We start from the raw sequence: 110,118 nt of genomic DNA, 5'->3' as shown, positions 1-110,118 counted from the left end.
GTGTATGTCTCCCTAGAAAGGAGGTGATCCAGCCGCACCTTCCGATACGGCTACCTTGTTACGACTTCACCCCAATCATCGACTTTACCTTAGACGGCTGGCTCCCGAAGGTTACCCCACCGGCTTTGGGCACTTCCGACTTTCGTGGTGTGACGGGCGGTGTGTACAAGGCCCGGGAACGTATTCACCGCAGTATGCTGACCTGCGATTACTAGCGATTCCGACTTCACGTAGGCGAGTTGCAGCCTACGATCCGAACTGAGAGAGTGTTTCTCGGGTTTGCTCCACCTCGCGGTATTGCTTCCGTCTATTAACTCCCATTGTAGTACGTGTGTAGCCCAGGTCATAAGGGGCATGATGATTTGACGTCATCCCCGCCTTCCTCCGCATTGTCTGCGGCAGTCTCTCATGAGTTCCCACCCGAAGTGCTGGCAACATAAGATAGGGGTTGCGCTCGTTGCGGGACTTAACCCAACATCTCACGACACGAGCTGACGACAACCGTGCACCACCTGTTTTCTGGCTTCCGAAGAAGAGGAACCATCTCTGGTTCTGTCCATCAATGTCAAGACCTGGTAAGGTTCTTCGCGTTGCGTCGAATTAAACCACATACTCCACCGCTTGTGCGGGCCCCCGTCAATTCCTTTGAGTTTCAACCTTGCGGTCGTACTCCCCAGGCGGGGTACTTATTGCGTTAACTCCGGCACAGAAGGGGTCGATACCTCCTACACCTAGTACCCATCGTTTACGGCCAGGACTACCGGGGTATCTAATCCCGTTCGCTCCCCTGGCTTTCGCGCCTCAGCGTCAGTTTTCGTCCAGAAAGTCGCCTTCGCCACTGGTGTTCTTCCTAATATCTACGCATTTCACCGCTACACTAGGAATTCCACTTTCCTCTCCGATACTCTAGATTGGCAGTTTCCATCCCATCACGGGGTTAAGCCCCGAACTTTTAAGACAGACTGACCAATCCGCCTGCGCGCGCTTTACGCCCAATAATTCCGGACAACGCTTGCCACCTACGTATTACCGCGGCTGCTGGCACGTAGTTAGCCGTGGCTTTCTATTCCGGTACCGTCAATCCTTCTAACTATTCGCAAGAAGGCCTTTCGTCCCGATTAACAGAGCTTTACAACCCGAAGGCCGTCATCACTCACGCGGCGTTGCTCCGTCAGACTTTCGTCCATTGCGGAAGATTCCCCACTGCTGCCTCCCGTAGGAGTCTGGGCCGTGTCTCAGTCCCAATGTGGCCGTTCATCCTCTCAGACCGGCTACTGATCATCGCCTTGGTGGGCCGTTACCCCTCCAACTAGCTAATCAGACGCAATCCCCTCCTTCAGTGATAGCTTATAAATAGAGGCCACCTTTCATCTATCCTCGATGCCGAGATTAGATCGTATGCGGTATTAGCAGTCGTTTCCAACTGTTGTCCCCCTCTGAAGGGCAGGTTGATTACGCGTTACTCACCCGTTCGCCACTAAGATTGATAGAAGCAAGCTTCCATCGCTCTTCGTTCGACTTGCATGTGTTAAGCACGCCGCCAGCGTTCGTCCTGAGCCAGGATCAAACTCTCCAAGATATCTTGAAGCTATTTGAATAGCTCATTATTTGTTGTCGTTACATTTAAGTAACTTTGAATTATGGTTGGTTTTGACTTTGTCAAAACCCGCACTCTGGCATATGTTCAATCGTATTGATTGATTACCTATCATTGTTCAGTTTTCAAAGATCTGTACCAGTTAAACCAGATTTTATCTAGCTTCGAAGCACTTTCTTTCGAAGTGTTTCATCAACTGGCGACTAGATTATAATAACATGTTGTCACTTTCATGTCAACATCTTTTTATAATCTTTTTTAGAATTTTGTAATTTCTGTTTCAGCCAGGAATTACATTTTTATTCTAAAACGATTATCAACAAACATAGATTTTATCTAGTGTTTGCTAACTAATAAACAGTCGCTTCGAACGACTGTATAGCTATTATAGTACAAAGAACTGAGGTACGCAACCCCTAATTTTAAAATTTTGCAAACTTTTTTCTACCTCTCTTTATATGGTAGATTCTTGTATTTTCCATACTATATATAGTACTTATTAATAATATCAATAATCAACTTAAATTGGCTTACTATATACGCTATTACCACCACATCTATACCGTTATTCTTCATAGGTAGTAATTCCCATTCAGACTCTTTTATTAATCACCTCTTAAGCTACATGTATCATCAGCATAATTCTGTCGTTATATAGTATATATATATATAAAAACAACGCCATCCAACCGGATGGCGTTGTTTAATAAGGATTTGTGTTCCCTAGTCGGGGGTCCAGGGTACGGGGGCCCTCACAAACTCATTATAAGGGCCATTGTGTCATTGTAGATACACGTGCATGTAAGGGATACACGTATATCATCAGTATGTATTAGAGATCAACTAAGCCTTTAAACGAGAGAAGACAAGGCTTTAATATCTACATCACTATAGATACCAATTATTGTTGGATTGCACTACGTAAATCAACTTTGTTGTAGTCATTGCTACCCATTGGTTCGTTGATAGCTTTGCGAAGGTCTACTACGTGCTCATCAGCAGCCGTTGGTTCTTCGCTTGCTTTATTTTTAACTGTTTGTTTAGCAGCGAACCAAATTGTTTCGTTCATGTAGTGACGAAGTTCTTCGTTAGATACATGTTCTTGCTCTTGAGCAAGGATATCCAAGATTGCATCTTCTAATGCTTGTGCTTCGTCGTCATTCATAGGACCACCAACTTGTTTTTGTTTTTGTACAACTTCGTTAACACGATCTACCATGCCACGCAATACATTGAAGCCATAGCTGTTTACGAAGCCATCTTTTTCATTGTATTTTGGTGTTTCAAAGTATTCGTATTCGTTTTTGTTGCGGTTTTCACCGTTCCAATTTAAAGCTGTTTCAAAACCGTGTACGCGGCCAATGGAATGCGTACGGAAGTAATCAGCATAGTTATGTTTATCTTTGGAATGTAACCATTTTTTATCAGCTTTAGTCAATTGTTCATGATTGTCGCGTTTAGCTTCTGCTAAGGCGATTTTTTGTTCCGCATTTTCCCATGCTTTCACATAATCATGAAGAGATTGTACTACTTGTGGACTAGCCACAGGTACCAATACAACATTGCTCAAACCAGGTGCGGATGCAGGGTTAGGTAAGATCAAGTTGTCATCATATGTTGGAGCGCTTGCTGCGTGACCAGTGAAGGATGCTGCGCTCAATAAAACTGCTGCTGTGAAAGCAAGCATTGTAGATTTTTTCATATCTATTCCTCTTTTCATAGTCGAATTAATGTGCTGGATGAGGGCTCCCGAGGGAACCCTTACCAGTCATATCCATACCTAGGATTAGATTCCTAGTTTTTTTGAAAGTTTTCTGAAAGTGTAACTAATTACATACCCATTTTCGCCATCATTGCAGCCATTTGAGCTTTCAATACTTCTACTTCACTTTGTAGACCAGCGTTTTGAGCTTTAATTTGTTCGTTTTCATATTTCAAGTCGGATACTTCACCTTTTAATCCGGCATTTTGAGCTTTCATTGCAGCCATTTCAGTTTGAACTGCGTATGCAGAACTGATAGGGCCTTTGCGGTAGCGGTCTGCTACAGCTGCTTCAGCATCTCTGTTACCAACTTTCCAAGTTACACCAGCGTTTGCCATCATGTGGCTAGAACCGCCAGCCCAGGACAAGCCGCCATGGAACATTGTGGACTCGTTTTTGTAATGAGCTACGCCCACTGCAATCGCGGAGTTACCACGGTAGTTACCGTAACCAGCCATGATTTGAGTTGGTTCCAATGGATCGTATTGCATAGGTTTCAATGCGGACAATGCTGCACCTTGTGCACCTACACGACCGATTTCTTCGTTCAATTGATCAACGCGAGGGTCAACTGCGCCTTTTACGGAAAGGTCATAGTTCAAGCCACCGTCAGCAGATTCAGTTTTCTTCAATACTACGGAATGATCATCAGATGTCAATGTAGTACGGGAATCTTTCAATTGTTTAACGTTTACTGCATCTGTATCATTAGTGCCTTTTTGAACATTAGTGATTTTGTTACCACCCATGTTGAGGTTGCCACCAGTGATATTTACAGTATCGCCACCGAAGGATACTTTAGGACCATTGGAGTTGTTGGAAATGGAAGTGATGTTAGTGAGGTCGCCTTTCACGTCGAAGGATACTTTACCGTTCGCATCAGTGTGAGCAGTAGTATTCACGCCGTTGGAGAAGTCTAAACCTTCAGATAACATTACTGTTCTAGCGTTGCCACCATTTTCTTTGTAAGTCAATGGAATTTGTTTAGCTGCTTCCTTACCATTGAAGTTAACTTGGTAGTTAGTTGTATGGTTAGTAGCATTTGGTTGAACATCTACAGTGATCGCTTTGTTGTCACCTGTTACAGTAACTGCTTCACGAGCTGCGTCTTTCACGTCGTTTTTATCTACAGATACTTCGTATGTTGCACCAGCTGCACCGAATGTATCGCCAGCTTTAGGAGCTACTTTAGCAATGTTATTAGCATCAGCTTTAGCTTGTACTTTTTCAGTAGATTTTTTAGCTGCTTCTTGTTGAACAAGTTTCAATTGTTCTTCAGTTGCTGCACGACCTTTAGTTGCGAAGTCAGCAGAATCAAGAGTTTTGTTAGTTAAGCCAGTGATATCACCAGTTTTACCATCAAGCTTGATTGTGTTGTCGCCAGCTACGTTAACTACTTGGTCACCTTTGAATTCTAATTTACCATCCCCTTCTTTGTTAGTAATGGAAGTGATTTTGTTCAAATCGCCTTCAACATTAACTTTGTAAGGGTTGTTTTTAGAACCGTCGCCAGTCACTTTAGTGTTTTGACCATCAGTAAGGTTAGTTTTAGCTTCTTTCAATTGACGTACGTTAACCGCATCAGTATCGTTTACACCGTCTTCAACGTTAGTAATTTGTTTATTACCAGCGTTGATACCGTCTTTAGTTACGGATGGGCCATTGTTGATTACCAAGCCACCATCAGTGATCTTAGTATCGCCAACTGTTAAGGAACCTTCGTTAGTAAGATTTACATTGTTGCTCAATGCATATTCTACTTTAGCGCCGTTTTCGTCGCTAGTTTGTTTTACAGTAAGGTTTTTACCGCCGGAGAATTCAACAGTTTTACCATCTGTAATTTTCTTAGCTGCTGTTTCAGAATCAGCAGTAGTATTACCAGAAGATTTAACGTTGAAGCTACTCATTGTACCAAGGCCAGCACCGCTAATTGTCATTTCACCATTAGCAGATTTGGATACTGTGATACCGTCAGCACCTTTAACATTTACTTTACCGCCGTTAGCTGGAACATCTGTGCCATTAGCTTGAATTGTCCAGATATCGTCAGTGTTAGCGAATGTTTTGTCACCGTATTTAATGCGGTCCCCATCTTTCTTAATTGTTGTGTAGTTATCAGGTGTACCTAAGTGGATTTCCTTAGTTTGGATAGAGTCGATGCCTTTGATGTTTTTATTCAAGCGAATGTTCAAAGTATCGTTACCATCAGCAGTTACAGCGATGTTACCTGCAGCAGATTCAAATGTTTTTTCTTGCTCTTCAGTAACGCCTTCACCTTTAACTTTAACTGTGGAGTTAAGTTTGTTTTTGTTTACAACGCTTTCATTGTTACCAGTGAATTTCAAGCCGTCATCAGTAGTAGCAACTTCGTGTTTGTTGTTGTTGCTATCTTCGTAAACGATACGAGTCATACCGTTAGTACCGTTTTTACCGTCTACGCCGTCTTGACCGTTAGCACCTTTGAAAGTAAGACCATCTTTACCGTCTTTACCATTCAAGCCGATAGAGCCGTCTTTACCGTTGATTACAACAGCAGAACCGTCTTTACCGTTTACACCGATCTTACCGTCAACGCCTGGTTTACCGTCTTTACCATCATTACCAACTTTGATATCGTCGGACAATGCATAGTTGTAAGTGTGGTTGCCAGTTACTGCATCAACGATTTGTTCAACAGTTAAGTTTTTACCTGCACCGAAGTTTACAGTTGTGCCAGGTTTTACGATTGTTGCACTGTGATCGCCTACTGTGTTACCAGTAACGTCACCTTTCCAACCGGAGTTGTTGATTGTATCTACTACAGTTTTAACTGTTGCAATACCATTTTCACCATCTACACCTGGTTTGCCGTCAACGCCGTCTCTCACTTTACCAAGTGTTACGTCGTATTTAACAACACCGTTTGCATCAACGGAAGCTTTAGTGTAGTTACCGTCAACGAAGTTCAAGCCTTCAGACAATTTAACTTTTTGTTTAGCACCGCCGTTAGCTGTGTAGTTAAGTTCAGCATCGCCAAGGTTAGTTGCTTTTGCATTTACTGTGTAAATGTTTTGACCATCAGCACCAATTGTTTTATCAACTGTTACGTTGTCACCAGCTTTAACTTCTGTCTTAGCGGATTTCAATTGTTTTACGTTAACTGCGTCAGTGTCATTTACGCCAGCTTTCACGTTAGTGATGTTTAAGTTACCAGCATTGATGCCACCTTTAGTAATGGATGGACCATTGTTGATTACCAAACCACCGTCAGTGATCTTAGTATCGCCAATTGTTAAGGAACCGGATGGAGTCAAGTTAACTTCTTTGGACAATTGAACTTTCAATTTGCCATCTACGTTGTTCACGCCAATGTTGTTGTCAGTCAATTTGGACTTATCTGCACCACCAACAACATCCATAGTTTCGTTCAATTTCTTAGCAATAACTTTGGATTTATCTGCACCTTGTGCATCGTCGCCAGCATATTTCATGCCATCATCCAATGTAGCCACTTCGTGTGTATTCTTGCTGTTATCTTCGTATACGATACGAGTGATACCATCTTTACCGTTTACACCAGGTTGACCATCTTTAGCTTTCATAGTAAGACCATCTTTACCGTCTTTACCATTAAGGCCGATGGAACCATCTTTACCGTTGATTACAACAGCGGAACCATCTTTACCGTTTACGCCGATTTTACCATCAACACCGTCTTTGCCATCTTTACCGTCGTTACCAACTTTGATGTCATTAGACAATGCATATGTATAAGTTTGTTCACCAGTTGCATTATCGATATTTTGAGTAATTGTCAAATTATCGCCTGCTGCGTAGGATACAGTTTTACCGTTGCCTACTGCTGTTACAGCGTGGTTACCAACTACATTACCTTTCGCATCTGTGGAGAAGGAGTAGCCGTCTTTAATTTGATCAGCCAAACCAGACAAGTCGATTTTCGCGATTGTACCAGCTTGGTTAGCACCATTGCCATCGTTGTATTTCAATGTAACGGATTTGTCTGCTGCATCATAGGAGTAAGATGTAGTAGTTTCACCTGCACGGTTGGATTGAGTTGGTGCAATGTGTAAGTCGTTAGCTTTGGAAATACGAGTTACGTCGCCAATGTTAGCTGCGTTATCGATTACATCGCCGCCAGATTTAAGGTTAGTGATGTTGTTGCCACCCATGTTCACGTTGCCACCATCGAATTTGAATTCGTTGCCGCCAATTGTCATAGTTGCAGGGCCATCATTCTTAATGGAAGTGATGTTTTTCAAATCTTTGTTCAATTGAACTTCGAGAGTATCAGTGCCATCAGCTTTTACGTTGATGTTACCAGAAGCACTCTTGAAGGATGCAGAAGTTGTTTTATCTACGCCTTCACCTTGAACTTTAACAAGACTGTTCAATTTGTTTTTGTTTACAACGTCAGTGTTATTACCAGTGAATTTCAAGCCGTCATCAGTAGTAGCCACTTCGTGTTTGTTGTTGTTTTTGTCTTCGTATACGATACGAGTGATACCATTAGTACCATTTTTACCGTCTACGCCGTCTTGACCGTTAGCGCCTTTAATAGTAAGACCATCTTTACCGTCTTTACCATTCAAGCCGATAGAACCGTCTTTACCGTTAATCACAACAGCAGAGCCATCTTTACCGTTTACGCCGATTTTGCCGTCAACGCCGTCTTTTCCATCTTTACCGTCGTTACCAACTTTGATGTCATCGGACAATGCGTATTCAACTTTAGCGCCATCGTTGTTGCTAGTTTGTTTTACAGTCAAGTTTTTACCTGCTACCATTTCAACTGTTTTACCATCAGAGATAGTTTTTGCAGCTGTTTCGGAATCAGCAGTTGTATTACCAGAGGATTTTACATTCCATACGGATTGTGCAGCACCTGGAGCTACATGCAAGTCGTAAGTAACTTGGTTGCCGTTTTCTGTTTTGTTAATTGTTACAGAGTTATCGTTAGAAGTTACTACTGTACGGGAGTCTTTCAACTGTTTAACGTTAACTGCATCAGTATCGTTCACGCCTGCTTTCACATTAGTAATGTTCAAGTTACCAGCATTAATACCAGTTTTAAGAACAGATGGGCCACCGGAAATAGTTAAGCCACCGTTGTTAACAACAGTATCACCAATAGTTAAGGAACCATTTGGAGTCAAGTTTACATTGTTGTTAAGATCGTATTTAACTACGCCATCAGCAGCTACGGAAGCTGTTGTATTAGAACCATTAGTGAAGTTCAAACCTTTATCCAATGTAACTTTTTGGTCGTTAGAGCCATTCGCTTTGTATGTCAAAGGAATTTGTTTAGCCGCTTTATCGCCATCGAATGTTACTGTATAAGTTGTGTTATGGTTTGTTTCATCTTGAACAGGTGTAACAGTGATAGGGTTGTTAGTAGTGTTCGTAGTATTTACAGTCACTGCTTCACGAGCTGCATCTTTAACAGCATTACGGGAAACATTTACTTCGTATTTAGCATTTGCATCACCAGTTTGTTTGCCGTCAGCTACAGTGATGTCAGCGATGTTAGTGTCGCCTGCTGCAGCAGATTTTTTAACTACGCTTTCAACAGCAGCTTTATCGCCTGTAGGCAAGTTGCTCAAGTCGATCTTAGCTGTTTTGTTCACTGTATTATCATTGCCATCAACATATTCCAATGTAACTGTTTTATCAGCGTTCACTGTGTATGTTTTGTCTTTGACATGAATGTCGTTAGCTTTAGAGATCGTCTTAACGTCGCCAATGTTCGCAGCGTTAGTGTTATCAGTATCATTGTTATTTACAATACCAGATTTAAGGTTAGTGATATTGTTACCACCAAGACTTACATTACCACCATTGAATGCGAAGTTGTCGCCACCGATTGTGAAAGTAGCATTGCCATCATTCTTAATTGTGTTGATGTTTTTCAAATCTTTGTTCAATTGAACTTCGAGAGTATCAGTACCATCTGCTTTTACGTTGATGTTACCAGCTGCGCTCTTGAAGGATGCAGAAGTTGTTTTATCTACGCCTTCACCTTGAACTTTTACAAGGCTATTCAATTTATGGTTGTTCACTGTATCAGTGTTGTTACCAGTGAATTTCAAACCATCATCCAAAGTAGCAACTTCGTGTTTGTTGTTGTTTTTATCTTCGTATACGATACGAGTGATACCATCTTTGCCGTTTACGCCAGGTTGACCGTTTTCAGCTTTCATAGTAAGACCATCTTTACCGTCTTTACCATTCAAACCGATAGAGCCGTCTTTACCATTGATTACAACGGAAGAACCATCTTTACCATTTACGCCGATTTTACCATCAACGCCATCTTTACCGTCTTTGCCGTCATTACCGATCTTGATATCGTTAGCCAAGTCGAATTCAACTTTAGCACCATCGTTGTTGCTAGTTTGTTTTACAGTCAAGTTTTTGCCTGCTGCCATTTCAACTGTTTTACCATCAGTGATAGTTTTTGCAGTTGCTTCGGAATCAGCAGTTGTATTACCAGTGGATTTCACATTCCATACGGATTGTGCAGCACCTGGAGCTACATGCAAGTCATAAGTAACTTGGTTACCGTTTTCAGTTTTATTAACTGTTACGGAGTTATCGTTAGAAGTCACTACTGTACGAGCATCTTTTAATTGTTTTACGTTAACTGCATCAGTATCGTTTACGCCAGCTTTCACATTAGTAATGTTCAAGTTACCAGCGTTGATACCAGTTTTAGTAACGGATGGGCCACCTGTAATTGTTAAGCCACCATTGTTAAGAATAGTGTCGCCAATTTTCAAGGAACCATTTGGAGTCAAGTCGATGTTGTTAGACAATGCATATGTGTAAGTGTGTTCGCCAGTTGCAGCATCGATATCTTGTTTTACAGTCAAGTTATCGCCTGCAGCATAGGAAACAGTTTTACCATTGCCAACAGCTGTAACAGCGTGGTTACCAACTACATTGCCTTTAGCGTCAGTGGAGAAGGAATAACCGTCTTTGATTTGATCCGCCAAACCGGACAAGTCGATTTTTGCTACTGTACCAGCTTGGTTAGCACCGTTACCATCGTTGTATTTCAATGTTACAGATTTGCTTGCTGCATCGTAAGCGTAAGATGTAGTAGTTTCACCTTGACGATCGGATGTTGTAGGAGCAATGTGCAAGTCGTTAGCTTTGGAGATACGAGTTACGTCGCCAATGTTAGCTGCGTTATTCACTACATCGCCACCAGATTTAAGGTTAGTGATGTTTTGGTCACCCATGTTGATAGGGCCATTAGTGATGTTGATGGAGTTAGGACCGAATTCCATTTTTGGACCATTTGTAGTGTTGGAAATGGAATTGATATTAACTAAATCTTTATTAACATCGTATTTAACAACGCCTTCAGCATCTACAGAAGCTGTTGTGTTTTTACCGTTAACGAAGTTCAAACCTTTATCCAATGTAACTGTTTGAGCATTTTGGCCATTCGCTTTGTATGTCAAAGGAATTTGAGTAGCCGCTTTGTTACCATCGAATGTTACTTGGTATGTAGTGTTATGATTTGCTTCATCTTGTACAGGTGTAACAGTGATAGGGTTGTTAGTTGTGTTTGTAGTATTTACAGTAACGGCTTCACGAGCTGCGTCTTTTACGTCGTTACGGGATACGTTTACTTCGTAAGTTGCGCCTGCATCACCGAAGTTTTCACCAGCTTTAGGTGCAACTTTAGCGATGTTTTTGTCGCTAGAACCAGCTACGTCTGCTTTAGCTTGTACTTTTTCAGTAGAAGCAGCAGTAGGTTTTACGTTGTTAACATCTACAGTATATACAGTTTTTGTGCTGCCATCTGCATTTTGAATTACATTGCTTGTTACTTTCGCAGCATTTTTACCTTCTACTACAACAGTGCTGTTCAATTTGTTTTTAGCGCTGTCGGACAAGTCAGCCACTACATTAGAACCAGAAGCAGTTGTTGTAATGTACTCACCATTGTTAGCACCTACAACGCCGAAGCTCAAGCCGCCTTGTTTGTTCAATTTTTGTAATTCAGTAGCGCCTGTGTTACCAGTCAAACCAACTGTGTTATTGAACTTGTTATTAACAATGTTCAATTGTTCTTCAGTTGCAGCACGACCTTTTTTAGCGAAGTCTGGAGCATCCAACGTTACGTTAGTTAAACCAGTGATGTCACCAACTTTAGCATTCAAGTTAATGTTGTGATCGCCTGCAACGTTTACAGTTTGGTTACCACCAAATACAACTTTGCCGTCGCCATCTTTATTTGTGATGGATGTAATGTCAGTTAAATCACCTTCAACGTCTACTTTGAAAGTTTTAACGCCATTTACGTCACGGTGAGAAGCAGTTGTGTTCTTACCGTTTTCCATGTCGATAGCTTCTTTAGCAAGATTTTTAATGACAGTCTTACCACCATTATTGATGTTGGAAAGATCTTGTTTAGCAATACCTGTGATAACAGCAGTTTCGTTAGGAACGTCTTTGTTGTTACCATCAAGGTATGTCATTGTTACTTTGCCGTTGTTATCAACTGCGTATTCACCAGGTTTGATGTGACGTTCATCAGCACGAACTTGTTTCAATTGGCTAACATTAACTGCATCGTTGTCGTTTACGCCAGCTTTCACATTAGTAATGTTCAAATCACCAGCGTTGATGCCAGTCTTTGTAATGGAAGGACCATTATTGATAGTCAAACCATTGTCAGTGATGTTAGTATCGCCGATTTTGATAGACCCATCTGGAGTCAAATCGATGTCTTTGTTCAATGCAAATTCAACAGCTGCATTACCATTTTTATTAGTTTGTTTAATGGTCATGTTTTTGCCGGCTTGCATTTCTACAGTTTTGCCATCACGGATTTCTTGAACACCAGCGGAACCTTGTGCAACTTTACCTTCTGTAGCTGTGGATTTCACATTGAAGGAACTCATATCACCAGTTTTCAAGCCACTCAAGTCAATAACAGCCTTAGGACCGTTAACAGTTTTACCATTACCATCTTGGTATGTTAATGTAACCTTTTTGTTCGCATCTACAGTGTATTCAGCCACATTGTTATTAGTACCTGCTGTAGGAGCTACATGCAAGTCGTTAGCTTTGGAAATACGAGTTACGTCGCCAATGTTAGCTGCGTTGTTGATTGTGTCGCCACCAGATTTAAGGTTAGTGATGTTATTGCCACCTAGATCCAAGTTACCACCAGTGATGCTGATGTTGTCACCACCAAAGTGCATTGTAGTACCACCATTGTTAGTGATAGAAGTAATGCCACCAAGATCGCTATTTAAAGAGTATGTATATGTTTGTTCACCAATAGATTGGTTGATATCTTGTTTAATTGTTAAGTTCTTACCAGCTGCGTAGTTGACAGTATTACCATTTGCTACAGTTGCAGGTTTTGCAGTGCCGTCTAAGTTGCCACCGTTAGCTTTTGCATTTGTTAAGAAGTCATATTTAGCAGCTGTATCAGCAGCGTTGATTGTGTAAGTAGTTTTACCGTTTACAGTTACTTCATCAACCTTAACATTTTTACCAGCTTTCACCATGCCAGTGTCATCAAATTTTAAAGTTAATTTGGAATCCTTAGCACCATCATCGCTAGCAGCTACAGATACACGACCTTCACCACGAACATTTAATTTACCGCCATCAGTCAAGAAGTCGCTAGAACCAGTGTTACCAGTTACAGCAACACCAACGTTTTTCAATTGAGCTACGTTAACAGCGTCAGTGTCTGCAGTACCAGCAGCAAGACCTGTCAATTGACGAGTCAATGTTTTACCATTACCGATGGATACAGCAGCTGTAGTAGCTGTTTGTACATTACCTTGTAAGTTAGTATATTTACGAGTATGTAAATCAGATGGATTGTAGCCAAGAACGCCTTTATCTGTTGTTGTAACAGAAGAGGAGCCAAGAGCTACACCATTAGCAATGTTAGCTTCAGTTTCATTACCTAAAGCTGTTGTAGCTTCAGCATTTGCTTTAGATTTACGACCTAATGCAACACCATATTTACCGCCTGCACGAGAAGCTGGGCCTTCAGCAATAGCAGATTCACCAGATGCTTGAGATTGCATACCAATAGCAATAGCATTTACACCAGATGCTATAACACGATCAGAAGTTTTACCACTTTGACCGATAGCAATGGAGTTATTACCAGATGCATCAGCACGAGCACCTAATGCTGTTGCACCAGATCCAGTAGCATGTGTATCTCGACCGATAGCAATTGTATCTAAGTGAGTTGCAGTATTGTCTCGGCCAATAGCGATTTGGGAGTTTTCATTACGAGTTTCAGGATCATTTGCACCACCATTTGTGGAGTCAGTTAAGTTATTTTTACCGATGGAGATACCACCCATTGTTTTAGCATTATTAGATTGACCTAATGTAATTGTGTCTGCTACATGGGATGTATTTTCAGAACCAATCGCAACGGAGTTTTGACCCAATGCATTTTCTTTGTAACCAGCGGCAAAAGATCCAGGACCAGCAGAATTGGAATATACACCCATAGCAGCAGATTCTCTACCAGTTGCACTAGAATAGTTACCAACTACTGTAGAGTATGCACCTGCATTTTTAGGTGCTGTTTGCCAAGTACCTTTTGTGTAGTCAACGTTGTTATAGGAACCGATTGCAATGGCACTTTGTGCATTAGCATTACTTACGTTACCAATAGCTACCGTTGCCGCACCAGCTGCTCTGTTGCCAGCACCAATAGCAGTGGAAGCACCGCCGCTAGATTCGTTTTGATTACCAACAGCTAAACCAGAATTACCATAAGCTTGGTTATTTGCACCAAGAGCCGTAGTACCATCTTCATTATCAGTTCTATTTTGGTAACCTACAACGATAGAATTAACGCCAACACTGTTAGCAGGTTTAGCATTAGCATGAATATCAATTCGGCTACCTTCTGTATTAATACTGCCATCGGAGCTAACTATTGCGTGAGCTGGGTTACCAGCAACTGCACCACCAACAAGTGCCAAGCCAGCCAATACGCTAGCTAATACTTTTTTCTTGCCGTTATTATTTTTAGCAGTTTCAGGTACTACTACGTAGCAGCCTTTAGATTTGCTATAAACGACCTTAAAAACCTTATTCATAGAAACTATGAACCCCTTTCTCTCTTATAAAGAAAACACTAAATGCCTTATATACATTTTTTGTTTCATGAATTGTTTATGACACACGTTCACATACCATTCATTAAGATATTAATATGATAACAATTTATAAACTAATTGTAAATAGAAATTCCTAAAATAATTAAAATAAATTTTATATTTCTAAACAAGATAAATTGAATTTTCTAGATATGTGGAAATATCTCCACATCAGCATAGAATAAGGGTTTCTTTTATAGTTATATTATATATAATATAATACATTATATATATAAGAGTATAAAATAGATCCTATCAGTTTATATTTACATTATATTTGTATATCTTATACAAGTTTATCTTCATCTAAAATATATAAACTTTCTAAATTAGATGAAGATAAAACATAGTAATAAAGCGTTTCTTCATAAATACATAGAAAAAGGTAGTTAATATAAGCAGTCTATTATTTTATAATTGTTTATATTTGCACAGCTATTGAGCCTTAAGTAAGGACAACAATAGATAAACGCAAAAAAACAACGCCATCCTTTCGGATGGCGTCGTTTCGCATAAGGATTGTGTGCCCTAGTCGGGGTCCAGGGAACAGCAAGGCCCTCAAACAATCGCCGTATGAGGGCCATATGTAGTTGTTCATTATATACACTGTGCGTCACACATCATCTTCCTAATTCATTGTATATCGTTTATGCCGAGCTCTCAGTGTGTTAATGATTTATAGTTAAATTTACAACCTTATTATTGAATCGCAGCGCGCAAGTCTACTTTTTTAGTTTCTTGGTTAGCTGGACGATTGATCGCTTCACGAAGATCTACAGTATGTTCATCTTGAACAGTAGGTTCTTCACTAGCTTTATTTTTAACTGTTTGTTTAGCTGCGAACCAGATTGTTTCGTTCATGTAGTGACGAAGTTCTTCGTTAGAAACGTTTTCTTGGTCTTTAGCCATTACATCCAAAATAGCATCTTCTAATGCTTGTGCTTCGTCGTCAGTCATAGGACCGCCAACTTCTTTTTGTTTTTGGATGATTTCGTTAATACGATCTGTCATGCCGCGCAATACATTGTAACCATAGCTGTTAGTGAAGCCATCTTCTTTATTGTATTTAGGCATTTCAAAGTATTCGTATTCGTTTTTATTACGGTTTTCACCATTCCAGTTCAAGAACACTTCTTGACCATGTACACGACCGATGGAATGTGTGCGGAAGTAGTCAGCATAGTTGTGTTTGTCATAGGAATGTAACCATTTTTTCTCAGCTTTTGTCATACGTTCATGGTTTTCGTATTTCACTTTAGCTTTTGCGATGTTGATCTCCGCATTTTGCCAAGCTTTCACATAGTCATGAACAGCAGACACTGTTTGTGGACTAGCCACTGGAACCAATACTACATTGCCCAATGCTGGAGCAGATACTGGATTACGTAAAATCAAATTATCGTCATATGTTGGAGCGGATTGTGCACCTACAACGCCTGTAGAAATAACAAGAGCCGCTGCACAAGCAAGTAATGTAGATTTTTTCATTCTATATTCCTCTTTTCTATCGTTAGATTATGGTGAAAGTATCTCTCACGCGTTTCACGTTCATATTTAAAAGCATTGTTTTTACAAACAATAGGGAGAGGCAGGCGCTACACGAGGTAGCGCATACCTTCCTTTGTTCATTCAGTTCTTACACTCACAAATGATTACATACCAAGTTTTGCCATCATCGCAGCAATTTGAGCTTTCATTTGTTCGTTTTCAGCTTTCAAATCAGATACTTCTGTTTTTAATCCAGCGTTTTGTGCTTTAACGGAAGCCATTTCTTGTTGCATTGCATAAGCAGAGCTGATAGGGCCTTTGCGGTAACGATCTGCTACAGCAGCTTCGCTATCACGGTTGCCAACTTTCCAAGTTACACCAGCGTTTGCCATCATGTGACGGGAACCACCTGCCCAAGCTAAGCCTGCATGCATCATTGTGGACTCGTTTTTGTAATGAGCAACGCCCATTGCAATAGCGGAGTTACCACGGTAGTTACCATAACCAGCCATGATTTGAGTTGGTTCTAATGGATCGTATTGGATAGGTTTCAATGCTGCAAGAGCTGCACCTTGTGCACCAGTACGGCCGATTTCGTCTGTCAATTCATCGAAACGAGGGCTTGCACCAGTAGACAAGTCGTATACTTTAGCGCCATCAGCATTTTCAGATTCACGAACACCTACGGAACCATCAGTGGATTTAACGATTGTACGGGAATCTTTCAATTGTTTCAAGTTAACCGCATCTGTATCGTTAGTACCTTTACCAAGGTTAGTAATTTTGTTACCACCCATGTTGAGGTTACCACCAGTTACGGAAAGGTCACCAGCGTTGAAGTTCAATGCAGGACCATTGTCGCTATTCTTGATGGAGTTGATACCTTTAAGGTCTTTGTTCAATTTAACAGTTAAAGTATCAGTGCCATCAGCTACTACGTTGATGTTACCAGCAGCGGATTGGAATGCAGTGGATTGAGCCGCAGTCACACCTTCACCTTGAACTTTAACAAGTGTATTCAACGCATGTTTGTTTTCAGTATCAGTGTTGTTACCTGTGAATCTCAAACCATCGTCCATAGTTGCTACTTCACGTTTGATTGGGTTGCCATCAGTATCTTTCAATGGGTTACCATCTTTATCTTTTGGTACGTATACAATACGTTCAGATTTGTCGCCATTGTTAGCTTCTGGTTTAACAAGAGTTTTGGAACCGTGGTCTGTAGAGATATCTACACCAGTACCATCTGCACCAGCAGGACCTTGAGGACCAGTTAAGCCGATGTGACCTACGCCGTCTTTACCAGCGATGGATACAGCATCTTTACCATCTTTACCGATGGAAACTTTACCGTCGATACCGTTAGCACCGTCTTTACCGGAGATGGATACACCATCTTTACCATCAACGCCATTTTTACCAGGAACGCTAATGGAGTTCAAGCCGTTAAGATCTTTATCTAGACCGATTACAACTTTACCATCTTTAGTCATAGTTTTGATGTTGGATGCGCTGTAGTTGTCATCAGCTTTAGTGCCTTCGCCTACGATTTCAAGTTTTTCACCCAAGTTTTTGTGGATGTCATTACCAGATTGAGCACCGAAGTTCAAACCTTTATTGCCGATTGCATCAGCAGTATTTTTAAGGTCAGTAACGTTTACAGCACCGTTCTTAGTATTGTTGTCACCAGCAGCAGCATCAATCTTATCTAAGAATGTATTACCAGCTTTGTCAGCGATGGAAGAACCAACGTTGTTCAATTTCATTGGATCTGTAGTAGAAGCGTTAGGGTTGTTCATGGAAGCGATGATATCGCCAGCATTTACAACATCGCCAGAACCATCTTTAGCTGTATTGAAAGTACCATCTGGTTGTTTGTAAACTTTAGTACCATCTTGTTTAGTGTATACTACTGGAATTTGAGCATTGTTTACAACACCTTGGTTATTGATCTTAATGTCATATTGGTGACCTTTAGCTGCATCATAAGTTGCAGATGTAGGATCATTTTTATCAGTTACGGAGATAGTGCCATCAGAAGATTCAACAGTTGTAACTTTATCTTTCAATTGTTTAACGTTTACTGCATCTGTATCAGCTTCACCAGCTTTAACGCCTGTGATTTTCTTATCGCCAGCATTGATGCCATCTTTCTTAACAGATGGGCCACCAGTGATAGTTAAACCATCGTTGTTAACAGTAGTGTCACCGATTTTTACGGAACCATCTTTAGTAAGATCAATGTCTTTAGCCAATTGAACTTTCAATTTACCGCCATCAGCATTTACACCAATGTTGTTGTCAGTCAATTTAGAGCTATCTGCACCACCAACGATATCTACTACGTTGTTAAGATGTTTCTTAATAACGTTAGGGTTAGTATCTTGGTTAGTTTGACCGTTGTCACCAGCGAACTTCATGCCATCATCGTGAGTTGCAACTTCATGTGTGTTGCCATCTTTGTCTTCGTATACGATACGAGTCAATTTATCACCAGGTTGGCCGTCAACACCAGGAACACCGTCTTTAACGGAAATCTTAGCACTTGCGCCATCTTTACCGTCAGCACCCTTAGGACCAGTCAAGCCGATAGAGCCATCTTTACCGTTGAGTACAACAGATGCGCCGTCTTTACCGTTAACACCGATTTTACCATCAACGCCGTCTTTACCATCTTTACCAACAACTACGCTGTCAGCTTTAAGGTTTTTATCAAGTTTAACGTCGATAGTTGTGTTACCATCAGCACCTTGAGAGATGATAGTCTTAACGTTTTCACCGCTGTATTCAGTATCAGCTTTAGCACCTTCACCTTGGATTTTCACAGTGGAACCAAGTTTATTAGTTTTTACACCACCAGCGTTAGCATCAAATTTCAAGCCTTTTTCAATCAATGCATCAGCTGTATTTTTAAGGTCTGTTACATTAACTGCACCGTTCTTAGTTTTGTTGTCAGCAGCTGCTGCATCAATTTTATCTAAGTAAGTGTTACCAGCTTGATCAGCAATAGTGGAACCTACGTTGTTCAACTTCATAGGAGTTGTTGTGGAATCACCACCATTGTTCATGGATGCAATTACATCAGCAGGTTGAACTGTAGTACCAGTACCATCAGGCTTAGTATTGAATGTAACATTACCAGTAGCAGGATCTACGATTTTGTAAAGTTTGTCGCCATCTTTATTAGTATAAACAACTGGAGTTTGAGCTTTTTCAACTACAGTTTGGTTATTGATAGTGATGTCATATTGGTGACCTTTAGCTGCATCATAACCAGGTTGACCAGCAACGTTTTTGTCTACTACTTTGATGGAACTATCGGAAGACTCAACAGTTGTAACTTTGTCTTTCAATTGTTTTACGTTAACTGCATCAGTATCGTTTTCACCAGCTTTAACGTTAACAATTTTGTTACCGCCATTATCTAAACCAGTGTTAGTCAACTTAACATCAGTAGTAGTACCACCTGCAGGAGCAGTGATTGTAACACCGTTGTTATCAACTTTTGTATTACCAGTAGTCAAGGAGCCATCAGCATCCAAGTCAACATTTTTAGCCAATTGAACTTTCAATTTGCCATTAACATTGTTAACACCAATGTTATCGTTAGTAGTCAATTTATTTTTATCAGCACCACCAACGATATCTACTACGTTGTTAAGATGTTTCTTAAGAACTTTAGTATCATCTGTTTGACCATCGTCACCAGCAAACTTCATACCATCATCATGAGTTGCTACTTGATGTTCGTTGCCGTCTTTATCGTTGTAGAAGATACGAGTGATACCATCAACACCGTCTTTACCATCAACGCCAGCTTTACCTTCTTTAACAGTAATATCAGCAGTTGCATTTTTACCATCTTTACCAGCAGGGCCAGTTAAACCAATGTGACCTACGCCATCTTTACCGGAGATAGATACTGCATCTTTACCGTCTTTACCAGAAATACCAACTTTACCATCGATACCATTTGTACCAGGAAGGCCAGGAGCACCTGTAGCACCTTGAGGTCCAACAATAGTTACGCCATCTTTACCTGCTTGACCATCTTTACCATTAACAACTACTTTATCCAAGTTAGTTAAATCTTTGTCTAGGCTGTAAGTATAAGTTTGAGTTTTATTGGCTGCATCAACAGTTTGTTTTACAGTCAAGTTTTTACCTGCTGCAAAGTTTACAGTGCCACCATTTTCAACAGCTGTTGCAGTTGCTGCACCATCTAATTTACCATCACCAGCAATTGCATTAGCTTTGAAACCGTAGTTATTACCAGCTGCAGGAATGTTCAAGTCGGAGAAGTCGATAACTGCTTTAGTATCAGATACTGCAGTACCTTTGCCATCGTTGTATGTCAATGTAACTTTCTTAGTAGCTGCATCGTATTTGTATACGTTTTCAGTACCGCTTACTACGCCGCCTTTAGCTTCAGTGCTACCAGCTTTAACTGCTGTAGGAGCAATGTGAAGTTCATTTGCACGTAAAGCATCAGCTGTAGATTTCAAGTCAGATACGTTAACAGCTGCATTTGGAGTCAAGCCATTAGCTGTATCCAATTTAGTTAAGTAATCTGCGCCTGTTTGATTTTTAATAGCAGAGCCAACATTATTAACAATGGAGTTACCACCAGTTGTATTGCCTGCTGCATCTTGGATGGATACGATAACATCACTTGCAGGAACATCATTACCAGGAGCACCATCAACATTAGTTGTGAAAGTACCATCTGGGCGTTTAACCACTTTAGTGCCATCAGCTTTAGTGTAAACAGCTGGAGTTACAGCATTTACAGTGTAAGTTTTTTGACCTGTTGTAGCATCAGATGCTACAGTTACGTTAACATTTTCGCCACCTTTAACGATTGTGCCAAGACCAGTGATTACATTCTTGCCAGCATTATTGATGTTGGAAAGATCGTTTTTAGCAACGCCTTTAATAACAGCTTTTTCACCTGTTACCAAGTCACCATTACCATCTGTATACGTCATAGTAACATTGCCATCGTTATCTACTGTATACTCATTGCCTGCAGTTGTTGCTGTAATGTGTTTTTCATCTTTAAGATTAGCAACTTTATGAACTGTAGTACCACCATCGTTAGTGTATGTAATGCGGTCGCCATCTTTCTTAATGACAGTTTCACCAGTACCACTAGGATCTTTCAACGTAATTTCTTTAGTAATTGTTTTACCAGTTGTTACGCTGTCAAGATCTTTAAGGTCTTTATCAAGAGCAAATGCAACAGAAGCATTACCGTTACCATCGTTAGTTTGGTTTACAGTCAAGTTTTTACCTGCTTGCATTGTTACTGTTTTACCATCAGCAATGTTTTGAGCTGCATTGGAACCTGCTGCAACAGTACCTTCTGTGCCAGACACTTTATCGGAAGCGATGTTCCAAGTGGATGCTGTACCAGCAGCTGCATTTACATGTAAGTCATATGTTACTTGATTGCCATTTTCTGTTTTATTGATTGTTACAGATTTATCATTAGATGTAACAACTGTACGAGCTGCTTTCAATTGATCGAGGTTAACTGCATCAGTACCGTTAACTGCAGGAGCTACATTAGTGATAGTTTTGTTACCAGCGTCAATACCAGTTTTAGTTACAGATGGACCACCAGTGATTGTTACACCATCGTTGTTAACTTTAGTATCACCAATTGTTAAGGAACCATTTTTAGTCAAATCAACGTCTTTGTTCAAGTCGTATTTAACTACGCCATCAGCTGCTACAGAAGCTGTTGTGTTGGAACCGTTAGTGAAGTTCAAACCTTTGTCCAATTTAACTGTTTGGTCACCAGTACCATTAGCTTTGTATGTCAAAGGAATTTGTTTAGCTGCTTTTTCACCATCGAATTTCACTTCGTATGTAGTATTATGATTTGCATCATCTTTCACAGGGTTAACAGTGATAGGGTTATTTGTATCAGCTGTGTAGTTACCACCAGTAGTTGTACCACCGTTGTTAACTGTTACTGCTTCACGAGCTGCATCTTTAACAGCATTACGGGAAACATTAACTTCGTATTGAGCATCTGGGTCACCAGAGTTTTTACCATTACCTACAGTGATGTCAGCGATGTTAGTGTCGCCAGCTGCATCAGCTTTTTTAACTACACTTTCAGTAGAGGAAGCACCGCCAGGTACAGAAGAGTTAGCAACAGCTACTTTATAAACTGTTTTATTAGGATCAGATGTATCTTTAGATACTGTTACATTGCTAGAACCAGAAGCTACTTCAACGGTATGGTTCAATTTAGCTTTTGCATCATCGGACAAATCAGCTACTACATCTGTACCAGAAGCAGTTGTTTTGATGTATTGACCGTTGTTAGCACCAACTACACCGAAGCTCAAACCACCTGTTTTGTTCAATTTTTGAGTATCTGTATTACCAGTGTTACCTGCTAATTTAACTGTGTTGTTGAAGCCATCGCTTACTTTTTTCAATTGGTCTTCAGTTGCTGCACGACCAGAAACAGGAGTTGGGTTAATAATATCCCAATCTTTGTTTTGTAAGCCAGTTACATAGCCACCTTTACCATCTAAGGAAATAGGGTTGTCGCCTTCAACTTTTACAACTTGATCACCAGCGAAGGAGATTTTGCCAGAACCAGTACCATTTGTAATGGAGGAGATATCTGTCAAGTCACCTTGTACATTTACTTTGTAAGGAGTAGCTGCTGTACCATCACCTGTTACAGTAGTATTTTTACCAGCTTCAACTTTAGAAGGATCTGTGTTACCAGTAGCACCAGTGGAGCTTACTGTGTAGATATCATGACCATCAGTACCTTGAGATTTAGCTACAGTTACGCCGTTACCAGCTTTAACTTCAGTTCTCAAGCCTTTAATTTGGCTGTAGTTAACTGCGTCAGTATCATCTGTACCAGGAGCTAGGTTAGTGATTTTGCTACCACCCATGTTAAGTGGGCCGCCAGTGATGTTGATGGAGTTGCCACCAATTGTCATTTTAGGACCATTGTCAGCATTAGAAATAGATGTAATACCTTTCAAATCGCCTTCTACATTAACTTTGTATGGATCGTCTTGAGTACCTTCACCAGTAACTTTAGTATTTTTACCATCTACAAGTTTAGTTTTAGCGTCTTTTAATTGTTTTACATTAACTGCATCAGTATCGTTTACACCAGCTTTTACATTAGTAATGTTTTTATTACCAGCATCGATACCAGTTTTAGTAACAGATGGACCACCTGTGATTGTTAAACCATCGTTATTAACTTTAGTATCACCAATTGTTAAGGAACCATCTTTAGTCAAGTCAACGTCCTTGTTCAAGGAGTATGTGAATTGTTTATCAGTTTGATCTAATACAATGTTTTTACCAGCACTCAATGTTACAGTGTCGCCAGGGCTTACTTTTTTGGATGCTTGAGTACCTGTTACGCTACCACCGTTATTGGAGGAAACTACGTTCCAACCAGATTCGTTGATTGCTTTTGCAACATTGTCAGTTGTAGCAATGCCGTTTGTAGTAGGCGCTACTGCTTTACCATTAGTATTAGTAATATCAGCACCTATTTTAGCTTTTACTGTAACACCATTTTTATCAGCAGATGTAGAAATAAATGTAGGATCATCACCTTTAATTTTCAATGTACCATCATCTAACAATACATCGCCATTGCCAGTGTCACCAGCGTATTTCAAGTTAACGCTTCTCAATTGAGCTACGTTAACAGCATCGCTGTCAGCAGTACCTGCTGCAAGACCTGTAATTTGACGAGTTGCATTAGCACCGTCACCTACGGAAACTGCTGCCAATGTGGAAGTTTGTACATTACCAGTCAAACCAGAGTATTTGTTTGTACGAGTTTCTGCAGGATTAAAGCCTTTAACACCTTTATCTACAGTTGCTTTAGAGTTAGAGCCAAGAGCAACGCCATCAGCAACAGATGCATTAGCTTTATAACCATGCGCTACGGAACGAGATGCACTTGCTTCAGCACCACCGCCAACTGCTACAGAACGGTCACCAGTTGCTTTAGACATAGCACCAACAGCCACTGCATAATCAGCTGCTTCTACAGTTTTATTTTCAGAGGCAGAACCAAGAGCTACTGCATAGTCACCTTTCGCTTTTGTACGCGCACCTAAAGAAACAGCACCAGTTTTTGTAGATTCAGCTTCACGACCGATAGCTACAGTATCTAGACTTGTTGCCTTGTTGTTTAAACCGATAGCGATTTGAGAGTTTTCTTTATTTGCAGTAGTAGGATCCCCAATAGAGGAGTCAGCGATATTATTTTTACCAATTGCGATACCGCCCATTGTATTAGCAGTATTGCTATTACCCATTGTAATAGTATCACCAAGATTGGAATTATTTTGTTTACCGATAGCAATAGATGCACTACCTTTTGCTTTGGATTGATAACCCATTGCAGTAGCAAAATTAGCATTTACTTCAGATTCACGACCGATTGCTACCGCATAACCACCAGTGGCTTTAGTCTGTGCCCCGATTGTAACAGTATTTACAGAGTTACTTGTGGAATCACGACCAATAGCTATACTATCACCACTAGAATCAGTTTTAGCATTATGACCAATACTGATGTTATCAGTACCTTTTGCCCAGCTTTCACGGCCCATAGCAATAGAGAATTGACCAGAACCTAAATCTTGGTTCGCTGCATTAGAGTTCGCACGATTACCAATCGCAATGGAGTCTTCAGCAGATGCCATAGATACGTTACCAATAGCGACAGAAGCACGTCCTTTTGCTTGGTTATAAGCACCCATAGCCACTGCTGCACCGCCAGAAGCTGTATTACCATTACCTAGAGCCATTGCAGAATTTTCTGTTGCAGTATTTGCTGCACCAATTGCAATAGTACCATCATGGTTATCAGTTCTATTTTGATAACCAACTACTACAGAGTTTCTTCCAGTAGTATTTGAACCATTATAAGCATCAGGAGAGATATTAACGGCACTACCCCCAGTATTAACGTTCGCATGTACAGGTGCACCTGCTGTAGCAGCTACCATAGCCAAACCAGCTAACACGCTAGCTAGAGCTTTTTTCTTACCACCATTGTTTTTTGCAACTTCGGAAACTACTACGTAGCACTCTTTAGTTTTGCTCCAAACAACTTTAAAGATTTTATTCATATTACTATGAACCCCTTTCTTAACTAGACACAATTACAATCCTTATAATTAAATCAATAAAATACAAAAGAACAAAAAGCCTAAATTTCCCATACCTTTACGCCTTTCTGAGTATCTTTCATATTTCTTTCATTTTGTGTCATGAACAGAATATCATATATCGAAAATGTTGTAAATAGTTTTCTTCATGTTTTTATCATAAACAGCAAGGTTTGTTGTCAGAACCTTTATTTTGTTAAACAAAATTTAATATATGAGTGTTTTTTTACTCATTTTTTCGGTGTTTTATACGTATTTTATAAAATATAATCTATTTTTCTCTATGCAGTACTAGTTTTTTCGATAATAATATTAATGTAAGTTATAAATAAACGATTAATTGATTTAATCTCATTGATTTTTCTCGATTTTGGCATCTATTTATATATTATCTATAAAATATGGATCATAGAAAAATATGAATATAATAATCCAACAATCTTTTAAAGGCACTTTCACATTTTTTTCATATACGAACTTATAAATGAAATAACTATGAATTTTTTGACCGATTTTGATAAAAATTATGATATACTAAATCATTATGAGGAGCATTTTCCGAAGATTAGTTATAGAGGGGATATATTCTAATGAGTAAACAACACATTACTAGTGTAGATCAATCTAAAATTAACGACCTAAAGGAATCTTACGACGATTTTCTATACGTATCAAAACCATTTTCCAATACATGTATTACATCTTTAATGGCAAAAGCTCTTATTTATGGCTTAGACCCAGTACCAGTTGAAGACGCGCGCGTATTAGAGTTGGGCTCTTCTTGCGGTGGAAATATCATACCCCAAGCCCTATATAATCCAACAGCAACTTTCACAGGCATCGACCTATCCCCTACACAGGTGAAACATGGGAATGAATTAATTGAATCTATGGGGCTTAAAAATATTACCTTATTAGAAAAAAATATCATGGATATTGATGAGACATTCGGTACCTTCGATTACATTATCGTTCATGGTATTTGGTCTTGGGTGCCTGATGTGGTAAAAGATAAAATCCTTAATATTTGCAGTCGCAACCTATCTGATCGTGGTATTGCCTATGTTTCATATAATACGTATCCAGGTTGGAAACGGTTAGAGCAATTGCGGGATATTATGTTATATTCTGAAAAACATGCACCTAACGACTCATTACAAGAGCGTACGGTCTACACAAAAAATGTATTAAAACTCATTGCAGAAACAATGAAGCTAGATGAACGTTCCCAACAAATTTCTGATTATAAGATCAAAAACATAAATCGTGTACTCCAATCTAACGATTACTACGTTGGGCACGAATACTTAGAAGCTATTAACGATCCTGTATATGTATCAGAATTTATTGAACGTGCGCAAGAGCAAGGTTGCGCTTACATCGGTGACGAAACATTGAATCGTTCCTTCATTACATGGCTTGATAGTAATGTCGAAAATAATATTAGAACATTAGCTAGAGATAGCTACATTGATAAGGAACAGTACTACGATTATGTGTATGATACTCAGTTCCGCATGGCCCTATTAACAAAGTGTAGCAACGAAGATAAAATTTCCCATGACGAAAGGGTTGAGAAGAAAGTACTAGATACACTATACTTCAACAATGCATTAGATGAAGAGCCTGGTGTTCCTCCAGAGTGGACCAATGTTATGCACATTAGCATTCAAGAATTAATGGATACAAAACGACCATTCAATGTAGCGGATATTATGAAACATATTGAAGAACACCATCCTGATTCTGAAATCGATACTGATGCTATGTATAGACGTTTATTCCATCTTGCTATCGTCGGTCATATCAACACATATGCAAAAAAATATGACCAATTACCATTTGAGGAAAACAAAACCTATATTCCAGAACACTTTATCAACTATGTATCCACCCTCGTTGAAAAAGGTGGCTATCAATACATGTGCCTCGGCAATATGTATAACCAAATAGACTTTTCAGTAGATGAAGGCTTATCCTACGTCATGAAATTGATGGCAAAACCAATATCTCGTCAAGAATTGATTGATACTATGAACGAAAACATGACCGTTGAAAGAACAAAAGATGATGGCACTAAACACATTGTCTCCTCTGAACAATATTTAGACGAGTCCATCGCGCATATCCAAGCGCTAGGATATTTTGCGAAATAAATCGCAAATAATATAATCACAAACAATATCGAAAATTACATAATATGAGAACTACAAAAGGAGTAACTGAACATATCAGTTACTCCTTTTTTGATGAACTACTATGCGACCTCGGGGTGGAGTTGAGGTATGCATAGTAGTTACTTATTAAGTTGTGTGAACACTATCAACTAATAGTATCCTTATTTTTTGTTAACGCGAACGCGTTCAATTGTTGGTTCGCCTTTAGCATTTTTCGCAACTGTATCCACACGGAACAATGCCATTTCAGGGCTGAATTCTGTTACAAGGCGATCATTAACTGTTACACCGTCTTGAATAGCACGGTATACGATTTGAGCAAATTCATAACGTGTTAACATGCGGTCACCACCGAATGTGCCATCTGGATAGCCTTCTACAAGACCACGGCGGGATAAATCTCTTACAGCTTCATATGCCCAATGGTTTGTAGGGATATCGGGGAACAATGTTGTGTGGTCAGCTTTCATCTTAGTACCAGCAACACCATTTAATAATGCAGTCAATTTTTGAATTTGAGCATTTTGTTCAGCTACTGTTTTCTTAAGAGCTAATACTTCTTTACCAATCGCTACACGAGAACGAGATACACCACTATGAGCCCCTACTTTCACAGATAATCCAGCATTAAATACTGTTTCATCACTGCCTACAGTAGAACCTACGCTAAGTTGTACGTCTTCATTAGGACGGTAGAAAGCGCCTAATGCGGCAGCATTACCACTGTGGTAATGACCATAGCCAGCTGCAAAGTCCCATTTAGCATCTGGATCGAAATCAAGTGGATGCAATGCTGCTAACGCTGCTGCACCTGCTACAGATTTATCAACACGTTTATCGATTTTAGATAAATTACCTTTGATATTTTTTATATCATTTGTATTTTTGTTGATATTTGTTGTGTTATTTGTAATTTGGTCAGCAATATCATCAGCAAGAGATACTTTGTAATCGTGAGTATTACCATTTACAGTTGGTGTTACCTTAATGTGGTCACCAGCTGTTACAGTTGTAACTTGAGTGGATGCTGCAATTTGATCTTGTACGCGTTTAAGTTGAGATACGTTAACCGCATCAGTATCTGCTACACCAGCTTTCACATTATTGATGATTTGGTCGCCTGCGCTGATACCATTTGTAGTGTAGTAAACAGTTTTACTACCTTCACTTGCGTACATACCGTATTTAGTGAAGTTTGCTTGTTCTAAGGTATCTGTGTTTTCGATTTTGATACCATCAGTAGGTGTAATACCGATATTTTCGCTACCGTTAAAGAAGCGAGCACTGTCTTTATCGATACGAGCACGAACGTCGTCAGTTGCTTTGCCGAAGTTAGCAGAGCTCATTTCTACTAAGTCTTTATTAACAGCTACTTTATATTCAGCACCACCATTAGCATTTGTACCAGGTGTTACAGTTGTATTATCGCCTGCTACAACAGTAGTATGCTTTTTAGCATCTGCCTCAACAGTAGAGATTTTAGTTTCTACCTTTTTAAGTTGTGCTACGTTAACTGCATCAGTATCATTTGTACCAGCTGCAACAGATGTAATTTGACGTGTTACATCATTAGCTACATCGCCAACGGATACAGCAGCAGCTGTCGCTTTCCATGTGGAACTTGTATCAGTAGATGCTGCTTTGGTACTGATATCATAACCAGCTGCACCTTTATCTACAGTCGCATTAGATTTATAACCAAGAGCTACTCCACCTTCAACAGAAGCTGTTGCATCATAACCAATAGTTGTTGTATTGGCTACAGAGCGAGTTTCGCTAGAAGAAAGACCACCGATAGCAATTGTATTATCAGCAGTTACGGTACGATCATTACCCATTACAATATTATTAGACGCATTAGTAATTATATTATTGTACCCAGATACCTGATTCAATTTTGCAACATTGCCAGCAGTCCCTGTAATAGTATTATTAACACCTGTCATTGATGTTAATTGTGTATAATCAGCTTTATTGCCACCACCAATAGCTAAGGTAGAACCACCAGATTTGCTGTCTTTTACTAAATTACGTACAGTTTCTGCCATTTCAGTTACAGAGGATGGACCTCCAAAAGCAGTTGGTGTTATTGAACTAGCATCTATATCAGTAACAGAGTTAGTAATTTCATTACCTGCACCGAAAATCAAAGAACCATTAGAATTATTGGTTCTATTAGCAGTACCAACAACAGTATTGCTTAATCCAGAATATTTACTAGCAGCTGTAGCGGACTCAATAGAGTTTAAAGAGCCATTAATAGTAGCCCCATAATTTTTAATTGCATTAGCAGAATTATTGCCATCATAATTACTGGAAATAACATTCAAAGCACCTGTATTGGTTGCCACAGTACCATTGGTAAAGCTATTCGCTCCCACTGTTGTTGAGTATACGCCTAGTCCAGCTTTACGCTTCTCTGCATATGTATCTGTGTTGACAGTGATATCACCAATTTTCCCACGATAATTATGGGACCCGACCATGGTACCACCACTTCTAACATAAGTATTATCGCCTACTGCTACACCAGTAACAACTTTATCTGGTTGTTGTGGAAGACTTCCCAAACCAAAAGTATTAAAAGTAGTTTGATTAAATGCAAAGAATTTGTCTTGTTTCCCAATCGTATTTTCTACATACGCATTCTTTCCGACAGCTACTGAGCCGGATTGATCGTAATAACTATGAGTTGTTGCATTTTCGCCGATAACGACATCACCATTAACTTTAGCATAGCCAGACCCGCCAGCATAATTGGTATGTGCACCTTTACCGATAGCAACTACTCCATCTTTTTGAGCACTAGAGCCGGTGCCAATAGCTACGCCACTACCTGCCCCAGCTACATTATCTGCAGCATTAGCTACCATACATAAACTAGATAGCAGCACACCGTTAATTAACAAGGTTAATAAACGTTTTCGTTTGTTCATAAGTTAGAACCTCCATTTACAAACTACAAAACCTATCATTCTCTCGTACTTTAAAATTCATGCTTTATTCATGAGTCTTATATGAACATTGTAGCACGTATACGTATTTTGTAAACAGTAATTTATATATCTATTAAGAGAATATAAAAAAGGATAGTTAATCGATGAGGATTAACTATCCTTTTTGGGTAAGAGGAAGGCGAACCTCTTACCGTTGCCGCATGATTTAAGTTTGTTATTAAGAGAGAGATTTTGAAGTAAACACAACACAAAGATTATCAAATAGTTGGAGAGTAACTAAGATGAACGGGCGATCACACGGCATCAATAATAAGATAATAACTATATAATACATTAACAAATAAGCTACATAACGTATTAAATATAAGTTACATAATAAGATATAAGTTACTCATTATAGTAGTATATGTCTACATAATAAGATAATGGCTTTTTATAAAAGCCATTATCTATAAAGAACAATTGATATTAACACTAAATTCCCTTACCTAGAGTATATCACTTATATAGTAACAATAGTAGGTAATTTTTCATTTAATTTTCATTAAAATTATATGAATGAAAAAGATAGCATTACTATTCAATTTGTGTATTCAGTTATCAAAATTATTACTCAACAAAAATCGTATTTGTACGTCTTACGAGGTTGAGCATTTTATCACGAACTGTTGCAGATTCTTCTAAACGGTGCTTGCCACCATACCAAGCCATTGGCGCACCCGCTAAGCGGAAGGTAATCTTGCCATATGCACCGCCAGAGCTGTGTTCCGGTTTGTTATACCCCATATCTACAGATACGCGCGGTGTCAGTTGCATCTCCGAACCGATGCGCAAACCATTCTTATCGGCTTGTCGTTCTTGGTTCCAGTGGTAGCCTTCTACATAGACTCTAGCCCAGCGGGCATTTTTGAAAGTCTTACCGTACTCTAAAGTATAACCATTAGCTACCCGTTCTAAGGTATGAAGATTAGCATCTAGGACGCGCTCATCGGAAGCAGAACCGTACCAGTTAAATCGGAACTCGCTTTCACCAGACATATATTCAAGACCTGCACTGAGTCGATCATGGCGATTCAAGAAGCGATGATCATAGAATAGATGTGCCCCATAAAGGCGACGGTCATCCTTAGAAATACGACGATACCCAACGCCTACGTTGAGGGTTGTCCCTGTGTCTGAAGCACGAGAAATACGCTGCTGCATAAACCACACATCGCGAGACGAATTATCGTAATGACCTAAAGGTTGAACAGTCTCCACAGAATAGAGCGGCTTCCACCCTTCTTGGAACTGAAAGCTCAGTGTAGTGCGTCGCATCCATGGTTTACCTTTAGCACCGTACATCGCATTGGACACATTAGACATGGCCACCGCATTAATGGCGCGGTTCACGGCATCCACATTGCTATACTGCACGGTCTTAGTATCTTGACGATCCATGACGAGCGGACCACCTTGGCCAATCACATGGTCTGGCGTAGCAGCAGGCGTAATGTGAAAGCCTTCAGATGCAGCCTTCATGCGTGCTGTTTTCTCATCGGAGTTTACCTTACCCTCAGTATTTACATGAGTAGCAACATCTATATGAGCCTCTGTCTTTATAGAACTATCTGTTTTTGCAGACACTACGCCCTTATCTGTATGTAATTGTTGTTTTTCTGCCTCAGCTGTACCCACACAACACAATAGGGCGCTCAAGGCGATACACACAATACGTTTCATTACTCTCTACATTTAAAATTCATGAACAACAAATGAAATATGTATAAGTGTATCGAATAATGTATATGCATGTCAAGACAAGTAGTCACTAGAAACGCATTATTTTACTATTATATGTATATAAAAAAAGAGGTAATAACAATGTTATTACCTCTTTCATACTGTCTATCGTAAGATATTATTCTAAAAAGCTATATAATAATATATTACATAGCAATGATTACATTTTAAATATCAGATATTAGATATGAAAACTTATTTTTCATTAAGTTTTTGCACAAGCATATCTACTGTTTCTTGTAGTTTTTTGTTTTGTGCTTCTAGTGTATCTACGCGTTGTTCTAATGCGTTATAGGATGCAGGGGAAATCTTAGCAAGTGTCTTATTTTCACCGAATTTATAGGACACGCCTACATTGGCCATCAAATCACCACTTACAGTTGTACCTGCAGTGAGAAGTAGGTTTTCTTTTGGATAGTAACCTACGCCAAGAGCCAATGCATTTTCGCCTTTATAGTGACCATAGCCACCCATAACTTGAACCTTGTGGTCTGGATCAAATTGTAGTGGATGTAATGCAGCTAGTGCTGCAGCACGAGCATCACCGCGGTTGGATTCTTTTTCTACGTGACGTACATCGCGGTGCAATACATCAATTTGTTGGTTTGTACCGTATAATTGAGAGCCGTTAACTGCATCTGTAGAGTCCGCTGTAATACGGCCTGCTGCTACATGAGTAATGGTGCGTTCTTGACCAGCTGTACCAACGGATACAGTAGACACAGGAGCAGTACCAGCGAATTTTTCAGTAACGCCATTATTATAAGTATAACTAGGAGTGCTCACTACATCACTACTTTCAGCAGTAGAATTATTACCTAATACAACGGCATTATCTAGGGATGTTTTCACATTATTACCCACTACGAATGTATTATTAGCACTCACTTGGTTCTTGTTACCAACGCTATAGGAATTATCACCCTTAACAGTGTCCACATCATATGTACCAACACCAAAGGCGCCAGATTGGTTACCTTCAATCTTGTTATATGCACCAATAGCGGAGTTCTTATCGCCTTTAAAGATGACGCCATGGCCCATACCATAGTTAAAATCACCATTTACAGTAGAGTTAGAACCGATTAATACAGTATTATTCCCCTTACTACCGCCTGCTTGAGAGGCACCGAGCCATACGTTTTTATTACCTTCAGAGCCAGCTCCTGCAAAATAACCTACCGCAATTGTATCGGAAATCGTTGAGTTATAACCGGCTGCAAAGTTACCTAAGAAGTTATAGTCACCTTTACCACCTACAAAGCTCTTAGCACCTAATGCTACATTGCCACCGCCTTGAGAACCATTCAAGGCAAGACGACCGATGGCAATATTATTACCCTTTGCATTTGGATCTCCTGTATGGGAATATGGATCGCTATTAGCTGCCCCAGTTTGACCACCAAGATGTACATTGTCTGAGTTGGTGAAAGATGACCAACCTTGTAGACCAATGTTATAAGTGGCACCACCAGAGGAAACAACAGGAATATCTGCAGCTTGTACCAAGCTAGCAGAAGATATGGTTAAAACTCCGAGTACTGCTAATAATTGTAGTTTCTTTGCGTGATTCATAATCATACGCCTCCCTTGTTATACTACAAAACACTTCCCCTTCATATTACCCTCATGATTACTACGATTAAATTATACTGCTATCGAAAAAATATGTAAATAACATAAATAATAATTCATAAAGGACAGATTAACCAATACAATTAACAAACAAGCCCCCGCAGGAATGAATCCTACGGGGGCCATTTGTTTTAGTACGACCTATAGCTTACGAGAGAGAACATAGTATCCAAAAGGATTGTAATTGCTTTGTAACTAGGAGTAATTGCATATACTTGAATACTATTATGTAAATTTATGTATAGTATGTAAGGGCTTACCTATATATAAACAGCTATAAGGTCATGGAATTAGTATAGTACCATTAAGGCCACTATTATATGATTTAACTCACATTTTCCTAAAATAATGTAGTCATAAAAACTAAAAGAGGCAACGGCTTTTACCGTTACCTCTTTCAAAAGTATAAATTTATAATTATACCGATTAGCGGATGCGTTTAACGCGGTTGTTACCATCGCGCATAGCTTGTTGCAAGCTGTAGATTACCATTTCGTTCATGTAGAAACGCAATTCATCGTTAGACATGTTAGCTGTATTCTTTTCAAGAATTGCCAAGATTTGGTTTTCATATTCAGCTTTATTCATGTCAGACACAGTTGTGTGATTTTCGAAGAATTCTTTGTAATCTAAGTACAAGCGATCTAATGCTACGCGAGCATAGCTGTCTTTTTTATAGCGATGGCTTGTAATGTACCAGTCACGACGAACATTCATGTAGTACAACACGTTATTAGTATAACGTTGTTGACCAGACATTACGCGATTGTCGTCTTTGATTAAAGCATTGCTCATTCCCAATTGGAAAGCTGCAAATTCAGATACTACAGCTTTTACCTCTTCACTAGGAACAGCAAGAGAAATTTCTTGTTGTTCTGCAGTCAAAGGAGCCGCAGGTTGTTCAGGCATCATCAAAGGATCTTGTGCCGCATGTACTTGGCCAGCAACACATACAGAAGCAATTGCCATAACTGGTAGTAATTTAATTAGTTTCATAAGTCCCCTCATTGGAAGCCGCCCTCCCCAGGGCGGCTTTCCTATGTTTTAAATACTCAATACACTCTCAAGTGAATGATTATTTGGTTAACCCAGCTTGTTTCATAAGCATTGCAATTTGAGCTTTCATCTCTTCATTATCTCGTTGTACTTGTTCGTACTTAGCAGATAATTCCTCATCGCGTTGTTTCATGCGTAAGTTCTCAGCTTTCAATGCAGCTACTTCATCTTGCATTACATAAGCAGAGCTGATTGGGCCAGCTTTGTAACGCGCTGGAATTGCTTTTTTAGCGTCAGATGTACCGAATTTATAAGATACACCAGCGTTAACCATATTATCATGACCACCTAAGGAAACACCCATATGAAGCATTGTAGATTCATTTGTATAGTGAGCGATACCAATAGCAGCAGCAGTACTACCTTTATAGTTGCCAACAGCCGCCAACACTTGTGTAGGTTCTAATGGATCATATTGCAATGGTTTAAGACCTGCCATGGCTGCGCTAGCTGCACCAACATCAGCGATTTTACCATCTACACTATGCATAGCATTGCGCAATTGGTTAACGTTAACCGCATCAGTGCCATTGATGCCTGGCGCTACATTAGTAATAGTATTATTACCATTGTTTAAGCCATTTTCTGTAAGACTTACAGTGTGACCTGGTACAGGTTGACCGTTGATGGATGGAGTAATTGTGATGCCACCACCATCTACTTTTGTATCTACTGTATAAGGAATTGTAGTATTAGTTCCTGGTACAGTTTTTGTATACGTAGTAGAACCGTCTTTTAGGTTGAGGTCCTTAGCCAACTTGATATCATAGCCATCGCCTGCAGCGTTCTTCATAACAGCCAGATTGTTGTCACTCAAACGATTTACATCAGCGCCACCTTTTAGGTTCATTGTATCGCCTAAACCGCGAACAACTTTACCATCGTTACCAGCTTGGTCACCTTGGAATACACGACCATTTTTAGCTTTTTCGTTAAAGTCGTCGTTAACAGCTTTTAATTGATCTTCTGTTGCCGCGCGACCTGTAACAGCTACAGGGTTGTTAGGATTCCATGTTTTATTGTCCAAACCAGTCACAAAGTTACCATTTTGACCACCTGAGCTTTGGTTACCCATGATTACATCGCCAGCTTTCACAGTGTTACCTGCTGTAACAGAACCTGTGCTGCCATCGATTGTAACTTGGTTAGCGCCATTACCCGTAGTAATCGTACCAGTAGATCCATCAACTTTAACTTGTTTTGCTGGATCTGTGCCAAGTGTAATTGTATCATTCAAGGACATCTTAATCGCAGTGCCATCTACGGAAGTCTTGATGTTGCCGTCGCCTTTGAGGTCGATTACTTCACCAAGATGTTTCTTCACAGATTGACCATCCTCTGCTTTAAGACCGAAGCCTTGTGCTTTGATGTCTTCTATTGCAGTATGCAATTGACCGCCATTTACAGCGTCTTTGCTGCCGGCAGCAATTGTACCATCTTCTACATTAGTGATTTTCTTATCACCAGCATTAATGCCGTCTTTTGTTACCTTAGGACCGTTTTCGATAGTCAAACCATCTTTATCGATAGTAACCGCTTTGTTACCACCATCGTTGATTTGCAAGCCATCTTTAGTCAACTTAGTCGCTTCATTGGCGCCGTCTTTAATAGTTACACCATTTGTATCCATCTTAGTGTCGCCTGTTGTTACTGTGTTTGCTGTAACAGTATCTACATTAAGATCTCTAGCCAATGCTACTTTCACAGCACCATTATCTACAGATGTAGTAATGTTCGTACCGTCACCTTTCACAGTTACAGTATCACCAAGGGATTTCTTAACAGAAGCGCCATCTTCAGCAGTTAAACCGAAACCTTTAGTTTTAAGGTCTTCTACCGCTGTATGTAATTGACCGCCATTTACAGCATCTTTACTGCCAGCTGCGATTATACCGTCAGCTACGTTATTGATTTTCTTATCACTAGCGTCGATACCATCTTTAGTCATAGATGGACCATCTGTAATCACAACGCCGTCTTTAGTAACGGACGTCAACGGATTACCTGCTGCATCATTAATAGTGAGACCGCCACCGTTTACAACAGTGTTGCCATCTGTACCATTGTTGAAAGTAGCAGAATTTAGGCCTTTAAGGTCTTTCGCAAGACGAAGCATCAATGTATCAGTGCCATCAGCTACTACCCCAATATTATCGTCATTGGAAAGTTTCGCTGCGTCTGTAATACCACCCTTAACATTTACTTGGTTGTTAAGTTTTTTCTTGATTACAGTGCCACTGTCGCCACCGTACAACATGCCGTCGTCCATAGTGGCTACTTGGTGCTCACCAGTCTTATCAGTATACACGATACGTGTGATTCCGTCTATACCGTCAACGCCTTTTTCACCCTTAACACCTTTGGCAGCATCATCGTAACCATTTTTCACAGAAATATCGATGCCATTTTTGCCATCTTTGCCGTTTGTACCAGCAGGACCTGTTAAGCCGATGTGACCAACGCCGTCTTTACCGGAAATGGAAACTGCATCTTTGCCGTCAGCACCTGTGATGCCTACCTTACCATTGTTGCCATCTTGACCAGCTACGCCTGTAGGGCCTGTAATGGATACGCCATCTTTACCGTCTTTGCCGTCTTTATTGACCTTAATAGAATCGGCTACAAGGTTTTTGTTCAATTTAACATTAATCGTTGTAGTGCCAGTTGTATTATCTTGGTCGATGAAAGTCTTAATATTTTCGCCGCTGTAGTTAGCGTCTGCTTCATTGCCTTCGCCTCTTACAATTACAGTGGAGCCTAATTTATTAGTCTTAGTACCACCAACGTTAGCGTCGAATTTAAGGCCTGCATTAGATTGGTTAGCCAATGCATCTTTCAACTGATCCTCTGTAGCAGCGCGACCCGTTACGATATTGTCAGCATCCCAAGTTTTGTTATCAAGACCTGTTACATAATTGCCAGTTTCTTTAGTACCATCTGCTTTAGTCGCTTCTTGGTTACCCACAGTCGCTGTACCTGCTTTCACAGTTTCAGAAGCTGTTACGGTATTAAGGCCTTTAAGGTCTTTTGCCAAGCGAACTTTCAACGTATCTGTACCATCAGAAACTACACCGATATTGTCATCAGTAGTCAATTTAGTTTCGTCAGTAATACCGCCCTTAACATTCACTTGGTTGTTAAGTTTTTTCTTGATTACATTACCAGCGTCGCCACCGTACAACATACCGTCATCCATTGTAGCTACTTGGTGTTCCCCAGTTTTGTCAGTGTACACAATACGTGTAATACCATCAACACCGTCTACACCTTTTTCACCCTTAACGCCTTTGGCTGCATCGTCGTAACCATTCTTAACAGTCATGTCGATACCATTGGAACCGTCCTTGCCGTTTGTACCAGCAGGGCCAGTTAAGCCAATGTGACCAACGCCGTCTTTACCGGAAATAGATACAGCGTCTCTGCCGTCAGCACCAGTGATGCCAACCTTACCGTTGTTGCCGTCTGTACCAGCAGCACCTGTAGGACCTGTAATAGATACGCCATCCTTGCCGTCTCTGCCATCTTTGTTAACTTTGATGGAATCGGCTACAAGATTTTTATTTAATTTAACGTTAATTGTTGTGTTACCAGTTGTATTATCTTGGTCGATGAAAGTCTTAATGTTTTCACCACTATAGTTAGCATCTGCTTCGTTGCCTTCACCTTTTACGATGACAGTGGAACCAAGTTTATTAGTTTGAACGCCACCAACATTAGCATCGAATTTAAGACCTTTGTTGATCAACGCATCGGAGCTGTCTTTAATCTTATCAGTTAAGTAGTCTACGTTAACTGCTTCGCTACCGTCGTTGCCTGTTGCATACGCCACGTTAGTTACATGAGTACCACCAGATTTATTAGTGTAGGTAGGGCCTTCATAAGTTACCTTAGATTTATCTACATTACCTGTACCATCTAAATCATACTTAACAGCGCGGTCTTCTAATTTATCTAGGTTAGATTTAGATGCTACGTCCTTGATAGTTACTGTTTCAGTTTGATTTGGATGGTTTTTATCTTGTACAGTCAACGCCACATCGCCGTTGTTGTCTACAGAATAGTCGCCATTGGAACCAGCTGTTTGGTTTTGAACCAAGCGATAATCTGTAGAGTTAGAGCTTTGATTATTGATAGCTTCTGTAACCTTTTTCAACTGATCTTCCGTTGCTGCACGGCCGCTAACAGCTGTTGGATTCGTTACATCCCAGTCCTTATTATCTAAGCCTGTTACATAGTTACCAGTGTTAGCTGCAGGTGTACCGTCGGATTGTTTACCCATCACTACGTCGCCAGCCTTTACAGTTTCAGTTGCTGTTACTGTGTTAAGACCTTTAAGATCTTTTGCCAAACGAACCTTCAACGTATCTGTACCATCAGATACAACACCGATATTATCGTCCGCTGTGAATTTAGCAGGGTCTGTAATGCCGCCCTTAACATTCACTTGATTGTTAAGTTTTTTCTTAATAACAGTACCAGTATCGCCACCGTACAACATACCGTCATCCATTGTGGCTACTTGGTGTTCACCAGTTTTGTCAGTGTACACAATACGTGTAATACCATCGACACCGTCTACACCTTTTTCACCCTTAACACCTTTGGCAGCATCGTCGTAACCATTCTTAACGGACATGTCGATACCGTTAGAACCATCCTTGCCGTTTGTACCAGCAGGGCCAGTTAAGCCGATGTGACCTACGCCGTCTTTACCAGAGATAGATACAGCGTCTTTACCGTCAGCACCAGTGATGCCTACCTTACCGTTGTTGCCATCTGTACCAGCAGCACCGGTAGGGCCTGTAATGGATACGCCATCCTTGCCGTCTCTACCATCTTTGTTAACTTTGATGGAATCGGCTACAAGGTTCTTATTCAATTTAACGTTAATTGTTGTAGTACCAGTTGTATTATCTTGGTCGATGAAAGTCTTAATGTTTTCACCGCTATAGTTAGCGTCTGCTTCGTTGCCTTCACCTTTCACGATGACAGTGGAGCCAAGTTTATTAGTTTGAACGCCACCAACGTTAGCATCGAATTTAAGACCTTTGTTGATCAACGCATCGGAGCTGTCTTTAATCTTATCAGTTAAGTAGTCCACGTTAACTGCTTCGCTACCATCGTTACCAGTTGCATACGCCACGTTAGTTACGTGAGTACCACCAGTTTTATTAGTGTAAGTAGGGCCTTCATAAGTTACCTTAGATTTATCTACAGTATTTGTAGCAGGGTCTAAGTCGTACTTAACAGCGCGATCATCTAATTTATCAAGCTCAGTTTTAGATGCAATATCTTTGATAGTTACAGTGTTTGTAGTACCAGATTTATCATCTTTAACCTTTAAGTCTACTTGGTTGTTTGTAACCTTGTAGGAACCGTCAGTTGTATTAGTTGGATCACCAATCAAACGGTAGTCAGATGCACTAGCGCTCGCTGCTTTCACCGCATCACTGACAGTTTTCAATTGGTCTTCTGTTGCCGCACGGCCAGGTACGAATACAGGATCAGCCATATTCCAATTTGTATTATCTAAACCTGTTACAAAGTTACCAGTTTGAGTGCCACCTTTGTTATCAGTACCAGTTTGTTTACCTACTGTGGCAGTGCCAGCTTTCACAGTATCTGTAGCTGTTACAGATTTAAGGCCTGTAATATCTTTAGCCAATTGCAATTGAAGTTTTGCATTGCCATCCGCATCAACTGCTGCAGATGTAACACCGATGTTATTACCTGTTGCAAGGTCAGCCGCGTTTGTAACGCCACCGTTTACATCCACTTGTTTGTTGAGTTTTACATTAGATGTAGCACCCATATCGCCTTTGAATTTAAGGCCATCGTTCAATGTTGCTACTTCCTCAGTAGTACCATCTGGTTTTTCGTATACGATACGAGTTGTAGTTGTGCCAGCCGCACCGTCTACACCAGGTTTACCATCACGTGTAATAGAAAGGTTCGTTGTTACACCATCTTTACCGTTAATGCCAATTTTGCCATCTTTACCATTTGCACCAGTAGCCGTTACAGTTTCAACTTCAAGATTTTTGTTCATCTTAACGTCAATTGTTGTGTTACCAGCTGTATCTTGTTTGATGAATGTTTTGATGTTTTTACCGCTGTAGTTTGCATCAGCTTCTGCGCCTTCGCCTTGTACTGTCACAGTGGAACCAAGTTTATTAGTTTGAGCACCACCTACGTTAGCATCGAATTTCAAACCTTTGTTAATCAACGCATCGGAGCTGTCTTTGATTTTGTCAGTTAAGTAATCTACGTTAACTGCTTCGCTACCGTCGTTGCCAGTTGCATACGCCACGTTAGTTACGTGAGTGCCACCAGATTTATTAGTGCTGTTATATGTAGGGCCTTCGTATGTCACCTTGGATTTATCTACATTACCAGAGCCATCTACATCGTATTTAACAGCGCGATCGTTTAATTTGTCGAACTCAGTTTTAGACGCAATATCTTTGATAGTAACTGTTTTTGTAGTACCGGATTTATCATCTTTTACTTTCAAATCAACTTTATTGCTAGTTACAGTGTACGCTTTATCAGTAGCTGTATCGTTTTCGATCAAGCGATAATCACTAGAACCGGCATTCGCTGCTCTCACCGCATCACTAACAGTTTTTAATTGATCTTCTGTAGCTGCACGACCAGAAACGAAGACAGGATCAGCCATGTTCCATGATGTGTTGTCTAAACCAGTTACAAAGTTGCCAGTTTGTGTAGCTGCTTTGTTATCAGTAGCAGATTGGTTGCCCATAGTAGCAGTGCCAGCTTTTACAGTATTTGTAGCAGTTACAGTATTTACATTAAGATCTTTATTCAAAGTAACAGCAATCGTGGAGTCATCACCAGTTTGCGTGATTTTTGTTGTAATATTCGCATCACCAGCGACCGTTACTATAGAACCAAGTTTGTTTGTCTTAACGTCATTATTATCTGCGTTGAATTTCAAACCTTTGTTGATGAGCTCAGTTTTAGTATCGCTAATTTTATTTGTTAAATCAGATTTTGTAGTATCTAACTCTGTTTTAGAAGCGATGTCTTTAATTGTTACAGTCTTCGTATTCGCAGGAGTACTAGTATCTTGTACAGTTAAATCAACTTTATTACCAGTTACAGTATATGCTTTATCAGCAGCTGCACTATTCTCTACCAAGCGATAATCACCAGCCGCCGCTACATTGACCGCATATGTTTTATATGTGCCGTCTGTACCTTCTGTAACTGTTGTATTTTGACCAGCAATTACTTTTACGGCCTTTTGAGCCTCTTCACGGATAACAGTTTTACCATCGTTATTAATGTTGGACAAATCTGTTTTCGCAACCTTAGTAGGATCTACGTCAACCGTATAGTTACGAACACCACTTGCGTCAGGTGTACCACCTGTAAGGGTCATCAAACCACTAGTGCCTAAGGAAACCTTTGTATCCATAGCATTTACAGTATATGTTTTTTGACCTGTTGTGCTGTCTACTGTAGGTGCAGCAATCGTTACATTATTACCAGCCTCAACAATTGTGCCCAATGCAGTAATATTCTTTTTACCTACATTTGTAATGTTAGAAAGATCTTTATTTGCTGCATTATCGATTTTATCTTTTGTAGCATTTGTTAAGGTTACATCAATTGTTTGGTTGTTCGCTTTAGTTGTTACATACGCGCCATCGCCTTTTACAGTCAATGTTTGGCTATCTAACAATACATCATTTTTACCGTTGTTGTCGTTTGTATTGCCTGCAATTTTAAGGTTTACATTGCGCAATTGAGCTACGTTAACTGCATCTGTATCCTTTGTACCAGCTGCAAGGTTTGTAATTTGACGTGTTTCATTACCAACGCTAGTACTTTGACCTACAGATACAGCACCCAATGTAGATGTTGCTACATTGCCTGTTAACGCAGTGTATTTATTGGCACGATTATCTGCCGCGCTTACATCATAACCAGCTACGCCAGCCGCCGTATTCGCTACGGAATTAGAACCTAACGCAACACCATCATCTTCAGTTACCTTAGCTTTATAACCTAATGCAGTGCCTTTATCGCTTGTTGCCGTTGCATCAGCACCTAGTGCCGTACCATAATTACCAGCTGCAGAAGCACGTACGCCCGCTGCTGTCGCATTTGTACCTGTAGCACCTTTATTATCATAGTTAGCATCAGCAGATGTACCTTTAGCGCTGAAGAAGTTAGTTTGCGCTGCTTCTACCGCTTCTTTTACTGTATGGTATATGCTATTTTTAATGCTGAAATCAGGTGCTTTATAAGTAGAACCATTTGCTTGATACCCTGTATATGTAGGACCTGCAATGGTCATAGCCAAGTTATTATTTACATAACGCAATTGTTTAATCGTTGCAGCGTCATTATCGTTTTGACCACCGGCTACGTTAACAATACGACGAGGCGTACCTGTATTACCAACGGCTACTACACCCGCTTCAGCAGGGTTCATTTCATTGGTGAAAGCAGCATAGGTATTTACTAAAGGATCATTGAACTCTGTGCCTGCACCAAGAGCGATGGAGTTATTAGAAGAAATCTTCGCACCAGCACCTAATGCCATAGAGTTTTCACCAGTAACCTGTGCACCATTACCGATAGCTGTAGAGTTATTACTACTTGCTTTCGCAGCCGTACCAATAGCCATAGTACCCGCCTTACTAGCTTCAGCTGTACCGCCGATGGCAAGAGCATTCGCTTCTAAAGCTTTTGCATGGCTACCCATTGCAATAGAATTCGTCTGAACTGCTTGAGCTTTTCTACCCATGGCAATGGCATTAGCACCTGTAGCTTGTGTTGTATTACCAAATGCAAAAGCATCTCTAGCAGATGCATTAGCAGAGTTACCTACTGCAACAGCATTGGATCCACCTGTAGTAGCATTAGAACCAAATGCCATTGAATCTGAAGCTGCTGCACTTGTACGTGCTTTTGTACCAAATGCCAAAGAACGAGCCCCTTCGGTTACTGTATTAGTGTCACCATTATAGGATGCACTTGGCTCATTACCACTGCCTGCTACAGTAATAGGCTCTGCTGCGCCGATGGCAATAGATTGATTGCCCTTTGCTTGCGCAGAATAACCCATAGCAAAACTGCCAGTACCACTAGCCCAAGAAGTTGTACCGATAGCTGTAGAGAAATTACCTGTTGCTGCCGCTTGGCGCATCATCGCCAAGGAGTTGAAACCACTAGAAAGTGAAGCCGTACCGAGGGCCATGGCAGATGGCTTTGTAGATTGTGCATAATTACCAATAGAGAATGATAAACCACCTGTAGCCTGTGCATAGTCACCAATGGCTACACCAGAATAATAGGTAGGATCACTATCCTCTTGAATCTTAGTATTATGACCGATGGAAATACCATTTAATGCACTACCAGAATAATATCCAGTAGTGGCACTTCCGTCCAATGCCCCCATATTCCCAGGGTTATTATAATTGTACAAATAGCTCCATTTATTACCGCCTGCTTGCCCTGTCGCATAACCAGAATTATTTACATTATTAATCATGATAGCTGCCGCATTTACAGATGTAATATTCACACCTGCCAATAGCGCAGCTACGGTCATAACAGCGCCCATGCGAGCATGTGTTTTGCCTGTGTGCAAGGATTTAACCTTACCGCCACCGCTTTTCACGATCTCAGAAACTACTACATAACACTTCTTTGTCTTGCTCCAAATTACATTGTAAATTCGATTCATAATCTTCCCTCTAGCTTACAATACACACAGATAAGTTCATTTCTCACAATAATTTCACTAAAACTTCATCATTGTTGATTGTCATAATAATATCAAAATATTTCTATATGGTAAATAAAAATTCATTTTATATTCATCTTCGCTTAGTTTATAAATTTATACCAATTATGTACACTTTACACCGCATAAAAATAAGCATTATCCATAAATAATGCTTTTTAATGTAAATCATTCTTATTTTCCCTTTATTTTTCTATAGACTATATAATAATCATTCTATTTTTTATGTATTTTTTATAATTAACAAAATATCCATTAATAATTTAGTGTCAAAAAATTTTACAATTTAAATTTATTAATTTTGGTTTATTAATAAGAAATATTTATATGAAAATGCTGTTAAACGCTATAATATCTTGTATTATGGTATGTGCTAGGCTAGGATATAAATTAATAACTCTTATGATTACTGATGTTATATATAAACGTACTCTATGATTTGTATAAATAAATATTACTACTAGATCAAAACTCTCTTTAACCAACAAAAAAGACCCATGTATTAGGTATTTTCCAATACATGGGTCTTTTACTATTCTTTTATCTGTACATAAATTTGTATATATATTTATATACGTTTATCTAACATACTTAGATATCAATATACCTTTATATACTATATTAGAATTTGTGCGTGAAGCCTGCGTTTACGCCCCAGTCTGCTTGGTAGTCACCAGACAAACCAGTGGCAACGTCAGCAAATACGCTATTGTTGCTATTGAAGCCATAACGGCCACCGAAGGCAAGTTCAGTCCAAGTGCCTTTGAGATCTTGTTCTGTTAATTTCACAACACTGCCACTAGCGAATGTAGTTTTTACATTGCCTGTGAAGGCATGACCTGCTGCAAAACGAGTGTAAAGGTTACCATTACCGAATTGTTTGCCCAATTCAAGGCCAAGCTTACCAGAAGTGCTATTCACACCAGATTGGTTAACAGATACATTACCTACATTGAAGTTACGACCACCGAAGTGTGTGAAGTTCAATTGCGCTTGTGGTTCTACATAGAAACCATTAGCGTATTTCAATGTTTTGCCATAGCGAACACCGATGCTATACGCATTGGATTTTGCATCGCCAGACATAGGGTCACCAATTTCATTACGCGCTGTGAAGTCATTAGATACACGACCTACTTGCGTTTCTACATGTACATATTGATCCTTACCAAGGTCTTTCAAACCATAAGCACCAACAGAGAAGGATTTAATCTTGCCAGAGCCATCGAATACATAGTCTTCAGAACCACGAAGGTAGGATACTTGACCACCAACAGTCCAGCCACGGCTGATTTTAGCATCATAACCACCTTGGATGCGTGTATAATCTGTAGCTGTATCGATACCGCTACCGGAGTAGCTGTATTTACCGCCACCGATGCGAGCCCAAATACCTGTTGGTTCACCTTGTTGCAATACGCGAGGACGATACATATCGTCAGCTAATGTACGCCAAGCATTGATATTACCTACTACAGCAGAACGAATCCCGCGCATATGAGGTGTATCGTACGCACCACGAACAACAGGATTAGGAGTTACTGGTGTAACTGGTTTTGGCTCCGGAGTTACAGGTGTAACAGGCTTAGGATCCGGAGTTACAGGCGTAACTGGTTTAGGATCTGGAGTCACAGGTGTAACTGGTTTAGGATCTGGAGTTACTGGTGTAACAGGCTTAGGATCTGGAGTTACAGGCGTAACTGGTTTTGGATCTGGAGTCACAGGTGTAACTGGTTTAGGATCCGGAGTCACAGGTGTAACTGGTTTAGGATCTGGAGTTACTGGTGTAACAGGCTTAGGATCTGGTGTTACAGGCGTAACCGGTTTTGGATCTGGAGTTGGTGTAGGTTTTGGTTCTGGCACCACATAGGAGCCTTGGCCATTACCGTCTTTCCAAGTAATGTCCCCTTCTTTTTGGTCTGTAGTCAATGCTTTTTGGAAGCTAGACACGATGCCTTTAGAAGCGATGGATACGGTACCAGAAAGGTTTCTTTCACCCTTTACATAGTTTTCATAATAGAATTTATGAGCTAAGTTATCTAAAATCTTGTTTACATTACTTTCAGAAGAAGTATCAAGATGATCTCCTGTTACATAGCCATGCACACCAGAACCAGCCACAGCGGATTTTACGATGAAGTTACCGCCCTCAATGTCAGCTGGATCAAGACCATCTTTCTTAGAACCTGGTTTAGCATAATTTAAGCCAGTACCACTGGTCATATCATAAATAACGTTAATATGGCCGTCCAATTTATTTACATGAATGTCGCTGCGAGAGTCTTGGGAAATACGACTGAACCCTTCACGCGTACGAGTACCTGTGAGGTTATTAATGCTACTGCGTTCCGTTTTACCATCAATTTTGAAAGATTCCAAGCCACCCATGTAATCATGGCTCCACATGCCACCATCAAAGGTCATGTTAATTTCGCCACCCTTATCCTCTAAGGTGTTCACTGCCTTACCAGAAAATTGGTTAGGACTATTGTGTGCGCGGCCTAGGCCAATATTAATAACAGATGGTTGCTGTTCTTGATGAGGAGGCATCATTTTATCAGATACAAGCACATCGCCTTGCATATTAAATACTTTGTGCTTTACAGTACCCGCATCATCGACACCAAGATTAATTTTACTATTATAAGCAAATGCCACTGGATATGGAGACTTCCATGGCGCAGTAGTCACGTCCATAACACCGCCATCTACTTGGATGGAACTGTTATTTAGCATGCCTGTAATGAAAGCTGGTTGACGATAGCGTTTAGGCAATTGAGATGCATCAGGAGTGTCCAAAGAGCCAATTGTAACTTGACCACCATCAGATGCGACTACACCATTCGCAGTCGTATTACCTGTACTTTCAAATTTACTATCAGCAGTAGTTGCAAAAATACGTCCATCAGAATTAATACCTGCTGCAGCCCATGTACTAGGCATAGCAATTGTAGATGACAATAAGGTCATCATAACAGCAGACAATAAAATCTTATTACTACCTTTCATCCTCTTATACCTCAATAAATACTTCACTTACAATACAATCACATTTGTGAAAGCTCCTTCATACTTGAATATATATCTATGAGTTGATTTATTAGTCTTTTTTTATGATAAAAGATAGATATATACTCACTTATTAAAGAAACTTAAGACTAACACATTTAAAATATGTATAAAATATTACACCATTTTTAGTGAATTGTAAATGAATTATACTTATTTATTTTAAAAATAATTAAGATTTGATATGTATTAGATAAAAATATAGCAAAAGAGGCAACGATTGACTCGCTGCCTCTTAGTAAATAAACCCATATAATATTGTTTAATATAAACTTGTTTATCCGTATTTGACGATATATGATATAAACCCTATAATATAAACAGATAGCCAAACGAGTAGAACCGTCGGGCTCATCTCAAAAGGATAAAAAACATGATGAAATGGCCTTTCAGTTATCCAGTTACTGGTAACGAAGGGCTATTTGTCTTTTCCAAGACAAATAAGCGCCACGAGTGCACCAAAAGCAATGATTACAGTCATTACTTCTAGGATTAACATGATTAACTCATAATCACTCATAGACAACCCTCCCTTCATTAACGAAGAGAGGCCCAACCTCGCCTGACTATCCTAAGTCAATTATATAGAGAACATATGGGCGAATCAATAAGAATCTATTAATAGAAATATACGAAATATATTATAAAAGCCTCCTAATAATAAAGTTATTACTCTACTATTAGGAGGCTTTATATATTGGCTATGTTACAAAGAATAATTTATTAAATTGATCCTTAGAATTTATGTGTAAATCCTGCATTTACAGACCAGCCTGCTTTATAGTCGCCAGATAGACCTGTACTAAGGTCAGCAAAGATGCTGTTATTAGCATTGAATCCATAACGACCACCAAATGCTAGATCAGTCCAAGTTCCTTTAAGGTCTTGTTTTGTATATTTTGTAGTATTGCCAGTTGTGTACGCTGTATTTACAGTGCCAGAGAAGGCATGGTTTACACCAACGCGAGTATAGATGTTACCTGCGCCAAATGTTTTACCAATTTCAAGGCCAAGACCACCTGCTGTGCTGCTCACACCAGATTGGTTAACATGCATACGACCCGCATCAAAGCTATCCCCACCAAAGTGAGTGTAGCTCAATTGCGCTTGTGGCTCGATATATGTACCATTTTGGAATTTCACAGTTTTGCCATAGCGTGCACCAATTGTATAGGCATTGGCTTTAACGTCACCAGAAAGGCTTTCACCAATTTCATTGCGAGCTGTGAAAGTATTAGAAACGCGACCTACTTGGGATTCAAGGTGAATATATTGATCTTTACCAAGATCTTTCACGCCGTACGCACCTACAGCAAAGGCTTTTTCCTTACCAGAACCGTTGAATACGTAGTCATCATTGCCACGAAGGTAGGATACTTGACCACCTACAGTCCAGCCGCTACCAGTTTTAGCATCGTAACCGCCTTGAATGCGTGTATATGTTGTATCTGTATCAATGCCTTTTGCATCATAGCTATATTTACCGCCTCCAACGCGAGCCCAGATACCTGTTGGTTCACCTTGTTGCAATACGCGTGGACGATACATATTATCTGTCAACGTTCTCCACCCGTTGATATTGCTCATAATAGCAGAACGGGCGCCGCGCATATGAGGTGTATCAAAATCACCCATAATAACGTGAATATGAGAATTACGCTCTGGCACTGGAGCTGGTTTCACTTCTGGTTTAGGAGTTGGTTTTGGTGCCGGTTTAACCTCAGGTTTTGGCGTTGGTTTAACCTCTGGTTTAGGAGTCGGAGTTGGTACCGGCTTAACCTCAGGTTTAGGAGTTGGTTTAACTTCTGGCTTAGGTTGAGGTTTTGGTACAGGTTTATTTTCACCATATACGTATTTACCTTGACCATCCTTATCCGCTTGCCATGTAATATCACCTTCTTTAGCATGACCAGATGTAATTACTGTAAAACGACCAGATTCAGAACCATCAGATGCAATGGCTACTGTACCTTGAAGGTTTCTTTCACCATTAACATAGTTATGATAGTACATCTTGTGAGCCAAGTTATCTAAAATCTTGTTCACATTAGCCTCAGAGGACATATCTAGGCCTCGTTGAGTAGTGTACACATGAGCCGCTGCACCAGGAGCCGCACTTGTAATATGAATATCACCACCCCAGAAGGAATCTGGAGTTAAACCATTATAGGTTTTCGTTGGTGGTTGATAGCTTGGATCCTCAGTATCGCCACCTTCATCATTAGGATCGTAAATAAAGTTTACATGCCCTTCAAGCTTATCTACATATAGCTTATTATGCTCACTTTGGGTTACCATATTCGCATAGTTGCGATTCTTAGAGCCTACAAGTCGATGTACATGGCTAGGTTGTGTACCACCATCTAATGTTCCTTCATGCAAGCCGCCTTGATAGAAAAGCTCCCAAGAACCATAGTCGCCAAGGAATACATTGATATGACTTGGATGCTTTGCGTCTTTGTCTGCTAAGTTAAAGGCTAAACCATCCCAAAGAGATTCTTTGCCAATGATACCAATATTGATCTCAGACGCATGATTTGGGTCGCTTTTAACGATAACATCACCTACCAACGACAAGTCCTTGCCGGTGAAATTACCTTTGTTGCCGTCTACGCCAATATTAACGGTGCCACCTTGAGCCACTGCAATAGGAGTGCTTACATTGTGAACATCATAAACGCCTTCCTTAAGGCTAACCGTACTACCACCTTTGCTGCTAATGAAAGGCTTGTTATTATAGCCAATATTAGCAACAGCTTTATCAATGCTGACTGTACTACCAGTATCTGCCTCAATGGTAGATATGTAGTTTGTCATTTCACCAGCCTTAAACTTCCCACCGTTATTTGCCGTAATATTTGCACCATTAGGTGTAGTAACTAATGTACTCCCCGCCATTGCATAGGGCACTACAGAACTAGCAATTGTCAAAGCAATTGCTAAAGATAGGTTTGCTTTATACACACGTTTCATAAAAACCCTCTCTCATTTATACACTATAAACTATTATTAAATAATTTAATTATATTTAATAATTATATTCTTGTAAATATGAGGGAAATTTGCCACATAACCAGAAAATTACCACAAGTAAAAAAAGCAGTAACTATAGTTACTGCTAACGTATACGTATATATATTTTTGTATATTTCTATAAATAGATTCTTATTGATTCGCTTATATGTTCGCCATATAATTGACTTAGGATAGTTAAGCGAGGTTGGGCCTCTCTTCGTCTATGAAGGGAGGGTTGTCTATGAGTGATTATGAGTTAATCATGCTAATCCTAGAGGTAATGACTGTAGTCATTGCTTTTGGTGCACTCGTGGCGCTTATTTGTCTTGGAAAAGACAAATAGCCCTTCGTTATCCCTAGATAATTAGGTAACTGAAAGGCCATTTCATCAATTATTTATTCTCTTGAGATGAGCCCGACGGATCTACTCGCTTGGCTATCTATTTATATTATAGGGTTAATCTTATATATCGTCAAATACGGATAAACGATACTATAGTACACTTATACAGACCAAAAGGCAGCGATCGAATCGCTGCCTTTATTCTTTATCTACGTGCCACACGCATAGCGGCCATCATACCTGGAGATTTCCATACAGATTGGCCATTGTCTGAAACGAGTTTGTTGTTATAGTAGAATACATCTGCATTGTAATAGTTACTATCGCTAGATGTTACCTTATAGCTAAGTCCAGATGTAGTATACACCGTAAAGTTGAGTACATCCCCTACTCTCTTCACAGAGTCTTGGTCTACATACCAGCTATTACCATTATAGGTTGTAGCATACACATCTGTACGAGCTTCTACATCATGTGTATTAATACCGATCAACACGAGTAGAGCTGCTAACATATATAAGAATTTACGCATTAGAATTACCTCCGTTTTATCGTTGGAATACTTGTTTATTATACCAAAAAACGGTGAAATTCGCATTAAAATAGCAACTTCTGAGCCAACTACTATCGGCTGCTCAATATACAATACAATACGTTTCATAACAGATTTGTTATATAAGAGAACATTCAATCCCTATTTCTTATCTTCGTATATCTAATAAAGATATTATAGGTTGATCTAAATTTAGTATCCCATCAATTTGATTTCTACATAAAAGAAGGTATCAACTGCCGTTGATACCTTCTTTTAATTCCACTATATAGTTATTAAGAATTATCTTAATATACTAGTTCTCCATTAAATGTACGATATTCATCACCAATTTTTGTTAAATCCTTCACAAGTAACCTTGAACTTTGATGGTCTAACTTCATAACTAATGTATATCCGATGGATTTAGCCTTATGTATTACTTCACCAAGAAAATTAACAATGTTAAAGAATATCTCCTGAGGAGTACAATCTAAACATTTTAATAAAGAATCATCTTCCTTTAATCTAATACTATATACAGTTTCTCGATCGTCTTCCAACGTAAAATTCAATAAAACAGAAGTTGTCTCTACATCATAATCCAAATGATATGTATTAAGACGACCGCGCACTATAGCTTTATTATCATCTAAAATATTTGTAATTTCAAGCTCTATAGGCCTATTCTTATCAACTGAAAGTACATATTTTTTCATAATTAAAATCTCCCAAACCAATATATTAACTAATGTAGTCCCCTAGAAATGAATACTCCCAATATATTCATTCTATAATATTTTGCTATACAAATTATAACTAATTATGAGATAGAAAAGCCATAAACTATATATCAAATATATTCGATATATTTTAAATATTAGTTACAATATACACATTATACTTTATTTAGAATAACCCCCTATTCTCTGGTTATATCATTATGCTCATAAAATTTAATATAACAAATCAAAATTCCTACAAGAATCGGATATGCCAATAAAAATTCATTACTCATAAAGCATGCAATTTGCCCCAAAAATGCCACTAATAAGTAGACTAATGTAGGGTTATTAATATACTTCTTAATCTTATATGTTCTATATAAAATATATAAAATTGGAGTAATAAATAAGATTTCTCCTATTAACCCAAACCATGCCAATATGGCTGCAAATTCATTAAGCACTGGATATTCAAATGCTAGAAAGCCCTTTTGTAATACGTCTTCTGTCCAACGTTTAACTTCTCCACTATCTTTAGCAAAATCAGGGAATTTATCAACCATATAGCTTGAGTGCAATCCTCTACCAACACCAAATGCTAGATGATCTAGACCAACGTTAAACATAGCTACTGTATTACCAAATCTAGCTGAATTAGATCTAGAACTAGTATTGCTGACTGACTTAACATTACTATCAATATACTTATCTAGAGCCTTTTCTACGGATATAGCCTTAGGTGCTTCCTTGGTAGTATTCGTTTGAGAAATACTAGCCTTAATTATAGGGCTTACTACGGAATCACCAACAATAGCAAAAGAATAACTTAGAACACTAAGTCCAATTGTAAATAGACATAGTTTCCACCAAGATTTATATCTAAATATTAGACTTAATACAATAAACGCAACTAGTTCGAATAGATAAACAACAACACCTGTTCGAGCCTTAGTTAAGAAAATCATGACAACTAAGAGAAATGCTAATATAATATCAAGTTTATTCTTAGAATTTACATAATGAATACCTAATAATGGTGCTAAAAATACAGCAATCATACTAAAATAGGATGGTTCTAACGCAAGGCTTCTAAGTTGCCCTGGCCATAATTCTGGAGGCCACCACCCACTTTGTACAACAGGGTCATATAAGCTATTATTAATAGTTACTAATATACTAGCCAAGTAATCCGAACCACTCCATAGCCAAGAAACCTCTATAACGGAGTAGGCTATACATAGTATTGTTAATATCCTTGCAGCATTAACAATGGTATCAAGACCTTTTTTACAATCATCTTTATATAGATTAAAGATGATTAAGAATAGACCAATTAAGGGGAATATAAAGTTTCTAAACAGATACCAAACTAGTGATACCATTAACTTTACTTGTAGAATAAATTCATTACCTACAAACGAAGGAAATAAAGCATATAGCTTTTGCACAACAGATGTATTGATTAAATACGTGTAAATAACAGTATCATAAAAAGGAAAAGAAAATACCCCTAAAATAGTACAAAAAACAATCCAAGCAACAGATATTGTAAAATACGGTTTAAAGGGAAACTCTGTCTTCTTGTTCCATATGCTATATACAATAAATAGTAAAATGGAAAAGAACAAAAATACCATCGACAGATTATTTCCCATGGAAAACAAGGTATACCGATCTGGTATCCGCATCAGTGGTAATGAAATTATCATTGCACAAAGCAATAACTCTTGAATTTTATAATATGCTGTACTAATCATATTAAAACAAACCTCTCAAATCTCTCAAACTATTTAAACCTATTGGAAGAGTTGTTTCCTTAATAAGCCTCCCATAATAATCATAATTAAAAATTCTGTTAATAACATTGTCATTGCTACGCCTTTAGCTCCCCACAAATAACACAATGGGAATATAGATAACAAGCTGAAGAATGCTGCCAATACTAGAGTTCGGCTATATGCACTATTCATATTGAGTGGTAACATCGTTTCTTCACCAAATACAGTACTAATAGCAACAGCTAAAGGAACAAATGACAAAATTCGTAATACGTCAACAGTTAAATTATAATCCGCTCCGAACAATAGCTTGACTATAGTATCTGAGAAGAAAAATAGAGACGTACAGCCAACAAGGCCTACAACCAAATACAGGAATATTTGTTTCTTTATAAATTGTAATCCCTTAGAAATATCATTCTTTATCATCTTACTTATAAACGGATATATTGCATCACTTACAGCATATATCCCTCTACGAACACAGGTAATTAATTTATCAGCAGCACTATAGTAACCAACGATAACATTATTCGTAAGCATCCCCAATACCACTACATTAGTTGCAGTATATAAATTAACTGCCAACGAGGATACGAATATAGACCATCCTTCTTTATAAGAATTAATAATTTCACCCATAGGTGGTAATTTGAATAATCCAGTATAGTGTTTTCTTAACCAGACTATTGAAAAAATACCTGCAATTAATGGAGTACAAGCCTGTAAGAATGCAGCAAGTATATAATCCTCTGGAGATTTTACAAGTAAAAATATACCAAGCATCGTACAGATACGACCACTCATATTTAATATGGTAATATACCGCATCTTCTGTATGCCCTGGAAAAACCATACAGGAAATAAAACATTGCCTATAATTCCACAGTACATAACTTGAAACAATAATATATCGATCGTGTTCCCTAGGAATATGCGTTGCAAATTATAAATAGCAAAAAATACGGCCGTAACAAATATTAATATACATACTTTTCCATAAAAATATTTGGCAAATAGAGATCCTATCTTCTGTTCTTCAGCCTGTGCTATTGCCTTTGGAGCCGTTAAGGAGTACCCAAAATCAACAAAGATTCGGAAATATTCCATAATACCTTGCATAAATGCAATCATTCCAAAATGCAAAGGTCCTAATACGCGAATTAAATATGGTACCAAAATAAAAGCGAGTACATACTCTAAGGCGCGTAGGGTTAGTAGAGAAAATATATTCTCTATTAATACGGAGTAACTCTTCCTCACATTACTTTTCCTCTATCATTAATATCTATCAAACCTTACTAACCATGCTTTCATAATTAGAGAAAATCCCATAGTATTATCAATAAAACATAAAGATAATCTCTATGGGTTTTAATCATATGTTACATACAACCGTATAAATATGGTTATGATTCATATTCAATAATACAATTTAACCAATACCCTCTTTATATCTTGTTTGCACTTCCATAATGGGTTATGGCTAGTATCAACTGTATGATCTAAGACATAGTGCTTATATTGAGTGAGTAAATCATTGTACTCTGTCTTACATTTATTAACATGAACTCTACGAGATAATTCCACATAGGAATTTAAAAGATACAATTGCAGTTCGTTCTTTACACTACTACAGTGCTCCATAAGATAATCATTCATATATATATGGGACTCTACGGTATCTGTCATAAAACGTCTACTAAAATTAGCCATTATACTACCAGCGCGTTGTACATAATAATAAAGAGGTTCATTTACTGTTACTATAGTATTAGCATTCAAAAATAGCCTGAAAATAGTAAAATTATCCTCTTGAACTCTCCCCTTTGGAAAACGAACTAATACTGTCCCATTGAATAACTCAGATTTAAAGAGTTTATTCCATACTACATTGAGATCGAATGGTTCCGTTTTTAATAGATAATATCGTAACATATCCATGCCTGTGAAAGTTCTTGTATCATCTTGAACAGACATAGTATGTATACTAATATCATCATCACCTCTATAGATATAATAATTACAAGAAACCATATCAGCATTGCTACTATTCGCTACAGTAAGCAATCTTTCACACATTGTATTTTCTATAAAATCATCACTATCAACGAATAAAATATAGTCTCCTGTAACATGATCTAAACCATAATTACGGGCATCGGAAAGCCCTCCATTTTCTTTGTGAAAGACCTTTATGCGTTTATCCTTCGCCGCATAAGAATCGGCAATAGAACCGCTGCGATCAGTTGCCCCATCATCGACTAAAATAATTTCTAAATTTTGATAGGTTTGATTAAGTATTGATTGAATACATTTATCAACATACTGTTCAACATTATAAATGGGAACAATAATAGAAAGTAACGGCTCCATATACTTAATCCTTTCGCTCTATCTTATATGCAACAATATTATGTCCACAGCGTTGATCCTCAGGAGGCATCTGCATATAGTCATCATACATATTATCTAGATATTCTCTCCAACAAGACATAACAGAGAATGATTGGTCTTCAAACTCAATAGTAGTCATCTTCTCAAAATCTTGTTTAGGCAATCGTTCCTTTACACCTTCACCCCAGGCAATTACACCAACATACTCTGATTTAGTATAGTCATAAGATTTAGCCAAACGATCCATAATATCGATACAACGTTGTTTACCAAATAAACGACACAATGGAACAATAACTAATTTACCTAAAGCATGAATAAGAGATTTCCCCTTAAACAGTTTAGCGCTAGCTAATGTAAGTATTTTTTGATAAAAAATCGATTTATCATAAATCTCTTTCATAATGGACATATCTTCACTAAATCCATCAACAGGAAAAATATCTATCCATAAATACTTGCTACGTAATGTATTAGAATATGTATTTTCACAAGGAATATTTTTATTGATGATAGCTGCATAGGTTGCATCTAAGCTATGATTGATAGGATTTGCGATTAACTCTAATCCATCATGATCATAATGCTCTTTTAACGTTAATAATCGTTCGTAATCAGGTCTTGGCATGCAAACATCAATATCATCATCCCAAGGTATAAACCCTTTATGTCGAGCTGCACCTATTAATGTGCCATAACATAAACTATATTTTAAATTATATTTTTTGCAAAATTTGTCAAAATCCTTGAGAAGATTCAACTCTTCTAGCTGAACCTCTCGTAAAGATAATTGTTGCATACTCACTCAATCCCATACTAAATAACGGTAACATTTGTATTAGATACAAATTTATTGAGGACGCGTACCTCTTCAATCATATCTTGATGACTCATCAAGAAGCTTTCAGAGTCCTCTCTAATACATTTTAAGAACTCAACGATTTCATATCGTAAGCCTTCACCTTCAAACTTATAGAAGTATTTTTGGTTTAAGTTCACATCTTCAAAACGCAATTCAAAGAATTCTGTTTTCCACCAAGGCGCTGGTACATAAATATATCCTTTAGAACCAGATATAACTAAATCTCCCTCTGCCTTAGCATTGATTGCCACAGTAGCGGAGGCCATAGCATCATCATAAAGAAAATTAATCTTTGATAAAATATCGACATCGTCAACCTTATGACTTATAAAATCAACGCGATTATAATCAAATCCTAGGAGTTTAAAGATAGCTAATAATGGATAGGATGCTAAGGATAAAATACTACCACCAGCTATTCTAATTTGATTAGCCAAATCTTCCCCCAAAACTTGTGTAAAATTAGCTTCTACATTAAAGATTTTACCAATTTTTCCACTACGAGCCATGGCAATTAACTTATTAAATGCAGGACTATAAGCTGTTTTCAAGCCTTCCATCAATACTAAGTTGGAAGATTTCGCCAAGTCCATTAAGCGTAATGTTTCATCAAGGTCACTACTAAATGGGAATTCTGTTAATACATGTTTTTTGGCTTGTAGTGCTTTTTCGATATAAGCACCACGTTTGGATAAAGGCATATTAATATATACTGCATCTACTTTATCCAGCAATTCTTCAGATGAACCAAATTGTTCTAAATTATTAAATTGATGTGATTTATAGATAGTATCAACCGACTCTGCCTCTGTGTACCCACCAATAATATCAATGCCACTAACAAATTTAGACTCATCCAAAAATCTATCTAATATAACTTCATTACCAATGATACCAAGTCTAATATTCTCAGAATTTCTAATCTGCGTACTTGAAATACCTTGTGTTCTTGGTAAGTAAACTACCTTGCAATACTCATTTAAATAGTCAAAATAGCCTTCCCAATCAGATCCAACGGTAAATATATCTACATTAAATCGTTTGATATCATCTATTTTTTGGCCAAAATATTCTTCTACTACAATTTCATCTGCGAAACCTGTAGCACGCACATTATCAATGCGCGTCATTAAAGAATCACGAACATTAAATTTACCTCTAGATTTATCAAAATAGTCAGACGTAACCCCAACAATTAGGTAATCACCTAATGCCTTTGCATTCTTTAATAGATTGTAATGTCCCTCATGAAACAAATCGTATGTTCCATATGTTATCACTTTTACCATATTATTTACCTGTAATCTCTTTAATGACTGATTTCATTGTTTCTACGAGCATTTTATTATCCTCAATGGTTGTATCACCAATATGAGCAACGCGTAGAACGTATTCTTCATTAACCCCACCCGTAGGATTTACAAAAATATCATATTTGTCCTTCAAAATTGTAAATACATCTTTAGCAATTGGTTGTTCAAAACGGATAGGCGTAACCGCATTACTGATGCTGAAGGCAGGAAGAGATACTGGTAATTCTTTAATTCTATTTCTGAAATCTTTCGCCACACTATCAATACGAGCTAAATAATTTTCAAAACCTTCCTCTTCAATCAGATGTAATGCTTTATTCATTTCTAAACATACCCCAACAGCAGGTGTGAATGGTGTTTGACCTCTTGTAAAGTTTTTTACATATTGGTTGAAATCAAAGTAAAGATTCTTAATATGATTATTTTTTACACGTTCTTCATATAATCTATCACTAATTACAATAGGGGATATACCTGGTGCAATACAAAGACCTTTTTGGGAACTCAAAATAGTAACATCAATATTATTACCAGCCATATCATAATGATCAATTAAGAACGAACTAATCGCATCAATTACCAAGTATGCTTCTTTCTTTTTAGCAAAGTTGCTTAATAAATTAATATCATATAACTGTGCGGTCGAAGTTTCATCAATATTAGCAATAACAAATGTAAATGATTGTTCTTCTACGGCAGCAAAGTGTTTTGCGGTTAGCTCCTCACCCTCGTCTAATTTAATCACAGTATGAGGTATCTCGTGGAGTTCACATAAATCGACGAAACGTTGACCAAAAGTACCACCATTAATAACTAACACATGGTCTGTTTCATTCATACAATTCATAATAGTAGCTTCTAATGCACCCGTACCAGAAGCTGTTAAGTAGATGGATTTATAGCTTTCTGGTGCATTCATAAATTTTTTAAGCAGTCTATCTGAATCTAACATAACTTCAGAAAATTCTGTTGTTCTAAAATAAGGAACTTGTTGATGTCTTACATCAAGAATTTCCTGTCTCATTTGAGTTGGTCCTACTGTAAATAGTTTCATAATATAATCCCCTCTTATTATTTCCAATACACTCTATAGTTATGATGCGGTACCTGTCGATCTTTAGGTGGTGCTTCCATATAATTATTGTACAAATGACTTAAATAGAAATCGCTATCTGTAAGTCCCCAAAACTCAGTATCCTCAAAAGGATATAAACTTCTATTATCAAACAAAGTTTTTTCGTATACTTCCCGTTTATTACCACTTGCACAATCGACGAGAACACTTATGTATTTCGAATTGGAAAATGGATACTGTTGGGCATCTTGATTAATCTTTTTGATTAAACTTGTAGTTGGTAAAAAATGCATTAAACTAATAGCACCAAATTTTAAGAATGTACGAACATAACCTTTTAACTTTGCAAAGCTACCTTTAGAGTCTACATAACGATTACTGAATGTAAACTTCATAGAAGACCCATGGAATAACAAGTTTAAAAATTGTTGATGTCTAAATATTTTTTGTTGTACCTGTGTTTCATCCGGTAACCCATCAATTGGGAAAATATCTATAAATACACCTGCTTTATCAAAATTACGCCATAATGTATTATCAATCATAACCGTTTCTTGATCGAATACCTTAGCCATTGTATAGGTATAAGTGTCATCATTTTCAATAGAATATACTTGATATCTTGAGTTATGCTCATTATATGTCTTAATAAAGCGATTATAATCATCCCGTGGCATCATGATATCAATATCATCATCCCATGGAATAAAACCTTTATGTCTAACGGCTCCCAACATTGTTCCATAGGCTAATACATATCGAATATCATGTGTATCACAAAAATGTGCCACATCTTTTAAAATATCTAAAGCGACACTCTTAATCTCCGAAAATCCAATTTCTCTCATCAAAAAAATTCCTCCATAATACAAATAGGTCTATTATTTAAAGAATTTTCTTTTCAAGAATAATCCACCTTTTTTAATCCAGTTTTGTGGCTCCATAAATGATACATTTTGTTCCTTATAATCAATGTTATTGGCTTCAAGCCATACGTCGAGCAAGATTTCGCTTACGAAACCATAGATACGCGCTTCATATGTATCATAATCGGAAATATCAACGCGATGTTCAATTTCCTCCAAGATGGAGAACATCCATTCACAGTATTGATCAAAGAGGTCGCGTCGCATGACGAACATATTGAACATATGCGCCCAAGTGCGATTACAAACCTTTGTGAAAGCAGCACTATATTCAGGATATTTCTCAGCGATGATTTGCTCTGCCGCATCAAGGCCATCGCTATGGTGAGCATTATTATAGTGAGAACGGTTAGATTCAATATAATATTTACGCTTATCCGCCACGACTACAGGATATTCTGAAAGTAGTTTCTCCCATTCCGCTCCTGTAAGAATTTGGTTCTTTTTATCCTCTACAGAACGAACCTCTTTGCGCGTAAAGTAACGTCTATAATGCACGAGACCGATATAGTCCGCATCAAGGTTTTTCCAAGCCCAATAGAGGCCTGTCAATTCGCAGTAATTTGCATTTTTTGAGGAAATATTATCCCCTGTATGATCGCCGGTATAACCAATATCAGCTTTGCCCTCTCTACCTACATGGATTGGCATGTATACGGAGTCCTCTGGCATCCAATATTGCTTATGTGTGGCTACTAAAATCTTAATATTCACTAGTACTCTCCTACATGAGTGTTGTCTCTCAAGTCCATCTACTTACCATATGAAAAATTAGGCTAACTCTTTTTCTACTAATGCCAAGGCACTAGCAATAACCTTATCCATATCGTAATATTTATATTCCCCTAAACGACCACCAAAGATAACATTGGAAATCATTTCAGCCTTTTTAACATATTTTGCGTAAAGGTCTAAATTCTTTACATCGTTCACTGGATAATACGCTTCTTCGCCGATTTTCCAGTCTTTTGGATATTCTTTAGTTACATATGTAACAGGTTGTGTACCAAATTCAAAGTGTTTATGCTCGATGATACGAGTATAAGGAATTTCGCCTTCTGTATAGTTCACAACGGCAACGCCTTGATGGTTTTCCTCTTCAAGACGTTCTGTTTCAAAGTGAAGGCCACGATATTCTAAAACCCCTTCAGAATAACCAAAGTATTCATCAATAGGACCTGTATAGATGATCGTATCTGCCAAGGCTTCGTATTCATCACGATGTTTAAGGAAGTCAACGCCTAAACGAACTTCGATGCCCTCTAACATGCGTTCAATCATCTTCGTATAACCGCCCATAGGAATGCCTTGGAAACGGTCATTAAAGTAGTTATTATCATATGTATAACGAACTGGTAATCGTTTAATAATGAAAGCTGGCAATTCTGTACATTTACGGCCCCATTGTTTTTCCGTATATCCTTTGATGAGCTTTTCATAAATATCTGTACCTACAAGACTAATGGCTTGCTCTTCTAAGTTCTTTGGTTCACTTGTAATAGCAGCCCGTTGTTTTGTAATGATATCCTGTGCCTCTTTTGGAGTACGAATATTCCACATTTTAGAGAATGTATTCATATTAAACGGCAAATTGTACATTTCACCTTTATAATTTGCTACAGGGCTATTTACATAGTGATTGAACTCAGCAAATTGATTAACATAATCCCACACATGCTTCAAAGATGTATGGAAAATATGGGCACCATACACGTGAATGTTAATATCATCTTTACTTTCACAATATAGATTACCTGCTATATGACTGCGACGATCGATAACAAGTACAGATTTACCACGCTTATGCGCCTCATGGGCAAATACAGCACCAAATGGGCCCGCCCCAACTACTAAATAATCAAATTGTTTTTTCATATGTATATCCTTATTTTTTCATTCCAAGACATAGCAATCGTGAATAATGATTTTTTCTTAAAATATAACCTATCAAGATAGATAGAATTGTAGATGCTAAGAAGCACACAATAAAAGCTTCATAGTACAATCCTAATTTAGACCAAAGTACAATTCTGAATGGAATTTTAACAATATCACTAAAGATATAAACATCCATGGAGACAGTACCTAAAAAGATCAAAAGTGTTTTATATAATCCGATTCTAGATGAGATTTGGTTAGCTATATAGTATGTAATAGTAATCCCCGAAACTGCTGTTATAAGAGTAAGTATTTTAAACACATTAATATCATGTAGTAATGCATAATTACCTACACTAAAAATCACAAGAGATGTAAGGGCTACTCCTGCGGATTTCATATAATCTAATAGCATATATTTCTTTATATATAAGCCTAGGATATAGAAGAATTGGAAGTACAATATCTTTGATACCATAGGTACAGAAAAGATATTTAATACATCAGATAACATGCCAATGATGAAAGATATTATTAATAAACCTAAATTTACACGTTTAACCAATAAAGCAATAATAATTGATATAAAGAACAAGCAATATAAGAACCATAGTTCGCCATCAGGATTAATACCAATAAAAATTTTCCATATATCTTGTGGGTCTAATTGCTGACTTGCAAATTTTGATAAAGCTAATTTGAAGGGAAAATACAATAAACCAATAGTGAAATAAGGAACCATTAACCGTATACTTTTATCTTTTACGAATTTTTGGAAGCCCTCTTTCAAAGGTATATGCATAAAATAGCCAGCTACAAAGAAAAATACAGGCATATGGAAACTGTAAATTATAGTCCGCATCAAATATAAAGGATAACTAGCAATACCACTAGCACTTGCTTGGTCTGGAACAGAATGGCCCAACACAACAAGCAAAATTGCAATCCCCTTCATAATATCAAAACTACTATCCCTCATAATCCCCGACTAATAAGCCCCTTTCGATTTAACGACAGCCAACACAGTTTTCAATAGATATACAATATCGATCCACACAGACCAGTTATGAACATACCAAGAGTCCATTAATACCCGTTCTTCATAGGTAGTATCGCTACGACCACTAACTTGCCATACACCGGTAATCCCTGGTGGTACAAGGTAAAAGTCGTTGATATAGTCGCCGTATTTTACGATTTCATCACGCACGATAGGACGAGGACCTACGAGGCTCATATCACCAACGAGAACATTCCACAATTGTGGTAATTCATCAAGGCTTGTTTTACGTAGGAATTTGCCGATTCTTGTAACACGAGGATCATCTTTTAATTTGAAATCTCGTTCCCATTCCTCACGGGCTGCAGGATTTTCTTTCAAATATACCTCTAATGCCTCTTGTGCATTCGGCACCATGGAGCGGAATTTATAGCATGGGAATTCTTTACCACCTTGGCCAACGCGCTTATGACCAAATACGATAGGCCCTGGAGAATCTAGATAAATCAGTACGGCTACAATGGCTAAAATTGGCAAAATCAAGATGCCCCCACATACGGTAGCTACAATATCAAATATGCGCTTCATAATGCGGTTAGACTTGCGAGCCAAGTTATTTTGTACGCGCAATACAACGGCTTGCTCTTCCATCATGCCTCGAGCCGTAATATTACTTGTGGGCAAACCAAATAATTCAGGCACAAAGGCTACTCGTTTTACCAATAATTGCAATCGATTGATCAAAGATACTAACTTTTTAGGTTCTAACCCTGGTGCACAAATAAGAACTGTTTGTACACCTGTATCTTTGATAACATGTTCAACATCGGAAAAAGCACCTAAACATGGATATTCTTTAGCAATAGCAGAGGATTTAGGATTATCATCTACATAACCAATAATCTTGTACGTAGCAATTGGCATGCGATCTAAGGATTTCTTTACGAGCTCTGCTGTTTTACCTGCACCAACTAATAAAACTGGTATCGTTAAATATCCTGCCTTAGAAAGAATCTTGCCTACAATAAAACGGGAGCTAAAGATAAAGATCAACATGAATAAGTAAGCAAAGACAACAAATAATCGGGATACATCGTTGATTACGTGCCCTGTATACATGAGCACAATGGATACAACTACGCCAATAGTGATGCTGCGGAATAAGTTCTTCATAGTATCCCAATACGGAGATACTACAGAATAGGCATTATTTAGAATCAATATAGCTAAGAATACGAAAGGTATAACGCCATATACATAGATTTCATCTACCTTAAAATGTGGACTTACCGGTAAAAATGGCAAATTTAACCGCAAATGATAAGCTGCTAATGTGCCTAACACAATAGAAACATAATCTGCTATAAGCACTATGATTTTGCTAATAAGCAATTTGTTGTGATTATTATATCCAGAACTATTCATACTAATACCCCAAACTATAAAAAAAGGTTGTTTTCTCAATACAATTTTTAAGAAAACAACCTCTAAACCATACGAATACAATGTACCAATATTTACATATATTGTATCATATTCAAAAGTTTAAAACTATGAAAAAACATAGATTTTAGCTATCTTTTATGCAGTTTTTTGGAGATTTTGGGTCTATTTAAATTAGACATAAAAATCAATTAAATAATGCGTAAATATTTCCTAAATAATCCTGTGATTCTCAATCAATTCTCAATTAACTCTCAATTGCTTTCAATTGAATCATGATGCCCATAACAATCCAAAACATGCGAATACCAGATGAATTTCCCCACGTATAATCAACTGATCCAAATAGGAATAAGTAACTAATTAAACCTACAAGGATTGATAAATCATAAGGGTTTCGTGTCTTCACATAGTGTTTCAACGATTTACAGAACATAAAAATTGAGAATCCTAAGAAACCAACGAGGCCTAATAGACCAGATTCAGAGGCTATTTGCAATAAATTATTATGAGAATGGCCTAAATCTTGAGTTTCTTGTTTTAATTTATAGTGCTCTCGATATGTTTTTTGCCATAATCCAGGACCAACACCTGTTACAGGGTGGTCCATAATCATTTGCTTATCTGCTTCCCATACATAAATACGGCCCAAATTTGAACCATCTGTGCTTATATTAAAAGTACTTTCAAAACGAGCTACATAGGCTTGATTGCTACTAAATGCATATCCTATACCTACAACAGCTACAAGTAGTACTAATACATAGCGAATATTTACAAAGCAATAGCGCAATGTAATGAGCGCACCATTAATGCCATTAAATAACCAGGAACCACGGCTTTGGTTCCCCCACATGCCTAATAGCATGCCAAACAAAGAAAATACAGCAGATTTTCTTACATACGAAGGAAATCTCTTATCATAGGCAGCAATTAATGCTAATGGAAAAGCCAATGTTAACAACATGGCTAGTCCCATCATAGAGCCGTGTATAACACCACCTGCACGACCTCCTGGTCCTAAGTTATAGCCCAGTAAATATTGTGCAAAGGCCGATATAGCATCGATGCCCATATACACAAAAAATACTGATAATATGGCGTATAATTTGCGAGAACTCTTAATACATAGCAGAATTGGGACGATGACTAATACCTTCCAAACCCAAATATTAAAGAAATATTTTGTGGTCACCGCTATATCATTACTAATTAATGCGGACGGCAATACGCATAGTAACATGCCTAAATAAGCCCATCCATATTGGCGTATCGATTGTGGTATGGAGATTTCATGTCGCCTATACCAACAAGTTATTAAGGTCATCAATATAATGAGGCCATATAGTAAATTCCCTAATGCCATAGATGACCGTGTCGTACATATCATCAGCGAAATGAGTACGGTCAGGACCATTTCAGAATTCTTAATTATCCAAGATTGCATACTAACCCCTTTTTCCCAACATAGTTACAATCTACTGTCTATCATAGTGGTATCTATTCCCTTTATAGATATTATTTTACTCGTAACAATGGTCGTACATGATTTTGAATTTCTTGTTCATATTGATCGAGTAATTCATAACGTTTTCTATATTGGCTACGTTTTTGTGATTTAATCTCTTCAATGGGTTTACGATATTCCTCTAATGGAATTTTGAAGAACCGTTCATCACTACATACAACACCGCCAGATTCCTCCCATAATGGATCTAGCTCAGCTACCTTAGCACGGTGACCGCGAACTAAGTGGGTATTTGCGTAAAAGCCTTCATCAGAAACAGCGTAAATGGATTCTACCTTACAAATGGCTGCAATATGGCGTAATAAGAACATGATAAAGTTTTTTGGTCGATACCCAAACATCTTTTTAGTCACTGTTTTAGCATTATCTAGACCATCTTTATAGCCTTGAATTGTACCAATCCACATAGCAGGTTCCCCATTAAAACCTTTGCCAAAGCGGAAATTAGCATGGTATACGCCTTGTTTACCCAAGGTTAGTAACAAGGTTAAGAAGCCTTCTTTACGCTGACCAGGGCCATAATATAAGCGCGCTACCATATCAAGGTCTTCTGATTCCCATACGATAAAGCCACGATTCATACGACTAACATCGTCGTAAATATTATCTGGATCTACAGAATACATTTCGCGAATCGCTTCATCCGTAAATACATCTTTTAAATAATCAAAATGATTAACAATAGCCTCTAATCGTTCCTGTGGTGTTGAGCTTTTAAACAAGAAAAATCGTGTCATTAACTCAAATAAACCAACTTGACGGTCTAATAAGGTTGGATCAGGCGTATAGTTTGCAAAATAGGTCTCTAGTGCCTCAATTTCCCCTTTATTGCGGATAGAGCGCATTGTATGAAGGAAAGTACGTCTAGTTTCTCTCCAACTACGTTTGCCATAAATCTTACGGCCTCGCTGCCATTGTGTTTGTAAATATCCCATCTCATACTCCTATCCACTCATATAACTACAAAATATATCAATGATTAGTGGAATGTAAATTATCTATAATTGTAACTAATTCATCAGCTACACGATTAACGATGAATCGTTCCTCTACAACATGTCGTGCCTTTGTGATGATATTCGGCAAGTTTACATCATCACTCATCACATGTTCCATAGCCTGTTGTAATGTGTGTTCGTTCAGAGGATCTACAATAAATCCAGATTCTCCATCGTCTATGATTTCTCGCTGAGCCCCAGAACCGCTTGTAATAACTGGTACACCGCAATACATAGCCTCACAGATAACAAGACCAAAGGCCTCCCGTGTTATTGTTGGCAATAGTAAGCAATCAATTGATCTATATAAACCTTCAATATCTCGTGTAAAGCCTATAAATTCAACATAAGAATGCATTTGATGCGCTTCTATATAGTCTGTTAGTTTTTTAATTTGATCCTCTGTACCAGCCCCAGATATAATCAATCGAACTTCTAGATCGTTTTGATGAATCTGTTCAAGAGCACTTAAAATTAGATACAAACCTTTTCGTTCTGTAATACGCGCACTATAGCCAAAGGTTCTAACCTTGGATTTCATAGGAACTACATCTGAAAAGGACTGGAATCGGTTCGGGTCGATACCATTATGTACAACATGGTATTTGCTAGTATCCTTAATAACAGGCGTCATAAGGTCATCATAAACGAGTTTAGACACACAAACAAAGGCATCCACTTGTGCATTGATCCATCTATGATACATATCTGTTTTACCAGGTACAAGATTATGTTTAATAAACACCAATTTAGCACCTGTTAGCTGCTTAAGGGCAATACAGAATAAGATATATTTACCAGAGTGGCATACAATCGTATCAATCCCTTGTGCTTTTACCTGCTTAGCTACTGCATTAACAGATAGAAATCCCTTTAGAGTATAAAGATTGGCCGTCATCACATGTCCCACTTGAGCATAGCGAGATTGCATATCTTCATTCGATTGGTCCACTAAGATATAGGCAGTCCTATGTCTCTGTTGTAATTGTTTACAAATATCATATACATATTGTTCGCCACCACCCCAAATTTTGGCGCCTACAACATTGATTATAGACATAGGTTCCTCCTATCATACACATATCAATACACAGTGAGTAGCATCTATTGATGTATACGAAATACTGGTTACATATACATCAATAGATATCATTGTTTAATTATACTACGACTTATTCATACTGTCCTCATGATTAATGAGCCACATGGTCAACAATGTCCAATCACGTGCATCATCTGCATGATTATTAATAGGTCGAATTGGCTCAACCGGTTTATAGGACGGTATGTTGCTTTCACCATAATCCATACGAACATCGCCCATCATATGCGGTGTAATCCACTGGTACGGTGTAACTAAAGTTTCTGGCTGCTCCTCAAACAAGGACGGCACAATGGAATAATATTCAAAACCCTTTGGTGCAATGGCTTCAATGATTGTAGGCATGAGGCTCATATGCGTGCCAATGGGCGCTGTAATACTGTCCTTAGTGAAAGCAGGATGTTGCAATAGACCTACGGTACAGAATGTGTCGCGCAAAGTATAATCCCGTTGAATTAAGGATGTATTATTCAGAGACCCAAATAGATTCGAGTGGTCACCGGTGACAACGAATAAACTATCAGGAAAAGCCTCTTTCATAGCACGTACAAAGTTAAAAATCGCCTTATCACTATAGCGATAGGTAGCCAATTCTTTATTACGTTTCTTGTTAGATTTCAGATCATCTCCAAGGTTAGGCATGACCTTTTCAGGATCATAATCTAATAAGGAATCCTCCATTTTATAAGGGCCATGATTGGATGTTGTGTAAATAAAATGGAATGTAGGATGTTCTAAAGATTTGATTTCCTGTTCAATATGTTCTAAAAAGACATGGTCATAGACGCCTACCCACGTTTTAGGAGCATCGGGACCACAGAAAACAGAAGCGCTTTCCACGCGATCAAAGCCTTGAGCCTTACCAAAGTGATTAAAGTTGCCGTACGACGCATTACCACCATACCAATAAATCGTATCATAGCCTAATCGCTTCATTTGAGCTGCCAAAGAGGTCGGCAGTGGCTCATGCCAAAAGGCTTCCCGTTCATTGATTTCCATACCCGCATCATAGACACCAGATAATAGACTTACAATGGATGGACGAGATACATTACCGGCAGGCAAGAAATTAGGCACTTGCGCCGTATGTGGATTATCTTTAAAATCCCATAAACCAGGACAAATATTGAGATCCTTATAAGGTTCATCAAGAGACCATTGAGGGATACTTTCACCAACAATAAAGAAAATATGCTGCGGTTTATCAATACGAGGACCTGATGCAACGCGCTTAAATGCATGAAGTGGTGTGCTCAAATCCTGCCAGGAATCTTTGTATTTGTCAGGAACAATACGGTGTATGGCGTCATCAATATCCTCAGGTGATGCTGTATATTCATCACGTAGCGGATGTTTGAGTACCGTTTCTAAAGCACATAGATCTGGCACTGTAGCACGAGCAAAGAATATATCCTCTTTTACCACTGTAGGAATCGTATCCCATTCTGGTTTATCATCATGAGATAAGGTGCCACCATAGCGGAACCAATAGAAACCTAACACAGAGGCAGACACAAGTCCTATATTCCAAGCTACCGTAGGCCATGTTCCTTCGATGTTTGGATACGGTATTGATGGCAAGGACAAGAAGAAATCTCCCATGTACCAGGATATAAATGTAATAGGAATCAATCCTAAAATGACGAGAATTCCTCGATCTTGATTAAAGAATACATCAATCAAATTACGTTTCTCTGCATGATTTCCATAATGAACCATATAGTTATACGTATCATGGAAATGCTTGTAGAAAATCATTTTTCCTGCAAAAGCTGCATATAATACACAGGAATAAATGGTTAATCCTACCAATCGTATAGTATCTTCTATTTGATGATACCCATCAAATAATAATGCAGGGAGCGTCACCAATACTAAGGGTAATAAGAATACATATGCATCAAAATCCATGCCCCACCAGAAGCCGTAACGCAATGAACCTAATACAGATTTCCAGCGTCCCTTCCATGTGGGGTAAGGATTATAAACGATCATGAATATGATTCGAAAGATGGTGCTCAATATAGGAGCCCAAAGCATTAGTTTTATATTTTGTTGTAGGGATAGAAAAAATTGTTCACTCATTCATACTTCCATATCTACGTCAAGAACAATAATTCCCCATAGTAATCTACTATACTAAATTACTGATTATAATTGCCCATTAGATTTGTTTAAATAATATAATTTTACATATTTCGTCATGGTATACATCATATGGTAGATAGATAATAGAAAACCTATTTTTCCATCTAATATGCCGCCTTGCAAAATATATATCTTAAAAAATGCCCATGTTGGACGCAATATAATATCCCCTAAAAAACTACAAGACTTCCCTTGTGCCTTGTACTTGTTGGCCGCTGCTGTAGTATATTTATTGAACTTTTCAAAGAACTGATGCCAGTTATCATACGTATAGTGATACAATTTTCCCTCTAATGTATCTTGTGGATACGGACTGATAAAGGCTTCATGAACAGCACCTTCCACAGTGGCTCCCTCTCGAGGCATCAATCGTAACACCTTATCAGGTCTCACCACACCATGAGTAGCTGGATTGTGATGGAATAAATTATATCTTCGTAGCCAATAAGCCTTTGGCTCTCCTTTAATAGATTCTTGAATTGATTTTGCTAATTGAGGAGATACACGCTCATCCGAATCTATAAATAGAATCCATTCAGAATGCGCTTGAGATATACCAAATCTCCGTTGTTGTGACCAATCTCCATTCAGAGGATGTGGTATAACTTTAGCCCCCAAGTTAGTAGCAAGAGGTACCGTTTGATCTGTACTTCCATCATCAATAACTAATATTTCATCAGCAAATTGAATACTTTTAATACAATCTACAATATGTTTTTCTTCGTTGCGAGCTAAGATAATAGCCGTCACAGTGCTCATAGATCATCCTTTAACTTACAAATCCCGTTAATTTACTATGTAGATACATATGGTAGATACAAATATGATATCTACCATATGTATCGTATACAAAAATTATTGAATACTATCCCCATGTTTGATACGCCATGCTGCGAGTTCGCGCATGTTCTTAATCACATCACCATAGGCTTGAGGCATATTTGTGCCTTGTTCCATAACTTTTCCATTGTTATCTAGATAGAGTCTATGGTTAAAGACAAATTTCTCTTGTGTAAACAAGCTTGGTACCATGGCTTCATAGGTTTGACCAGGACGACCTACAAGTTCTGCCAAGGTTGGAATGATTTGAATGCTCATGCCGAAAGCGTTTGGAGCAAGCCAGTCTTTATGAATGCCTCGACCATAGAAGATAATTGGAATGGTAGATGCCACATTAGGACTTACTTCGCGAGCAAAGGTAAAGCGTTCGCTATGGTCCCCAGTGATAACGAAGAGCGCCGATGGATCTGCTTTTTCTTCACTGGCGATAAACTGGCCCATTACATGGTCTGCATACCAAATATGACCCATTTCGTTCAATTGTTTATCGGTTTCAGCGATTGTATCAGGCAAATGACCTTTTACCTTGTTCACATCATACCCTTCTTTAGCGACGTTAACGCTATATGGAGGATGATTAGATGTAGTCATAATTACGTTGAGGATTTTTTCCCCTCTATGTTGATCCATGTAAGCGGAAATGGCTTTAAACATATCCTTATCCGCTACGCCCCATGCATTGCTTTCATCACTTGGCATTTCAGAAGCATCATGGAATTCATCAAAACCTTGAGACAAGGCGAAGTTCTTCACATTTTGCCATGTACTAAATCCGCCGTACCAGAATACAGTTTTATAACCTAGCTTTTTCATAACAGAACCAATGCCTAAGCCATACGGTTGTTTGAAGCTTTCACCTTCATAGTTAGGATATAGACCTGTGTCAGGCATGCCAGTCAATAAACCGTTGATAGCAGGCATCGTACCTGTACCTTGGGCAAGTGCTAGCTGTGTACTCATCGCTTGAGGACTGGCAGCATATTTACGACCTTGTTCAACGAGGTACGCACCAGGTTCGTTGTATTCACCAAGGAATGGCCACAAACCATAAGATTCACCGAGAACGATATTGATAGACTGTGGTTGCTCCGCTAAACGCTCTGTCGTAATAGTTCTTGTGAAAGAACCATCAAAATCCTTACCGTTAAACTTACCGCCGATGGCACTAATTTTTTCACTCAATTCTTGAGGGGTTAAGTTGATAACCTCTAACTCCTCCGCGCGTTTTGCAATACTTTTAACACGATAAAGAGCCTGTACATCATCAAGAATGGTTTCGTTTAACAGATTAGAACTGAGTCGCGCCGCACTTTCCCAGTTGATGGAATTTGTATAATTAAAAGCACCACCAAATCTAAAGAATAGTCCTAGTACGCCGATAACTACAGTCAATCCAATGCCTGTAATCCATTGCGTTTTCTTCGTCTTAGGATACCACGTAGTACAAACTAGTTGAGTATTAGCGTAATCGCTATATTTCTTTGTGCCCCACGCCAAGAAACGAACGAGGAACCAACAAAGGGCTGCACTCAACACAACAGCACCAACGATGTACATCAACGCATTATATTCATTGATGGCTGTATTAATAATGGCACCGATATCATCGTTTTTACCATTAATGAGCATCGCATTATAGGAGGAATTAAAAATCTTATAGAATGGAATACGCCCCAAGAATAAGAAGGTTAACAGTACCGTTGCAATAGAATAGATAACCTGTTTAATGCGCAAGGATGGCCATTTTGGTACAAAGGTATGCACCAATGTGCCTCCTAAGAAACCCAATAAACACAAAGAACCAACTGTCTTGAGACTCAATCTAAAGCCTAGCCATAAGGACGTAAGGATATTCTCCATCGTCACAGATGCCAGTTGTGATTGAAATACTGCAAGAAACACGATTCTAAATGCAGTCAACAAGGCAGAGAAAAAGATAAATACCTTAATCTCTGTCTTTATGCCTTCAAATAATCGTTGCCATCGGTTCATCATTAATCCCTACTATTCTTCATATAACGTAACTACTCTATACTACCTAACTATAATTATGTTGGATATTTCTTACACTTAGGTCCCTTACATCGCTTGCATTTACCGCACCCGCGGTCGATAGTTCCAGCATTTGCCGATTTCTTCGCACTAGTACTCTCCTTAACCCTCTGTTCAGAGGCCTTACTATTCCATACAGAAACTATCGTTTTTGCTTTTTTTCGGATCCATCCTTTTCGGATTTTTTATCCTTTTTCTTATCTTTTTTCTTGAAAGTATCCGCCAAAAATACTGTTTTTAACTTGTCATTTAAGACTTTAAGCTTCTTTTCAGCCTTGTCTTTCTTTTTCTTTAACTTATCTTCAGACTTAGAATGTTTATCTTCCTTGAACTTTTTATGTTTTTTGTCCTTTTTATCCTCTTTAGACTTCTTGTCATCCTTAGATTTCTTGTCTTCTTTAGATTTTTTTTCGTCTTTGGATTTTTTGTGGTCCTTAGATTTTTTAGACTTTTCGTCAGTCCCATTGATACGCGCCCATTCATCATCTACGCGTTTCAATTGCTTTTTAAGAAGCTTTTCCATCTTCTTATTGGCTTTATCGGAATCTAAACCAGCTTTGCCAAATAACAAAGCATTTACCGCTGTATACGGATCAATGGAGGATATATCATCAAATTCATCATCTACAGATTTACCTGTATGAGATGCATCTTCATGCTTAGATACAGTGCTATCTTTTTTAGTAGATGCATCCGTATTGTTAAGGGATGTTTCAGTATTCTTAGATTTTGAAAGCAACACAGAATTTTCTGCATCAAATGGGTTTTCTTCATCTAAATGATGGACTTCTAAGCTTTCCACGCCATCTAGTGGATTGACATCCATATGCTCTACAATTGCTTCATCAAGGTCAGACACCTCATGTTTGGAGCTTTCACCAGAACCTGTAAAAAGACCACCCATAGAATGCAATTCGTTCAATTTAATATGGTTCATGCCCACTGTAGAATCATGCTGCACAGGAATATCCGATAATTGGACCTGTTCCATAGCATATATATCATTATTATGACTAGCACCCTTGCCAAGATAAGATTCATCAGAAATGATGATATTCTCTTTATCGTCGCCTAACACATTACCAAATAAATCCTCTTCAAGAGAATCATAGGTATGCAACATGGACATCCGTTTTTGAACCTCTTCAATTTGATTCCATAAATCAACGAGAGAGGATGTATAGTATACGCGTTCCTTAACCTCTAAATAAGCTTGGTAAACGATAGCCAATTCTGACTCATTGAGCCCCTCTTCGGCACCGATTTCTTCAATCATTTGTTGGATCTGTTGATCTCGATCATAACGTTTAATTAAGGCCTTGCGAATACGTTCAATCAATGATGTATCGATGATTTCCACGGGTACCTCCAGTCTTCAATACACTCAGCCCTATCCACTACATTAGCGCATACGAATCAATGTATAGAACCATAAAAATTAATTTGATTTTATAATCTCTAATATATTATTATAGCAGAATTTATCTGCTTTTTCCTTAATAATCTAGGTGAAAGTCCCCTAAAATAAGTTTACTGAATACACTAAAATTCGTTCCTTATCATCATTTTCTTCAAAGAGATCACTGCAATCAATGGGTTCTTCCTGTTCCAATCGCACATGGTTATTCAAGAAGTTTTCTACCTCTTCGTTTACGTAGTAGAAAAACAACTTAATTTCACGAGGATGATGATACAGGGAATCAAAGATATTTCCTAAGACACGCTTAATCGTATGGAGTGCAAAGGGATTAAAGAAAAAACAACGATCTGCTTGATCTGGCAATTCATAAAGCGCCGCATCACCATGCACAAAGCTCACACGATTGCGAGCTGCTGGGCTTTCACCATTGATTAGAGCCTTTTCATAGAGTCGTTCATCGTATTCGATTCCAATGGAGTGACAACCCGTTTGGTACGCCATAAAAATGCTGACACGACCCTTGCCACTACCATAATCGATGAGGGTATTTTTCTTGCGAATATGACCGCTATTTGCCAAGCGCTCTAGCACGCAATAATCAGTCGGCTCATACGGATGATGCTCCGTATCAGACCGACTATCATCGCGGCCTGCTGTCTTTATTTGTAAAACCTGTTCCCATTCCTGTTCACTTGTCATAAATCTAATCCTATCATGAAGTCCAATTTATATGGCCTAATAATTAATACTAATCTTAATTTATATACATACTATACCCTTATTAGAGCCATATTTACAAATTAAAGGCAATCATATATTATATTAATCAAGGAAATCAATAGTTATAACATTTTAATGCATTCAAATGGAAAATAGGGTGGCAGCCCTGCTTTTTCTGTGCTAGTTACTGACGGAAATATCTATCTAGCCATTTGCAAATGTATTGACACAAGAAAAGCACCCATTAGGGTGCTTTTCTTGTATACAAACATTTATTGATGCTAATATGGTATACTAAAGAGTAACATTTCTATTTTCTCATGTGCAGAATATAAAAGGAGTATCTATTTACATGGACAGTGATCTGACCTTAGATTTTATAATTATCATCGTATTAATCATCGCGAATGGCTTATTCTCTATGACGGAATTGGCCATCGTCAATGCGAAGAAACGAAAATTAGAGGAAATGGCCGAAGCGGGCAACGAGCGTGCTAAAAAAGCCTTTGAATTAGCAGAAAATCCAAACGAGATGTTCTCTACTATTCAAATTGGTATTACCCTTGTTGGTATCTTAACTGGTTTGTATTCTGGTGCTACCTTCTCTGGTCCGTTAGAGGATATCTTAGTGGCAAGCATTCCAAGCATCGAGCCCTATGCTGCATCTATTAGCTCCTTCCTCATCGTTGCTATCATCACCTATTTATCCCTCGTTATTGGCGAGCTTGTGCCGAAACGTTTGGCTTTAAATAGTCCTGAAAGCATTGCTGTTGTAGTATCTAAACCGATTTACTGGTTATCTGTAGCATTAAAACCTATCGTTAGCTTCCTCGGTGTTTCCACAGAATTCCTTTTAAAATTACTAGGCGTTACTGTGAAAGAAGAGGCGCCTGTTACAGAGTCTGAAATCAACAAAATGCTCACCGAAGGCGTTGCCATGGGTGCTTACGAAGAAGAGGAACCTATCCTCGTAGAAAATATCTTCCACTTGGCAGATATGAACGCTGGTGACATCATGACACCTCGTACGCAGCTCAAATGGATTGACCTTAACGGTACAGAGGACGAAATCATGGAAGTCCTCAAAAACGCCAACCATTACCGCATTCCTGTAGGTACCGATTCCTTGGACGAATTAAAAGGTCTCGTTACCGTATCTGATGTATTAGTTCAAATCATGCAACGTCCTAGCGAACGATCCATTCATGATATTATTGAATCTTGTTTGAAAGAACCATTACTCATTCCAGAATCCATTACACTCATGAAATTATTGAACGTACTCCGTACAGAAGGCGTTCATGAAACCATCGTTCTCGACGAATACGGTGGTTTCAGTGGTCTTGTAACCTTACATGACATCATGGAAGAAATCGTAGGTCTCATGCCTTCTGGTGAAGAAGAAATCAAGGAAGAAGAAAACAAAATCGTTGAACGCGAAGATGGTTCCTGGCTTGTAGATGGCCTTCTCGACGTAGACGAATTTAAAGAATTCTTCCATATCGATCAAGAGCTACCAGGCGAAGAAAAAGACTTATACAAAACAATGGGCGGTCTCTTAAACGTGCTCTTTGGTCGCATTCCTAAAGAATTAGACAAAGCCAAATGGAATGGCTATACCTTTGAAGTTGTAGATATGGATAATACCCGTATCGATAAGATTCTTGTAACCTATGAAGAACCTATCGTAGTACAAGAAACAGAAGAAAAAGATTAATAGTTAATAGTTAATAGTAACTAGTTACTAGTTAAAAGTTACTAGCTCATAAATATATGAGATTCGTAAGTTTATAAAGAGTGAGTTCTCCTATGGAGGACTCACTTTTTATATATACCCCTAGCCGTTTACAGCTAAATATAGTATTATTAAATTGTATAAAATATATAATCAGACCTAATAGAGCTATTAATTACTATAATTTTAATGGCTAATTTAGATCTACTCTCATAATATGGAGTCCTATGAATGCTGCATCCATGTAGTTGTGTGTCATAGGGCTTATGTGTGGTATAAAGGAGAGATTCTATGAATCAACGAGTTATAGCAACCATAGGAGCCCTCTTAATAGGGGCTGCCCTCATAAGTGGTTGTGGATCTGAAAAGCAACCTGAGGATACAAGCCTCAAGGTGCGTACTATCACCATTGGTGAAGAATCTGGTACTACCGGCGCTGGCTATGCAGGTACCATCCATAATAAAACGGAAACAAACTTAGCCTTTCAAATTGGAGGGCGCGTCATCAATAAATTTGTAAATGTTGGTGATGTGGTACAAGCAGGCCAAGTCATCGCGCAAATCAATGGTTCCGATACATCCGCTCAAGTACAAAATGCTGAGGGTGCTGTAAAAGCTGCTCAATCGGCTTATGAATTAGCGGAAACCAATGCTAAACGATATCGCGAGCTCTACGCGCAACAAGCGATTAGTAAATTGCAATTAGACCAAGCTGAAAACCAATTGAATGCTACCTCTGCTCAATTACAACAAGCACAGGCTAGCCTCAATTTGAGTAGCAATCAAAATAGCTATACTAATTTGACTGCTCCTGATACAGGTATTATTACAGCTTTCAACATTGAAGCAGGCCAAGTCGTAGCGGCTGGTCAAAACGTTGGTACCTTAGCAGCTGGTCGCGACCCAGAAGCAGTCATCGCCCTTCCTGAACAAGAATTGACTAAGGTGCATGTAGGTAGCCCTGCCACTATTACATTCTGGGCTCTACCAGATGTAACTGTGCAAGGTGTGGTCCGTGAAATTTCACCAATCCCTGACCCTGTGGCGAGAACGTATACCGTAAAAATTGCCTTACAAAATCCACCTAAAGAGGTGCAACTAGGCATGACGATTAATGCTAATCTATCTACTACAGATAGCACTAATATTTCCATTCCGTTAACAGCTCTTGTAAAAGACTCTAATGGCAATAATGCAGTGTATATTATCCGAGACAAAAAAGCTCATCTCGTACCGATTAAGACTGGTGAATTTGGTAAGAACTCTGTCATCGTCACATCTGGTTTAGCTAAGGGTGACATTGTCATCACCGCAGGTACCCAACAATTACAAGAAGGGACGGCGGTGAGTCAATGAAACAATTTAACTTAGCCGAATGGGCCCTCAAACATAAGTCCATTATCTACTACTTCATGGCTGTGCTCCTTACCTTTGGTATCTTTTCATACAACCATATGGGACGTATGGAAGACCCAGACTTTACGATGCGCACCATGGTAGTCGGCGTTGCTTGGCCGGGGGCTTCCCCACAAGAAATGTCGGATCAGGTAACGGACAAATTAGAAGAAAAACTGCGCGACCTACCTGGCGTCGATTATACAAAATCTTTCACAGATGGCAGCAAATCAGTTATTTATATTAATCTGAAAGAAAATCTACCATCCGATAAAATCCGTCCCGCTTGGGAAGAAGCGCGGAACATGATTAACGATGAATGGAAGTCATTACCACAAGGTGTTCAAGGACCGACCATCAACGACAGATTCGATGATGTATACGGCATTATCTACGCTATTAGCGGCGATGAATTCTCGTACGAAGAAAAGCGTCAACAAGCAGAAGACTTAAAACGTCAGCTTTTATCTGTTCCAAACGTTAAGAAAATCAGCCTCATTGGGGTTCAACAACAAACCCTTAATGTAACGATTAATAAGGATAAATTAGCATCCTATAAAATCAGTACACAACAGCTATTAACAGCTATTAAACAGCAAAGTATGATGGTTCCAGCTGGTATGATTACGACGGATACGAATAATGTATATCTCCGCGTGAACGGTCTATTCGATAGTCCACAAGCCGTACAAGATATGCCAATTCGCATCAATAATCAAACCTTGCGCCTCGGCGACATGGCTGATGTGACCATGACATACCAAGACCCTAGCAATCCTCAATTCTACTATGAAGGCAAGCCAGCTATCGGTATTGCCATTTCCATGGATGCTGGGGCTAACAATGTGGAATTTGGTGAAGCTATCGACAAAAAGCTAGCAGAGTTGAAGAAAACCATCCCTGCAGGCCTTGAACTCGATCAAGTATCTAACCAGCCACATATTGTTAAGGAATCCATTGGGGACTTCTCACAATCCTTATTTGAAGCCATCGCCATCGTATTGCTCGTAAGCTTTGCATCTCTTGGCTTGCGTACAGGTGTGGTCGTAGCCCTCACTATTCCAGTCGTTGTATCTACCACATTCATTTTGATGTATGAAAATGGCATTTATCTGCACAAGGTTAGTCTAGGTGCATTAATACTGGCTCTAGGCCTCCTCGTAGACGATGCCATCATCGTTGTAGAAATGATGAGCGTTAAGCTCGAAGAAGGTTGGGGGCACTTTAGATCTGCCACCTTTGCTTATCAATCGACAGCGTTCCCTATGCTATCTGGTACGCTCATTACCTGTACTGGCTTCTTGCCATTAGCACTCGCAGAAGGCATGGTAGCAGAGTTTACAAAATCTCTATCCATCGTTGTATTTATGGCGCTCATCCTATCTTGGTTCGCCTCTGTTCTCGTCAGCCCTGTTCTCGGTTATAAAATTATCGAAAACAAGGCTCCAAAACCTGAATCAGAATGGAACAAACGAGACCGTATCATGCATAAGCTCAGTGTTACATTCTATGATAAGTTTGAAAAACTGTTACATTGGGCCTTAGGACATCATAAGGTCGTATTACTCATAACCTTAGGTGCTTTTCTGTTATCCCTACTTTCACTACCATTGATTAAACAGGAATTTTTCCCATCATCAACGCGTAATGAAATCATAGTATCTATGCAATTTCCTCAAAGTTCGTCCATCGAATATACTACAAACCAAGCTAAAATCATCGACGAACACTTACAAGGTAACGAACATATTTCCACCTTTACATCCTACATTGGACAAGGTTCTCCACGTTTCGTCCTCACCTTGGAACCGGAATTACAACGGAACAATTTCTTGCAATATGTAATCGTCACAAAATCCTTAGAGGACCGCGATAAATTATATGCAGAATTGACGCCATACTTAAATGAAGAATTCCCATCTGCCCTTGTAAATACGCAGTTCTTACAAATTGGTCCACCATCTAAATATCCAGTGATGCTCCGCGTTTCTGGACCTGATCAAAAGGTGGTAAAAGAAATTGCCAACAAGATAAAAGAGAAGATGCAAGGCGACAAGGATTTACATAACATAGCCTTTGACTGGCCAGATACAGAACCAGTAGCCAATATCCATATCGATCCTAACAAGGCTCGCTTACTCGGTATCGATAGCTATGCCGTATCCTTACACTTACAAAGCCTATTATCTGGCACTAAATCTGGTGAATACTACGAAGGTAACCAAACAATTCCTGTGACATTCCGTTTAGGAGATAATGAACAACACAACTTAAGTGCTCTATCCTCCTTACCAATTCAAACAGGTAATGGTTCCTACGTACCGCTTAGCCAAATTGCAACCATCACCATGACTCAAGAGGATGGTATTATCTGGCATCGCAACATGATGCCAACCATCAGCATTCACGCTAATGTAAATGCTGGCGTCCTAGGCAATGCGAAAACTAAAGAAGTGTATAAATCCTTACAAGACATTCGCGATTCCTTGCCTACAGGATATACCATTGAACTTGATGGAGCCGCTGAAAAGAGCGTAACAGCTGTACAAAATCTGTTAACACCAATGCCGATTATGCTCTTTATGATCATGACAATCCTCATGTTCCAATTAAAGCGTATCGCCCTCATGTTTATGGCTTTGCTCACAGCTCCTCTCGGATTAATCGGCGTTGTATTGGCTCTGAATATTACGAGAACGCCATTGGGCTTTATGGCTATTCTTGGCATCATTGCCCTTTCGGGTATGATCATCCGTAACTCCATTATCTTGTTAGACCAAATCGAAATCCACAAAGCAGAAGGTCAAGAACCTCGTGAAGCGATTATCAACTCCGCTACACTTCGTTTCCGACCTATCATGCTCACTGCAATCGCAGCGATTTTAGGCATGATTCCTCTCATGGGATCTGTATTCTGGAGTCCACTTGCTATCGCCTTCAGCGGCGGCTTACTAGTGGCAACAGTACTAACACTTATCGTACTACCAGTTATGTATGCAACATGGTATAAGATAAAATAAAAAAATCCCCCTAATATAGTTTTAACACTATTATTAGGGGGATTTTTATTACCTATTAAACTACAACGGCTGTGCCATTGCATGTAACCATGAGCATACCGTTTTCTGCACCTACTGTGCTGTATTGGAAGGATACGCCAATAATAGCATTAGCACCCATTTTAGAAGCCCGTTGAGACATTTCATCGAGGGCTGCTTGGCGGGCACTCATCAAAGAATCTTCATAGCTGCCACTACGGCCACCAACGATGTCGCGAATACCAGACATAAAATCTTTCACAAAGTTACGGCCTTCTACGACCTCACCAAATACGATACCTTTGTACTCTTGAACAGGTTTGTTTTCAATATGCATAGTTGTAGTAATAATCATAATTGTATCCTCTCTAATTGACTACAATATATTTTGATTAATTATAGCAAGGCTTTCACATTAATACAATCACAAAAAAAGACCTGTTCACTATTTCATAATGAACAGGTCTAATTATGTTATTATTTATCGAAATCGCGGTCTAGGTTAACCTCTTTCAATGGAACAAGTTTTGTTTTCTTGATGTATTTGTAACCTAAGTATACTGCGAAGAAGATTGGCAATCCAATGTACGCAACGGATACGCCATACCAGTCGATTGTATCGCCTGTGAAAGCAGAGTAGTTTTGGCCAGCAATGATGATGACGCAAAGGATGAACGCCAAGATTGGACCAATTGGGAACAACCACGCTTTGTAAGGTAATTCACTAAGATCTCTACCTTGTGCAATGAAAGCACGGCGGAAACGATAGTGAGAAACAGCGATACCAACCCATGCGATAAAGCCGCAAAGACCGGAGATATTAACAATCCAAGTATATGCAGTACCTTCGCCGATGAAGCTTGTAAGGAATGCAAATAAACCGATTGCTGTTGTTAAGATTAATGCTGGCACTGGAACGCCACGGCTATTAAGCTTAGCGAAGATTTTTGGTGCTTGACCTTCTTTAGCGAGTGCGTAAAGCATACGTGTAGAAGAATATAAACCAGAGTTACCAGCACTGAGTACTGCCGTTAAGATGATAGCATTGATAAAGCTAGCAGCAAAGGCAAAACCAAAGCGGTCAAATACGAGTGTAAATGGAGAAATAGATACATTCTCTACACTAGAATTCAACAGATTTGGATCAGTGTACGGAATTAAGAAACCGATAACTGTGAAAGCACCGATATAGAACAATAGAATACGCCAGAAGATTGTATTAATCGCTTTTGGCACGTTCTTTTCAGGGTCTTCTGCTTCACCAGCTGCTACGCCGATAAGCTCAGTACCTTGGAAGGAGAAACCAGCTACCATAAAGATGGCAAGAATAGATTCCCAGCCACCTACGAATGGCGCTTCCCCTACTGTCCAGTTTGCAAATCCTGGAGATGTGCCACCAATGCCAAAGATAAGCATGAATCCGCAGAATAGGAATACGAATACAGTAATAACCTTGATGCTAGAGAATACGTATTCACTTTCACCAAAGGAACGAGTAGACAAATAGTTCAAGCCGAATAAAACGAGCAAGAACAGAGCAGACCATACGATGGCAGGCACATCAGGGAACCAATATTTCATGATCAGCGCCCCTGCTAATACTTCAGCAGCCAATGTAATAGCCCAGTTAAACCAATAGTTCCAACCTAAGGCAAAACCGAAGGCAGGGTCTACATAACGTTTTGCATAAGTCCCAAAGGAACCAGGAATCGGCAAGTACGTAGCCATTTCACCAAGAGATGTCATGAGGAAGTACACCATAATACCGATAAGGCCGTAAGCTACAAGCGCACCACCAGGGCCTGCTGTACTTACTACCTCACCACCAGCTACGAATAAGCCAGTACCGATAGCGCCACCTAAAGCAATCATATTCATATGACGCGCTTTTAGGGAACGTTTTAAATGTTGATCTTTATTAGAGGTAAACTCTACATTATTATTTTGATTTTCAGCCATGGGTCACCTCTTATAAATCTAGATTACGTACGTATTTTGCGTTATCTTCAATAAATTTACGACGAGGTTCTACCTTATCGCCCATAAGAACTGTAAATATTTTATCAGCTTCGATGGAATCCTCTAAGCTAACTTGTAAAATCGTACGATTTTCAGGGTTCATTGTAGTTTCCCATAATTGCTCAGGGTTCATTTCACCTAAACCTTTGTAACGTTGGATTGTGATACCATCACGACCTACTTCATCAAGTTTAGCTGTAAGCTCCGCATCAGAGTATACATACCAGTGGGATTTACCCTTCTTGATTTGGTACAAAGGTGGTTGTGCAATGTAAATATGACCTTCCTCTACCAATGGTTTCATATAGCGGTAGAAGAATGTTAATAACAAGGTACGGATATGAGCACCGTCAACGTCCGCATCTGTCATGATAATAATCTTGTTATAACGAGATTTTGTAATATCGAATTCTTCACCAATGCCAGTACCGAAAGCGGTAATCATGGAACGAATTTCGTTATTTGCTAAAATCTTATCAAGGCGCGCTTTTTCTACGTTAAGGATCTTACCACGCAATGGCAAAATCGCTTGGTAACGACGGTCGCGACCTTGTTTTGCAGAACCGCCCGCAGAGTCACCTTCGACTAGATAAATTTCAGTCATAGATGTATCTTTTTCAGAGCAATCTGCTAATTTACCAGGAAGGCTAGATACTTCTAACGCATTTTTACGGCGAGTTAAGTCGCGGGCTTTACGAGCGGCCTCACGAGCACGGCTTGCCATTGTTGCTTTTTCGATGATTTTCTTCGCATCTTGAGGATGTTCTTCGAAGAATGTTCTAAGACCTTCAGATACGATAACATCTGTAATACCTTTAACTTCGCTATTGCCAAGTTTAGTTTTAGTTTGGCCTTCAAATTGAGGTTCCAATACTTTTACAGATACAACAGCTGTCAAACCTTCACGTACGTCTTCACCGGAAAGGTTAGACTCATTTTCCTTGATCAATCCAGATTTACGGCCATAATCATTGAGGGTACGAGTCAAGGCAGCACGGAAACCAGAAAGGTGAGTACCACCATCAATGGTATTGATGTTATTTACGAAGGACAACAAGTTTTCGCTGTAGCTATCGTTATATTGCAATGCTACGTCTACAACTACGTCGTCTTTTGTACTTTCAATGTAAATTACAGTTGGGTTTACTACTTCTTTATTTTCGTTCAAGAAGGTAATGAAAGAACTCAAACCACCTTCGTAGTGGAAGCTTTCAACACGAGGTTCCTCTTGACGCAAATCGCTCAATGTAATGCGAAGGCCTTTATTAAGGAATGCCAATTCTTGTAAACGAATTTTCAATGTATCAAAGTTGAATACAGTAGTTTCAAAGATTTCAGCATCTGGCTTGAAGATAACTGTAGTACCAGTACCTTCTGCTTTACCGATTTCATGTAATTCAGAAGTTTTATGACCACGAGAAAAGGAAATCTCTTGAACGATACCATTTTGAGCTACTTGAACCTTAGTCCATTCACTCAACGCATTTACTACGGAAATACCTACGCCGTGAAGGCCACCAGAAACCTTGTAGCCGCCACCGCCAAATTTACCGCCAGCATGCAATTTTGTTAATACTAACTCTACCGCAGACATACCGGATTCATGCATCCCTGTAGGGATACCACGACCATCATCGACAACAGTAATACTGTTATCTTTATTAATGGATACTTCGATATGTGTAGCGTAACCTGCGAGCGCTTCGTCAACAGAGTTATCTACTACTTCATAAACGAGGTGATGTAAACCGCGAATGGACGTACTACCAATGTACATACCAGGGCGTTTACGTACCGCGTCAAGACCCTCGAGAACCTGTATATTCTGAGCGCCATAATTTTCTTCAGGCATGAAACAAACTCCTCCTAACAATCTATCACACTGTACTGGATTGAAATTTGGTACAACACATGTACAGAATAAATCTTATCTCTTTATTATACTATAAAACTCATCAATTCGTCTCATTAAAGTCTTAATACTAACACCAGATCCATAAACGCAATCATCAGTGACCACATAGGTCTTGATCTGCTCCTCTGGTACCATGGCGATATACTCTAAGCTCTCATAGTGATGAATAGGACTTTTATGGGATTTTCCGCCCTTGGCGTGCACCATGGTAATGATGGATTCGATAGGCACGGAAACGGTATCCCCAATATGAACGTACATAGGAATGCCTCCTCTACTTTTCTAATGTCCCATTTAATGAATCGATTTTCCGCTGTTCCTCTTCAGCAAGGAACTTAGATCGATATTTGTTGCACAAATTAATAACGTTCTGGTCCGTTAGCTCATCAGGCTTCTTATGAGTGATGAGCATAGCCACCATATACATATGACGGCGATTAATGGACCCTTTATAAATTTTATCTAAGTAAAAGTATATAGATTCCCGCATGGCTTCTGCAAAGTCTGGGAAGGTACATTGTATAAACTGCTGACAGTCGCTGTATTTAAAGTACGGATACTTTCTAATGACCGCCTTAATGTCCTTAATATGAGCTCGATGCAATTCATATTCACAGGTCGGACAGATTTCTTTTTTAGATTCCATATGCATGCCACATCGCTTACAACGATGATAACCATGCTGCTCTAAATAGATTTCCCGCTTTCGAGCCGTAATTTGTACTTTTCTGAAAGCAGCCTTTAATTCTTCGTTATCTGTCTTCTCTAACGATTTATCGATGGCTTCTACGTCTTCTTTTGAAAGCACGATATCTCCAAAGTTAATCCGTTTTGTAATAATCTGTTCATCAGGTAATGAAATAGATGTATCAGTATTTGCTTTCACATAGCTCTGACGTTTCATAATAAAGCGAATATCGGTGATGACCTCTTGATGGTAATATTTGTTTATCGCCTCGATGATACGCCGTTTTTGCATCTGTAATTCTTGCATCCACATAGAATTATCTGCACTAATTACCATATCTGGAGGCTTGATAGACACAATTTTTGTATGCTCCGCAATGACATCGCCCACTACATCACGCCACTTGTGAACGAGGGTATTTAATTTATATTGTTCCAGTAAATTCAGTTTTGATAAGGCCTTTGGTAAACAAAGATCAAGGCTGTCCATACTGAACCTTTCCCCCTTCACAAGAAATAAATTGAACCGATTTCAAATCTTTAAAATCGTGAATATCTGTAGTAGTAATAAATGTTTGAATACGTTTATGAATAAACTGCAATAAATTCGCTCGTCTCGATTCATCAAGTTCGCTCAATACATCATCTAGTAGCAGAACTGGATATTCCCCAACCTCGGACTTGATAAACTCAAGCTCGCTTAACTTTAAGGACAATACAGCCGTTCGTTGCTGCCCTTGGGATCCAAATTTCTTTAAATCCATCTCATCGGAAAAGAATCGTAAATCATCGCGATGAGGACCTACGCTAGTGGTCATCCGATGACGATCCTGCGGCAACGCTACTTTAATGCGCTCGTAAAAGCCTTCCTTTGTATACTCTAATGAACCATTGTCCATATAAGGCTGTTCATAACCGATGGTCAAATTCTCAAGGCCACCCGTCAATTTACGGTTCATCAAATCGATGAGAAGATTGATTTTCTTCAAGCTTTCTAACCGTTTCTTTACGATAAAGCTCGCCATATCGGCTAATTGCAAATCCCATTCTTCAAGAGGAATGTTTTTCTTCCCTCTATATTCTTTAAGGATTGCATTACGCTGCTGTAATAACCGATTATACTGCATCAACTGATGATAATAGGTAGCACTAGTCTGAGAAATTTCCATATCGAGAAAACGTCTACGTCCAGACGGCGTACCCTTAATGAGTTGTAAATCTTCAGGACAGAATATAACTGTATTTAATGTACCAATCAGTTCCTTTTGAGATATTTTAGTATCGTTTAAGCGAATATCCTTAGGGCCTTGGCGGAATAACTTGATATTTACCTTTTGTGGCGTATCCTTTTTCTCGAACTTGACTACAATGCCAGCTTCCTCAGCATTGAACAAGAGCATGTCTGACGTATCGTTGGTACGATGGCTTTTACCAATGGTACCCACATAAATAGATTCGAGGATATTCGTCTTACCAGCCCCATTAGTGCCGTACAAAACGATAATCTCCGGATTAAACTGAATCGTTACATCCTTGTAATTACGAAACTGGAATAATTGCAGTGAGTCAATTCTCACCGATTATGCCTCCTCTTGAGTAATCACGAGATCTACATCGAGACCTTCGCAAGAAATCACATCGCCAACGCGGCATTTCTTGCGCTTTTCTGTGACAACCTGACCATTCAAAGTAAGAATACCTTCATCGATAAAGGATTTAATTTGACCACCTGTTTCGATGATTCCTTCTAACTTCAACAACTGATCAATTTGAATGTACTCCGTATGAATGGGTACCTGCTGTTGCTCTTTCATAACGTCCTCCTATAGTGGACAATTTATAACTATATGGGAATTAGGTAACGATGACTTTTAATCATCATTACCTAATAAAAATATGTATATTAATTCAGTGAGATATACAGAATTCTGATATTTTTATCAATAAACTAATAACAGACTGTCTTTAACATTATTAATTATTTAGTACCAGAGTACAGTTCCTCACTGTGAATTTTCTTTAGGCTACGTTGTAGCCTAGAAAATTTTACGTTCGGAACAAAGCGATGCAGTTTCCCTGTCGTCGCAAGCTCCTCCATTGACTACTGCCCTGCTTTTACTTTTATGCATTCGTACGAACTGGTGTTACTACGTATGTATAGTTCGGATTATTGTCTTGGCGAATAACAACAGGACCGTTTTGTTTTAAGAACAAGTGGATATTGTCGCCTGTGCTGTGGCGCAAGATGTCAGAGATGTAGCGACCGTTGAAGGAGATTGTGAAAGGTGTGCCTTTAAATTCAACAGCTACGTCTTCTTTTGCCATACCAATTTCAGTATTTTGAGTAGACAATGTTACATTACTTTCAGCCCAATCATAACGAATTACGTTATAGCTGATGTCTTTAGCCAATAAGGATACGCGGTCAACAGCACCAGCGAATTCGCGGCGGTCGATAACAGCGCTAGAATCGAATTGGGAAGGAATTACCTTTTCATATTCAGGGTAAGTACCTTCGATCAAACGAGAAATAATATAAATAGATTCAAAGTTGAACACGATTTGTGTGCGGTTCCAAATGATGTTGATCATGGCTGGATTATCTGTTGGTAACAAACGAGATACTTCAGCCAATGTTTTTGTAGGAATGATAGCGCGCATTGGCGTAGTTGCTGGTTCATCGATGGTAATTTTCTTAACAGCCATACGGTGTGTATCAGTAGCAACCATTGTTACTTCATTTTCTTTGATTTCAAGAAGAGCACCAGTAAATACAGGACGATCTTCGTCAGTAGCAGCTGCGTAATTTGTTAAATCGATGAGTTCTTTCATTGCAAAGCTATCGATGTTTACATGATCTTGGTCGTGAATTTGTTCAACTAAGGAGAAATCATCTGGATGTAATGTTACTAAGTTGAATTCGGAAGAGCCAGATGTGATTGTTAAAGAATTGCCATCTTCTGGTTTGTAAAGCTCGATGGTATCGCCAGGCAATTTGCGAATTAATTCTTGGAAATAGCGGGAACCTACAACTAATGTGCCAGGTTCTTTGATGTCGCCGTCGATGGTTAAACGAATACCAAGCTCAAAGTCGTTGCCTTGTAATTCTACTTGACCATTTTTTGTTGTCATGTAGATAGCACCTGGTAAGTTGGAGCTTGTTTTATTTTGAGATACCTTTTGCAATACATTGATTGCTTTTTGGAGATTTGCTTTTGGGAATGTAATATGCATATGTTACTCCTTTATAATTTGTATGTTTGTTATTAGTATTATTTAATTTGTAGATTACTATTTTGCTCTACTAATTTATATATTGTTTGTATGTACTGTTTCCATATAATGTAGAAGCATTAATAATTACTTATCTTGTTTGTAATATTCTATGTTTGCTATCGTAGATGCTCTATAGATATTCTGCGATAGATCTGTTTCTACTGGTTTTTTGATTGTTTGTTAGTTTTAGTAGTAGTAATAGTAGGGGCCTGTTCATATGTGTAAAAGTGAATTGGCACTACTAACTGTGCGATTTCTCGGTTGTGTATAACTATGTTGATAGTTTGTAACCACTTATCCACATACTCACAGCGGAGTGCGGTTTTTAGGATATCCACAAAGTTACGCACAATATATCCACAGAGTTATCCACAGGTTGTTAATTTCTGTTTAATTTCAGAAATCATGTTCTTAGTTTCTTCGTTTCGTTCAATTTCCTTCGTAATTTTATCGTACGCATGGAGAATTGTCGTATGGTCACGAGAGAAGGCTGCTGCGATTTGCGGATAACTTTCATTGATCATATCACGGCATAGATACATGGCAATTTGCCGTGGGAATGCGAACTGTGCCTTACGCTTCTTACCGAGCAAGTCTTGCTTTTTAATATTGAAATAAGAACTTACAAAATTTTGGATGCTTTCCATAGTGACCATGTTCACCTCTTCGGTATGAACGAGGCCAGCCAAGGCTTGTTTAGTGTATTCTAGATCGATAGATTCAAGACGTTGATCGATGGATGCAGTGCCGATTAATTTGGTGAAAGCACCTTGCAACACCCTGACGTTTTCGCTAAATTGTAACGCCACGTAGTTGATGGAGTCGTTATCGATGCGGATAACGCGATTTTTCTTATATTCACGTTCTAAAAGTGATCTAAAGATGGCGATGCGTGTTTCTAAATCTGGATTTTCCATTGTTGCAATGTAGCCAGCTTGGAAACGAGAACGAAGACGGTCTTCGAATTGCTCCATATCGTTTGGCATCGTATCAGAGGTGAGGACGATTTGTTTGTTGTTATTTAATAACTCATTGAACGTATTAAATAGCTCAGTTTTCGTACTTTCACGACTTTCAAGGAACTGAATATCGTCAATCATGAGTACGTCGATGTTGCGGAATGTGTTGCGGAACAATTTACCTTGGTTACGCTGCAATGTTTCGACGAAAATGTTCATAAAGTTTTCGCTCGTAATGGACATAACCTTCATGTGTGGATGATTTTCCTTGATGGCATTGCCGATAGCGTGCATCAAATGCGTTTTACCTAGACCTGATGGACCATAGATAAAGAGCGGATTATAGTCACCGCCTGGGAACTCAGCTACATTTTGAGCCGCACCAAATGGAATGCGGTTCGCGTTGCCTGTAACGTAGTTATCGAAACGGTACGCTGGATTAAGGTTAGATAATGATAAATCCACAGGTACATTATCAGATTGTAATGTAGGTGTTGTAGTTTCAACTGTTTTACTAGGCACTACCATTGGCTCATCTGGAATATTTACAGGCGCTGGTGCTCGGTCGATATAAACAGGCTCCTGATATACCGGTGTGTAGAACTCATCTTGTTGAGCTTTTTCCTCTACCACAGGCGGTAATGGCATCGGTGGAGCCACTACAGGTGCATCATCGATGAGACTTTCATCAACAAAAGTAGTATCTACACTCTCTTGATTGAAATCGAATAACACCATATCCCGATGAGAACCGATAACCGTAGTAATAGCATCCTGCAAAGCCTTGCTGATCTGTGGCTGCTGATCGATTAAGTTTTTAACAAATGTTTGCATGACCCCTATATGGATCGAATGACTGTCGAGAGACATGGGAATCAACGATGACGTGACGCGCAAGTACAACGCGTCAGGCAAATGTTGCATGTTCTTTTTCGCCTCTTGCAATATATGTTCCCATATATTATTCAAATCAAATGATTGCATGACGTGCCTCTTGTGTATAACTATTACGATAAATGTGTATAACTTTAGGAATAATGTGTATAACTCTTGTGAAAGCTGTGGAAAAACCTGTTATTCCTGTGAATAACCTGTGCACAACCTGTGAATAAGTGAAAATAAAATTCTATTCCAACCAGATAATAACTGACTTTATAGATTACACAGGTCAAAAGAGAAAAAATGTGGATAACCTTAAAAGTTATCCAACAAAAACTTATAAAAATATATACTTTTTCCTAATTTCAGTTATGATTGTACCAAAAAATCACTAGTTTGTCATTTATTCTGTGGATAACTTTTGATTATCTGAAGGAGAAATGTTAATAACTCAGTAATTATCTCATCTTTTGTTCATCAATTACTTTTGGGGGAGGACTGAAAACTACTTTTATCGCTCCATACGACGCGTAAGTCACTCAAAAAGTAGTTTTCAGTCCGCTCCTCCTATAAGATAATTTTTATGATTACAATATACATAGACGAAAAAGTAATTGATGAACATAACAACATCAACCTTCAGATAATCAAAACTAAATGATAGATAAAAATAACAAACTAGTGATTTTTCTAAGAGGGAGTGTTAGGTGTGGATGTGGATCTTTGACCGAAACGTGTCGTATGGAGTGATGAAGAAGACTTAGTTGTTTGGAAATGTAACATCAATTTTCCCTTTCCCCTCAAAAGGTTAAAAGGTAAGATTTGTTATATCTTAGATCCGTATTCTGAAAGACTTTTAGATTTGCTATAAAAACTGATACTACTTTCTATACTGGTGGTAGGTGTTATAGTAGTCATTAGAGCGTGTTAGGAGCAGGAATAGATGTGGATTTTTGACCGACTTACGTGTCGTATGGAGGGAGAAAACCACATCTATTCCTCCCCTCCTCTTCCAACTAGAGATCAAAAGGTAAATTCGCCAAAATATAAAAGATTAGAATGTGAGTTCTTGTGTTGCTGAATAATTGATGTTACGTTTACATCGTGTAGTGGTGTGTAAGGATAGATTAGGGTTGTCTTAGGGAGGGAATATAGGGTCCTTTTGAGCGACTTTACGGTTAGTATGGAGCGATGAAGGAGCTCTCTTTTGGAAACGTAACATTAATTTTCCCTTTTTCCCTCAAGAGGTTGAAAGGGAAGATTTGTTATATCTTAGATCCGTATTTTGAAAGACTTTTAGATTTGCCATAAAAACTGATACTACTTTTTATACTGGTGGTAGGTGTTATAGTAGTCATTAGAGTATGTTAGGAGCAGGAATAGATGTGGATTTTTGACCGACTTACGATGAGTATGGAGGGAGAAAACCACATCTATTCCTCCCCCTATAAAAGTAGTATCAGTTTTAAGTTCTATCGGATTTAAGTAAAATCTACATAAAAGTCTTTCAGAATAGCCCTAAATGATTGACAAATTTACGTTTTAACTCTATAATTACCCTGTTATGGTATAAGTAAAACAATACAAAATGACGAGGAGGTGTTTTACTAATGAAACGTACTTACCAACCAAATACTCTTTGGAGAAAACGTACCCATGGTTTCCGTGAACGCATGAAAACTATCGGTGGCCGTCTCGTTTTAAAAAGAAGACGTGCAAAAGGCAGAAAACGCTTATCTGCATAATATAATAGCTGTTAGGCAGGAGAAAAAACTTGGCGCTGCTGCCAAGTTTTTCTATTCTTAGGACTTAAGGACAATGCATATGGATTATTGCCTCGATAAAGCAAGACGACTGACGCACAATAATGAATATCGCCTTGTGTATAAGCACGGTAAATACGAAGTAGGCCGTATGTGTGTACTGTATCGTATGCCCGTGGCGAAGCAATCTACGCGCATTGGTTTTGTAACCGGCAAAAAGGTTGGTTGTGCTGTAGAGCGCAACCGAGCTAGACGCCTTATGAAAGAGGTATATCGCCTCAATCAACATTCCATACGCGAAGGGTATCATATCGTAATTGTTGGACGTGGCCCTCTGAAAAACGCTACCTACGAAAAAGCGGAAAAGGAAATTTTGTATCTCTTGCGAAAAAGCAAATTGTTGATACAAAATGATAAATAGGACCACAAGTTAGAAGGCTTTGGTCCTTTTTTGTGTATATGGAGGTTTCCATGAAACGCTGTATAACCGCGCTTTTACGACTTTTAATTAGGTTCTATCAGCTTGCCATATCTCCCTTAAAACCTGGATGTTGCCGTTATTATCCGACATGTTCCACATATACTCTGCAGGCCATCGAAAAATATGGTCCTTTGAAAGGTAGCTGGATGGGTTTAAAACGCATTCTTCGCTGCCATCCTTTCCACAAGGGTGGCTACGATCCAGTTCCCTAACCTATTTGGGCTTAGGCTGGATGCGTTCTGTGAAAGTAACTTTCACAAAAACTATCTAGCACAGTTTTGGAAATACCTGAGCATCTGTATGGATGAAATTTAGACCATACCATAACGATATATAGATGCGCAAAGGACGGTTTCGGACTGTAAGAAAAAGGAGAAACAATGGACTTTTTAAGTGGTATTTTCCAACCTATCGTTGACTTGATGAGCACATTGGTAACGTACGCGTTCCAATTGACTCAAATGGTAGGTTATCCAAGCTACGGTGTGGCTATTATCCTTTTAACAATCTTCATTAAAGCGATTTTGGCACCACTTACTGTTAAGCAAATTAAATCCATGAAGGCTATGCAAGAATTGCAGCCTCGCATGAAACAATTGCAAGATAAATACAAAAACGATCCTGCAAAACTTCAAGCGGAAATGGGTGCATTGTACAAAGAAATGGGCGTTAATCCATTGGCTGGTTGTTTGCCTCTATTGGTGCAAATGCCATTCTTGATCGCAATTTACTGGGCGTTGAAAGACTACCCTTACGATCCAAACTTTGTACAATTCTTGTGGTTGCCTAGCCTTGGCGAACCAGATCCAATGTACATCTTGCCAGTTTTGAGTGCATTATCCACATGGGTTATGTCTCGTCAAACTAGCAATGGTGCAACTGGTGCAGCTGCACAACAACAAAAGATTATGACAATCTTTATGCCTTTATTCATTGGTTACATCTCTTTGAGCTTCCCATCTGGTCTCGTTATCTACTGGGTAGTATCTAACGTATTCCAATTGATTCAACAGCACTTCATTTACAAAAATTTGAACGCTAAGTAGGAGGCAATTATGGAATTTATCGATGTATCTGCTAAAACCATTGAAGATGCCATTGCCAAAGGCGTAGCTCAATTGGCTGCAGAAGGCCAAGAATTGGTAGAAACTAAAGTCTTGGAACAACCTTCTAATGGCTTCTTGGGCATTGGTCGTAAACCAGCAGTTGTTCGCTTATTCTTCACATCTGTAGCTAAAACTGCTACTCAAGAAGAAGTAGCTCATGTAGAAGAACAATCTGTAGCTGTTGCTTCCGAACCGGTGGCAACAACTGAAACAGAAGTAGAAGACACATTAGTTGATTCTACTGAAGGTGATGTTGTAGAAAAACCTTCTAAAAAGGAACTTTCAAAAGAAGATCAACAAGAAATCGCTGAAAAAGGTAAACAATTCCTCGATGATATGTTTACTCAAATGGGCCTCACTGTGGTTATCGAAAAAATGATGACCAAAGATAAGATTACATTCCAAGTACACGGCGAAGATTTGGGTATTTTGATTGGCAAACATGGTCAAACATTGGATGCTATTCAATACTTAACTAATCTCGTGGCTCACAAGGATGTATCTGGCCACTGCCATATCGTTGTAGATGTGGAAAACTATCGTTCTCGCCGAGAAGAAACATTGGTAAATCTCGCGAAACGCTTGGCTTCTAAGGTGAAACGCAACCGTCAAAAGGTTTCTTTAGAACCAATGAATGCTTTTGAACGTAAAATCATTCACACTGCCCTTCAAGGCGATAAAAACGTTGTTACTAACAGTGAAGGGGACGAACCGTTCCGTCACGTTGTGATTACGTACAAAAAATAAAATATAGTGGTGCAGCTTTCAAGTAACTGAGATTATCGGTTGCTTGAGGGCTGTCCTCTTTATTCTTTAGGTTATGGTGAAAGCTAACCTAAGTTAATCTTCGCATGCAAAGATTAGTTTAGTTTAACTTTCACAGGCGAAGAACATATACAAAATCAAATATTAGATAATCGAAATACGGAGATATGTATGTATATAGATGATACAATAGCGGCCATTGCGACGCCGCCCGGTATCGGCGGGGTTGGTATTATTCGGGTCAGCGGCAAGGATAGTTTTCCTATTGTAAATAGCCTGTTCAAGAGCGCTGGCACTGTTCCTTTGATGGACCGCCAAAATAGAACGATACAATATGGGACCATTGTGGATCCCGCAACGAACAAGACCATTGACGAGGTTCTTGTATTATTAATGAAAGGCCCTCATTCCTACACGGCAGAGGATGTAGTGGAAATTCAGTGTCACGGCGGTATTGTGCCGGTTCGACAAATTCTGAAATTGCTCGTAAACCACGATGTGCGCATGGCTGAGGCCGGCGAATTTACGAAGCGCGCCTTTATGAACGGACGCATCGACCTTACTCAAGCAGAGGCGATCATTGATATTATTGAAGCAAAAACGGAGGACTCCCTCTCTCTCGCTGTATCTCAGCTAGATGGGACCGTTTCGTCCTTTGTGAAAGATGTGCGTGAACAGCTCATCGCTATGATTGCCCATTTAGAGGTAACCATCGACTATCCTGAAGAGGATATTGAGGACGTAACGAGCCAAGAGGTTCGTGATCAATTGCAGCCTATTTTGAAAGCTATGGATGATCTCTTATCCACAGCGAATACAGGCCGCCTCATTCGGGACGGTATTACAACGGTTATCGTAGGCCGTCCAAATGCAGGTAAATCGAGCTTGATGAACGCTCTCTTGCGTGAAAATCGCGCTATCGTAACAGATATTCCTGGTACGACACGGGATAGTATTGAAGAATATATGACCGTTGAAGGCATTTCCTTGCGCCTCATCGATACAGCAGGTATCCGTGACACACAAGACACGGTAGAAGCCCTTGGCGTTGAACGTGCTCGCGATTATATCAACAAAGCAGACATCGTGCTCTGCGTTATCGATGGGTCTACTCCATTAACCCCTGAAGAAATCGAAATTTTGACCTCTGTGAGCGGTTTGAACACCATCGTACTCCTTAATAAGTCCGATATGGCACAAGTCGTTACAGACGAAAATATTAAAGAACACGGAACCTTTACGGCTATCGAGCGCATCAGTGCTAAAGAAGGCGAAGGCTCTGCAGTTCTCTCTAAATGGGTGCAAGAACTCGTCTACGGCGGTCGCGTAAAACAAGATAACAGCGCTATGATCAGTAACGTGCGCCACATCAGCCTCATGGAACAAGCGAAGGCTCAAGTCGAACAAGCCCTCTCCTCCATCGACATGGGCATGCCAGTAGACTTTGTAGCAACCGACCTGCGCAGCGCCTGGGAACTACTAGGCGACATCACGGGTGATACCATCCGTGAATCCATGATCGACGAACTATTTAGCCGTTTCTGCCTTGGTAAATAACCCAAAGAAAAGTCACAGTGAGGAACTGTGCTCTGAGAAAACTTTCACAATAAGATAAGTAACAAATATAAGGAATTCAATTGATATGTACACAGTAGATAATTATGATGTCATCGTCATCGGTGGTGGTCATGCTGGTTGTGAGGCGGCCCTCGCCGCTGCCCGCATGGGTCATCGTACGTTGATGGCGACCATCAGTTTAGATAATATTGCGCTTATGCCATGTAACCCTGCCGTTGGTGGTCCTGGTAAAAGCCATCTTGTTTATGAGCTTGACGCTTTAGGCGGTCAAATGGGTATCAACGCAGATGCTACGGCTATTCAAATGCGTATGCTCAATATGGGTAAAGGCCCTGCCGTTCATTCATTGCGCTGCCAATCCGATAAAATCAAATACCAACATTTGATGAAACAAACCATTGAAAATACAGAAAACCTCAATGTTAAGCAAATCATGGTGACCGAGCTTAAGGTTGAGGACGGCAAGGTAACAGGTATCGTTACAGAACTTGGCGAATTCTATGGTGCTAAAGCTGTCGTTCTTTGTACAGGTACCTATTTGAAGGGTAAAATCCTCATCGGCGACATCGACTACGTAGGTGGCCCAAATGGTCAACGCGTAGCGGAACATTTTTCTCAATCCTTGCTCGACAATGGCATTGAGTTGATGCGCTTTAAGACTGGTACGCCAGCTCGTGTAGATAAACGTACTCTTAACCTTGAAAATATGGAGGTTCAAGAAGGTGATACACATCATCACTCCTTCTCCTTCATGGATGAATGGATCAACCGCAACGAAGACGTATGTTGGTTGACCTATACTAACAAAGAGACGCATGAAATTATTACAAGCAATATTCACCGTGCTCCAATGTATAGCGGTAAAATTGAAGGTGTAGGCCCTCGTTACTGCCCTTCTATCGAAGATAAAGTAGTGCGCTTTGCCGATAAAGAACGCCATCAATTATTCGTAGAACCAGAAGGTACAGGCACAAATGAAATGTACGTACAAGGTATGAGTACATCCCTTCCTATGGACGTACAATACGCGTTTCTTCGTACTATTCCTGGTTTAGAAAATGTAGAAATCATGCGTCCAGCATATGCTATTGAATACGATTGCTTGAACCCAACACAATTGACACCAGCTCTTCAAGTAAAACATATTGAAGGCCTCTATTCTGCTGGTCAAGCGAATGGTACATCTGGCTATGAAGAAGCGGCTGCTCAAGGTCTCATGGCTGGTATTAATGCAGCATTGTGGCTTGAAGGTAAAGAACCGTTCATCCTTGTTCGCTCCGAAGCATACATTGGTGTTCTCATCGATGATCTCGTAACAAAAGGTACAAATGAACCGTACCGTATGATGACGAGCCGCAGCGAATACCGTCTATTACTTCGCCAAGATAATGCAGATATGCGTCTCACTGAAAAAGGTCGTGTTATCGGTCTTGTAAAAGACGATCGTTGGGCTAAATTTACAGCTAAGAAAGCTGCTATCGAAGAAGCGATGGATATGTTGCGAAATACACCTGTAAATCCATCCAAGGAAACACAAGCTTTGCTTGAAAGTTTAGGTACAGCACCTATTAGAACAGGTATTCATGCCTACGATTTAGTAAAACGTAACGAACTCTCCTATGCTATCGTAGCCGATGCATTTGGTTTAAAACGCTATACACCTGACGTAGAAGAAGCTGTTGATATCTCCATTACTTACGAAGGTTATATTAAAAAGCAAATGGACCAAGTCGATAAGGTTCGCAAACTAGAAGAAAAAATTCTTCCAAAAGAATGGGACTATACACAAATTAAGGGCATTTCTCTTGAAGCTCAACAAAAGCTCAATAAAATCCGCCCTCACTCCATCGGCCAAGCAAGCCGTATCTCTGGCGTATCCCCTGCGGACGTATCTGTGCTGTTGATCCAACTAGAACAATACAATCGAAGCAAATAATTTTTAATAATGTAAAAATACAAATATAGTTTGAAGAGGAGAAAAATTTTATGAAGAGAGTAACTAAATTAATATTTATTATAATGTCACTTATCGCTACAGCTATAGTATTTGCTGGTTGTGGAAGTATAACTGCTGAAGATTTGACTGGTGAATATATTTTAGTGGATCACGGTAAAGAGACAAAAGAAGATGGTAAGAAATATTATTTAATGATTAAAGAAAAAGACACATTCTTTGAAAATAAACCTGCTATCGAAATTAGATTTACTAAACAAAGATACAATAAAAATTTAGATAGATATTATTATACAAACTCTGACTTTTATGTAGATGCTAAAACATTAAAAGAGTTCGATAGACAATTTAGACAATTTACATTAAATGATGATAAAACAATTGTTATTGATGATATACAATATAAAAAAATATCTAATAATAACGTAAATTTAAATGATACTAATTATACAGATAACGATATTTATAAAGAGTTAGACGTTCCAAGAGAAGTAATCTATTACTAATAAGGTAAAAGTATAATAAAATAAATCTACTTTTTTATTAATTACATACAAAAAGCTAGTTAATCTTGTGATTAACTAGCTTTTTTAGTTATAAGACTTCTCTTTCTTGATGCTCATCGATTTCGCGACCTTTGCTCATATAGTCTGGAGTAAATAATGATAGGCCCATTTTAAATAATATCCACATAAATTTTTGTTTCATGGGTACCACCTCCCTATTAATGGTAGTGTATCCATAAATAAGTTTATTCGCAAGTTTTATTTTTTATAGATGTAAAAGAATTCTATATAAGTAAATATTTGTATATTTATATGAATATTTATAAAACATATAGTATTCTATAATTAAAATATGTACACCAGGAGAATACATTGAGTGTACATTCAGAATAGACAAAATATTTTGTAAGTGAAGAAAAGTTCATGGTGATAAATTAGAAATAAACAGTGAAATGTAGTTGCTGAAAAGATGAATGATGAAATTGAAAAAAGATGGACCGATTTCTCAATATTGTTATTTAAATGATAATGATTGATTAATACTTCTTCTATCCTATGTTTAGATGGTGTTTTTAGAAAATATATCTATTTAAATGAGAATTAATTGAGAATATGCTATAATATAAAGAAAAATGACTTAAATATTTCGCTTGTATGGTCATTTTATTAGTTTTCATATATAACTTATATAAAATAGATTAAAAACGGCGTAGAACGCAAATTTTTGAGTTTTATAGCCTTTGAAATAAGAAATACTATTCTTATAACTTATTATATTATTAATTATCTGGATTTGTTTATATGATCTACCATATGACATGAGATTTTCTAACTATGTGTCGATTACTTTCACTATCATATAAATATTGGATAATTCATTAGGAGCACTTATGAAAGAAAAATACGATGTGCCTATTGCGCCTGAGTCTGAATTTGTTTCATATATGATGGAGCAAATGAGCGAATTTGGTTTGCCTTGTACGGAAGATCAAGCAAAAGACTTTTACGTGTATTATGCGCGCATGATTGAAACAAATAAATATCTGAACCTCACGGGTATTACAGACATGAAAGAGGTTGTGGTGAAACATATGATCGATTCCCTCTCCTGCTATGACCCACATATCATCAAATCTGGTATGTCCATCATCGATGTTGGTACTGGCGCTGGTTTCCCAGGTATTCCTTTGGCTATTTACGACCGTAGCCTCAAGGTTACTCTGTTTGACTCTTTAAAAAAACGTCTTACCTTTCTTGAAACCGTTATTGATGAGCTACAATTGACGAACTGTACGACTTTACATGGCCGTGCAGAGGATCTTAGTCATCAAGATTACCGTGAAAGCTTCGATGTCGCTACGAGCCGTGCGGTAGCAAGATTACCTATTCTGTTAGAATGGACCGTACCATATGTAAAAGAAGGTGGCTACGTAATTGCTCTAAAAGGCGCCATCTACGAAGAAGAAGTGGGCGAATCTAATAAAGCCCTTAGCACACTAAAAGCTAAGATTGAAGAAGTACGCACTGTTACACTTCCAACCTTGGATGATAAACGAGCTATCTTGTACATTAAGAAAACAGGTAAAACACCTAAACAATACCCACGTAAACCAAAAGAAATTAAAGATAAGCCATTAATCTAATGTATGAATAAAGGATGCAAATCTATGATTTGCATCCTTTTTCTTTTTCTCTAGGCTTATTAAATAAAATAAACACCTTTCCCTAAGGACGACTTAGGATTACTATGGAGTCCATGGGAAGGGTGTTCTATGATAATCTCACAATGACTTATACGTGATCAATGATATGTAATGTTGTATCGATATCGTTTAAAGGCATAATATGTACGCCTGCAGCGATTTTTTTGATTTGTTCCAATGTTTCGATAGCGATTTCTGTACCCGCTTCTTTACCGCCCTTTTCTACGCGGTCTAGGATTTCTTGTGTAAGGTTGATCCCAGGCACTTTTTCGTGTAGATATGTGGCCATTTTGAAGCTTTTAAGTGGAATTAAACCGAGCATAATAGGCACATCGAACTCAGACATTTTATCGATGTAGCGTTTTGCTTGTTCTAAATCGTAAATTGGTTGTGTTTGTACGAAATGCGCACCATTTTTAATTTTAGCAGCCAATTTTTGACGTTCAATTTCTAAATCTGGCGCACCAGGGTTACCAGTAGCACCGATGTAGAAGTTTGTAGGCTCGTCTAAGTCATTACCTGCCAAGTCTTTGCCAGAATTCAAAGTTTTAGCGATGTTAAGTAAGCCCATGCAGTCTACTTCAAATACGGATTGTGCAAATGGATGGTCCCCATTATCTGGTTTGTCACCAGTAAGGGTTAAGATATTATTTACGCCAAGTGCTGCAGCGCCAAGTAATTCGGATTGTAAGCCGATGATATTACGATCGCGGCATGTAAGGTGGAAGATAGTTTCGATATCTTTATTGTGTTGTAACAAATAAGACAAGGAAATTGGGCTCATACGCATTTTGGACATAGGGCTGTCAGCGATGTTAATAGCATCTACCTTACCTTTTAAACGTGCTGCTTGGTCAAATACTTTTTGAGCAGAACTACTCTTTGGTGGGTCTAATTCAACGGTGATGGTGAATTTCCCTTGTTGATGTTTCTCTCTTAATGTCATCATGTACCTCTTGATCTATACATATGGTGAAAGCTTATCTGGTTTAATCTTTTAAGTGGTTTTCACCATCAAAATAAGTTTTTAAGATGAGCTTTCACCTTGTTTTGTGTCATGTTAATTAGAAATTATTTTTCTAATGTTTCAAAATAATCATTTGCGTGGTTAACGGCAGCGATACCATCTTTAGCATAGATATCTGCGCCCGCTTGGTCTGCGTAGTCTTGAGATACTACGGCACCACCAACCATGACCTTAGTGTTAAGGCCTGCAGCGCGGATAGCAGCGATAGTATTGTCGATTTGAGGCATTGTTGTAGTCATCAAGGAACAAATACCAACGAGAGCCGCCTTATTGTCTTTAATCGCTTGAACGATAACTTCTGGGTCAACGTCCTTGCCGAGGTCGACGATTTTGTAACCATTGTTTTCAAGCAAGGCTGCTACGATGTTTTTACCTAAATCGTGGATATCGCCTTTAACAGTAGCAACAACGACTGTACCTTTATCTAAGCTTTCACTAGCAGGAATGATTTCTTTAATAGTGTTGAAAGCAGCTTGCATTGTTTCAGCAGCGAGCATTACTTGTGGTAAGAATAATTTACCAGAACCGAACTTATCCCCTACTACGTTCATCGCTTCAGATAAGCCTTTTTTCGTAATATCTAATGGGTCCATGCCATCAGCTAACGCTTTTTTCACAAGATCAACAATGGCTTCTTTTTCGCCTTGTTCTACGCAAGCACGGATATTTGCTAATGGATCGTTGCTGTCGAAGGATTTCTTTTCAGGACCTTTTGGAGCAGCGTTACCAGGAGCACTTGTTTCGTCTTCATAGCCGTATTCTTTAATGAATTCTGCAGAACCTGGGTCCCAGCCTAATAATGTTGTACTAGATACGAACGCTTTTTTAGCTGGATAGTTTAATGGGTTCATAATTGGTGTTGTTAAGCCACATGCCAAAGCCATTGTTAAGAATTGGCCATTCAAGTAAGGACGTTGTGGCATACCGAAGGAGATGTTAGACAAGCCCATTACTGTTGGGAAGCCAAATTTCTCTTTGTATAACTGTAATGTACGCAATGTTTGGCGTGCACTATCTTCACCGCTAGCAAGTGTTAATACCAATGGGTCAAGTAATAAGTCATGTGGTTGAAGACCATAACCATAAGCACGATTTACGATGCTTTCAGCTAAAGCAACGCGGTCCTCTGCTTTTTCAGGTAAATCACCACTGCAGATTGGCAAGCAAAGTAAAGCTGCACCATAACGTTTAGCCAATGGCATAACGTGAGTGATGGACTCCTCTTCCCCGTTTACGGAGTTGATAAGAGCGCGGCCTGGGTAGTTTTTAAGAGCTACTTCCATAGCTACTGGGTCCAATGTGTCGATAGACAATGGAGTTTCAACGAGCATGGATAATTCGAAGATAGCACGTTCCATCAATGGAGTTTGGTCCATACCAGCTACACCCATGTTTACGTCGAGGATGTCTGCACCCGCTTCTACTTGGTCCAAAGCGTCTCGTTTTACGCGGATGAAAGAGCCATCGCGTAACTCTTGAGCAAGAACTTTACGGCCTGTAGGATTGATACGTTCACCAATGATAAGAGGTTTTGTATTGTGACCTAATTCTAACAATTTAGTACGGCTAGTAATGATTGTTTTAGGTTCTACGTGAGCACGTTCCTTAGGTGTATGTGCTTTTACAGCGTCAGAAATTGCTTGAATATGAGCTGGTGTTGTACCACAGCAGCCGCCTACATAGCTTGCACCTGCATCTACGATTGGAAGCATCAATGGACCCATTTCTTCTGCTGTAAGTGGGAATACAGTTTGTTTATTGATTAATTGAGGCATGCCTGCATTTGGTTGGCAGATAATTGGCAAGTTTGTTACGCTTGCAATTTCCTCAATAAGAGGTGTGATTTGTTCAGGTCCAAGGGAACAGTTAATACCAATAATATCAGCACCCATAGCCTCTACGATAGTAGTTGCAACTGCTGGTGGTGTACCTGTAATAGTACGACCGTCTTCACTGAAAGAAAATTGACAGATGATTTGTACATCTTCTTTTGTCTTTCCTGCTGCTTCACGAGCATCAAGAGATGCTAATAAAGCGGCGCGCATTTCTTGTACGTCGATGATAGTTTCAATGATGATGAAATCTACGCCACCTTCGATCAATGCTTCAGCTTGTTCGCGGTATGTGTCATAAATAGAGTCAAAGCTCATGTTGCCCAATGGTTGTAAGAAACGACCCGTAGGACCCATAGAACCGGCTACACGTGCAGATGGTTTAAACTCTGCAATAGCATCTTTTGCTACCTTTACAGCGGCAATATTAATTTCTCTTACACGATCTTGTAAGTCGTAATCTTCTAATTTAAGACCACAAGCACCGAATGTATTTGTTGTGATAACATCACTGCCGTGTTGTAAGTATTGAGCGTGAATATTCTTTACTACTTCTGGTTTTTCTACGTTAAATAATTCTGGACAATAGCCCTCTTCTAAGCCTGCAGCTTGAAGCATTGTGCCCATAGCACCGTCAAATATATACATAAACATCTTCCTTTATCATCCTAAATTTTATAATGTTTCACGTGAAACATTATTCTGTTGGTTGGCCTTTCATAGCGATACCAGAGGCTTCGGCTGTTGTTTTGTTACAGCCCTCTTCGCCTTCGTTATTAGACGTTACAGTCGCCTTTTCTGGTAGTTTACGAGATGCACAATCCTTTTGAGAACAAGATGTGCAACCACGTTTTGTTTTGATGTCTTCGTTAGCTGGCATCAAACCAATGATAGCTGTTACAGACTTACGTGGGAACAATAAATAATTCTCTGTTACTTGTAAGCCAATCATCTCTGTTTTGATGATTTTAGCTAGTTGTGGTTGAATTTCTAATGGCCAGTTACCATAGCCAGGGCTAAAGCGCCATGTTGGTTTATAGCCTTGCTTTTTAGCAATTGTATTGATAACTTCGTTTACTTGATCTGCTACTTGTTCTACTGCTGTTGTAGCCGCTGCATCAAGTAACAAACCTACAGTGTAATTACCTTGTTTAAATAACTGTTCACTGCGAATTTCTACATCTTCACCTACTGTTACGCCTAATACATAGACCTTTGTAGACTTTTCTAGATGTTTTTCAATGATGGAACCTTCGATTTTAAGCGGTGGATTGCTCAAAATTGTCTTTGTTTCAGCATCATAATCATATTCTTGATATACACCTTTAGGTGTAGCTAATAACTGGATTTCTTTACATGCTTCGTCTACATAATTTTGAGGAAAATCCTCTGCATGACGAAGTCCTGCGTATCGTTTTACTTCTGCTTTATCGATGGCAGGAAGCATTCCGTTATAAATGGGCATGGAAACGCCTCCTTTTCAAAATAAAAAGCTCTGCGTATCCGTAGAGCGTGTACTTAATATTAGTATATTGTTTATAGATTAAATCAATCTTTATAATGATCTTTTTCATGCCTATAAATATAATTACTATCTATTTAATAGTATATAGATATCACCAATGCCTGTCAAAGCATATAGGGCCTGTATTCTCATATAATTTAGTAGTAAATTGGTATAACTTAAAGCTATATCAAAATATATTTTAATCCTAAAAGTTATAAATATAATTGTTTTAAGTATTATATCTATTATATCTATTATATCTATTATATTTGCTTCATGATCTTACTGTTTTATTTCTAATTGTTTCACGTGAAACAATTGAATTATTTTTATTAGCTTAACTATTTCAATTAGCGGATTGAATTTTTAGGTTAGTTATATATTTTAGATTAGTTGGGTTGTAATTTTTTTAGCTTAGTTATTTCAAAATAAAACTGTGTGAAAAAATATGTGTAAAAATTATAAGTTGGTATATATTTATATACCAACTCTGTTTTTTTTACTATAAAAAATTTATGTTAAAAATATGTATTGAACAACTATAAATTTACGTTTTGAGTAACTATAAAATTTTGATTATCTATAAATGTTTCACGTGAAACATTTATAGATAAGTTTTTACTCAAATATATTTTGAAAAATTAAAAGTAAATTGTTTCACGTGAAACAATCAAGGTATATAATTATATAATTTAAAGGAAATATAGCACATTGGGTCTATATATTTGCTGATATAAACTATATAATTTTTGAAATAATGTGTATGATAGATGAAATTATAGATATTTTTCTGGAATTTGATTTGTAATTACCGTAATTATCGTTGTTTTATGTTATAATTAAAAAGAAATATTTTGAACGAACATGTGAGGTGAATTAAGTGGGCAAAGTTATAGCTATTACTAATCAAAAAGGCGGTGTTGGTAAAACAACAACATCCGTGAATTTGAGCGCTTGTTTGGCTGATGCTGGTAAGAAAGTATTGCTTGTTGATTTAGATCCACAAGGTAATGCTAGTTCTGGTTTAGGCATTGAAAAAGATGATTTAGAACTCTGTGTACATGATGTTCTAATCGATGGTGAACCTATTGCTGATATTGTTCAGCCTACAATGCTTAAAAAGCTATTTGTAGCGCCTGCAACGATTCAATTGGCTGGTGCTGAAGTAGAACTTGTTTCCGTTATTTCACGTGAAACAATGTTGAAAAAAGCATTAGCACCGGTACGCGATGAGTACGACTTTATTATCATTGATTGTCCGCCATCCCTTGGTTTACTAACATTAAATGCTTTCACAGCAGCAGATAGTGTATTAATTCCAATTCAAAGTGAATTCTACGCATTAGAAGGGGTTAGTCAACTTGTAAAAACCATAACTATTGTGCAACAAACATCTAATAAAGAACTTGAAATTGAAGGTGTCTTGTTAACTATGTTTGATGGTCGTACAAATTTATCTATTCAGGTTGCTGATGAAGTGAAAAAATTCTTTGGCAATAAAGTATATAAGACTATTATTCCTCGTAATGTACGTCTTAGCGAAGCTCCAAGTTATGGTGAACCAATTATCGTATATGATCCAAAATCTAAGGGTGCTGACGTATATACTAAATTAGCTAAAGAAGTAATCAAAGCATCAAAAGCTAAATAAATGGTTATATATAGCTGAAAGAGCTAAATGGCTAAGTGTTTAGTTAAACAAATGTATGAGATTAGTAGAATTAATGCATTGGCTATTAAATAATTGAGTGTTATAGATTGATATAGCCACTATATGTAAGGTGAGAGAGGTTAGTTATGCCTAGAGAAGTTAAAAGTAAGAAAAGTAAATCATCTGGCTTGGGGAAGGGCCTTGGAAATTTAATGAAGGTGGACACTGTAGAGTCTGTGTTACCTGAAAAGGAAATTCACGAATTACCAATTTCCGAATTAGTTCCAAATGTAGATCAACCTCGTAAAAGCTTTGATGAAGATAGTTTAGCCACATTAGCTGAGTCTATTAAAAATCTTGGTATTTTCCAACCAATTGTAGTACGTAAACAAAAGAATAAATACCAAATTGTAGCTGGTGAACGTCGTTACCGTGCCGCTATTATTGCAGGTCTAGAGACAGTACCAGTTGTTGTAAAGAAATATAATACAGAAGAAATGACAGAGGTAGCCCTCGTTGAAAATTTACAACGTGAAGGCTTAGATCCAATTGAAGAAGCTTTGGCATACCAAGGTTTAATGGATACTTACAAACAAACACAAGAAATGATTTCTGCTCGTTTAGGTCGCAGTCGTTCTTATATTGCAAACATGGTTCGTTTGTTGAAATTATGTGATTCTGTCCAAAAAGACCTTATCGAAGGTGACTTAACGGTAGGTCAAGCACGCCCGTTATTGGCGTTGCGTAGTGCAGCACAACAAATTGAAGCTGCTGAACGCATTAAAGAGGGCGAATTAAGTGCCCGTCAAGCAGAGGCTCTTGTGAAGTCTATGCAAAATAAAACACCAAAGGCAAAGACTGCTAAACCACAAAGTACAGCAGAAGTACGAGCACTTATGGATCGTTTAAAACTAAGCTTAGGATCCCCTGTAAATATTAAGTTCCGCGCTGGTAAAAAGGTACAAGGTAAGATAGAAATTGCCTTCTCCTCTGAAGCAGAACTAGAACGACTCATTGCTTATATGGATGGTCAAGACCATACAGATGATACTGAAACTGTAGAATTTAGAGTATAATTGCTTAGCAATAGCAATAGCAATAGCAATAGCAATAGCAATAGCAACAGCAATGCATGACTGTATACTCTTTATTACTACGTAATTACTATATATAGTGGATTTTTAATTAAATAACATAATTGGTATACTAAATTTGATATCGAATTACATAAATTTAGTAATGACAAATTGAACACAATTCTGTATAATGTAAATACAATTTACAATCCACGGTGAAAGCGTAGTCTACGGACTGCGCTTTTACTGTTATGTTAAGTAACAAGGATAGACTATGGAACAAACACCTAAAGCAAACCGCGTGCATATAGGCTTTTTTGGCCGTTGTAATGCTGGTAAGTCTACATTGATTAATATGTTAACAGATCAGCCTGTATCCCTCGTATCTGAGGTGGCAGGGACAACGACAGACCCTGTGAGCAAATCTATGGAGATTTTGCCACTAGGACCTGTAGTGATTACCGATACAGCTGGTATAGACGATACAACTGAATTAGGTACATTGCGGATGGAGAAAACAGAAGAGGTTGTGAAAAAGATTAACCTCGCTGTTTATGTACTTCGTACCGATGAAGAACCAACTGCTGATGATATGCACTGGTTAGGGCTTTTAAAACAAAATAATGTGCCTATTGCATTATTTATCAATGAAATTAATGCAGAAAATAAAGAAGTAAATCAAGAAGAACATAAAGTAGATGCATCTGCTTATGTTGAAACTCATAAGGGATTGTCTGAATTAGCTACCGTAATTGGTTCTGCTGATTTTACATCTAAAGCTAAACGTTTAGAATTACTCGATCTTCTGGGCGGATTAACACCGCTTGATGTAGAAGGTGAACAAACTTTATTACAAGGATTAGTAGAAGAGGGGGATACAATCATCCTCGTATGCCCTATTGATAGCGCAGCGCCAAAGGGCCGTCTTATCTTGCCACAGGTACAAACGATTCGAGAAATTCTTGATTACAAAGGCTTAGCGCTAGTGTGCCAAACAGAAGAGTTACCTGCTATGATCAACTCTCTTAAGAACCCACCTAAGATGGTTATCTGTGACTCTCAAGCCTTTGATCGAGTTGATGAGTTAACACCTAATACAATTCCGTTGACGTCGTTCTCTATCTTGATGGCCCGCTTTAAAGGAAAATTACAGGACTTAGTAGCTGGTGTAGAGGCAATTAAGAATTTGAAAGCAGGCTCTAAGGTGCTTATCAGCGAAGGCTGTACACATCGCCGTCAATGCGATGATATTGGAACCGTAAAAATTCCTAATCTTCTTAAGAAGCAAGGTCATACAGATTTACAGCTAGAATTCACGAGTGGGGGAGCCTTCCCAAAAGATGTATCTCAGTATGATTTGATCATACACTGTGGTGCTTGTATGCTTACACGCCGTGAGGTATTACGACGCATTGAATGTGCCGTTGTACAAGGCACACCAATTGTAAATTACGGTGTACTCATAGCCGCTCTACATGGTATACTAGAACGAGCGATAAGCCCGTTTGTTGACGAAT

60 protein-coding genes and 1 rRNA gene (1 of these 61 cut by a window edge) are annotated in these 110,118 nt (G+C 38.7%); 16 read left to right on the top strand and 45 right to left on the bottom strand.

The features are described 5' to 3' along the window. Positions 1-16: 16 nt before the first annotated feature. From VRHSUH10_RS07395 to VRHSUH10_RS07375, 5 genes are all read right to left on the bottom strand, one after another. Positions 17-1,579 (bottom strand): 16S ribosomal RNA (locus tag VRHSUH10_RS07395). Between the two features lie 919 nt (positions 1,580-2,498). Beyond that, positions 2,499-3,299, bottom strand: coding sequence for a hypothetical protein (locus VRHSUH10_RS07390; RefSeq protein ID WP_105090029.1), 801 nt, complete (start codon positions 3,297-3,299; stop codon positions 2,499-2,501). A gap of 128 nt (positions 3,300-3,427) precedes the next feature. Continuing rightward, positions 3,428-14,461: an ESPR-type extended signal peptide-containing protein gene (locus VRHSUH10_RS07385; protein WP_105090028.1), complete on the bottom strand. Its 11,034-nt coding sequence runs from the start codon at positions 14,459-14,461 to the stop codon at positions 3,428-3,430. 759 nt (positions 14,462-15,220) lie between these two features. Further along, positions 15,221-16,009, bottom strand: a complete 789-nt coding sequence (locus VRHSUH10_RS07380; RefSeq protein ID WP_005384742.1) for a hypothetical protein — start codon at positions 16,007-16,009, stop codon at positions 15,221-15,223. Positions 16,010-16,173: 164 nt separating this feature from the next. Beyond that, a complete protein-coding gene (locus VRHSUH10_RS07375) occupies positions 16,174-25,155 on the bottom strand; it encodes an ESPR-type extended signal peptide-containing protein (RefSeq protein WP_105090027.1) in 8,982 nt (2,993 codons plus the stop codon). A 629-nt stretch (positions 25,156-25,784) separates the two neighbouring features. On the opposite strand from VRHSUH10_RS07375, the gene VRHSUH10_RS07370 reads away from it, so the two are divergent. Then, on the top strand, positions 25,785-27,350 hold the full coding sequence (locus VRHSUH10_RS07370) for a class I SAM-dependent methyltransferase (RefSeq protein WP_105090026.1): 1,566 nt from the start codon (positions 25,785-25,787) through the stop codon (positions 27,348-27,350). A gap of 182 nt (positions 27,351-27,532) precedes the next feature. On the opposite strand, the gene VRHSUH10_RS07365 is transcribed toward VRHSUH10_RS07370, so the two are convergent. From VRHSUH10_RS07365 to VRHSUH10_RS07230, 28 genes are all read right to left on the bottom strand, one after another. Next, positions 27,533-30,244 carry an S-layer homology domain-containing protein gene (locus tag VRHSUH10_RS07365; RefSeq protein WP_105090041.1) on the bottom strand — a complete coding sequence of 904 codons (2,712 nt, stop codon included), beginning with the start codon at positions 30,242-30,244 and terminating at the stop codon, positions 27,533-27,535. A 693-nt stretch (positions 30,245-30,937) separates the two neighbouring features. Next, complete coding sequence (locus tag VRHSUH10_RS07360) at positions 30,938-32,050, bottom strand: inverse autotransporter beta domain-containing protein (protein ID WP_105090025.1); 1,113 nt, start codon at positions 32,048-32,050, stop codon at positions 30,938-30,940. Between the two features lie 255 nt (positions 32,051-32,305). Then, positions 32,306-33,685: a YadA-like family protein gene (locus tag VRHSUH10_RS07355; RefSeq protein ID WP_105090040.1), complete on the bottom strand. Its 1,380-nt coding sequence runs from the start codon at positions 33,683-33,685 to the stop codon at positions 32,306-32,308. A 486-nt stretch (positions 33,686-34,171) separates the two neighbouring features. Next, positions 34,172-34,741, bottom strand: coding sequence for a hypothetical protein (locus VRHSUH10_RS07350; RefSeq protein WP_105090024.1), 570 nt, complete (start codon positions 34,739-34,741; stop codon positions 34,172-34,174). A gap of 79 nt (positions 34,742-34,820) precedes the next feature. Continuing rightward, entirely contained in the window at positions 34,821-44,525 is a 9,705-nt protein-coding gene (locus VRHSUH10_RS07345; protein WP_146104590.1) for an ESPR-type extended signal peptide-containing protein, read from the bottom strand. Between the two features lie 681 nt (positions 44,526-45,206). Then, entirely contained in the window at positions 45,207-47,594 is a 2,388-nt protein-coding gene (locus tag VRHSUH10_RS07340) for an autotransporter outer membrane beta-barrel domain-containing protein (protein WP_105090023.1), read from the bottom strand. A gap of 795 nt (positions 47,595-48,389) precedes the next feature. Continuing rightward, entirely contained in the window at positions 48,390-50,627 is a 2,238-nt protein-coding gene (locus VRHSUH10_RS07335; protein ID WP_105090022.1) for an autotransporter outer membrane beta-barrel domain-containing protein, read from the bottom strand. Between the two features lie 590 nt (positions 50,628-51,217). After that, complete coding sequence (locus VRHSUH10_RS07330) at positions 51,218-51,544, bottom strand: Tat pathway signal protein (RefSeq protein WP_105090021.1); 327 nt, start codon at positions 51,542-51,544, stop codon at positions 51,218-51,220. A 308-nt stretch (positions 51,545-51,852) separates the two neighbouring features. Continuing rightward, positions 51,853-52,263 carry a hypothetical protein gene (locus VRHSUH10_RS07325; protein WP_105090020.1) on the bottom strand — a complete coding sequence of 137 codons (411 nt, stop codon included), beginning with the start codon at positions 52,261-52,263 and terminating at the stop codon, positions 51,853-51,855. A 203-nt stretch (positions 52,264-52,466) separates the two neighbouring features. Beyond that, positions 52,467-54,026, bottom strand: a complete 1,560-nt coding sequence (locus tag VRHSUH10_RS07320) for an O-antigen ligase family protein (RefSeq protein ID WP_105090019.1) — start codon at positions 54,024-54,026, stop codon at positions 52,467-52,469. A gap of 39 nt (positions 54,027-54,065) precedes the next feature. Further along, complete coding sequence (locus tag VRHSUH10_RS07315; protein ID WP_105090018.1) at positions 54,066-55,310, bottom strand: flippase; 1,245 nt, start codon at positions 55,308-55,310, stop codon at positions 54,066-54,068. 159 nt (positions 55,311-55,469) lie between these two features. Then, positions 55,470-56,423 carry a glycosyltransferase gene (locus VRHSUH10_RS07310; protein ID WP_105090017.1) on the bottom strand — a complete coding sequence of 318 codons (954 nt, stop codon included), beginning with the start codon at positions 56,421-56,423 and terminating at the stop codon, positions 55,470-55,472. Between the two features lie 4 nt (positions 56,424-56,427). Next, positions 56,428-57,243, bottom strand: coding sequence for a phosphorylcholine transferase LicD (locus VRHSUH10_RS07305; RefSeq protein ID WP_233187095.1), 816 nt, complete (start codon positions 57,241-57,243; stop codon positions 56,428-56,430). A gap of 17 nt (positions 57,244-57,260) precedes the next feature. Beyond that, positions 57,261-58,595, bottom strand: a complete 1,335-nt coding sequence (locus tag VRHSUH10_RS07300) for an adenylyltransferase/cytidyltransferase family protein (RefSeq protein ID WP_105090015.1) — start codon at positions 58,593-58,595, stop codon at positions 57,261-57,263. Between the two features lies 1 nt (position 58,596). Next, complete coding sequence (locus tag VRHSUH10_RS07295; RefSeq protein WP_105090014.1) at positions 58,597-59,673, bottom strand: alanine--glyoxylate aminotransferase family protein; 1,077 nt, start codon at positions 59,671-59,673, stop codon at positions 58,597-58,599. Positions 59,674-59,690: 17 nt separating this feature from the next. Next, positions 59,691-60,542: a phosphorylcholine transferase LicD gene (locus VRHSUH10_RS07290; protein ID WP_105090013.1), complete on the bottom strand. Its 852-nt coding sequence runs from the start codon at positions 60,540-60,542 to the stop codon at positions 59,691-59,693. A 33-nt stretch (positions 60,543-60,575) separates the two neighbouring features. Beyond that, the gene (locus tag VRHSUH10_RS07285; RefSeq protein ID WP_105090012.1) at positions 60,576-61,334 is read right to left on the bottom strand and encodes a DUF4422 domain-containing protein; all 759 of its coding nucleotides are present in this window, start codon (positions 61,332-61,334) and stop codon (positions 60,576-60,578) included. Positions 61,335-61,391: 57 nt separating this feature from the next. After that, a complete protein-coding gene (gene glf / locus VRHSUH10_RS07280; RefSeq protein WP_105090011.1) occupies positions 61,392-62,495 on the bottom strand; it encodes a UDP-galactopyranose mutase in 1,104 nt (367 codons plus the stop codon). Between the two features lie 10 nt (positions 62,496-62,505). After that, on the bottom strand, positions 62,506-63,453 hold the full coding sequence (locus VRHSUH10_RS07275; protein WP_233187093.1) for an acyltransferase family protein: 948 nt from the start codon (positions 63,451-63,453) through the stop codon (positions 62,506-62,508). A 33-nt stretch (positions 63,454-63,486) separates the two neighbouring features. Further along, the gene (gene wbaP, locus VRHSUH10_RS07270) at positions 63,487-64,923 is read right to left on the bottom strand and encodes an undecaprenyl-phosphate galactose phosphotransferase WbaP (RefSeq protein ID WP_105090009.1); all 1,437 of its coding nucleotides are present in this window, start codon (positions 64,921-64,923) and stop codon (positions 63,487-63,489) included. Between the two features lie 265 nt (positions 64,924-65,188). Further along, entirely contained in the window at positions 65,189-66,016 is an 828-nt protein-coding gene (locus VRHSUH10_RS07265) for an O-antigen ligase (RefSeq protein ID WP_233187092.1), read from the bottom strand. A 443-nt stretch (positions 66,017-66,459) separates the two neighbouring features. After that, a complete protein-coding gene (locus VRHSUH10_RS07260) occupies positions 66,460-67,404 on the bottom strand; it encodes a DUF535 family protein (RefSeq protein ID WP_005384769.1) in 945 nt (314 codons plus the stop codon). 37 nt (positions 67,405-67,441) lie between these two features. Then, the gene (locus tag VRHSUH10_RS07255; protein ID WP_105090007.1) at positions 67,442-68,527 is read right to left on the bottom strand and encodes a glycosyltransferase family 4 protein; all 1,086 of its coding nucleotides are present in this window, start codon (positions 68,525-68,527) and stop codon (positions 67,442-67,444) included. A gap of 105 nt (positions 68,528-68,632) precedes the next feature. Beyond that, positions 68,633-70,654 carry an LTA synthase family protein gene (locus tag VRHSUH10_RS07250; protein ID WP_105090006.1) on the bottom strand — a complete coding sequence of 674 codons (2,022 nt, stop codon included), beginning with the start codon at positions 70,652-70,654 and terminating at the stop codon, positions 68,633-68,635. Between the two features lie 66 nt (positions 70,655-70,720). Next, positions 70,721-71,476: a glycosyltransferase family 2 protein gene (locus VRHSUH10_RS07245; RefSeq protein WP_105090005.1), complete on the bottom strand. Its 756-nt coding sequence runs from the start codon at positions 71,474-71,476 to the stop codon at positions 70,721-70,723. A gap of 96 nt (positions 71,477-71,572) precedes the next feature. Continuing rightward, positions 71,573-73,552: an LTA synthase family protein gene (locus tag VRHSUH10_RS07240; protein WP_105090004.1), complete on the bottom strand. Its 1,980-nt coding sequence runs from the start codon at positions 73,550-73,552 to the stop codon at positions 71,573-71,575. 199 nt (positions 73,553-73,751) lie between these two features. After that, a complete protein-coding gene (locus tag VRHSUH10_RS07235) occupies positions 73,752-74,969 on the bottom strand; it encodes a transcriptional regulator (protein WP_105090003.1) in 1,218 nt (405 codons plus the stop codon). A gap of 159 nt (positions 74,970-75,128) precedes the next feature. Continuing rightward, positions 75,129-75,728 carry a class I SAM-dependent methyltransferase gene (locus VRHSUH10_RS07230; protein WP_105090002.1) on the bottom strand — a complete coding sequence of 200 codons (600 nt, stop codon included), beginning with the start codon at positions 75,726-75,728 and terminating at the stop codon, positions 75,129-75,131. Positions 75,729-76,101: 373 nt separating this feature from the next. Between VRHSUH10_RS07230 and VRHSUH10_RS07225 the strand changes: the two genes are divergently transcribed. From VRHSUH10_RS07225 to VRHSUH10_RS07215, 3 genes are all read left to right on the top strand, one after another. Then, a complete protein-coding gene (locus VRHSUH10_RS07225; protein ID WP_105090001.1) occupies positions 76,102-77,466 on the top strand; it encodes a hemolysin family protein in 1,365 nt (454 codons plus the stop codon). Between the two features lie 309 nt (positions 77,467-77,775). Further along, the gene (locus tag VRHSUH10_RS07220; RefSeq protein WP_105090000.1) at positions 77,776-78,840 is read left to right on the top strand and encodes an efflux RND transporter periplasmic adaptor subunit; all 1,065 of its coding nucleotides are present in this window, start codon (positions 77,776-77,778) and stop codon (positions 78,838-78,840) included. Then, positions 78,837-81,899, top strand: coding sequence for an efflux RND transporter permease subunit (locus VRHSUH10_RS07215; RefSeq protein WP_105089999.1), 3,063 nt, complete (start codon positions 78,837-78,839; stop codon positions 81,897-81,899). The genes VRHSUH10_RS07220 and VRHSUH10_RS07215 overlap by 4 nt, the downstream gene beginning before the upstream one ends. Positions 81,900-81,954: 55 nt before the next feature. On the opposite strand, the gene VRHSUH10_RS07210 is transcribed toward VRHSUH10_RS07215, so the two are convergent. The 9 genes from VRHSUH10_RS07210 to dnaA all read right to left on the bottom strand — a co-directional run bounded on the left by VRHSUH10_RS07210 (position 81,955) and on the right by dnaA (position 91,757). Then, positions 81,955-82,272 carry a YbjQ family protein gene (locus tag VRHSUH10_RS07210; RefSeq protein ID WP_105089998.1) on the bottom strand — a complete coding sequence of 106 codons (318 nt, stop codon included), beginning with the start codon at positions 82,270-82,272 and terminating at the stop codon, positions 81,955-81,957. A 122-nt stretch (positions 82,273-82,394) separates the two neighbouring features. Further along, a complete protein-coding gene (locus VRHSUH10_RS07205; protein ID WP_105089997.1) occupies positions 82,395-83,876 on the bottom strand; it encodes an amino acid permease in 1,482 nt (493 codons plus the stop codon). Positions 83,877-83,886: 10 nt separating this feature from the next. Next, the gene (gene gyrB / locus VRHSUH10_RS07200) at positions 83,887-85,788 is read right to left on the bottom strand and encodes a DNA topoisomerase (ATP-hydrolyzing) subunit B (protein ID WP_105089996.1); all 1,902 of its coding nucleotides are present in this window, start codon (positions 85,786-85,788) and stop codon (positions 83,887-83,889) included. Positions 85,789-85,863: 75 nt separating this feature from the next. Then, positions 85,864-86,112, bottom strand: coding sequence for a DUF370 domain-containing protein (locus tag VRHSUH10_RS07195; protein ID WP_060924870.1), 249 nt, complete (start codon positions 86,110-86,112; stop codon positions 85,864-85,866). 13 nt (positions 86,113-86,125) lie between these two features. Continuing rightward, the gene (locus tag VRHSUH10_RS07190) at positions 86,126-87,028 is read right to left on the bottom strand and encodes a DUF721 domain-containing protein (RefSeq protein ID WP_105089995.1); all 903 of its coding nucleotides are present in this window, start codon (positions 87,026-87,028) and stop codon (positions 86,126-86,128) included. After that, positions 87,015-88,115: a DNA replication/repair protein RecF gene (gene recF, locus VRHSUH10_RS07185; protein ID WP_105089994.1), complete on the bottom strand. Its 1,101-nt coding sequence runs from the start codon at positions 88,113-88,115 to the stop codon at positions 87,015-87,017. Before recF ends, VRHSUH10_RS07190 begins: the two co-directional genes overlap by 14 nt. Before the next feature lie 3 nt (positions 88,116-88,118). Next, positions 88,119-88,352 carry an RNA-binding S4 domain-containing protein gene (locus VRHSUH10_RS07180; RefSeq protein WP_004692943.1) on the bottom strand — a complete coding sequence of 78 codons (234 nt, stop codon included), beginning with the start codon at positions 88,350-88,352 and terminating at the stop codon, positions 88,119-88,121. A gap of 307 nt (positions 88,353-88,659) precedes the next feature. After that, on the bottom strand, positions 88,660-89,772 hold the full coding sequence (gene dnaN / locus VRHSUH10_RS07175; protein ID WP_054747902.1) for a DNA polymerase III subunit beta: 1,113 nt from the start codon (positions 89,770-89,772) through the stop codon (positions 88,660-88,662). Between the two features lie 407 nt (positions 89,773-90,179). Next, on the bottom strand, positions 90,180-91,757 hold the full coding sequence (gene dnaA, locus VRHSUH10_RS07170) for a chromosomal replication initiator protein DnaA (RefSeq protein ID WP_105089993.1): 1,578 nt from the start codon (positions 91,755-91,757) through the stop codon (positions 90,180-90,182). 1,505 nt (positions 91,758-93,262) lie between these two features. Here dnaA and rpmH point away from each other — a divergent pair. The 9 genes from rpmH to rsmG all read left to right on the top strand — a co-directional run bounded on the left by rpmH (position 93,263) and on the right by rsmG (position 101,448). After that, complete coding sequence (gene rpmH / locus VRHSUH10_RS07165; protein WP_004692946.1) at positions 93,263-93,397, top strand: 50S ribosomal protein L34; 135 nt, start codon at positions 93,263-93,265, stop codon at positions 93,395-93,397. 79 nt (positions 93,398-93,476) lie between these two features. Beyond that, a complete protein-coding gene (gene rnpA, locus VRHSUH10_RS07160) occupies positions 93,477-93,836 on the top strand; it encodes a ribonuclease P protein component (protein WP_105089992.1) in 360 nt (119 codons plus the stop codon). 50 nt (positions 93,837-93,886) lie between these two features. Next, positions 93,887-94,108: a membrane protein insertion efficiency factor YidD gene (yidD, locus tag VRHSUH10_RS07155; protein WP_071585418.1), complete on the top strand. Its 222-nt coding sequence runs from the start codon at positions 93,887-93,889 to the stop codon at positions 94,106-94,108. 168 nt (positions 94,109-94,276) lie between these two features. Continuing rightward, positions 94,277-94,942, top strand: a complete 666-nt coding sequence (locus tag VRHSUH10_RS07150) for a YidC/Oxa1 family membrane protein insertase (RefSeq protein WP_105089991.1) — start codon at positions 94,277-94,279, stop codon at positions 94,940-94,942. A gap of 9 nt (positions 94,943-94,951) precedes the next feature. Further along, positions 94,952-95,749: an RNA-binding cell elongation regulator Jag/EloR gene (gene jag / locus VRHSUH10_RS07145; RefSeq protein ID WP_105089990.1), complete on the top strand. Its 798-nt coding sequence runs from the start codon at positions 94,952-94,954 to the stop codon at positions 95,747-95,749. 189 nt (positions 95,750-95,938) lie between these two features. Further along, positions 95,939-97,324 carry a tRNA uridine-5-carboxymethylaminomethyl(34) synthesis GTPase MnmE gene (gene mnmE, locus VRHSUH10_RS07140; RefSeq protein ID WP_105089989.1) on the top strand — a complete coding sequence of 462 codons (1,386 nt, stop codon included), beginning with the start codon at positions 95,939-95,941 and terminating at the stop codon, positions 97,322-97,324. Between the two features lie 85 nt (positions 97,325-97,409). Beyond that, positions 97,410-99,281: a tRNA uridine-5-carboxymethylaminomethyl(34) synthesis enzyme MnmG gene (gene mnmG / locus VRHSUH10_RS07135; protein ID WP_105089988.1), complete on the top strand. Its 1,872-nt coding sequence runs from the start codon at positions 97,410-97,412 to the stop codon at positions 99,279-99,281. A 50-nt stretch (positions 99,282-99,331) separates the two neighbouring features. Continuing rightward, the gene (locus VRHSUH10_RS07130) at positions 99,332-99,805 is read left to right on the top strand and encodes a hypothetical protein (protein ID WP_105089987.1); all 474 of its coding nucleotides are present in this window, start codon (positions 99,332-99,334) and stop codon (positions 99,803-99,805) included. Between the two features lie 890 nt (positions 99,806-100,695). Then, complete coding sequence (gene rsmG, locus VRHSUH10_RS07125) at positions 100,696-101,448, top strand: 16S rRNA (guanine(527)-N(7))-methyltransferase RsmG (protein ID WP_105089986.1); 753 nt, start codon at positions 100,696-100,698, stop codon at positions 101,446-101,448. 148 nt (positions 101,449-101,596) lie between these two features. Here the strand turns inward: rsmG and VRHSUH10_RS07120 are convergent, their stop codons facing one another. The 3 genes from VRHSUH10_RS07120 to VRHSUH10_RS07110 all read right to left on the bottom strand — a co-directional run bounded on the left by VRHSUH10_RS07120 (position 101,597) and on the right by VRHSUH10_RS07110 (position 105,832). Further along, positions 101,597-102,454, bottom strand: coding sequence for a methylenetetrahydrofolate reductase (locus VRHSUH10_RS07120; protein ID WP_024063815.1), 858 nt, complete (start codon positions 102,452-102,454; stop codon positions 101,597-101,599). Positions 102,455-102,579: 125 nt separating this feature from the next. Continuing rightward, the gene (locus tag VRHSUH10_RS07115; protein ID WP_105089985.1) at positions 102,580-105,015 is read right to left on the bottom strand and encodes a homocysteine S-methyltransferase family protein; all 2,436 of its coding nucleotides are present in this window, start codon (positions 105,013-105,015) and stop codon (positions 102,580-102,582) included. Between the two features lie 49 nt (positions 105,016-105,064). Then, positions 105,065-105,832 (bottom strand): methionine synthase, encoded by a 768-nt coding sequence (locus VRHSUH10_RS07110; protein WP_060924860.1) that lies wholly within the window; start codon positions 105,830-105,832, stop codon positions 105,065-105,067. A gap of 922 nt (positions 105,833-106,754) precedes the next feature. On the opposite strand from VRHSUH10_RS07110, the gene VRHSUH10_RS07105 reads away from it, so the two are divergent. The 3 genes from VRHSUH10_RS07105 to hydF all read left to right on the top strand — a co-directional run. Further along, positions 106,755-107,525 (top strand): ParA family protein, encoded by a 771-nt coding sequence (locus VRHSUH10_RS07105; protein WP_105089984.1) that lies wholly within the window; start codon positions 106,755-106,757, stop codon positions 107,523-107,525. 146 nt (positions 107,526-107,671) lie between these two features. Next, complete coding sequence (locus VRHSUH10_RS07100; protein WP_105089983.1) at positions 107,672-108,601, top strand: ParB/RepB/Spo0J family partition protein; 930 nt, start codon at positions 107,672-107,674, stop codon at positions 108,599-108,601. Between the two features lie 274 nt (positions 108,602-108,875). Beyond that, positions 108,876-110,118, top strand: partial view of a [FeFe] hydrogenase H-cluster maturation GTPase HydF gene (gene hydF, locus VRHSUH10_RS07095; protein ID WP_105089982.1) — the 5' portion only. The gene runs 11 nt beyond the window's last position; the window shows 1,243 of its 1,254 coding nt (coding positions 1-1,243); its start codon is at positions 108,876-108,878; the stop codon falls past the right edge of the window.

The organism is Veillonella sp. T11011-6 (assembly GCF_002959755.1).
Lineage (GTDB): Bacteria > Bacillota > Negativicutes > Veillonellales > Veillonellaceae > Veillonella.
The sequence above is the reverse complement of the archived record's forward strand: the minus strand, read 5'-3'. Positions and strand labels throughout refer to the sequence as shown.

What these genes read in the sequence shown, in the direction of transcription:
- VRHSUH10_RS07130 (WP_105089987.1), top strand. Translation starts at nt 99,332, where the DNA reads ATGAAGAGAGTAACTAAATTAATATTTATTATAATGTCACTTATCGCT.
- VRHSUH10_RS07380 (WP_005384742.1), bottom strand. Translation starts at nt 16,009, where the DNA reads ATGAAAAAATCTACATTACTTGCTTGTGCAGCGGCTCTTGTTATTTCT.
- VRHSUH10_RS07210 (WP_105089998.1), bottom strand. Translation starts at nt 82,272, where the DNA reads ATGATTATTACTACAACTATGCATATTGAAAACAAACCTGTTCAAGAG.
- VRHSUH10_RS07310 (WP_105090017.1), bottom strand. Translation starts at nt 56,423, where the DNA reads ATGGAGCCGTTACTTTCTATTATTGTTCCCATTTATAATGTTGAACAG.
- VRHSUH10_RS07180 (WP_004692943.1), bottom strand. Translation starts at nt 88,352, where the DNA reads ATGAAAGAGCAACAGCAGGTACCCATTCATACGGAGTACATTCAAATT.
- VRHSUH10_RS07250 (WP_105090006.1), bottom strand. Translation starts at nt 70,654, where the DNA reads ATGAGTGAACAATTTTTTCTATCCCTACAACAAAATATAAAACTAATG.
- glf (WP_105090011.1), bottom strand. Translation starts at nt 62,495, where the DNA reads ATGAAAAAACAATTTGATTATTTAGTAGTTGGGGCGGGCCCATTTGGT.
- VRHSUH10_RS07370 (WP_105090026.1), top strand. Translation starts at nt 25,785, where the DNA reads ATGAGTAAACAACACATTACTAGTGTAGATCAATCTAAAATTAACGAC.
- jag (WP_105089990.1), top strand. Translation starts at nt 94,952, where the DNA reads ATGGAATTTATCGATGTATCTGCTAAAACCATTGAAGATGCCATTGCC.
- VRHSUH10_RS07115 (WP_105089985.1), bottom strand. Translation starts at nt 105,015, where the DNA reads ATGTATATATTTGACGGTGCTATGGGCACAATGCTTCAAGCTGCAGGC.
- wbaP (WP_105090009.1), bottom strand. Translation starts at nt 64,923, where the DNA reads ATGAATAGTTCTGGATATAATAATCACAACAAATTGCTTATTAGCAAA.
- VRHSUH10_RS07345 (WP_146104590.1), bottom strand. Translation starts at nt 44,525, where the DNA reads ATGAATCGAATTTACAATGTAATTTGGAGCAAGACAAAGAAGTGTTAT.
- dnaA (WP_105089993.1), bottom strand. Translation starts at nt 91,757, where the DNA reads ATGCAATCATTTGATTTGAATAATATATGGGAACATATATTGCAAGAG.
- VRHSUH10_RS07300 (WP_105090015.1), bottom strand. Translation starts at nt 58,595, where the DNA reads ATGGTAAAAGTGATAACATATGGAACATACGATTTGTTTCATGAGGGA.
- VRHSUH10_RS07205 (WP_105089997.1), bottom strand. Translation starts at nt 83,876, where the DNA reads ATGGCTGAAAATCAAAATAATAATGTAGAGTTTACCTCTAATAAAGAT.
- VRHSUH10_RS07335 (WP_105090022.1), bottom strand. Translation starts at nt 50,627, where the DNA reads ATGAAACGTGTGTATAAAGCAAACCTATCTTTAGCAATTGCTTTGACA.
- VRHSUH10_RS07245 (WP_105090005.1), bottom strand. Translation starts at nt 71,476, where the DNA reads ATGAGCACTGTGACGGCTATTATCTTAGCTCGCAACGAAGAAAAACAT.
- VRHSUH10_RS07150 (WP_105089991.1), top strand. Translation starts at nt 94,277, where the DNA reads ATGGACTTTTTAAGTGGTATTTTCCAACCTATCGTTGACTTGATGAGC.
- VRHSUH10_RS07225 (WP_105090001.1), top strand. Translation starts at nt 76,102, where the DNA reads ATGGACAGTGATCTGACCTTAGATTTTATAATTATCATCGTATTAATC.
- rpmH (WP_004692946.1), top strand. Translation starts at nt 93,263, where the DNA reads ATGAAACGTACTTACCAACCAAATACTCTTTGGAGAAAACGTACCCAT.
- VRHSUH10_RS07325 (WP_105090020.1), bottom strand. Translation starts at nt 52,263, where the DNA reads ATGAAAAAATATGTACTTTCAGTTGATAAGAATAGGCCTATAGAGCTT.
- VRHSUH10_RS07260 (WP_005384769.1), bottom strand. Translation starts at nt 67,404, where the DNA reads ATGGGATATTTACAAACACAATGGCAGCGAGGCCGTAAGATTTATGGC.
- VRHSUH10_RS07290 (WP_105090013.1), bottom strand. Translation starts at nt 60,542, where the DNA reads ATGAGAGAAATTGGATTTTCGGAGATTAAGAGTGTCGCTTTAGATATT.
- VRHSUH10_RS07110 (WP_060924860.1), bottom strand. Translation starts at nt 105,832, where the DNA reads ATGCCCATTTATAACGGAATGCTTCCTGCCATCGATAAAGCAGAAGTA.
- VRHSUH10_RS07120 (WP_024063815.1), bottom strand. Translation starts at nt 102,454, where the DNA reads ATGACATTAAGAGAGAAACATCAACAAGGGAAATTCACCATCACCGTT.
- VRHSUH10_RS07230 (WP_105090002.1), bottom strand. Translation starts at nt 75,728, where the DNA reads ATGACAAGTGAACAGGAATGGGAACAGGTTTTACAAATAAAGACAGCA.
- VRHSUH10_RS07390 (WP_105090029.1), bottom strand. Translation starts at nt 3,299, where the DNA reads ATGAAAAAATCTACAATGCTTGCTTTCACAGCAGCAGTTTTATTGAGC.
- VRHSUH10_RS07385 (WP_105090028.1), bottom strand. Translation starts at nt 14,461, where the DNA reads ATGAATAAGGTTTTTAAGGTCGTTTATAGCAAATCTAAAGGCTGCTAC.
- yidD (WP_071585418.1), top strand. Translation starts at nt 93,887, where the DNA reads ATGAAACGCTGTATAACCGCGCTTTTACGACTTTTAATTAGGTTCTAT.
- dnaN (WP_054747902.1), bottom strand. Translation starts at nt 89,772, where the DNA reads ATGCATATTACATTCCCAAAAGCAAATCTCCAAAAAGCAATCAATGTA.
- mnmG (WP_105089988.1), top strand. Translation starts at nt 97,410, where the DNA reads ATGTACACAGTAGATAATTATGATGTCATCGTCATCGGTGGTGGTCAT.
- rnpA (WP_105089992.1), top strand. Translation starts at nt 93,477, where the DNA reads ATGGATTATTGCCTCGATAAAGCAAGACGACTGACGCACAATAATGAA.
- rsmG (WP_105089986.1), top strand. Translation starts at nt 100,696, where the DNA reads ATGAAAGAAAAATACGATGTGCCTATTGCGCCTGAGTCTGAATTTGTT.
- VRHSUH10_RS07100 (WP_105089983.1), top strand. Translation starts at nt 107,672, where the DNA reads ATGCCTAGAGAAGTTAAAAGTAAGAAAAGTAAATCATCTGGCTTGGGG.
- VRHSUH10_RS07295 (WP_105090014.1), bottom strand. Translation starts at nt 59,673, where the DNA reads ATGAAACTATTTACAGTAGGACCAACTCAAATGAGACAGGAAATTCTT.
- VRHSUH10_RS07190 (WP_105089995.1), bottom strand. Translation starts at nt 87,028, where the DNA reads ATGGACAGCCTTGATCTTTGTTTACCAAAGGCCTTATCAAAACTGAAT.
- VRHSUH10_RS07240 (WP_105090004.1), bottom strand. Translation starts at nt 73,552, where the DNA reads ATGATGAACCGATGGCAACGATTATTTGAAGGCATAAAGACAGAGATT.
- VRHSUH10_RS07360 (WP_105090025.1), bottom strand. Translation starts at nt 32,050, where the DNA reads ATGAAACGTATTGTGTGTATCGCCTTGAGCGCCCTATTGTGTTGTGTG.
- VRHSUH10_RS07215 (WP_105089999.1), top strand. Translation starts at nt 78,837, where the DNA reads ATGAAACAATTTAACTTAGCCGAATGGGCCCTCAAACATAAGTCCATT.
- VRHSUH10_RS07255 (WP_105090007.1), bottom strand. Translation starts at nt 68,527, where the DNA reads ATGTCTATAATCAATGTTGTAGGCGCCAAAATTTGGGGTGGTGGCGAA.
- VRHSUH10_RS07375 (WP_105090027.1), bottom strand. Translation starts at nt 25,155, where the DNA reads ATGAATAAAATCTTTAAAGTTGTTTGGAGCAAAACTAAAGAGTGCTAC.
- VRHSUH10_RS07355 (WP_105090040.1), bottom strand. Translation starts at nt 33,685, where the DNA reads ATGAATCACGCAAAGAAACTACAATTATTAGCAGTACTCGGAGTTTTA.
- VRHSUH10_RS07350 (WP_105090024.1), bottom strand. Translation starts at nt 34,741, where the DNA reads ATGAAACTAATTAAATTACTACCAGTTATGGCAATTGCTTCTGTATGT.
- VRHSUH10_RS07195 (WP_060924870.1), bottom strand. Translation starts at nt 86,112, where the DNA reads ATGTACGTTCATATTGGGGATACCGTTTCCGTGCCTATCGAATCCATC.
- VRHSUH10_RS07305 (WP_233187095.1), bottom strand. Translation starts at nt 57,243, where the DNA reads ATGCAACAATTATCTTTACGAGAGGTTCAGCTAGAAGAGTTGAATCTT.
- VRHSUH10_RS07365 (WP_105090041.1), bottom strand. Translation starts at nt 30,244, where the DNA reads ATGGTAGCTAATGCTGCAGATAATGTAGCTGGGGCAGGTAGTGGCGTA.
- VRHSUH10_RS07265 (WP_233187092.1), bottom strand. Translation starts at nt 66,016, where the DNA reads ATGGGCATCGATGCTATATCGGCCTTTGCACAATATTTACTGGGCTAT.
- VRHSUH10_RS07330 (WP_105090021.1), bottom strand. Translation starts at nt 51,544, where the DNA reads ATGCGTAAATTCTTATATATGTTAGCAGCTCTACTCGTGTTGATCGGT.
- mnmE (WP_105089989.1), top strand. Translation starts at nt 95,939, where the DNA reads ATGTATATAGATGATACAATAGCGGCCATTGCGACGCCGCCCGGTATC.
- VRHSUH10_RS07275 (WP_233187093.1), bottom strand. Translation starts at nt 63,453, where the DNA reads ATGAAGGGGATTGCAATTTTGCTTGTTGTGTTGGGCCATTCTGTTCCA.
- gyrB (WP_105089996.1), bottom strand. Translation starts at nt 85,788, where the DNA reads ATGCCTGAAGAAAATTATGGCGCTCAGAATATACAGGTTCTCGAGGGT.
- VRHSUH10_RS07220 (WP_105090000.1), top strand. Translation starts at nt 77,776, where the DNA reads ATGAATCAACGAGTTATAGCAACCATAGGAGCCCTCTTAATAGGGGCT.
- VRHSUH10_RS07340 (WP_105090023.1), bottom strand. Translation starts at nt 47,594, where the DNA reads ATGAAAGGTAGTAATAAGATTTTATTGTCTGCTGTTATGATGACCTTA.
- VRHSUH10_RS07320 (WP_105090019.1), bottom strand. Translation starts at nt 54,026, where the DNA reads ATGATTAGTACAGCATATTATAAAATTCAAGAGTTATTGCTTTGTGCA.